70 protein-coding genes are annotated in these 81607 nt (G+C 71.7%); 33 read left to right on the top strand and 37 right to left on the bottom strand.

Annotated features, from left to right (window positions below; all coding sequences use genetic code 11):
• Positions 1 to 272: 272 nt before the first annotated feature.
• The 11 genes from H2038_RS09710 to H2038_RS09660 all read right to left on the bottom strand — a co-directional run bounded on the left by H2038_RS09710 (position 273) and on the right by H2038_RS09660 (position 17559).
• A complete protein-coding gene (locus tag H2038_RS09710; RefSeq protein WP_292112273.1) occupies positions 273 to 854 on the bottom strand; it encodes a hypothetical protein in 582 nt (193 codons plus the stop codon).
• Between the two features lie 202 nt (positions 855 to 1056).
• Entirely contained in the window at positions 1057 to 2811 is a 1755-nt protein-coding gene (gene ggt / locus H2038_RS09705; RefSeq protein ID WP_292112270.1) for a gamma-glutamyltransferase, read from the bottom strand.
• Between the two features lie 9 nt (positions 2812 to 2820).
• Entirely contained in the window at positions 2821 to 3729 is a 909-nt protein-coding gene (locus H2038_RS09700) for a dienelactone hydrolase family protein (RefSeq protein ID WP_292112268.1), read from the bottom strand.
• Positions 3726 to 5447 carry a gamma-glutamyltransferase family protein gene (locus H2038_RS09695; RefSeq protein WP_292112265.1) on the bottom strand — a complete coding sequence of 574 codons (1722 nt, stop codon included), beginning with the start codon at positions 5445 to 5447 and terminating at the stop codon, positions 3726 to 3728. The genes H2038_RS09700 and H2038_RS09695 overlap by 4 nt, the downstream gene beginning before the upstream one ends.
• Before the next feature lie 11 nt (positions 5448 to 5458).
• On the bottom strand, positions 5459 to 6763 hold the full coding sequence (locus tag H2038_RS09690) for a dicarboxylate/amino acid:cation symporter (RefSeq protein WP_292112263.1): 1305 nt from the start codon (positions 6761 to 6763) through the stop codon (positions 5459 to 5461).
• A gap of 69 nt (positions 6764 to 6832) precedes the next feature.
• Positions 6833 to 9901: a TonB-dependent siderophore receptor gene (locus H2038_RS09685; RefSeq protein ID WP_292112261.1), complete on the bottom strand. Its 3069-nt coding sequence runs from the start codon at positions 9899 to 9901 to the stop codon at positions 6833 to 6835.
• A 141-nt stretch (positions 9902 to 10042) separates the two neighbouring features.
• Positions 10043 to 10960: an N-acetyl-D-Glu racemase DgcA gene (gene dgcA, locus H2038_RS09680; RefSeq protein ID WP_292112257.1), complete on the bottom strand. Its 918-nt coding sequence runs from the start codon at positions 10958 to 10960 to the stop codon at positions 10043 to 10045.
• A 26-nt stretch (positions 10961 to 10986) separates the two neighbouring features.
• The gene (gene dgcN / locus H2038_RS09675) at positions 10987 to 12024 is read right to left on the bottom strand and encodes an N-acetyltransferase DgcN (protein ID WP_292112254.1); all 1038 of its coding nucleotides are present in this window, start codon (positions 12022 to 12024) and stop codon (positions 10987 to 10989) included.
• A gap of 91 nt (positions 12025 to 12115) precedes the next feature.
• Complete coding sequence (locus tag H2038_RS09670) at positions 12116 to 13009, bottom strand: LysR family transcriptional regulator (RefSeq protein WP_292112251.1); 894 nt, start codon at positions 13007 to 13009, stop codon at positions 12116 to 12118.
• Between the two features lie 261 nt (positions 13010 to 13270).
• Positions 13271 to 14572, bottom strand: coding sequence for a sugar MFS transporter (locus H2038_RS09665; RefSeq protein ID WP_292112248.1), 1302 nt, complete (start codon positions 14570 to 14572; stop codon positions 13271 to 13273).
• 182 nt (positions 14573 to 14754) lie between these two features.
• On the bottom strand, positions 14755 to 17559 hold the full coding sequence (locus tag H2038_RS09660) for a TonB-dependent receptor (RefSeq protein ID WP_292112246.1): 2805 nt from the start codon (positions 17557 to 17559) through the stop codon (positions 14755 to 14757).
• Between the two features lie 288 nt (positions 17560 to 17847).
• Between H2038_RS09660 and H2038_RS09655 the strand changes: the two genes are divergently transcribed.
• Together H2038_RS09655 and H2038_RS09650 are read left to right on the top strand one after the other, a co-directional pair.
• Complete coding sequence (locus H2038_RS09655; protein WP_292112243.1) at positions 17848 to 19659, top strand: alpha-amylase family glycosyl hydrolase; 1812 nt, start codon at positions 17848 to 17850, stop codon at positions 19657 to 19659.
• Positions 19656 to 21281, top strand: a complete 1626-nt coding sequence (locus tag H2038_RS09650; protein WP_292112241.1) for an alpha-amylase family glycosyl hydrolase — start codon at positions 19656 to 19658, stop codon at positions 21279 to 21281. Before H2038_RS09655 ends, H2038_RS09650 begins: the two co-directional genes overlap by 4 nt.
• Before the next feature lie 2 nt (positions 21282 to 21283).
• On the opposite strand, the gene H2038_RS09645 is transcribed toward H2038_RS09650, so the two are convergent.
• The gene (locus H2038_RS09645; protein WP_292112281.1) at positions 21284 to 22327 is read right to left on the bottom strand and encodes a LacI family DNA-binding transcriptional regulator; all 1044 of its coding nucleotides are present in this window, start codon (positions 22325 to 22327) and stop codon (positions 21284 to 21286) included.
• Between the two features lie 74 nt (positions 22328 to 22401).
• Between H2038_RS09645 and H2038_RS09640 the strand changes: the two genes are divergently transcribed.
• The 10 genes from H2038_RS09640 (at position 22402) to H2038_RS09595 (ending at position 36785) form a co-directional block, all read left to right on the top strand.
• Positions 22402 to 24480: a glycoside hydrolase family 97 protein gene (locus tag H2038_RS09640; protein ID WP_292112238.1), complete on the top strand. Its 2079-nt coding sequence runs from the start codon at positions 22402 to 22404 to the stop codon at positions 24478 to 24480.
• Positions 24481 to 24509: 29 nt separating this feature from the next.
• On the top strand, positions 24510 to 26051 hold the full coding sequence (locus H2038_RS09635; protein WP_292112235.1) for an MFS transporter: 1542 nt from the start codon (positions 24510 to 24512) through the stop codon (positions 26049 to 26051).
• Positions 26052 to 26059: 8 nt separating this feature from the next.
• Positions 26060 to 28447 (top strand): glucan 1,4-alpha-glucosidase, encoded by a 2388-nt coding sequence (locus H2038_RS09630; RefSeq protein ID WP_292112233.1) that lies wholly within the window; start codon positions 26060 to 26062, stop codon positions 28445 to 28447.
• Between the two features lie 38 nt (positions 28448 to 28485).
• Positions 28486 to 29505: an NAD-dependent epimerase/dehydratase family protein gene (locus H2038_RS09625; RefSeq protein WP_292112230.1), complete on the top strand. Its 1020-nt coding sequence runs from the start codon at positions 28486 to 28488 to the stop codon at positions 29503 to 29505.
• Positions 29506 to 29611: 106 nt separating this feature from the next.
• Positions 29612 to 30142: a hypothetical protein gene (locus H2038_RS09620; RefSeq protein WP_292112228.1), complete on the top strand. Its 531-nt coding sequence runs from the start codon at positions 29612 to 29614 to the stop codon at positions 30140 to 30142.
• Positions 30143 to 30149: 7 nt separating this feature from the next.
• Complete coding sequence (locus tag H2038_RS09615) at positions 30150 to 30674, top strand: hypothetical protein (protein WP_292112225.1); 525 nt, start codon at positions 30150 to 30152, stop codon at positions 30672 to 30674.
• 219 nt (positions 30675 to 30893) lie between these two features.
• Entirely contained in the window at positions 30894 to 32204 is a 1311-nt protein-coding gene (locus H2038_RS09610; RefSeq protein ID WP_292112222.1) for an ammonium transporter, read from the top strand.
• 33 nt (positions 32205 to 32237) lie between these two features.
• Entirely contained in the window at positions 32238 to 34835 is a 2598-nt protein-coding gene (ligD, locus tag H2038_RS09605) for a DNA ligase D (protein WP_292112219.1), read from the top strand.
• A 52-nt stretch (positions 34836 to 34887) separates the two neighbouring features.
• Positions 34888 to 35922 carry a UbiA family prenyltransferase gene (locus tag H2038_RS09600; RefSeq protein WP_292112216.1) on the top strand — a complete coding sequence of 345 codons (1035 nt, stop codon included), beginning with the start codon at positions 34888 to 34890 and terminating at the stop codon, positions 35920 to 35922.
• A gap of 11 nt (positions 35923 to 35933) precedes the next feature.
• Complete coding sequence (locus H2038_RS09595) at positions 35934 to 36785, top strand: DUF3298 and DUF4163 domain-containing protein (protein ID WP_292112213.1); 852 nt, start codon at positions 35934 to 35936, stop codon at positions 36783 to 36785.
• Here H2038_RS09595 and H2038_RS09590 read toward each other — a convergent pair.
• From H2038_RS09590 to H2038_RS09580, 3 genes are read right to left on the bottom strand one after another with little or no spacing between them, the layout of a single operon-like run.
• Positions 36767 to 37711, bottom strand: a complete 945-nt coding sequence (locus H2038_RS09590) for an alpha/beta hydrolase (RefSeq protein ID WP_292112211.1) — start codon at positions 37709 to 37711, stop codon at positions 36767 to 36769. The genes H2038_RS09595 and H2038_RS09590 overlap by 19 nt on opposite strands.
• 30 nt (positions 37712 to 37741) lie before the next feature.
• Positions 37742 to 37939, bottom strand: a complete 198-nt coding sequence (locus H2038_RS09585) for a helix-turn-helix transcriptional regulator (protein WP_092306123.1) — start codon at positions 37937 to 37939, stop codon at positions 37742 to 37744.
• Complete coding sequence (locus tag H2038_RS09580) at positions 37936 to 38340, bottom strand: hypothetical protein (protein ID WP_292112205.1); 405 nt, start codon at positions 38338 to 38340, stop codon at positions 37936 to 37938. The genes H2038_RS09585 and H2038_RS09580 overlap by 4 nt, the downstream gene beginning before the upstream one ends.
• 85 nt (positions 38341 to 38425) lie before the next feature.
• On the opposite strand from H2038_RS09580, the gene H2038_RS09575 reads away from it, so the two are divergent.
• Together H2038_RS09575 and H2038_RS09570 are read left to right on the top strand one after the other, a co-directional pair.
• Positions 38426 to 39409: a fatty acid desaturase family protein gene (locus H2038_RS09575; RefSeq protein WP_366926494.1), complete on the top strand. Its 984-nt coding sequence runs from the start codon at positions 38426 to 38428 to the stop codon at positions 39407 to 39409.
• On the top strand, positions 39409 to 40053 hold the full coding sequence (locus H2038_RS09570; protein WP_292112275.1) for a methyltransferase: 645 nt from the start codon (positions 39409 to 39411) through the stop codon (positions 40051 to 40053). The genes H2038_RS09575 and H2038_RS09570 overlap by 1 nt, the downstream gene beginning before the upstream one ends.
• On the opposite strand, the gene H2038_RS09565 is transcribed toward H2038_RS09570, so the two are convergent.
• Both H2038_RS09565 and H2038_RS09560 read right to left on the bottom strand, forming a co-directional pair.
• Entirely contained in the window at positions 40050 to 40226 is a 177-nt protein-coding gene (locus H2038_RS09565) for a hypothetical protein (protein WP_292112203.1), read from the bottom strand. The two genes, H2038_RS09570 and H2038_RS09565, sit on opposite strands and share 4 nt — an antisense overlap.
• Before the next feature lie 15 nt (positions 40227 to 40241).
• A complete protein-coding gene (locus H2038_RS09560) occupies positions 40242 to 40835 on the bottom strand; it encodes a type 1 glutamine amidotransferase domain-containing protein (RefSeq protein WP_292112200.1) in 594 nt (197 codons plus the stop codon).
• 106 nt (positions 40836 to 40941) lie between these two features.
• Here H2038_RS09560 and H2038_RS09555 point away from each other — a divergent pair, with 106 nt between their 5' ends.
• Both H2038_RS09555 and H2038_RS09550 read left to right on the top strand, forming a co-directional pair.
• Positions 40942 to 41307 (top strand): hypothetical protein, encoded by a 366-nt coding sequence (locus tag H2038_RS09555; RefSeq protein WP_292112197.1) that lies wholly within the window; start codon positions 40942 to 40944, stop codon positions 41305 to 41307.
• A gap of 62 nt (positions 41308 to 41369) precedes the next feature.
• Entirely contained in the window at positions 41370 to 42218 is an 849-nt protein-coding gene (locus H2038_RS09550) for a neutral zinc metallopeptidase (protein ID WP_292112194.1), read from the top strand.
• Here the strand turns inward: H2038_RS09550 and H2038_RS09545 are convergent, their stop codons facing one another.
• Both H2038_RS09545 and H2038_RS09540 read right to left on the bottom strand, forming a co-directional pair.
• Positions 42219 to 43169, bottom strand: coding sequence for a retropepsin-like aspartic protease (locus H2038_RS09545; RefSeq protein WP_292112191.1), 951 nt, complete (start codon positions 43167 to 43169; stop codon positions 42219 to 42221). It abuts the gene before it with no gap.
• Positions 43170 to 43224: 55 nt separating this feature from the next.
• On the bottom strand, positions 43225 to 44046 hold the full coding sequence (locus H2038_RS09540; RefSeq protein ID WP_292112188.1) for an LD-carboxypeptidase: 822 nt from the start codon (positions 44044 to 44046) through the stop codon (positions 43225 to 43227).
• 98 nt (positions 44047 to 44144) lie between these two features.
• Here H2038_RS09540 and H2038_RS09535 point away from each other — a divergent pair, with 98 nt between their 5' ends.
• The 8 genes from H2038_RS09535 to H2038_RS09500 all read left to right on the top strand — a co-directional run bounded on the left by H2038_RS09535 (position 44145) and on the right by H2038_RS09500 (position 53743).
• Positions 44145 to 45548: a Mur ligase family protein gene (locus H2038_RS09535; protein WP_292112185.1), complete on the top strand. Its 1404-nt coding sequence runs from the start codon at positions 44145 to 44147 to the stop codon at positions 45546 to 45548.
• 113 nt (positions 45549 to 45661) lie between these two features.
• On the top strand, positions 45662 to 47275 hold the full coding sequence (locus tag H2038_RS09530; RefSeq protein ID WP_292112182.1) for an ATP-binding protein: 1614 nt from the start codon (positions 45662 to 45664) through the stop codon (positions 47273 to 47275).
• A gap of 39 nt (positions 47276 to 47314) precedes the next feature.
• Positions 47315 to 49327 carry a TonB-dependent receptor gene (locus H2038_RS09525; RefSeq protein WP_292112179.1) on the top strand — a complete coding sequence of 671 codons (2013 nt, stop codon included), beginning with the start codon at positions 47315 to 47317 and terminating at the stop codon, positions 49325 to 49327.
• Between the two features lie 52 nt (positions 49328 to 49379).
• Entirely contained in the window at positions 49380 to 50033 is a 654-nt protein-coding gene (locus H2038_RS09520; RefSeq protein WP_292112176.1) for a PepSY-associated TM helix domain-containing protein, read from the top strand.
• A gap of 7 nt (positions 50034 to 50040) precedes the next feature.
• On the top strand, positions 50041 to 50547 hold the full coding sequence (locus tag H2038_RS09515; RefSeq protein ID WP_292112174.1) for a DUF2271 domain-containing protein: 507 nt from the start codon (positions 50041 to 50043) through the stop codon (positions 50545 to 50547).
• Positions 50548 to 50559: 12 nt separating this feature from the next.
• A complete protein-coding gene (locus H2038_RS09510) occupies positions 50560 to 51360 on the top strand; it encodes a DUF4198 domain-containing protein (RefSeq protein WP_292112171.1) in 801 nt (266 codons plus the stop codon).
• A gap of 20 nt (positions 51361 to 51380) precedes the next feature.
• A complete protein-coding gene (locus H2038_RS09505; protein ID WP_292112167.1) occupies positions 51381 to 52376 on the top strand; it encodes an FAD:protein FMN transferase in 996 nt (331 codons plus the stop codon).
• Positions 52373 to 53743, top strand: coding sequence for a sulfite reductase subunit alpha (locus H2038_RS09500; RefSeq protein ID WP_292112164.1), 1371 nt, complete (start codon positions 52373 to 52375; stop codon positions 53741 to 53743). Before H2038_RS09505 ends, H2038_RS09500 begins: the two co-directional genes overlap by 4 nt.
• A gap of 79 nt (positions 53744 to 53822) precedes the next feature.
• On the opposite strand, the gene H2038_RS09495 is transcribed toward H2038_RS09500, so the two are convergent.
• The 4 genes from H2038_RS09495 to H2038_RS09480 all read right to left on the bottom strand — a co-directional run bounded on the left by H2038_RS09495 (position 53823) and on the right by H2038_RS09480 (position 58849).
• Positions 53823 to 54296: an SMI1/KNR4 family protein gene (locus H2038_RS09495; RefSeq protein ID WP_292112162.1), complete on the bottom strand. Its 474-nt coding sequence runs from the start codon at positions 54294 to 54296 to the stop codon at positions 53823 to 53825.
• Positions 54297 to 54506: 210 nt separating this feature from the next.
• Positions 54507 to 55184 carry a Fe2+-dependent dioxygenase gene (locus tag H2038_RS09490; RefSeq protein WP_292112160.1) on the bottom strand — a complete coding sequence of 226 codons (678 nt, stop codon included), beginning with the start codon at positions 55182 to 55184 and terminating at the stop codon, positions 54507 to 54509.
• A 90-nt stretch (positions 55185 to 55274) separates the two neighbouring features.
• Positions 55275 to 57533: a TonB-dependent siderophore receptor gene (locus tag H2038_RS09485; RefSeq protein WP_292112157.1), complete on the bottom strand. Its 2259-nt coding sequence runs from the start codon at positions 57531 to 57533 to the stop codon at positions 55275 to 55277.
• A gap of 107 nt (positions 57534 to 57640) precedes the next feature.
• Entirely contained in the window at positions 57641 to 58849 is a 1209-nt protein-coding gene (locus H2038_RS09480; protein ID WP_292112155.1) for an FAD-dependent oxidoreductase, read from the bottom strand.
• A gap of 125 nt (positions 58850 to 58974) precedes the next feature.
• Between H2038_RS09480 and H2038_RS09475 the strand changes: the two genes are divergently transcribed.
• The 6 genes from H2038_RS09475 (at position 58975) to H2038_RS09450 (ending at position 65458) form a co-directional block, all read left to right on the top strand.
• Positions 58975 to 59856, top strand: a complete 882-nt coding sequence (locus tag H2038_RS09475) for a peptidase (protein WP_292112152.1) — start codon at positions 58975 to 58977, stop codon at positions 59854 to 59856.
• A 183-nt stretch (positions 59857 to 60039) separates the two neighbouring features.
• Positions 60040 to 61500, top strand: coding sequence for a glucose-6-phosphate dehydrogenase (gene zwf / locus H2038_RS09470; RefSeq protein WP_292112150.1), 1461 nt, complete (start codon positions 60040 to 60042; stop codon positions 61498 to 61500).
• Complete coding sequence (gene pgl / locus H2038_RS09465; RefSeq protein ID WP_292112147.1) at positions 61493 to 62206, top strand: 6-phosphogluconolactonase; 714 nt, start codon at positions 61493 to 61495, stop codon at positions 62204 to 62206. The genes zwf and pgl overlap by 8 nt, the downstream gene beginning before the upstream one ends.
• A complete protein-coding gene (gene edd, locus H2038_RS09460; protein ID WP_292112144.1) occupies positions 62203 to 64095 on the top strand; it encodes a phosphogluconate dehydratase in 1893 nt (630 codons plus the stop codon). The genes pgl and edd overlap by 4 nt, the downstream gene beginning before the upstream one ends.
• A gap of 16 nt (positions 64096 to 64111) precedes the next feature.
• Positions 64112 to 65089, top strand: coding sequence for a glucokinase (gene glk, locus H2038_RS09455; protein WP_292112142.1), 978 nt, complete (start codon positions 64112 to 64114; stop codon positions 65087 to 65089).
• Positions 65090 to 65188: 99 nt separating this feature from the next.
• The gene (locus H2038_RS09450) at positions 65189 to 65458 is read left to right on the top strand and encodes a hypothetical protein (RefSeq protein ID WP_292112139.1); all 270 of its coding nucleotides are present in this window, start codon (positions 65189 to 65191) and stop codon (positions 65456 to 65458) included.
• 79 nt (positions 65459 to 65537) lie between these two features.
• Here the strand turns inward: H2038_RS09450 and H2038_RS09445 are convergent, their stop codons facing one another.
• The 5 genes from H2038_RS09445 to H2038_RS09425 all read right to left on the bottom strand — a co-directional run bounded on the left by H2038_RS09445 (position 65538) and on the right by H2038_RS09425 (position 70133).
• Positions 65538 to 65954, bottom strand: a complete 417-nt coding sequence (locus H2038_RS09445) for a hypothetical protein (protein ID WP_292112137.1) — start codon at positions 65952 to 65954, stop codon at positions 65538 to 65540.
• Complete coding sequence (gene hmgA, locus H2038_RS09440; RefSeq protein ID WP_292112134.1) at positions 65954 to 67249, bottom strand: homogentisate 1,2-dioxygenase; 1296 nt, start codon at positions 67247 to 67249, stop codon at positions 65954 to 65956. Before hmgA ends, H2038_RS09445 begins: the two co-directional genes overlap by 1 nt.
• A 73-nt stretch (positions 67250 to 67322) precedes the next feature.
• Positions 67323 to 68441, bottom strand: coding sequence for an acyl-CoA dehydrogenase (locus H2038_RS09435; RefSeq protein ID WP_292112132.1), 1119 nt, complete (start codon positions 68439 to 68441; stop codon positions 67323 to 67325).
• Positions 68442 to 68444: 3 nt separating this feature from the next.
• Complete coding sequence (locus H2038_RS09430; RefSeq protein ID WP_292112129.1) at positions 68445 to 69629, bottom strand: acyl-CoA dehydrogenase family protein; 1185 nt, start codon at positions 69627 to 69629, stop codon at positions 68445 to 68447.
• Positions 69630 to 69872: 243 nt separating this feature from the next.
• The gene (locus H2038_RS09425; protein WP_292112126.1) at positions 69873 to 70133 is read right to left on the bottom strand and encodes an Lrp/AsnC family transcriptional regulator; all 261 of its coding nucleotides are present in this window, start codon (positions 70131 to 70133) and stop codon (positions 69873 to 69875) included.
• Between the two features lie 47 nt (positions 70134 to 70180).
• Here H2038_RS09425 and H2038_RS09420 point away from each other — a divergent pair, with 47 nt between their 5' ends.
• On the top strand, positions 70181 to 70984 hold the full coding sequence (locus tag H2038_RS09420) for an alpha/beta hydrolase (RefSeq protein ID WP_292112124.1): 804 nt from the start codon (positions 70181 to 70183) through the stop codon (positions 70982 to 70984).
• A gap of 53 nt (positions 70985 to 71037) precedes the next feature.
• On the opposite strand, the gene H2038_RS09415 is transcribed toward H2038_RS09420, so the two are convergent.
• Positions 71038 to 71301: a hypothetical protein gene (locus H2038_RS09415; RefSeq protein WP_292112122.1), complete on the bottom strand. Its 264-nt coding sequence runs from the start codon at positions 71299 to 71301 to the stop codon at positions 71038 to 71040.
• Positions 71302 to 71462: 161 nt separating this feature from the next.
• On the opposite strand from H2038_RS09415, the gene H2038_RS09410 reads away from it, so the two are divergent.
• Positions 71463 to 72134: a bifunctional 4-hydroxy-2-oxoglutarate aldolase/2-dehydro-3-deoxy-phosphogluconate aldolase gene (locus H2038_RS09410; protein WP_292112119.1), complete on the top strand. Its 672-nt coding sequence runs from the start codon at positions 71463 to 71465 to the stop codon at positions 72132 to 72134.
• A 39-nt stretch (positions 72135 to 72173) separates the two neighbouring features.
• On the opposite strand, the gene H2038_RS09405 is transcribed toward H2038_RS09410, so the two are convergent.
• The 6 genes from H2038_RS09405 to H2038_RS09380 form a co-directional block, all read right to left on the bottom strand.
• Positions 72174 to 75017 (bottom strand): pitrilysin family protein, encoded by a 2844-nt coding sequence (locus tag H2038_RS09405; protein ID WP_292112116.1) that lies wholly within the window; start codon positions 75015 to 75017, stop codon positions 72174 to 72176.
• Between the two features lie 68 nt (positions 75018 to 75085).
• Entirely contained in the window at positions 75086 to 75934 is an 849-nt protein-coding gene (locus H2038_RS09400; RefSeq protein ID WP_292112113.1) for a ribokinase, read from the bottom strand.
• Between the two features lie 13 nt (positions 75935 to 75947).
• Positions 75948 to 76475 carry a pyridoxamine 5'-phosphate oxidase family protein gene (locus tag H2038_RS09395; protein ID WP_292112110.1) on the bottom strand — a complete coding sequence of 176 codons (528 nt, stop codon included), beginning with the start codon at positions 76473 to 76475 and terminating at the stop codon, positions 75948 to 75950.
• 103 nt (positions 76476 to 76578) lie between these two features.
• A complete protein-coding gene (locus tag H2038_RS09390) occupies positions 76579 to 77244 on the bottom strand; it encodes an OmpW family outer membrane protein (protein WP_292112107.1) in 666 nt (221 codons plus the stop codon).
• Between the two features lie 122 nt (positions 77245 to 77366).
• Positions 77367 to 78311 carry a nucleoside hydrolase gene (locus H2038_RS09385; RefSeq protein ID WP_292112104.1) on the bottom strand — a complete coding sequence of 315 codons (945 nt, stop codon included), beginning with the start codon at positions 78309 to 78311 and terminating at the stop codon, positions 77367 to 77369.
• 37 nt (positions 78312 to 78348) lie between these two features.
• Positions 78349 to 79011 carry an amino acid racemase gene (locus tag H2038_RS09380; protein WP_292112101.1) on the bottom strand — a complete coding sequence of 221 codons (663 nt, stop codon included), beginning with the start codon at positions 79009 to 79011 and terminating at the stop codon, positions 78349 to 78351.
• Between the two features lie 77 nt (positions 79012 to 79088).
• Here H2038_RS09380 and H2038_RS09375 point away from each other — a divergent pair, with 77 nt between their 5' ends.
• Positions 79089 to 80357, top strand: coding sequence for a DUF819 family protein (locus H2038_RS09375; RefSeq protein WP_292112098.1), 1269 nt, complete (start codon positions 79089 to 79091; stop codon positions 80355 to 80357).
• A 3-nt stretch (positions 80358 to 80360) separates the two neighbouring features.
• On the opposite strand, the gene H2038_RS09370 is transcribed toward H2038_RS09375, so the two are convergent.
• Positions 80361 to 80537: a hypothetical protein gene (locus H2038_RS09370; protein ID WP_292112095.1), complete on the bottom strand. Its 177-nt coding sequence runs from the start codon at positions 80535 to 80537 to the stop codon at positions 80361 to 80363.
• A 106-nt stretch (positions 80538 to 80643) separates the two neighbouring features.
• Positions 80644 to 81607 (bottom strand): hypothetical protein (locus H2038_RS09365; protein ID WP_292112092.1); only part of this gene is annotated, 964 nt, incomplete at its 5' end.

Here is an 81607-nt window from a genome sequence, read left to right as displayed (position 1 = left end):
GCGTGCGGGGGCGGCGGCGGAATGGGCGTCACGATGCTGCCGCTGGCTCCGCCCCCGCCCCCGCACGCCGCCAGCGGCGTGAGCATGGCCGCCAGCGCCACCGTGACGACCAGCTCTTTCACCCGACGCTGCGCCATGATCAGTCTCTCCCCAAGATACTGATTTCGTTTGTAGTGCTCACTTTTTCGGAGATGCAATCGTTTTCAGGAGGGGCGCAGCCGCGCCTCCCCGCCCGCCGACCGCCCCGGGTTCACGATCGCGTGAGGCGGCGGCTACCGCGCGGCGCCGGCGTCCAGGGACCGGTCCGTCGCCTCGAGGGCCCCCTCCCGCCACGCCGCCGCCGGATTGAGCGCCGCCGTGGCCTCAAGGAAGGTCCCGGGCTTCATCGACGGTTCGTCCGCGGTCCGCAGTCCCGCCAGGCGGGCGAGATCAGCCACGAAGGTGATGCAGTTGCGCCGGCGCAGCTCGTAGACCGAGCCCTCGGGGCCGTTCCACCAGTCGGCGCGGGCGCGGACCGCGCGATAGACCTCGTCCGCGACGGTCAGCTGCAGATAGGGCCGCCCTTCGCCGACGTAGCGCGGGTCGGGCTCGAGGACCACGCCCGTCCCGCGCGTGAACAGCAACTGCGGTCCGGGGTTCTTCGCCGTGAAGCCCGCCGCCCAGTCGACCGGCTCCCCCGTGTCGTCGAGGACGCCGACGGCGTGCACGAAGGCGTGGGGGAACAGCAGCTCGCCGCCGCGGATGCGGGCTCCGGGATGGGCGTAGAAGGTCAGCGTCACCTCGGCCCAGGCCGGAGCGGCGGCGAGCGCCAGCAGCAGGGCGGCGGCGAGGCTTCGCAACAGACGTCGGATCATGCGGCTCTCCGGCTGGCGGCCGGGCTCCAGGGTGCTGCTCCTCCAACGTGCGAAGGCGCGGCGAGATGCCCGTCGTGCAATCGCCGGCGGCGCCTCGGCCCCGGTCTCCTGTTCCGAACGCTTCCGTCGCATCAATGTCGGCCCAACGGCTTGAAGGTCATCAGCCGCGCCATGGTGGGGCGAACCGCCCCCGCGGCGCAACCTAGCGCACCCCCAGCGCCAGCGCGTCCGGCCGCCGGGTGTCGGCCGCTCCGAGGAATCGATCGCCCTCGATCATGATCGACTGGGTGCTGCCCATGGTCGCCGAGCCCCGGGTCCGGTGGCCGCGGGCGCGCAGCAGCCGCTCCACTTCCGGCGAGAAGCCGCCCTCGAGCTCGAGCGGACGCCCCGCCGGCCCCTGGTTGATCCGCGGCCTCATGGCCGCCTCGGCGATGTTCAGGTCATGATCGACCACATTGACGATCAACTGCACCATGGTGGCGATGATGTAGCCGCCGCCGGGCGTCCCGGTGACCAGCCACGGCCTGTCGTCCTCGCCGAAGACGATCAGCGGCGTGATCGTCGAACCCAGCCGCTTTCCCGGAGCGGGCTGGTTGGCGGCGGGGCCGTCCTCCCGGCGCCCCCAGGAGAAGTTGTCGAGCGAGTTGTTCAGCAGGATGCCGGTTCCGGGGGGCGCGACATGCGCGCCGTAGGAGTTGGACAGGGTGTAGGTGTTGCTGACCACGTTGCCCGCCGCATCGGCGACCGAGTAATGGGTCGTGTCCGGGCTCTCCCATGGGTAGGGATCGCCGGCGGCGACGTCGCCCTCGCCCAGCACGCGGTCGGCCGAGATCAGCCGCACCCGTTCCGCGGCGAACCCCTTGCTGGCCAGGCCGGCCGCCGGGGTCCGCCACTGAGGTCCGCCGCCGATCAGCCGGCGATCGGCCGAGACCACCTTCATCGCCTCGGCGATCAGATGGAGGCTGTCGGAGCTGCCCCAGCCCATCTCCCGCAGAGGGAAATGCTCCAGCAGGTTCAGGGCTTCGGCCACGCTGACCCCCGACGCGGTCGGCGGCATGACGGCGATGCGCCGCCCGCGGTAACTGGACCAGATCGGGTCGGTCACCTCGGCGCGATAATCGGCGAGGTCCTGCAGATCCATGATGCCGCCGCCGGCCTGGACGCCTGCGACGATGCGCCGGGCCAACTCGCCCCTGTAGAAGGCGTCGGCGCCCCCCTGCTGGATCTGCCGCAGGCTCCAGGCGAGCTGCGGCTGTCGGAACAACTCGCCTGCGCGATAGGGCGTCCCGTCGGGCTTCAGATAGGCCTCGCGCGCGCCGGGGTCGCGCGCCAGCACGGCCGCCCGGCCCGCCGTGGCGTCCGCCTCCCCGTCGGTCAGGATCACCCCCTCCTCCGCCAGCGTCACGGCCGGCGCCACCACATCGGCCCACGGAAGGGAGCCGAAGCGGCGGTGAGCCTCCCAGAGCCCCGCCACGGTGCCGGGCACCGACACGTTGAGGAAACCGGCCGGCGCGCCGCGGTCGAAACGCCCGTTGTCGTCCAGCAGCAGATCCGGCGTCGTCGCCCGCGGCGCCACCCCGTAGTAGTTGATGGCCAGATCCACCGCCGGCCGCTCGTCCGTCGCCGCCATGTGCAGCAGCATGTAGCCGCCGCCGCCGATGTTGCCGGCCCGCGGCAGGGTCACGGCCTCGGCGAAGGCGACCGCCACAGCGGCGTCGACGGCGTTGCCCCCGCCGCGAAGGATGTCGACCCCGACCTGTGTGGCCAGGCCGCTCTGGCTGACCACCATGCCGCCCCGTCCGATCACCGGCTGGTGAATCTGGCCGTAGCTGACGATGTCCCCGCCCGAGCCGAGGCCGGGGCGGGCCTGGGCGGGCGCCTCCTGCGCGACCGTGGGACAGGTCACGGCCGCCAGGGCGGCGGCCACCGCCAGGGACTTCAGCCAGCGCAGGCGCATGGGGACTCCTTACTCGGCGCGGGGAGCCAGAGCCGCGTCGAAGAATTCGCCGAGCTTCTGGCGGACGTCGGCCGTGGCGCGGGCGTTGGCTGCAACCGACTGCCGACGGCGGCCCGGATCGTCGAAGCTGTGGGTCGCGCCGCGATAGGAGGTGAACTCCACGTCGTGGCCACGGGCGCGCGCGGTTCCGATCAGGTCGCGACAGCGATCGTGCGAGACCTCCTCGTCATCGGTGCCCATGAAGACCCGGACCGGCGCATAGGTGCTGTAGCCCGTGCGGTCGAAGCGGTTGTGCAGACCGCACGCGGGATACATGGCGATCGCGGCGCGGAAGCCCAGCCGCCGCATGTCGCCGGGCTTGTCGTCGGCCATCGTCGCCAGGGTGGCGCTGCCGCCGTTGGACCAGCCCATCAGGCCGATCCGGTCGTCATCCACGCCGGGGAGCGTCCGCAGGTACTGCAGCGCTCCGTAGGCGTCCAGCGGACGCACCGTCACCTCATTCACCGCCGCCGGGCGCTGGCTGTAGCTGCCCCGGCCGAAGCCGCCCGGATAGCCGCGGGGCCCGAAGCCGTCGACGATGAGAGCGTAGTAGCCGCGCCCGGCCCAGTACCGGGCCCAGAACTGATGCCTCTGGCTCAGGGTGCTGGCGTCGTAGACTCCGTCGGCGAGCGTGGAATAGGCGCCCGCGCGGCCGTGCATCAGCACCACGGCCGGCGCCGCCGCGTCGGCCCGCGCCGGCGCGTACAGATAGCCCACCAGTTCGGTGCGTCCGTCGTCGAGGCTGGGGAATGTCACCCGCTGCGGCGGCGCCGGCGAAACCGCCGCCGCCGGCTCCTGCGCCGCAGCGGCCGGCTCCTGCGCCGCCCCCGCGACCGGCCAGGCGGCTGCCAGGGCCGCCGCGATCATCAGTCTCTTCATGGCTGTTCCTCCAGAACCACCGCTGTCCCCTCGCGCCGGGGATCGGCCGCGCCCGTGAGCCGGCCGTCCGGCCCGACGGTCACCCCGTGCAGACCCGAGGCCTCGCCGCTTCCGGGCCGCACCTCGACGCCGCGCCGCGACAGTTCCTCGCGCAGCGGCTGTGGCAACCTGGCCGCCTCGCCGTTGAACGTCTCGCCGCGGGCGACGACGTTTGGCAGGGCGAAGGCGTCCTGCAGCGACATGTCCCAGCCGAGCAGGCCCAACAGGGCCTTGGCGTTGTAGGCCAGGATGGCGTTGCCGCCGGGTGAGCCGAGCGCCGCCACCAGCCGCCCCTCCCGGTCCAGAACGATGACCGGCGACATCGACGAGCGTGGCCGCTTCCCGCCGGCCACCGCGTTCGCCGCCGGCGCGCCATCCCGGTCGACCGGAGCGAAGGAAAAGTCGGTCAGCTGGTTGTTGAGGAAGAAGCCCTCCACCATCCGGCCCGAGCCGAAATAGGATTCCACCGTCGAGGTCACCGAGGCGGCGTTGCCGTCGAAGTCGACCACCACGAAGTGGGTGGTGCCGCCGGGCTCGGCCGTGGCGTCCGGTCCGGGAACGGCGGCGCCCGGGGGCTGGCCATGCAGGGGAGCCTCCGGGGCCGCGATCTCGCCGATCAGCGCGGCGCGGGTCTCCAGGTAGGCCGGATCAAGCAGGCCCGCCACGGGCGTCTCGACGAAGGCCGGATCGCCGAAATAGTGGTCCCGATCCGCGTACATCAACCGACTGGCCTCGGCGAAGCGCACCCAGGCGATCGGATCTTCGGGCCCTCGTCCGGCGACGTCGGTGCGATCGAGCAGGGCCATCAGCTGCAGCAGCGCCGCCCCGCTGGAAGGAGGCGGCGGCGTGCAGATGACGTACGCCCGGTAGGGCCCGCACACCGGCTCCACGGCCTCGGGGCGGTAGGCGGCGAGATCCTGAAGGGTCATCCGGCCAGGCAGGGGCCCGGCGGTCGTGCGGGCGACGATGCCCTCGGCGACCGGACCGCGCTGGAGCGCCGCGGCGCCTTCGGTCGCGATGCGTCGCAGCACGGCCGCATACGCCGGGTTCCTCAGCCGGTCGCCGACCTGCATCGGGGAACCGTCGGGCCGGGAGAAGTAGGCCCGCACGTCCGGCGCCGAGGCCTGGGGGAAGGAGCCGTGGATGTGCTCGGCCAGTCGCGGCGTCACCTCGAACCCCTCCTCGGCCCGGGCGATCGCGCCGTCGAACAGCCGATCCCACGGCAGACGGCCATGTCGGGCATGCGCCAGGGCCAGCACGGGCACCGCCCCCGGCGCGCCGGTGGCGCGGCCCCCCAGCATCGCCTGACTGCGGGGCAACGGCCGGCCGGAGTCGTCCAGGAACATTTCCGGCGTCGCCGCCGCCGGGGCCGTTTCGCGCCCGTTGTAGGCGTCGACCTCCCCGGTGGCCGCGGCGAAATGCATGATGAAGGCGCCGCCTCCGATCCCTGAACTCTGCGGCTCGACCAGTCCCAGCATCGCCTGGACGGCGACCGCCGCGTCGATGGCGCTGCCGCCCTGCCGCAGGATATCCAGCCCGGCTTCGACCGCCGCCGGATTGGCGGCCGCGACCATGGCCTGACGCGGCCGCTCCCGGGGGGCGGCGGTCTGGGACGCGGCGGCGGCAGGCCAGACAAGGAGGACGGCGGCGGCGAGGACGGAGGTTCGGACAAGGCGCACGGCTGATGACCTCATTCGACCGGGTGGGCGCGATAGGACTCGACGTCCAGTTCGTTCTCGGAGCGGGCGACCACGACGGCGACCGACAGGTCGCTGGTGCAGTTCGGGATCGTCCTCATCATGTCCAGCGGCCGGTCAAACGGCAGGATGAAGCCGACGATCAGCGCCGTCTGCTCGGCGCTGATGCCGATCACCGACAGCACGGCGGCGAGGATGAACAGGGAGGCGGAGGGCACGGGCGCGGTGCCGATCGCCACCAGGGTGGTGGCGGCGATGACCATCAGATAGTCGACCACGGTCAGTTCGACGCCGAACACCTGGGCCGAAAAGGTGGCCAGCAGCGCGACGTAGAGGGCGGTGCCATCCATGCTCAGCGTCACGCCGATCGGCAGGGTGGTCGAGGCGACGACCGGCGCGACGCCGAGGTTCCGCTGAGCCACCCTCATCGCCACCGGCAGGGTGGCCGAGCTGGACGAGGTGGTGAAGGCGACGACGATGGCGTCCGTCACGTCGCGGAAGAAGGGTCGCACAGGCAGGCGGCCGAGCAGGCGGATCAGCCCGCCATGGACGACCAGCGTCTGCACGGCGCAGCCAATGATGACGCACAGGGCCAGCTTGAAGACGCTGACGAAGGCGTCCGGTCCGCTGACGCCCACCACCCAGGCGATGAGGGCGAACACGCCGAAGGGAGCCAGCTCCATGACGAAGTAGGTGATCTGCAGCATCACCGCGGAGCCGGCGTCGAAGACGCGCTGCATAGGCTGCGCCGCCTCGCCCACCACCAGGATTCCGACGCCGAGCAGCAGGGCGAAGAAGATCACCGCCAGCACGTCCCCCGAGCCGAGGGCGGCGAAGGGATTGGTGGGGATGACGTTCATCAGGGTCTCGCCGAAGCTCGGCGGAGCCCCGGCTGCGGGCAGGGGAACGACGCCGCTCAGGTCCACGCCCAGCCCCGGCTGCAGCACCGTGCCGATGAACAGTCCCAGCGCGCTGGCGATCAGCATCAGGCCGAAGTACAGCCCGATCGTCTTCAGGCCGATCGCGCCCAGCCTCCGGGGTTCGGACATGGCCGCGACCCCGGAGACGATGGTGACGAACACGAGGGGCACGACCAGCATCCGGATCAGCCGGACGAAGGCGTCGCCGATCCACTTGATGTCGACCGCCCGCTCCTGCAGCACCAGCCCCGCCGCCACCCCGAGAGCCAGACCCAGCAGGATCCGCTTCCAGAGCGCCGTTCCGAACCACAGCCGGGCCAGGCGGCTGGCCGCCCCCCCACGTGGAGCAGGCGGCGCAGTCGGGGTGGAATCAGTCATTCAGGCAAACTCGCACGAACGGAACGGCAGGCCCGCGACGGTCCCGTCGCGGGCGCGGCGGAGGCCGGGTCAGAAACGCTTGCGCAAGGTGGCGTAGAACCAGCGCCCCCGGTTCGAGTGCAGACTGCCCATGTAGCCGAACGACTGGTCGGCCAGAGGCGGATCCTTGCCCTCGATGTTGCGCACGCCGATCCGCAGGCGCGTGTCGTTGAACGGACCTTCGCCGTCGAACTCGTACTGCAGGTAGACGTTGTGGGTCAGCCAGTCGTCGACCACCCACTGGGTGCCGTCCGGCAGGGTCGCGCTGGTGTCATAGACCTCGCTGACATAGCTGCTGTACAGGCCGGCGCCCCAGGCGCCGTTCCGCCAGGTCACGGTCGAGGTGGCTCGCCACTCCGGCAGCCCGTTCTGCAGGCGCAGGTCCTCGGCCCCCACGATGCGGATGCTCGGATCGATCTCGCCCGCCGCCTGCGCCGCCAGCAGCTCCGCGGCGTCCTCGCTCGGCTCCTGGTAGAAGGTCAGCAGCTTGGCCGCATTGAGCCGCCAGCTGAAATCGCCCCACGGGGTGTCGTCCAGATCATAGTAGATGCCGAAGTCGACGCCATCGACCTCGCGCGGCTGCAGGTTGCGGTAGTGGTCGATCACGTACTGGAGGGTGCCGACCGGCGCGAGGCCCGTCCCGGCGGCCGCGTCCACCTGCTCCTGGGTCGGCGCGGCGCGCACGACGTTGGGGTTCGAGCTGCCGCGGGCGCGCAGCAGATAGTCCAGCGTCAGGGCGTTGGCGTCGCCGAAAATGCCGATCAGGTTTTCCTGGCGCACGTTCCAGTAGTCGACGGTGAAGGTCAGCTCGCCCCAGCCCTGCGGCAGGAAACGGGGCTCAACCACCAGGCCGGCCGTGAAGTTCTCCGACTCCTCCGGCTTGAGCTCGGTGCTGCCCGAGCGCTGGCTGACCGACGAGACGCCGACCGAGCATGAGTCGAAGTCCGGCACGCGACCGGCCCGCACCTCGATGTCGCACCGCGCCCAGTCCGAGCGGGTGTTCGCACGTTCGACGCCCTCCTCGTAGAGCTGCGGCAGGTTCGGCGCCCGGAAGCCCTGCGACCAGGCCGAGCGGAGCATCATCCACGAGGCGGGGCGCCAGGCCAGTGCGACCTTGGGTTTGGCCACCGAGCCGAACACCGAATAGTTCTCGGCCCGGCCCGCCACCTGCAGGTCCAGCGAGTGGACCAGCGGAACGTTCATGTCCGGCGACACGAGCGGCACGGCGAACTCGACGAAGGCGCCCAGGACGTCGCGATCCCCTTCGGTGTCGGGAGTCGGGCTGGCGCCCATGACGTCGCTGCCGGTGCTCTCGCCCGCCAGGTTGGTGAAGGTGATGGTGCCGTCGAGGCGATCGTCGCGGTCGTCCTCAAAGGTCTCGTGGCGCGCCTCGATCCCCAGGGCCATCCCGACCGGCCCGGCCGGCATGTAGAAAAGGTCCGGGCGGGACAGTTTCATGTCCCACATGGCCAGCGAGGTTTCGCTGATCCGCGACACGTCGACCATGAAGGAATCGATCACCGACTGCGGATTGCCGACCTCGGGCCCGCGCGAGGGGTCGATCAGGCTGCCGCCGATGAAGGGGTTGTAGGCGTCAGGCGTGGTCCGGGCGATGGCTTGCTGGAACAGGGTGCTGCTGATCGCCCGCATGGTGTCGTCGGTGCGCGACGTCGAATACAGCACCGCCGACTCCCAGTCGAAGCCGCGCCACTCGCCGCGCAGCCCCGCCAGGAAGCGGGTCGAGAGGCTCTCGACGTTCACATATTGCGGCCCGGCGTCCACCACCCGGTAGTCCTGCAAGGCGAGCGGCGCGCCATCGGCCGGGAACGGGGAGTTGCCTGCGCCGGAGGTCAGCCCCGGCAGACGGTTGGGGCTGCCCACCGGACCCAGCGGGTTCCAGTAGGCGTTCGCCGGCATGATGATGCGGGCCGCCGTGAGCGGCGTCTCCTGCTCGCGCTGGGTGTTGTAGTCGGCGAAGTACACCCCGGCCTCGCCGAAGAACTCCAGGCCGTTGTCGAACTCGTGGTTGGCGAACAGGAAGACGTTGAGCCGGTCGTTCGCCCCGGTCAGCGCGCGCACATCGTTGATGTTGTAGCGGAGGTTGTTGTCGGTGCTGGCGCTGGAGAGCGACGAGTTGTCGAAGCAGGTGCCGGCGACGATCCCGGGGGCGACGCAGCCCTCGTTGTAGTTGGGCTGGACGTGGAACACGCCGCTGGTGGTCAGGGTCTGGCCGTTGACCCGCGTCAGGGCGGTGCTGGTGTTGTAGCTGTTGGTCAGCCGGATGAACTCGCCCCACGGGGTGTCCAGGGAGGTGTTCTGGAAGTCCGTGTCGCCCTCGAAGGGGGTGCCGACCAGCAGGGGCCGGTTGTCGCTGTGGCGAGCGTATTCGCGCTCGCGGGCCCACAGCTCGTTGCGGGTGGCGTAGTCAGCCATCAGCGAGAGATTGGTGCGCCCGCCATTGAAGTCCCGACCCGCCTGCAGGCTGAAATCATACTGGGCGAAATCTGTGCCTTCGGCCGTTCCGGCCCCCGCCTCGAAGGTGAAGCCCTCGAAGTTGGAGCGCAGGACCGTGTTGATCACCCCCGCCACGGCGTCGGTGCCATAGAGGGCCGCGGCGCCGTCCAGCAGCACTTCAACGCGACGCACGCCGAGATTCGGGATGGCGTTGGTGTTCACCGTCGTCACCGGCACGAGGTTCTCGGTCTGGGTTCCCGGGTGCAGCACCATGCGCCGGCCGTTGAGCAGCATCAGGGTGTTGCCGGTCCCCAGCCCCCTCAGATTGATCGAGGCCGTGTCGCCGCGCGCGTCGTTGATCCCGCCGACGTCCTGGGACTCGTTGAAGGCCACGTCTGCGGCCTGGGGAATGGCCCGGAACAGTTCGTCGCCGTTGGTGGCGGCGACCCCGTCAAGGTCTTCAGCCTCCAGCACGGTCACCGGGAGGGCGTCGTTGACGCGCGCGCCCCGGATCTGGGAGCCGACGACGACCACTTCGTCGAGGGTCGCGGCGTCCTGCTCCTGCGGCCCGGACGCCGGGGGCGGCGTCTGGGCATAGGCGTGGGTGCCGAGCGCCGCAACGGAAGCCCCCACCGTCAGAAGCATACGCAGATTGATCGATCCCACCGAAAATCCCCCCTGGAATGCGAGCCCGCCCTCACGGCGTCTGTCGCGCCCGTGTCATTAAGTGGACACAGTTGGGGCTCGGCAAGTATTTCCAATTGTTCTTCGCGCTATGCCTCCCGGCTATAGACGCCAGACCGCCTCGCCGGACGGCGTGAGAACGCCGCCCTCCGCCGTCACCCCGCCGGGGTGGTCGTCGGCCAGCCAGAGCGGCCCATCCAGATCAACAAAATCAGCCTGTTCCGCCAGCAGCAGGGCCGGAGCGATCGACAGGGAGGTGCAGACCATGCAGCCGACCATGACCATCATGCCGCGGGCGCGCGCCAGGGTCTCCAGCTCAAGCGCGTGAGTAAGACCGCCGCTCTTGTCGAGCTTGATGTTGACGCATTGGTACCGCGAAGACACGCGATCGAGATCCGCGCCCGAGTGAAACGATTCGTCGGCGCAGATCGGCACCAAGGGCGTGTAGCCCTCGAGGGCCTCGTCGTCCGCCGCCGGGAGAGGCTGCTCCACCAGGTCCACCCGGGCCGAGCGGAGAAACGGCTGCAGGTCCTTGAGCAGCTGGAGGTCCCAGCCCTCGTTCGGATCCACGATCAGCCGGGCCGTGGGCGCGGCGGCGCGCACGGCCTCGATCTGCGCCTGCGGCTCCGCACCGTCCACCTTCACCTTCAGCAGCGGGGCGGGGGCCAGGGCAGCCGCGGCCCGCCCCATGCGTTCGGGCGAGTCGAGGCTGACGGTGAGGGCCGAGACGCAGGGGCCGGGCCGCGGCCGGCCCAGGAGGGCCGAGACCGTCGAGCCGGCGGCGCGGGCCTCCAGGTCCCAGAGGGCGCAATCCAGCGCATTGCGGGCCGCGCCCGGCGGCAGCAGTTCGATGAGGCTCTCTCGATCGAGACCGGCCTCGACGCGGGACCGGACCGACTCGATCTGTCCGATCACCGATTGCGTGTTCTCGCCGTAGCGGGGATAGGGCGTCCCCTCGCCGCGACCGATCCGGCCCTCGCGTTCCACCGTGGCGACGACCGTTTCGATCTCCGTCTTCACGCCTCGAGAGATGCGGAACGGCGCCTTCAGGCGCCGACGGTCTGCCGCGCAGGAGAGGTTTTGTAGCATGCAAGTAACCGGTCAATGATCGGCGCAACGCCGTGGATGAGAGGATCGACGCACGGCAGGCCGGTGTCCCGTTCGGCCAGGCGGATCGCCTGCGCCCTTCCGGCCTCATCCAGAGTCGCGGTATTCAGGGCCACCCCGACCGCCTGAACGGCCGGATTGGTCAGACGGGCGGCGGCCAGGTTGGCTTCAAGGCAGGCGGCCAGATCCGGCAGCGGCCGGCCGGGCAGTCCTCGCATATGTCGCCGCCCCGGTTCATGGCACAGGACGATCGCGTCCGGCTGAGCCCCGTGCAGCAGGCCGAGCGACACGCCCGCATAGGATGGATGAAACAGGGACCCCTGACCCTCGATCACATCCCAGCCGCCATCGTGGCGGGCGGGCGAGATGCGCTCCACCGCGCCGGAAATGAAGTCGGCGACAACAGCGTCGACCGGAACCCCCTCCCCGGCGATCAGGATTCCGGTCTGGCCGGTCGCCCGGAAATCGGCGGCCAGACCAGCCTGTCGCAGGCCCCGCTCGAGGGCGAGGCTGGTGTACATCTTCCCGACCGAACAGTCGGTGCCCACCGTCAGCAGCCTGAAGCCGGCGCGCGGGACGCCGGCGCCGACCTGAAGATCGTGCGGAGGCGTGCGGAGATCGAACAGACGTCGTCCGCAGCGCGAGGCGGTCGACGCGATTTCGGGCTGGTCGACCAGCCGGTCGTGGAGGCCACTGGCCACGTTCAGCCCGGCCTCCAGGGCGAGAACCGCTTCGTCGATCAGATCCCGTCCCATGACCCCGCCGGCGTTGGCGCTACCGAGGACCAGCGTCCGCGCGCCCCGGTCGACCGCCTCGGCGAAGGTCATCTCCGGGAGTCCCAGGTCGACCGAACAGTCCGGCAGTCGGCGCTGGGCGAGGCAGGCGTGCGGCCGCCACTGGAGGACGCCCCGCGCCGTCTTCACGGCGAGGGCGTCAGTCGCGGAACCGAGGTGAAGCAGATAGGGACCAGGCAGCATGTGAGGCCTTCGGGCGATGTCGTCGACCGAACCCTCAGATATCGCGCCGGCCGCGCATACTGCTGTTTTGAGGCGGATTCATACCTGCGGGTTATGGAGGCGGCGGCTGCGCGATCTCGCGGCGCAGGACGTCGATGAACTTCCCGATCATCTTCGATGGCGGCCGGTCCTGGAGGTAGATGCAGTACATCGTCAGCGGGAGCGGCTCGATGAACGGGCGGAACGCCATCTCGGGCGTGAGGCAGGCCTGGGCCGAGTGCTGGTCCATGACCGTGACGCCGACGCCACGCGCGACCAGGGCTGCGGCGACATAGTAGGTCCGCACCGAGACGACTGCGTTCAGACGCAGCCTGCGGCGCTCGATCTCCTGGGCGCAGGTCTGGGCGACCCAGCCGTCGGCGGCGAGCGCGATCCAGTCCTTTGACTGCAGCAGGTCGAAGTCGATCCGCGCCGGGGCGTCGGGCATGTCGCATCGTCTGTACAGCATGCCCAGTTCGCCGCTGCCGATCGCTGTCGACGCGAGACGCGGGTGCCGGGGAGAATCGTAGCTCACGGCGATGTCGCACTCCATCGCGATGAGAGCGCCCCGCACCTCGTCGTGGTTCAGGGTCCGGATGTCGAAGGCGACGTCGGGATGAGCGCCCCGGAAACGCGCGATCGCATCGGGCGCCACCCCGAGACCCAGGGTCGGGGTGACTCCCAGGCGGATATGGCCCCCCGTTCCCCGCCGGAGGTTGTCGGCCATGGTGTCGAGGGACGCCATCTGTCCGTAGATCTCGTCCACCGTGCGGTAGAGGGCGTCCGCCTCCCGCGTTGGCGTCAGTCGCCCCTTGACCCGCTCGAACAGCTTGAAGCCCAGCTGATCCTCGGCGTGCCCGAGGACCTTGCTGACGGACGGCTGCGAAACGTGGAGCGCGCGGGCCGCGCCGGTGACCGATCCCGTCTGGTAGACGGCGTGGAATACCTCGATGTGCCGAAACTTCATTGTGTTTGCTCAGCCGGGGCCGCCAGCTGCGGCGACCTCGTTCCCCCTGATGGACTCCCGGCGCCGCAGGCGCCCCCGCGGGGATTATCACGCATCAGCAGTGCGCAATATTGCGCGATCCGCCCGGGTATATGCCCTGCGGGAATGGGGTTCGCGCCCGGCGCCCGTCGATCGCGCGGGCGTGTCGCGGCCGGTGCGCCGGACGCACAAGGGCCGCCGGGGGATGCCCCCGGCGGCCCTGCGGTCCCGGTGCGCGCCGGCTCAGTGCGAGGCGGGCGCCGCCACCACGTCGCCGTCGCGGGCCTTGGAGCGGGCGCAGGCGATCGCGAACACGGTGAGAAGGACGTAGCCGGCCAGCGGCACGAAGAAGGCCGGGTTGAACACCGCCGCGGCGTCGTCGACCAGATGGCCGGCGATGTAGGGCAGCACGGCGCCGCCGACGATGGCGGTGCACAGCAGGCCCGAGGTCGCCGAGGCCGGCGCGCCCGACCGCTCCAGCGTCAGGGTGAAGATGGTCGGGAACATGATCGAGTTGAAGAAGCCGACCGCGATGGCGGCGTAGGCCGCGGTCTCGCCGGTGGTCTGGGTGACCACGAGGCAGAGCACGGCGGCGATGGTCGTGTTGACCGTCAGCAGCACGCCCGCGCGGACGCGGGTCAGCAGCAGGGCGCCGATGAAGCGGCCGACCATGGCCCCGCCCCAGTACAGGCTGACCATGCGGCCGGCGTCGGCCTCGGGAATGTTCAGGATGGTCGGGCTGTGCAGGAAGTTGGTCAGCAGGCCGCCGATGGTCACTTCCGAGCCGACGTAGATGAAGATGGCGAGGGCGCCGAAGAGGGCCCACTTCGAGCCGAAGGCCTTGAGCGGCGAGGCCACGCCGCCGCCCTCGTCCGCCCCGGCCGCCGCCGCGTTGATCTTCTTGCGGGCGGTGAAGATGAAGAAGGCCACGACGGCGAAGAAGCCGCCCAGCGCCAGGAAGGCGAAGTCGATGCTGCGCAGCGACTCGTCGCGGGTGGCCGCGGTGACGACTGCGCCGGCGGCGAACACGCCGCCGGTCAGCAGCACCGTGGAGCCGAGCCACGGGCCGACCGTGGTGCCGAGCGAGTTGAAGAACTGCGAGAAGTTCAGGCGGGCGTGCGAGCTCTTGCGCGAGCCGAGCGCCGCCACCAGCGGGTTGGCGGCCACCTGCAGCAGGGTCACCCCCGAGGCGATGACGAACAGGGCGATCAGCACGCCGGGGTACCAGTCGACGATCGTGGCCAGCGGCACGAGGAGGCAGCCGAGCACCATCACCGCCAGGGCCGAGATGATCGAGCGGCTGTAGCCCAGTTTGCCGAGCACGGCGGCGGCGGGCACCGAGACGACAGCGTAGGCGATGAACCAGGCCGAGGCGGTCAGCATGGCCTCGGCCGTGCTCAGGTCGAACACCTTGCGCACCGCCGCGATCAGCGGGTCAATCAGCGAGGTGGCGAAGCCCCAGGCGAAGAACAGGGTCGTCACATAGGCGAAGGCGAGGCCCGTGCCCTGGGTGCGCGACGGCGGCGAAGCTGTGGTGTCGGTCATGTCTCTCCCCGGCGGCCTGCGTCAAGCGCGCGCGGCCTTCTCCAGCGCCCTTGCTTCCATCCGGCGACGCTCGCGTCCAGCGCTTTGCGTTCCGCCGTAACCAAAAGTGGCCCGCGGGGGTGGAAAAGGCGAGGGCCGCCCCGGTCTCCCGGAGCGGCCCTGCATCTCACCGGTCCGTCCGGTCAGTAGCGGTAGTTCAGGCCGACGAGGAAGGTGCGGCCGTACTGCTGGTGGTCGATGACCCGGCGGTCGTCGTTGTTCTCGAAGGTCTTGAACGGCTCGTCGGTCAGGTTGTTGACCTGGGCGAGGATCGACAGGCCTTCCATCGGGCCGGACTGGAACTCGTAACCGACCTGGGCGTCGACCACGTTCTCCTCGTCCACCATGCGCTGGATGCGGTCGGTGCCGACGCCGGACAGTTCGCCGAGGAACTCCGACCGGTAGCGGTTCGAGATCCGGGCCTGGAAGCCGGCGCGCTCATAGTAGACCGTCAGGTTGCCGACCTTCTCCGACAGGCCGGGCAGCGGCGTGGACGGGCTGCCGGGGTTCGGCACGATGTCGCTGTCGGTGAGCGAGGCGCTGAAGGTCATGCCGAAGCCCTCCAGCGGCTGCCACAGGATGTCGAACGGCACCGACAGGGCGAACTCCAGCCCCTGGATGACCCCGCCTTCGCCATTCTGCGGGACCGACAGATAGCCCTGGCGGAGGACCGGCTCCGGCCCGCTGATCACCGGGTAGCCGGTGAAGTCGGTCAGCGTCTCCTGGTCGTAGATGTAGCTTTCCAGATCCTTGTAGAATCCGGCGAGCGAGACGTAGCCGCGGCGGCCGAAGTACTTCTCGATCGAGACGTCCAGGGCGTTGGCGATCCACGGCCGCAGGCGCGGATTGCCGCCCGATCCGTCCCACGGAGACGCGGTGAGGGAGGTGTTGTTGGCGAAGCCGGCGTTGTAGTCGATGTTGATGGACGCGCGCATCTGATCCATCCGCGGCCGGGCCATCTCTCGCGCCGCGCCGAGCCGGAAGAACAGGTTTTCGGCGACCTCGAACGACAGGTTCGCGCTCGGGAGCACGTAGATGTAGTCGTCGCCGTCGGAGCGGGCGACCGGCACCGCCGGGTCGCCCGAGGCGACCGTGCCGTCCGAGCTCTGCTCGGTGCGCACCACCTGGAAGCCCATGTTCCCGGTGACCGGGGCGCCGAACAGCTCGCTGTCGATGTCCGCCTTCCAGTAGCCGGTGAAGACCTCTTCCGAGACGGCCCAGCCGAAGGCCAGGAAGTTGTCATCCTGCGGCGCGATCAGGGTGTAGATGCCGCTGTCGATCAGGGCGAAGGGATCGTAGCTGACCATCGGTCCGAGGCCGAGATAGGTCAGGTCGGTCGGCTCCAGCAGGTATTCGCTCGGGATCGGCACGCTGGTGCTGTGGGTCGGGTCCGCGACGTTGGCGTCCAGCGACAGGTAATAGCGCTCGAGGTCCAGCTCCTTGTCGCGGCTGGTCAGATTGAAGCCGAAGGCGATCCGGCTGAACGGCCCGCCATTGTCGATGTCACGGGCGAAGTCGACGCGGGCGCTGGTCAGTTCGTCGATCGTCGTCGGGCTGTTGATGAAGCCGTCCTGGCCGCCGGGAGGGACTCCCCAGCCCTGGGGGCTGGTGAGCAGGATCAGCGACGGGTCCGAATAGTCCAGGTTGGGCGTGAAGGTGGTCCCTTCCGGCGTCGTCACGAAGCTCAGCGTGTCGAGCGCCCCGGTGACGTTCCGCCCGGTGCCCGAGTAGGTTTCCAGCACCACGTCGGTGCGGTCGGCCTTCGAATAGCTGAGGTCGAAGTTGGCGGTCCAGGCGTCGGTCAGCTGGAACTGGTTGTTCCAGCCCACCGAGGTCAGCTCGGCGGTGCGGCGGTTGCCGTCGTTGCGCACCACGCCCTTCACATTGTCCCAGGTGCCGGCGACGATGACGCCGTCCTCGACCGTGTATCCCGGCCGCAGCGACGGACCGGGGCGGCAGGTGGCGGTCTGGGCGCCGCCGCTGGCGGCGCAGGCGCCCGCCACCGACTCCGCCCCGCCGCCCCAGGCCAGCGGGAACTCGATGCCGCGCAGGATCTGGGTGTTGTCGAACTCGGAATAGAAGGCGTCGAAGGTCGAGCGCCAGCGGTCATTCGGTCGGTATTCGACGGTGGCGAGATAGCCGTCACGGACCAGCTCGCTGGACTGGACATAGGGCTTGGCGCCGCCGATCAGCAGGTTGCCGTCCGAGTAGTTCGGATAGCCCCAGGCGTTGAAGCGCTCGGCCTGGTAGGGCGTCGACATGTGGGCGTAGCCCAGCACCACGCCCAGGGTGTCGTCCATGAACTGGTCGATATAGCTGATCGAATAGCGCTGGCCGGTGTCCTCGGTGCCCGAGTTCAGCGCACCGTAATCGTTCCACTCGTAGCGGGCGTTCAGCGCGATCGCCTGCCGGCCGTACTCCAGCGGCCGGATGGTGCGCAGGTCGGCGGTGCCGGCCAGGCCCTGGCCGATCAGGGCCGCATCCGGAGTCTTGTAGACCAGAACGCTGCCCAGCAGCTCCGAGGGATACTGGTCGAACTCGACGCCGCGGTTGTCGCCCGAGGAGACCTGCTCGCGGCCGTTCAGAAGCGAGCTGGTGAAGTCCGGGGCCAGGCCGCGGATGGAGATCATCTGCGCCCGGCCGTCCAGACGCTGCGTGGCCAGGCCCGGCAGGCGGGCCAGCGATTCGGCGATCGACACGTCCGGCAGCTTGCCGATGTCCTCGGCGGTGACGACCTCGACGATCGAGGAGTTCCCGCGCTTCTCGGCGATCGAGCTCTCGATCGAGCCGCGGATGCCGGTGACGATGATCTCGCCGATCTCGGACGGCTCGTCCTGCGGCGGCGGCGGAGTCTGCGCCTGCGCTGCGCCGGCGAGGGCCAGAAGGCCGAAAACGCTGAGCGCGGCTCCGCCGAGAAGGCGCGCGCGCGGGGTCACCTGGGTTCTCATCTCAATCCTCCCTGGAGCCGGCGCATTTCTGTGGAAGCGTCCAGCGTCATCGCAAAGTTATGCAAACTTCTTGCACCCATGCAAGCGACTCCGCCGCGCCGACCCCGCACCGTGGCGGAAATGTGACGCACACGGCGCGCTTCAGGGTTGCGAATCCGGGGGAGACCAGTGTTCCGGCCGCATTTCTGGCGGGTCGCCTCGCCGGATTGACAGAAACCGCCCGCGCTGCAAAATCTTGCAAACTGATCCATCGGGCCACGACGTCCGGGGACGCCTGGAGGACACCCCATGCCCGCACGGTTCCGGCCGTCGCGCGTCTCACGCGCGCTCATGATCGCCGCCGCGGCGGCGGCGTTCGCGGCGCCGGCGGGGGCCCAGTCGCCCGGCTCCGGTCTGCGCGACCGGCTGCCCGAGGACGAGGTCATCTACTTCCTGCTGCCCGACCGTTTCGCCAACGGCGACCCTTCGAACGATCGCGGCGGGCTCGCGGGCGACCGGCTCGTGACGGGCCATGATCCGGCCGACCCCGGCTTCTACCACGGCGGCGACCTCGCCGGCCTGACGGGGCGGCTCGACTATCTGCAGGGCCTCGGCGTCACCGCCCTGTGGATCGCCCCGCCCTTCGTCAACAAGGCGGTGCAGGGGCCGCCGGGCCACGAGAGCGCCGCCTACCACGGCTACTGGATCACCGACTTCACCCGGATCGATCCGCATTTCGGGACCAATGACGACTTCCGCGCCCTGGTGGAGGCGGCCCATGCCCGCGGGATGAAGGTCTATCTGGACATCGTCATCAACCACACGGCCGACGTCATCCGCTATCGGGAATGCCCGGAGAACGACTGCGGCTACCGCTGGAAGGGCGACTATCCGTACCAGCGCCGCGGGGGCCTGGACGGCCAGCCGATCAACCCCGGCTTCACCGGCGAGCCCGGGAGCGACTTCTCGACCCTGACGCGCCCCGACTACGCGTACACGCCGTACGTCCCCGCCGGCGAGGAGACGGTCAAGGTCCCGGCCTGGCTGAACGACGTCGGCCTCTACCACAATCGCGGCAACAGCGCCTGGTACGGCGAGGCCCGCATGGACGGCGACTTCGCCGGGCTCGACGACCTGTTCACCGAGCACCCGCGCGTGATCGAGGGCTTCATCGACGTCTACGGCGCCTGGATCGACGACTACGGGATCGACGGCTTCCGCATCGACACCGCCCGCCACGTCAATCCGGAGTTCTGGCAGGCCTTCGTCCCGGCCATCCTCGAGCGCGCCCGGGCCCGCGGCATTCCGAACTTCCACATCTTCGGCGAGACCTACGACTTCCAGTCGGGCGCGGCGGCCATGCACACGGTCGTCGACGGCCTGCCGACGGTGCTCGACTTCGCCTATCAGCGCGTCGTCCAGAACATGGTCACGGGCGTCCAGCACCCCGACGCCATGGGCTACCTGCTGATGGAGGACGCCATCTACGCCGGCGGGGTGGAGACGGCGCGCCGGCTGCCGACCTTCACCGGCAACCACGACATGGGCCGCATCGGCCACCTGATCCTGAACGCCATGCCCGACGTCTCCGACGCCGAACTGCTGGACCGCGCGACCCTGGCCCACGCCCTGGTCCTGCTGGGCCGCGGCGTGCCGGTGATCTACTATGGCGACGAGCAGGGTTTCACCGGCGACGGCGACGACCGCCGCGCCCGCCAGGACATGTTCGAGACCCGTGTCGCCGCCTACGCCGACGACCGCCGCATCGGCTCCGCCGCCGGCCCCTTTGATACCAACGCCGACATGTACCGGCGCATCGCGGAGATGGCCCGGGTCCGCGCCGCCGATCCCCGCCTGCGCCGCGGCGAGGTGCGGGTGCGCGTCGCCGACCAGGAGCCGGGCGTCCTCGCCCTCTCGCGCCTCGACGCGGCCGGCGAAACCCTCGTCGTCTTCAACACCTCGACCGCCCCGCGCGACGTCAACGTGCCGGTGGAGGTCGACTCCCTCGCCTGGCGCGCCGCGCTGGGGCACTGTCCCTCCCGCGCCGCCGCCCCGGGGGCGGTCTCCGTCTCCGTGCCCGCCCTGGGCTATGTCGTCTGCGTTTCAGAAGGCTCCGAGTGACCGCCCAGATTCTCGCCTCCCCCGCCGCCGAAGCCGACGCCGCCGAATGGTGGCGCGGGGCCGTCGTCTATCAGGTCTATCCGCGCAGCTTCGCCGACACCAACGGCGACGGCGTCGGCGACCTGAAGGGCGTGACCGAGCACCTCGACCACATCGCCTCCCTCGGGGTGGACGCCGTCTGGCTCAGCCCCTTCTTCACCTCCCCGATGAAGGATTTCGGCTACGACGTCGCCGACTACTGCGACGTCGACCCGATCTTCGGCACGCTGGCCGACTTCGACGCCCTGGTGCTGAAGGCGCACCGGCTGGGGCTGCGCATCATCATCGATCTCGTCTTCGCCCACACCTCGGACCAGCACCCCTGGTTCCGCGACAGCCGCCAGTCCCGCACCGGCGACAGGGCCGACTGGTACGTCTGGGCCGACGCCCGGGCCGACGGCTCGCCGCCGACCAACTGGCAGTCGGTGTTCGGCGGTCCCGCCTGGACCTGGGACGCCCGCCGCGGCCAGTACTACATGCACAACTTCCTGCCCGAGCAGCCGCAGCTGAACGTGCACAATCCGGCGGTGCAGGACGCCCTGCTGGACGTGGCGCGCTTCTGGCTGGAGCGCGGGGTCGACGGCTTCCGCTTCGACGCCATCAACTTCGCCATGCATGACCCGCAATTGCGGGACAACCCGCCGCTGCCGCCGGGCGGCAAGCGGACCCGGCCGTTCGACTTCCAGGACAAGGTCCACAACCAGTCGCATCCGGCCATCGTCGATTTCCTGAAGCGCATCCGCGCCCTGACCGACAGCTATGGCGGCCGCTTCTCGGTGGCCGAGGTCGGGGGCGACCACGCGGAGCGGGAGATGCAGGCCTTCACCGCCGGGGACGACCGGCTGAACAGCGCCTACGGCTTTCTCTACCTCTACGCCCCGACGCTGGAGTGCCAGCTGGTCCGCCAGGGGGCCGAGGCCTGGCACGGCCGCGAGGGCCAGGGCTGGCCCTCGTGGACCTTCTCCAACCACGACGCGCCGCGGGCGATCTCGCGCTGGGCCCGCGAGCGCGATCCCCGCGCCTTCGCCGAGATGGCCATGCTGCTGCTGATGTGCCTGCGCGGCAACGTCTTCGTCTACTATGGCGAGGAGCTGGGCCTGCCGCAGGCGGAGGTGCCGTTCGAGCGGCTGCAGGATCCCGAGGCCATCGCCAACTGGCCCCAGACGCTGGGCCGCGACGGCGCCCGCACGCCGATGCCGTGGAAGGCCGACGCGCCGGAGGCCGGCTTCTCCACCGGCCGGCCCTGGCTGCCCGTGGATCCGCGCCACGTCGACCTCGCGGTCGACCGGCAGGAGGCGGACCCCGCCTCCATGCTCCACGCCACCCGCCGCCTGATCGCCCTGCGCAAGGCCCATCCGGCCCTCGCGCGCGGGGAGATGCGCCTGCTTGAGGCCCCGGAAGGGATGGTCTGCTTCGAACGCATCCTCGGCGGCGAGCGCCTGCTCTGCGCCTTCAACCTTGGCCGCGAGGCGGTGGCGTGGGCGCCGCCGCGGGGCTGGCGGCTGGTCGAGAGCGTCAACCTGCCCTCCGGTTCCGGAGCCGCCCTGCCGCCGGCGGCGGGACTGGTGCTGGCCGAGGGATGACTCTAGCCGCCGCAGCTCTCGCGCACGATCAGGTCGGTCGGGATCCGTTCCGACCGGCCGACCGAGTCGCCGGGGTTGTCGATCAGCTTGGAGACCAGCAGCCGCCCCGCCTTCATCGTGTCCTGGGCGATGGTGGTCAGGGCCGGGCGCGCGTAGCGGCTGAACGGGACGTTGTCGAAGCCGATCACCGACACGTCCTCCGGCACCCGCAGGCCCGCGTGCAGCAGGGCCCGGACGGCCCCGAGCGCGATCTGGTCCGAGGCGCAGACGACGCCGTCGAACGGCACGCCGCGGCGGATCAGCCCGTCCACCGAGGCCTCGGCGGACTCCACCTCGAAATGCGCCTCGATGATCAGGTCGGGATCGACGCCCAGGCCGGTCTGCTCCAGCGCCTCGAGGTAGCCCCGGTGGCGCTGCATGGCCTCGGGCGGATCGAGGTCGCCGAGGAAGACGATGCGACGCCGGCCCAGCCGGGCGAGATGGCGGGTGGCGCGTCGGCCGCCGGCGAGGTTGTCGGATCCGACCGAGCAGTAGAGCTGGTCCGGCATCTGGGCGCCCCAGACCACAAAGCGCCCGTCGGTCTCGGCCAGCCGGTTGAGGCTCTGGTGCAGGAAGCTCTGGCCGAGGAAGATCACCCCGTCCGCGCGGGTGTTCATCGCCGCCACCAGGTCGTCGTAGCTGGTCGGCGAGAAGTGGCTCATGATCACGTCGCAGCCGCGCTCCCGCGCCGCCTCGCCGACGCCGGCCAGCAGTTCGAGGAAGAAGGGATCGCTCAGCCGCCCCTCCCGGCCCTGCGGGCGCGGGGTGACGAGCGCGATCACGCCCTCGGCGCCGACCGGGCCCGAGGGCATGTAGCGGCGGAAGGGATAGTCGTGCTCGCGCGCCAGCTTCCAGATCAGCTGCTTGGTCCGCGCGTTGACCGCCGGGCTGTCGTTGAGCGCGCGCGACGCCGTCGAGATCGATACGCCCGCCAGCCGGGCCAGATCCTCCAGGCGGGTGTTGCGGCGGCTCACGTTTCGTTTCTCGCGAATGGCACGGCTGCAAATTTTGCTGCAAACCTTGCTTGTTCTGCGCCGCTGCGGCCGCGCTTGGCAAGTCCCGTTATCCGGAGCCTCCCCCGATGATCAACCGCCGTTCCCTGATCACCACCAGCGCCGCGGTCGCCGCCGTTCCGGTCGCCGCCTCGGCCCAGGACGCCCCGGCCGGCGGCGCGCAGCCCGGGGTCGCCCGCGCCGCCTCGCCCGAGAGCGTGATCTCCGTCGAGCTGGAGGCCGACAACGACGGCTTCGTCTCGTACTCGGTCCACCGTCTCGGACGACAGGTCATCGCCCAGTCGCGGCTGGGCTTCCTGCTCACCGACGCCCGCAAGCTGGAGCGCGCCTTCGGCATCCTTGGGCAGACCGTCACCAGCCACGACGACACCTGGGAGCAGCCGTGGGGCGAGCGCCGCTTCATCCGCAACCGCTACAACGAGCTGCGCGTCCAGCTGCAGGAGCGCTGGGGCCTGATGCGGCGCATGGACGTGGTCTTCCGCCTCTATGACGACGGCCTCGGCTTCCGCTACGAATTCCCCGAACAGCCCGAGCTCAAGACGGTCAACATCGGCGCCGAACTGACCGAGTTCAATCTCGCCGACGCGGCCGGGACGGCCTGGTGGCTGCCGGCCTTCGAGTACAACCGCGCCGAATATCTCTACAACCGGACCCCGATCGCCTCGGTCGGCGTCAGCCAGACGCCCCTGACCATGCGGCTGGAAGACGGGACCCATCTGTCGATCCACGAGGCGGCCCTGGTCGACTATTCGGGCATGAACCTGCGCCGGGTCGAGGGCGGCAAATTCCGCGCCATGCTGACCCCGGGCCTGACCAGCGCCGCGGTGGTCCGCGAAGCCCCCTTCCACACCCCCTGGCGCACCCTGCAGATCGCCGACCAGGCCGGCGGCCTCGTCGAGTCCAGCCTGATCCTGAACCTCAACGAGCCCAACAAGCTGGGCGACGTCAGCTGGTTCAGGCCGATGAAATACGTCGGCATCTGGTGGGACATGCACCTCGACACCCGCAGCTGGAACTCGGGGCCGAAGCACGGCGCGACCACCGAATACACGATGCGCCACATCGACTTCGCGGCCGAGCACGGCTTCGGCGGGGTGCTGGTCGAGGGCTGGAACGTCGGCTGGGACGGCGAATGGTTCGGCTCCGGCTGGGACTACAGCTTCACCCAGCCCTATCCGGACTTCGACATCGAACGCGTCGCCGCCTACGCCCGCGAGAAGGGGGTCGAGATCGTCGGCCACCACGAGACCGGCGGCAACGCCTTCCATTACGAACAGCAGCTCGAGGACGCCTTCGCCCTGATGCAGCGGCACGGCTGGCATTCGGTGAAGACCGGCTATGTCGCCGACGCCGGCGGGGCGCGCGTGGCGACCGGCGACGGCGGCTCGGCGCTGGCCTGGCACGAGGGCCAGCACATGGCCCGCCACCACCTGAAGGTCGTCGAGACGGCCGCCCGGTACGAGGTCGCGGTCAACGCCCACGAGCCGATCAAGGACACCGGCCTGCGCCGGACGTATCCGAACATCATCAGCCGCGAGGGCGCGCGCGGCATGGAGTACGCCGCCTGGGGCCAGCCGGCCAATCCGCCGGAGCACGAGCCCAACCTGGTCTTCACCCGCCTGCTGGCCGGGCCGATGGACTACACGCCGGGCATCTTCGGCATGGAGACCCGGGTGCCGGAGGGCGTGGCCACCACCTGGGCCAAGCAGCTGGCGCTGTATGTCGTCATCTACAGCCCGATCCAGATGGCCGCGGACCTGCTGGAGAACTACGAGGCAAACCCGGCCCCGTTCCAGTTCATCAAGGACGTCGCCGTCGACTGGGAGGAGACCCGGGTGCTGAACGGCGAGGTCGGCGACTTCGTCACCATCGCCCGCAAGGACCGCAACTCCGACGAATGGTTCCTCGGCGCGATCACCGACGAGCAGCCGCGCGTCCTCACCGCCGCCCTCGGCTTCCTCGACCCCGGCCGCCGCTACCGCGCCGAGATCTACGCCGACGGCCCCGGGGCCAACTTCACCGACAACCGCACGGCCATCGACATCTCGACCCGCGAGGTGACCTCGGCCGACGTCCTGACCCTGCGCCTCGCCCCCGGCGGCGGCCAGGCCATCCGCTTCGTGCCCCTCGGCCGCGGCCGGCGCTGAACCACCGACCTGCGGGGAGGCAGGCCTTCATGACCACCACGACTCCTGAAGGCCTCGCCCCCGGCGCCGCCGCCGCCGTCCGACCCCGCCTCAGCGGCTGGTCGATCTGGAACATGTGCGTCGGCTTCTTCGGCATCCAGATCGGCTTCGGCCTGCAGAACGCCAACACCAGCCGCATCTTCCAGACCCTGGGAGCCGAGGTCGACAGCCTCGCCATCCTGTGGATCGCCGCCCCCCTGACCGGCCTGCTGGTCCAGCCGGTCGTCGGCTATTTCAGCGACCGCACCTGGACCCGGCTGGGCCGCCGCCGGCCCTGGTTCCTCGCCGGGGCCATCCTGACGACCCTCGCCCTGGTCGTCATGCCGCACAGCCCGTGGCTCTGGATGGCGGCCTCCATGCTCTGGATCATGGACGCCTCGATCAACATCACAATGGAGCCGTTCCGGGCCTTCGTCGGCGACAACCTGCCCGAGGAGCAGCGCACCACGGGCTATGCGATGCAGAGCTTCTTCATCGGCGCCGGGGCGGTGTTCGCCTCCTGCCTGCCCTGGATCCTGACCGAGTGGTTCGACGTCGCCGCCACCGCCCCCGAGGGGGTGGTGCCGATGGCGGTGCGTCTCTCCTTCTACGTCGGCGCCGCGGCCCTGCTGGCCGCCGTGCTGTGGACCGTCTTCACCACCCGCGAATACAGCCCCGAACAGATCGACGCCTTCGAGACGTCCCGCGACGCCGGCCCCGCTCCGGCCGCCGCCCGCTCCCGCAACGCCTGGTACACGGGCGGCCTGCTGTGGGCCTTCGCCGGCTCCCTCGGCGTGGCGGCGGTGGGCGCCTTCGACCTGCAGAAGGAACTCTACGTCCTCGCCGGCTTCGTCCTCGCCTTCGGGCTGATGCAGATGCTGGTCGGCGCCCTCGCCGCCGCCGGCCGCTCCAATCCCCTGACCGACATCATGGGCGACATCTTCGCCATGCCGAAGACCATGCAGGGCCTGGCCGTGGTCCAGTTCTTCAGCTGGTTCGCCCTGTTCGCCATGTGGATCTACATGACCCCGGCAGTCACCGCCGTCCACTACGCCTCGCCCGACCCGACCTCGGCCGGCTACGGCGAGGGCGCCAACTGGGTCGGGGTGCTGATGGGGATCTACAACGGCGTCGCCGCCATGGCCGCCTTCCTGATCCCGGTCATCGCCCACCGCACCGGCCTGCGCGGCGCCCACGCCCTGAACCTGACCCTCGGCGCCGCCGGCTTCCTCGGCGTCTTCCTGATCCGCGATCCGCAGTGGCTGTGGCTGCCGATGATCGGCGTCGGCTTCGCCTGGGCCAGCATCGTGTCGATGCCCTACGCCATCCTGTCGAACGCCGTGCCGGGCCGGAAAATGGGGCTCTACATGGGCGTCTTCAACATCTTCATCGTCGTGCCCCAGCTGGTCGCCGCCACCATCCTGGGCGCCGTGCTGAACGCCGTCTTCGGCGGCCGGCCGATCTGGGCCCTCGCCCTCGGCGCCGTCAGCTTCCTGATCGCCGCCGGGGCCAGCCTGCTGGTCCCCGTCGCCCCCTCCGCCGTCCGTTCGTGAGTATCGCCATGCGTCTTCCCCTCCTGCTCTCCGGCGTCGCCGCCCTCGCCCTCATGGCCGCCGCGCCCGCCCTCGCCCAGGTCGCCCCCGGCGCGCCCGGCGAGACGCCCACCTGGGTGAACGCCGCCAAGACCGGCGCTGGCGCGTCCTACGAGGCCTATGTCGAAGGCGAGTACCGCGACGGCGGCCCGACCGGCGACGTCAGCCGCGTCTGGTTCTCCATCGCCGACGGCGTCCTGACCGAGACCATGTACGGCCTCATCCACGAGGCCCAGATCAAGCAACTGCGCTTCGCCGTCGTCACGGAAGACGGCCTGTCGGTCGAGGGCGCCGACACCACCCACCGCACCGAATACCTGCACGTGGACGCGCAAGGCCGCCCCCTCTCCCCCGCCTACCGGGTGACCACCACCGACAAGGCCGGTCGCTACGAGATCGAGAAGCGCATCTTCACGGATCCCGACCGGCAGGCGCTGGTGGTCCGCACGACGATCCGCGCGCTGCGTGGAGACATCACGCCTTACCTGCTGCTCGAGCCGCACATGGCCAACACCGGCGTCGGCGACCGGGGCGAGGCGATCGCGGGCGCGGACCACGCGGGCCTGCAGGGGCTCTTCGCCTCCGAGGCGGACGTGCATCTGGCGCTCATTCCGAACGAGCCGTTCGAGGCCGCCAGCGTCGGGTTCGTCGGGGCCTCCGATGGTCTGACCGATCTCGCCGACGGCGACCTCGATCAACTCTACCGTTCCACCGGCGAGCAGGGCGGCAACCTCATGCTGACGGGCGCCCTGCCGACCCTTCGCGCGGGCGAGAACCTGTCCCGCGATTTCGTCATTGGCTTCGGGTCGAGCCGCGAGGCCGCGACCGACGCCGCCATGGCCAGCCACACGGACGACCTCGACGAGGTCCTCCGCCGCTTTAACGGCGAGGGCGACCGCGTGGGCTGGGAAGACTACATCGCCTCCCTCGACCAGCTGCCCCGCCTCGCCCAACAGTCCACCGACGGCGGCCGGCTGACGTACGTCTCGGCCCTGATGCTCAAGGTGCAGGAGGACCGCACCCACGCCGGCGCCCTGATCGCCTCCCTGTCCAATCCGTGGGGCGACACCGTCGACGCCACCAACCCCTCGACCGGCTACAAGGCCGTCTGGCCGCGAGACTTCTACCAGGTGGCCATGGCCCTGCTGGCGCTCGGCGACACTGAGACGCCGCTCGCCGCCTTCCGCTACCTGCCCCAGGTGCAGGTCGACGCCGGGACCCCCGGCAACACCGGCGCCACGGGCTGGTTCCTGCAGAAGACCCACGTCGACGGCGAGATCGAATGGGTCGGGGTCCAGCTGGACCAGACCGCCATGCCGATCATGCTGGGCTGGAAGCTGTGGAAGGCCGGCCTGGTCTCCGACGCCGAGATGGCGCGCATGTACGCCGGCATGATCAAGCCGGCCGCCGACTTCCTCGTCGACGGCGGCACGGTCGGCCTGCTGTGGAACGACCGCACGGTCACCCCGCCCTGGACCCAGCAGGAGCGCTGGGAGGAGCAGGAGGGCCATTCCCCCTCGACCACCGCCGCCGTCATCGCCGGCCTGGTCACCGCCGCCGACATCGCCCGCGCCGCGGGCGACGCGGCCTCGGCCGACCGCTACCAGGCCGCCGCCGACGATTATGAGTCCAGGGTCGAGGCGCGGATGTTCACCACCAACGGCGAATGGGGCGACGGCCGCTACTTCATCCGCATCACCCGCAACGACAACCCGAACGACAAGGCCCCGATCGGCGAGAACAACGGCCAGCCCGCCCATGCGGAAGACAAGATCGTCGACGGCGGCTTCCTCGAACTGGTCCGCTACGGCGTCCGCGCCCCCGACGCCCCCTCCATCCTCGCCTCCCTGCCCGAGTACGACGACCAGACCCGCGAGGACCGCTTCCGCGTCCGCTACGACGTCAACGGCGTCCCCGCCTTCCGCCGCTACGGCAACGACGGCTACGGCGAACAGACCGACACGGGCGAAAACTACGGCGTCGGCGGCGAGATGCACCCCGGCCAGCGCGGCCGGCTGTGGCCCTTCTTCACCGGCGAGCGCGGCCATTACGAACTGGCGGCCGCCCTGCACAATCCGTCCGCCGACGCCGGCTGGACCGAGGCCCAGCTGAACGGTGTCCGCCAGACGTACGTGCGGGGCATGGAGTCCTTCGCCAACGGCGGCCTCCTGCTGCCCGAACAGGCGTGGGACGGCGTCGGCCACCCGACGGCCCACGGCTACGAGCCCGGCGAAGGCACCAATTCCGCCACCCCGCTGGCCTGGACCCACGCCGAATACGTCAAGCTGCTGCGCTCGCTCGCCGACCGCGCGGTGTGGGACCGCTACGCGCCGGTCGAGGAACGCTACGCCCGCTGACGCTGGCGCGGCGGCGCGGCCGGAGCTAACGAGGACGGATGACCCAGGGTCCCGTCCTCGTCACCGGCTCGGCCGGCTTCATCGGCTATCACACCGCCCGGCGGCTGCTCGAGCGGGGCGAGACCGTGGTCGGGGTGGACAACCTCAACGCCTACTACGAGCCCGCCCTGAAGCAGGCGCGGCTGGAGCGGCTGCAAGCCCTGCCCGGCTATGTCCACCACACCCTGGATCTCGCCGACCGCGAGGGCATGCGGGCCCTGTTCGCCGAACATGCGCCCCGCCGCATCGTCCACCTCGGGGCCCAGGCCGGCATCCGCTACAGCGTCGAGAACCCCGAGACCTACGTCGACTCCAACGTGGTCGGCTTCCTGACCGTGCTCGAGGGCGCCCGCGCGGTGCAGGCCGAGCATCTGGTGTTCGCCTCGACCAGTTCCGTCTATGGCGCCTCAGCCGCCCTGCCGTTTTCGGTGCAGCAGGGGGTCGCCCACCCGCTGAACGTCTACGCCGCCACCAAGATCGCCAACGAGGCGATGGCGCATTCCTACGCCTACATCTTCGGCATCCCCTCGACCGGCCTGCGCTTCTTCACCGTCTACGGCCCGTGGGGCCGGCCGGACATGGCCCTTTTCAAGTTCACGCGCGCCATCCTCGAAGGCCGGCCGATCGACGTCTACGGCGCGGGCGCCATGGAGCGGGACTTCACCTATGTCGACGACATCGTCGACGGCGTGGTGGCCGCCCTCGACGACGTCCCGGCCGCCGACCCCGCCTGGCGCGCCGAGGCCCCCGGCCAGGCGACCAGCGGCGTCGCCCCGTGGCGATTGCTCAATCTCGGCGCCGGCCGGCGCGAAAAGCTGTCGCGCTACATCGAGGTGCTGGAACAGGCGCTGGACAGGAAGGCCATCCTCAACGTCCTGCCGACCCAGGACGGCGAAATGACCCGCACCGAGGCCGACGTGACCGAGACGCGCGCGGCGCTCGGCTACGACCCGAAGACGCCCATCGACGTCGGCGTCCACCGCTTCGTGGAGTGGTATCGGGGCTTCTACGGCGTCTGAGCGCAACTGGCCCCCAGCGGGCCGTCAGGTCCCGACAGGACCGCGACGTTGACCTTGCGTCGGCGCCGCTCCAGCCTCGGGGCGTCAGCGCCACGACGGAGTCTCGATGTTCGCCGCCGCCCTCGCCCTCGCCCTGGCCGCCCAGACGGCCGCCCCGACCTCCGGCCAGGCCGCGCGATGGGGCGAGCACGAGTGGGTCAACGGCACGGGCTTCCTGTCCCGCCACTATTTCGAGAACCGGACCGGGTTCCCGTCGGCTCACCATCTGCTCAACAGCACGCAGGTTGGCTCGATACACCACCTCTTCAACGCCACTTCGGCGGGGTCGTCGCACTTCTGGGAGAACGGGGTCCGCCCGGGCAGCCGCTACTACTGGGACAATGGCCGCGAGCCGGGGAGCCGGTACTACTGGGAGAACGGTCGCGGCTGCCTGAGCCGGTATGGTTGGGCGAACACCACCGCCTGCAGCTCGGGGGAGACCGTGGTCTTCCAGGTGCTGTGCATCGCCCGGAAGATCGACGTCGCGCCCTGCCGGGCCGTCAACGCTCGGCTCGACGAGTGGCTGTCCCGCTCGGATTTCTACGGCCCCGGCCATCCCGCGGACGTCGTCGCGCGCATGCGCGAACCGAACGGGTGAGCCGGCGATGGTCGCCGCCGCCCTCGCCGCCGCCGTTCTGGCCACAGCCCCGCAAGACCGGCCCGGCCATGCCTGGGGCGAGCAGGAGTGGACGTACGGACGCGGCCCGACTTCCCGCCACTACTTCGAGTATGGCGATCGCTATCCGTCCGGCCACGAGCTGGCCTACGGGCGCGGCGCCGGCTCCTTCTATTACCTGATCTTCGGCGACCAGATTGGGTCGGCCTACTTCTGGCGTTACGGCCGCACCGAGGGCTCCGCCTATTTCTGGCGCTACGGCCGCACCGGAGGGTCGGCCGACTTCTGGCGCTACGGCCGCGGATGCCTGAGCGAGACCGGCTGGCGCGAGGGCGCCGCCTGCACCGGCGCGGAGGTGCTCGTGCTGCAGACCGCCTGCATCGCCCAGGTCGTCGACATCGCTCCCTGTCGCGCCATCAACGCGAGACTGGACGAGTGGCTGGCGAACGCGGGGACGATCAGCAGCCGACCGCCAGCGGATGTGGTCGCGGAGATGCGCCGGCCGCTCGACTAGGAGCCGCCGGCGATCGGGTGGCGAGGCCTTTCGACCCGTGTCGGCGACAGGGACGGAATCATGCGCCCGCGGCGGACAGCGCGCCCGCGCCGAGGAACAGCCGCTCCATGGTGCGGCGCACAAGGAAATTTATTGCGTGTCGCAGCGCAATAGGCTCCTATCCGGTTCCGCGGGACGGGCGCGGGGCTTCGGACCGAGTCATCCGAAAGCGGAGCATCCATGCGCAGGTCTGCCCTCCTTCTTGCGACCCTCGCCGGTCTCTGCGCCACCCCTGCCCTCGCCGCCGCGCCGCCGCGCCTCGCGCACCAGGCCGCGCTCGCCGCCGACCCGGCCGCGACCGCCTGGATCCTGACCTCGACCGCCCTTGTCCTGCTGATGACCCTGCCGGGGCTGGCCCTGTTCTACGGCGGCATGGTGCGGCGCAAGAACCTGATCGGGGCCATCGCCCATTCGACCGCCGCCCTGGCGCTCGTCACCGTGCTGTGGTTCGTCGCCGGCTACAGCCTGTCGTTCGGAACCGGGCCCGCGGCGATCAACGGCCTCGTCGGCGGCCTCGACGCCCTGTTTCTGAACGGGGTGACCCCGGCCACCGCCCACGGGCTGGCGCCCGGCCTGCCCGAGTTCCTCTGGATCGCCTACCAGCTGACCTTCGCGATCATCACCCCGGCCCTGATCGCCGGCGCCTTCGCCGAGCGGATCAAATTCTCCGCCTCCCTGCTGTTCTTCGCCCTCTGGCACCTGCTCGTCTACGCGCCGATCTGCCACCAGGTCTGGGGCGGCGGCTGGATGGGTTCGCTGGGCGTGCTCGACTTCGCCGGCGGGGCGGTGGTGCACGTCAACGCCGGGGTGGCCGGCCTCGTCGCCGCCCTCGTGATCGGGCCCCGCCACGGCTTCGGACGGGACAACATGGCCCCGCACAACCTCGGCCTGACCGCCATCGGCGCCGGCCTGCTGCTGGTGGGCTGGCTGGGCTTCAACGCCGGCTCGGCCTGGGCCGCCGACGCCATCGCCGCCGTCGCCGCCTTCAACACCCTGCTCGCCGCCGCGGCCGGCGTGATCGGCTGGACCGCGGTCGAGTGGATCGACCACCGTCGCCCGACCCTGCTGGGCATGCTGTCCGGCCTCGTCGCCGGCCTCGTCGGCGTCACCCCCGCCGCGGGACTGGTGGACCCGAAGGGCGCCTTCCTGATCGGCCTCATCTGCGGCCCCGCCTGCTACGCCGGCGCCGTGTGGCTGAAGCGGGCCCTGAAGTACGACGACAGCCTCGACGCCTTCGGCGTGCACGGCGTCGGCGGCATGGTCGGCGCGGTCCTGACCGGCGTCTTCGCCAGCGCGGCCATCAATCCGGCCGCGGCGAACGCCAACGTCCTGAACCAGCTGATCGGCCTGGCCGCCGTCGCCGCCTGGTCGGGGATCGGCACCTTCGTGATCCTGATGATCTGCCGCTTCACCACCGGCCTGCGGGTGACGAAGGAGGAGGAGATCGAGGGGCTCGACTACACCCAGCACGGCGAGACCCTGCATCCCTAGCAACGACGGCGCAGCTTGGGCGTTCGAGCAGACATGGCGGCCAAGGGCGAACTCGACACCTACAAGAAGAAGCGGAATTTCGCCGCCACGCCCGAGCCCGCGGGGAAGAAGGGCCGCGCCCGCAAGTCGGGCCTGCGCTACCTGATCCAGCGTCACGCGGCGACGCGGCTGCACTACGACTTCCGCATCGAGCTGGACGGGGTGCTCAAGTCCTGGGCGGTGACCAAGGCGCCGTCGCGCGACCCGGCCGTGAAGCGGCTGGCGGTGGAGGTCGAGGACCATCCGCTCGACTACGGCTCGTTCGAGGGGACCATCCCGGCCGGCAACTACGGCGCCGGCACGGTGCAGATGTGGGATGTCGGCGAATGGGAGCCGCAGGAGGACGACCTCGACGCCGCCTTCGCCCGCGGCAACGTCAAGATGGTGCTCCACGGCGAGCGGCTGTCGGGCAAGTGGGCGCTGATCCGGCTGAAGGGCGATCGCGGCAAGCCGTCGAAGCGCAACAACTGGCTGCTGATCAAGGAGAAGGACGAATTCGCCGTGCCCGGCGAGGGCGACGCCAACATGGAGATCGACGCCTCGGTGACCACCGGCCGTTCGCTGGCCGAGATCGCCGAAGGGAAGAAGACCTGGGGGTCGCCGAAGACGACCACGCGCAAGGCCCCGCCGAAGCCGAAGGCGCGCCCGGCGGTGACGGAGCAGGCGAGCAAGCCGCACGCCTTCGTGCCGATCCAGCTGTGCAAGGTCGCCGACTACCCGCCGCAGGGGACCGGCTGGGCGCACGAGATCAAGTTCGACGGCTACCGGCTGCAGGTGGGGACCGGGGGCGGGCGGGCCACGATCCGCACCCGCAAGGGGCTGGATTGGTCCGACAAATTTCCGGAGCTGGCCGCCGACGCGGCGCAATGGCCGGACGCGGTGGTCGACGGCGAGCTGTGCGCCCTGGCCGAGTACCACATGCCGGACTTCTCCGCCCTGCAGGCGGCGATCTCGGAGCGGCGCACCGGCGAGCTGGTCTACTTCGCCTTCGACCTGCTCTTCGAAGGCCCCGAGGACCTGCGCAAGCTGCCGCTGTCCCACCGCAAGGCCCGCCTGCAGGCGTACATCGACCGCATCCCGAGGGCCGCCCGCGGCCGGATCCGCTACGTCGACCACTTCGCCACCACCGGCCAGGCCATCCTCGAGAGCGCCTGCCGGATGGATCTCGAGGGCGTAATCTCCAAGAAGCTGGACGCTCCGTACACGGAGGGTCGCTCCACCACCTGGCTGAAGTCCAAGTGCCGCGGGCGCGACGAGGTGATCATCGGCGGCTGGACCGCCGAGGGGAGCCGCTTCCGCTCGCTGATCGTCGGGGTCCGCGACAAGGACGGCCTGCGCCACCTCGGCCGCGTCGGCACCGGCTACAACCAGACCCTGCTGAAGACCCTGCTGCCCGCCCTCAAGGCGGCCGAGACCGACCGCAGCCCCTTCGTCGGCAAGGGGGCGCCGAAGAAGACCCGGACCGCCGGCCTGAGCACCCACTGGACCACGCCGACCCTGGTCGCCGAGATCGAGCACGGCGGCTACACGGACACCGGCTCGATCCGGCAGGCGGCGTTCAAGGGGCTGCGCGACGACAAGCCCGCGACCGAGGTGACGGACCGGCCGCAGGCGCCGTCGAAGGCGTCGAAGGAGCCGGGCGCGCCGGCCGACCTGCCCGGCCTGGCCGTGCCGGGAGAGCGGCCGCGCAAGGGCAAGCTGGTCGTCTCGGGCGTGACCATCTCCAACCCCGACAAGGTGCTGTGGCCCGCGGCGGACGGGAAGCCGGCGATCACCAAGGCGGAGCTGGTGCGTTACTACGAGATGGCGGCGGAGCGCCTCCTGCCGCACGTGGCCGACCGGCCGGTGTCGATCATCCGCGCCCCCGAAGGCATCACCGGCGAGAAATTCTTCCAGCGTCACGCCATGCCCGGCTCCAATCCGCGGCTGAAGCTGATCGACGTGAAGGAGCGCAAGCCCTACGTCGGCGTGTCGGACGCGGGCGGCCTGGTGGCCATCGGCCAGTCGGGCGGGCTGGAGCTGCACCCGTGGGGCTGCAAGCCCGACGATCCCGAGACGCCGGAGCAGGTCACCTTCGACCTCGACCCCGACGAGGGCCTCGACTTCGACGACGTCATCGACGCCGCGAAGAGGGTGCGCAAGGAGCTGGAGGGGCTGGGGCTGACCCCCTTCGTCAAGACCACCGGCGGCAAGGGGCTGCACGTGGTCGTGCCCATCCGCGCCGACGCGAAGGCGCGGGTCGAGTGGGACCAGTGCAAGGCCTTTGCGAAGGAGGTGTCGGAGATCATGCGCCGGGCGCAGCCCGACCGCTTCACCACCACCCTCGCCAAGAAGGCGCGGGGCGGGAAGATCTTCCTCGACTACCTGCGCAACGGGCGCATGGCCACCGCGGTGGCGCCGTGGTCGCCGCGGGCGCGGCCGGGCGCCGGACTCGCCTTCCCCCTGTCGTGGGGGCAGGTGAAGAAGGGCCTCGACCCGAAGGCCTACACCCTGCACGACGCCGCCGCCCTGCTGAAGAAGCCGGACCCGTGGAAGGATTTCCGCGCCGCGGAGGCCGACCTGCGGCCGGTGCTGAAAAAGCTGGGGCTCTGACCCGGCCGGCGGGACGGTTGGAACACGGGCGGGGGCCCGCTACAACCGCCGCATGACCTCCGCCCCCCTGCCCGACGCCGGCGCCAACTGGGTCGACCGGCATGCGCCGGAGGGGCTGAAGCCGTGGCTGAAGCTGGGGCGGTTCGACCGCCCGATCGGAATCTGGCTGCTGCTGCTGCCGGGCTGGCAGGGCATCGCCCTGGCGCTGGCCCAGTACCGCAAGACGCCGGACCTCTACGACGCCTGGCTGTTCCTCGGCTTCGCCCTCGGGGCCGGACTGATGCGGGCCGCCGGCTGCGCCTTCAACGACATCGTCGACCGGGATTTCGACGCCCGGGTGGCGCGCACCGCGATGCGGCCGATCCCCTCCGGCCGAATCTCGGTGAAACAGGCCTGGGCCTTCGTGGTCGGCTGCTCGCTGGTCAGCCTGCTGATCCTGCTGACCCTGAACACCACCACCCTGCTGCTCGGGGTCGCCTCCCTCGCCCTCGTCGCCGCCTACCCCTTCATGAAGCGGATCACCTGGTGGCCGCAGGCCTGGCTGGGGCTGACCTTCAACTGGGGCGCCCTGATGGGCTTCGCCGCCGCCCTGCCGCTGGCCGCCGCCGTCATCCTGCCGCCGGAGCTGCGCGACGAGCTGCGTCCCTTCTGGTGGCAGGCGCCGCCCGCGGGCGGCCACGCGCTGGCCATGGCGTGGCAGGCCTGGCTTCCCGCCCTCCTCCTCTACCTCGGCGGCGTGTTCTGGACCCTCGGCTACGACACCATCTACGCCCTGCAGGACATCGAGGACGACGCCATGGTCGGGGTGAAGTCCTCGGCCCGCCGGCTGGGCGAGAACGTCCGGCCGGGCGTCAGCCTGTTCTACCTGCTCGCCGCCATTCTCGCCGGCGCGGCCGGCGCGGCGGCCGGGCTCGGCGCCCTGTTCTGGCTGGTCCTGGGGGTCTACGCCCTGCACCTGCTGCGCCAGACCCGGCGGCTGCGGCCCGACGACCCGGCCCTGGCCCTGCAGCTTTTCAAATCCAACCGCGACGCCGGCCTCGTCCTGTTTCTCGCCATCATTCTCGGCGCGGCTACGCTGCCGCTGTGAAGGAGATCCGCATGTCCGCTCCCGTCCGCCTGCTGCTGACCGCCGCCGCGCTGTGCGGCGTCCTCGCCGCCTGCAACCGCGAGCGCGCGGCCGAACCCGGAGCCCCCGCCCCCGGCGCGGCCGCCGTGGTCACCCCCGCCGACGCCGCGGCGCCGCTGAAGTTCGAGACGAAGACGCCGTGGGCCGAGGTCAGCCTCGCCCTGCCCGAGGGGCTGAAGCCGCAGACGGACCTGCACGCCCGCCTCTACAGCGAGGAGGTGCGCAAGCTGCGCCAGTTCGTCGAGGGCGCCCAGGGCGAACGCACCGAGGCCGGCTTCGACGAATCCATGCCGCCCTACGCCAAGACCATCGAGTATGCGGTCGCCGGCCAGACCGGGAAGCTGCTCAGCCTCAAGCGGGTCGACTACGACTGGTCCGGCGGGGCCCACCCCAACACCCTGACCACCGGCCTGCTGTGGGACAAGGCGCTGAAGCGGGAGATCGGCTTCTCCGACCTGTTCCGGAAGGGCGCCGACCTGTCGGTGCTCGACCAGGCCCTGTGCTCGGCGGTCAACGCGGCCAAGCGCGCCCGCGTGCCCGACAGCGCCTCCCTGACCCTGAACGGCGACGACTGGGCCTGCCCGCACGCTTCCGCCACCCCCTTCGTGCTGACGCCCGGCTCGGCCCCCGGCAAGGCGGCCGGCCTGACCTTCCTGATCGGCCCCTACCAGGTCGGCCCCTACGCCGAGGGCGCCTATGAACTGGCGATCCCGGCCACGGTGTTCCGCTCGCTGCTCGCCCCCGCCTACGCCGACGAGTTCGGGGGTCAGCCGACCAAGGTCGGGGACGTGACCCCGGGCATGGATCAGTCGGCGAGGAACTGATCGACGAGGGCGGCGAGCCGCGCCGGCTGGTCCGCCATGATGAAGTGCCGGCTGCCGTCGACCCGCTCCAGCCGGACCCCCGGCAGGCCGGCGTACTCGCGGCCCCACAGGGCGTCGGCCATGGCCGCGGGCGCGCCGCCGTCGGCGTCGGCGGCGTAGACCGCCCACACCGGCGTGGTCATGGCGGCGAGTGCGGGCCGGACGTCGGTGGTCATCACCTCGCTGATCGCCGCCGCCATGGCCTGACGGTCCGAAGCCACGGACCACTCGACCATGGCCTCGCGGACGGCCGGATCCCGGGCCATGGTCGCGGCGGTCTGGACCTGCCCGGCCCGGAAGGCGGCCGGGTCCATGCCGCGGATCGCGGCCGCCGTCCGGTCGGCGAACGGCCGCGCGCTCTCGACCGTGGCGGTCGGTCCGTAGAGCACGCTGAAGAAGGGCAGGCTGTCGACGCTCATCACCCGCCCGACCAGCTCCGGATGACGCTGCGCCAGCATCAGGCCGGTCAGCCCGCCCATCGAATGGCCGATCACCGCCGGCCGCTCCAGTCCCTGCTCCCGGACATAACGCGCCAGCTCGGCCAGCATCGGCTCGAGAAACGGCCCGTCGCCGTGGGTCCACGGCTCGCCGGCGAAGCCCGCCAGTTGCACCTGATGCACGCGGTGCGTCCCCTTGAGCCGGTCCGCCTCGGCCCGCCAGACCTCCCGCGACGAGGCAAAGCCCGGGATCAGGATGACGTCGGGCCCCGAGCCGACCACCTCGACCGACAGCCGGTCGGAGGCGAAGGGGGCCGGCGCCTGGGCTGCGGCCGGGGCCGCCAGGGCGTCGGTGGCGAGGAGGGCGCCGCCGGCCGCCAGCGCGGCGGCCGAGGCGAACAGCAGGGCGCGCAGGGTCGAACGCCCGACGAAGTGGCGGAGGTGCAGCATGGCGATGTCCTTGGGTTGCGTCCGCGCCGGTCAGGCGTGGGGATTCTCGAAGATGTCTTCCACCGGCCGGGCGAACAGCACGGCGATGCGGTAGGCGAGGTCCAGCGACGGGTCGTGCTTCTCGGTCTCGAGGGCGTTCACCGCCTGGCGGGAGACGCCCAGCGCCTGCCCCAGCTGTTCCTGGGTCCAGCCGCGCTCGACGCGCAGCAGCTTGAGGCGGTTTTTCATCGGCTGCTCCGCACGAACGGAGCGACCACGCCGAAGCAGGCCCAGAACAGCGGATAGATCAGCCAGACCGGCAGGTGGTAGGCGCCGGCGTAGCTCTCGCCGAAGCCCCAGACGCTGGCGATGGCCATGGCGAGGCCGGCGGCGAGGATGAACTGGCGGGCGACCAGCGCGCGGATGAACTCGTCGGACTCGTTCATCAGCGACAGGGTCGCCCAGATCTGCCCGATCACCGGGGCCGAAACCGCCAGCGCCAGACCCCAGGCGGCGGGCTTTCCGTAGATCTCGTCGAAGGCCCCGAAGATGGCGGCGACGTTGATGGCGGCGTACGGAGCCATGAAGGCGAAGGTGCGGACGACGTACCGGCGGCCGGCCGGCGTGCCGTTCTTCCCGATGGCGTGCATGACAAGTCCTCCTGACGTGTTGTAAGGCGTACCTTACATCCGCTTCGTGTCATGTCAACATGACATTTTGCAAGGAACGCCTGACATGGCAGGTCTCGCTTGCGAGGCCGGCCGGCGGGCGTATCCTTCGGCCATGCCCGCCGCGCCCCGCGCCCGTCCCGCCGACCTGTTCCCGCCCGAGGCCTGGGCGCCGTTCCAGACCCGGTCGGCGTGGGTCGGCCCCCTGCTTGTCGCCCACTGCTGGGCGGTCATCGGCCTGGCCGTCGCCGTCGGCGTCGCCTGGCCGTGGCTGATCCCGGTCTGCGTCGCCGTCATCGGCACGCGCCAGCTGGGCCTCGCCATCCTGATGCACGAGGCGGCGCACGGCGGCCTGTCGCCGAACGCGAGACTCAACGACTTCCTCGGCCACTGGCTGTGCGCCGTGCCGATCGGCGCCTCGCTGAGGCTGTACCGGCCCTACCATCTCAGCCACCACAAGTTCGCCCAGCAGCCGGAGGACCCGGACCTGGTGCTGTCCGCCCCCTTCCCGGTCACCCGCGCCTCCCTGCGCCGCAAGATCATCCGCGATCTGACCGGCCAGACCTTCTTCAAGCAGCGGGTGCTGTTCCTCTTCCGGGCCTTCGCCTCGAAGCGGGACGAGGACGTGGCGGAAGGCGCCGTCGTCACCGGCCGCTCCGTCGCGCCCTTCCTGCTGGTCAACCTCGCCCTGCTCGCCGGGCTGGGCCTGCTCGGGGTCTGGTGGGCGTACTTCGTCCTGTGGCTGCTGCCGATGGCGACCTGGTTCCCGATGGTCACCCGGTTGAGGAACATCGCCGAGCACGCCTGCGTCGACGGCTCGGCGACCGACCCCTTCCGCGCCGCGCGCACCACCCGGGCCAACTGGTGGGAGCGCGCCTTCATCGCCCCCTACTGGGTCAACTTCCACGCCGAGCACCACCTGTTCATGCACGTGCCGTGCTGGAAGCTGCCCGCCCTGCACCGCGCGGTGCGGACGACGCCGCAGGGCGCGCGCATGGAGGTGGCGGACGGCTACCTGGAGGTGCTGAAGACCGCCTCCGGCCGCTCGTGATCGCCGACCCCGCGGCCTTCATCGTCGCCAACACCCGGCTGCAGCCCGTGCCGCACGCGCCGGAGATCTCGCTGCATCTGGCCGACGAGGTGACGCCGATCTGGCGGCTGACCGAGGAGGAGCTGGGCGAGCTGGGCCTGCCGCCGCCGTTCTGGGCCTTCGCCTGGGCCGGCGGGCAGGCGCTGGCGCGCTATCTGCTCGATCATCCGCACGAGGTCGCGGGCCGGCGGGTGCTCGACTTCGCGACCGGCTCCGGCCTCATCGGCGTCGCCGCGGCGAGGGCCGGCGCGGCGTCTGTGCTGTGCGCCGACATCGACCCCTTCTGCGGCGCCGCCGTCCAGGCCAACGCCGCCGCCAACGGGGTGCGGCTCGACTTTACGGAGGCCGATCTTCTGGACGCCCCGCCGCCGCCGGACGTCGACCTCATCTGCGCCGGCGACGTCTGCTACGAGAAGCCGATGACGGACCGGGTGCTGTCGTGGCTGGCGCAGGCGAAGGCGGCCGGCGCCCGGGTGCTGATCGGCGATCCCGGGCGCACCTATTTTCCGCGCGAAGGCCTGACCTTCCTGGCCGAGTACCGGGTGCCGACCACCCGCGAACTGGAGGACCAGGAGGTCAAGCGGTCCGCGGTCTGGGCGCTCTAGCGGCCTTCTTCCGCATCGGGATCCGGCGAGACCGTCAGCGGATCGTCCGCGGCCGCCTTCGGATCGGCGTCCATGTCGGCCTCCGCCGGCCGGCCGCCGTGGCGCGCCGCCTCCAGATCCTCCTCGCGGCCGAAGCCGGGCTCGCCCTCGCGCACCTGCTGTTCCTCGTGCATCGTGTCCTCCTCGTTTCAGTGGGCGGTCGGCTGCGGAGTCTCCGCCGCCGCCTGCGCCTGTCCGCGGTGCCGCCCTTCGGCGAACTCCTCGATCATCTTCTCGTTGAAGGCCGGGATGTCGTCCGGGCAGCGGCTGGTCACCAGGCCGTCGTCCACCACCACCGCCTCGTTGACGACGTTGGCGCCGGCGTTGCGCAGGTCGGTGCGGATGGTCTCGTAGCCGGTCAGGGTGCGGCCTTCGGCGACGCCCGCCTCCACCAGCAGCCACGGCGCATGGCAGATCGCCGCCACCGGCTTGCCCGCGTCGAAGAAGGCGCGGACGAAGGCCACCGCCTTTTCGCTGCCGCGCAGCTGGTCCGGATTGGCGACGCCGCCGGGCAGCAGCAGGGCGTCGTAGGCGGAGGCGTCGGCGCCGTCGAGCGCCCGGTCGACCGGGATCTTCTGCGACGGGGTCAGGTGCTCGAAGCCCTGGATCTCGCCCGAGTTCGGCGACACCACCTCGACCTTCGCGCCGGCCTCCCTGAGGGCCTTCACGGGCTCCAGCAGTTCGATCTGCTCGACTCCGTCAGTGGCGAGGACGGCGACGGTCTTTCCGGTGAGGCGGCTCATGGGCGGCTCCTTTTTGTGCATTCGGGGATGCGACCAGAACCGCGCGGCGGCGCAGGGGGTTGCGGCTCCGCTTGGAGAACATTCGCCGCAGGCCCATCTTGGAGGCATGACCCGCCTGCTCGCCCTCGTCCTTCTCGCCGCCGCGGCGCCGGCCGTCGCGCAGACGCCGCCCGCCGACGCCTGGGATCGCCACCGCTGGCAGGCCGACCAGCACCGGATGGAGATCGACCGGCTGCGCAGCCGCGCCGACCAGCGCGAGCTGCAGGCCCGGCAGCAGGCGCTGGAAAGCCGTTTCACGCGTATGCAGATCGAGGCGCGGCGTCAGCCGGAGCCCTACATTCCCGCCACGCCGCCCGCCCTGCGCAGCCCGGAGGAGGCCCGCGCCGCCCGCGAGGCGGCCGCGGCCCGCCGTCGCGCCGCGGCCGAGGACTTCGGCGAGATCGACGCCTGGCTGGACCGCGTTCCCGACTGATCCGCGCGCATCCCTTCTCTGCCGACGGCGTTCCGGCGTAGCTTCGACCGAGGGAGATGCGGATGCGGTGGCAGGGCGGACGGCGCGGCGGCAACATCGAGGATCGGCGCGGCATGGGCGGCGTCGGCCTGGCGGGCGGCGGCGTGGGCGCCCTGGTGGTCGCCGCCATCGCCTACTTCGTCTTCGGCATCGACCCCTCCACCACCCGGCAGATCACCAGCCAGCTGGGCGGGGTCGGGGCGGAGCAGCAGGGCGCGCGCGGCACGCCCGAGGACGAGGCCGGCCAGTTCGTCGACGTGATCGGCGCCAATGTCGACGACGTCTGGGCGCGTCAGCTGCAGGGCTACCGGCCGCCGACGGTGGTTCTCTACGAGCAGGGCACGTCCACCGGCTGCGGCTTCGGTCAGGCGGCCATGGGGCCGTTCTACTGCCCGACCGACCAGCGCGTGTACCTCGACCTGTCCTTCTGGCGGCAGATGGAGACCCAGCTGGGGGCCTCAGGCGCCGACTTCGCCCGCGCCTATGTGATCGCCCACGAGTACGGCCACCACGTCCAGACCCTGACCGGCGCCTCGCAGCAGGTGCAGCGGGCGCAGCAGGCGGCCGGGAGCGAGGCGGAGGCCAACCGCTGGTCGGTGGCGCTGGAGCTGCAGGCGGACTGCTACGCCGGCGTCTGGGCCGCCAACGCCGCCGCCGTCTCCAACGGCCAGGTCGCGCTGACCGCCGGCGATCTCGAGGAAGGCCTGCGCACCGCCTCGGCCATCGGCGACGACACGCTGCAACGCCGCCAGGGCGGCCGGGTGGTCCCGGAGGGCTTCACCCACGGCTCCTCGGCCCAGCGCCAGCAGTGGCTGCGGCGCGGCTACGAGACCGGCGATCCCGCCGCCTGCGACACCTTCGCCGCCCTCTGATCAGCGGCCGACGGTCAGGTCCAGCGGACGCGACACCAGGAGCGAGCCCCGGCCGAGATCCAGCGCCGCCCGCCGCTCGGCGAAGGCCCCCATGCCGACCAGACCGCCGGGGAAGTTCGGCAGGGGCGGCTGTTCGAACACCCCCACCTCCACCTCGCGGTACAGGTGGTCGGCGAAGGTCACGGTGCGGGCCTCGACCGCCAGCGACTGCAGGGCGCCGCCCAGCACCAGGCTGACGCCCGAGCGCGTGCGTCGTCCATCCAGCAGCCCCGCCCCCGTGGCGGCCTCGCGGCTCAGGCCCAGCAGGGCCGAGGCGCCGGTGTCGACCACCGCCTCCAGCACCGTTCCCTCGACCGAAACCTCGGCGTGCATGGCCGTGCCGACCCGCCGCACCGGCGTGGGGGCCAGGTCCGGCGGCGCGACGAAGGCGGCGCGGTCGATCAGGCGCACGTGTCGCCGCGGCGGGTCGAGCGCCAGCACCGCCTCGCCCAGCACGTCCTGGCCGATGATCAGCCGCGTGCGCAGCCCGTCCTCGGAGGCGAGCGGCCCGAGATCGAGGATGGCGGCCCGCAGCCCCCGCACGGCCAGTCCCGGGAGGCCCAGCTCCAGCGTCGTGCCGCGGCCCATCTGGGCCCCGCCGCCGACGCCATAGGCGACCAGCGGCATGTCGAACAGCGAGCGCCGGGCCGGCGGCAGGGCGTCGAACAGGCTCCGGTCGATCACCGAGTACTGGGCCCCGCTGTCGATCAGGGCCAGCTCGCGACGCCCGGCGATCCCGACCTCGACCGTCGGCGCGGCCGAGCGCCGGCCGTAGCGCATCCACGCCGTCGCCCCGTCCGGGCCGAAAGCCAGCTCCGGCGCCGGCCAGAGCATGTGTTCGCGCACCCACCAGGCCCCGCCGGCGACGGCGGCCAGGCTTGCGGCGCGGATCAGGAGGCTGCGGCGGTTCATCCGGCCCAAGATGGCGGCGAGGCGCGGTCGGCGCCAGTCGCCCGCGCGGGGCGGATCAGCGCGGCCCGAACGGCACCACCTTGTTGGCGGCGTCATGACCGATGTCGGCCGCGCCGAGGAAGGGAATGCCCGCGCGCTGGCACCAGTAGCGAACGATCTGCTCCGGGGTCAGGCCGAAGTCGGGGTCGTTCGGCGTGATGTCCGACACCCGCCCCAGGCGGATGCCCGCGACCCGCTTCATGCCGGGCTGGGCGGTCAGGTGGAACATCATCCGGTCGACCCGGTAGAGCGCCTCCGACACCTCCTCGAGCATCACCACATGCCCGGCGAGGTCGGGCTCCAGATAGGTGCCCATCAGCTGGTCGAGGATGGTCAGGTTGAAGGCCACGGCCGGCCGCGGGTCGAGGTGCAGCGACGGCTCCCACGCGCCGCGGTCGCCGGAGGTCAGCCAGTTCAGCGCCCGCCACGCCGTCTCGTCGTGGCGCACCGCGTCCGACGCCATCGGCCCGTGCGCGACGTGCGGAAAGCCGGCCCGGTACAGCCCCGCCAGCAGGCTGCCGGCGTCGGAATAGCCGAGATAGCGCTTCTTGCGCGCCGCCGCGGTCAGCTGCGGCAGCACCGCCTCGGCGATGCGGCAGGAGCCGTAGCCGCCGCGGGCGAACCAGATCGCGTCCAGCCGCGGGTCGTTGGCGAACTCGACGAAGGCGCGGGCCCGGGTGGCGTCGTCCCCGCCGAAGTGGCCGTGCTTGCTGAAGCTGGCCGGGTGAAAGACGACCTTCACCGAGCCGTCCGGCACGTTGGCGGCGAACCACGCCTCGACGGCTTCGCCGCGCTCCCGGCTGAAGCGCGAACTGGCGTTGACGATGCCGATCTTCAAGACGCGCCCCCGGGGAACTGTGCGTCCCTTCTTAGAGCGCCTCCCCCTCCCGAACCAATCCCTTCCCCTCGCGCCTTCCGGCCTCTACTCAGCGGCTCATGGCGAACGACTACTTCTTCTGCGGCGTCGGCGGCTCGGGCATGCTGCCGCTGGCGATGATCGTGCAGGCGCAGGGGAACCGCATCGCCGGCTCCGACCGCTCGCGCGACCAGGGCCGCACGCCGGAGAAGTTCGCCTGGCTGGAGGCGCACGGCGTGGCCCTGCACCCGCAGGACGGGTCGGGCGTCACCCGTGCCGACCAGATCGTCGTCGCCACCGGCGCGGTCGAGGACACGGTGCCCGACATCGGCGCAGCCCGGGCGGTCGGGGCGCGCATCGTCACCCGCCCCGAATTGCTCAGCCAGCTGTTCAACGCGGCCGCGACCTCGGTCGGCGTCGCCGGCACCTCGGGCAAGTCGACCATCACCGGCATGATCGCCTGGATGCTGCACAGCGCCGGCCGCGCGCCCACCGTGATGAACGGGGCGGTGATGAAGAATTTCGCCGACGCCGATCACCCGTTCGCCAGCGCCCTCGTCGGCGGGTCCGACCTGTTCGTCTCCGAGGTCGACGAGTCGGACGGCTCCATCGCCCGCTACGACCCGACCGTGGCGGTGGTCTCCAACATCTCGCTGGACCACAAGTCGATGGAGGAGCTGCGCGACCTGTTCGGCGGCTTCACCGGCCGCGCCCGCGCCGCCGTGCTCAACCTCGACAATCCCGAGACCGCCGCCCTGGCCCAGCAGATGGTCGAGGCCGGCCGCGGCGACAGCGTGCTGACCTTCGCGCTCGGCGACGACTCGGCCGACTTCGCCGCCCACGACCTCGAGCCCCTGGCGACCGGAATCCGGTTCGAGCTGGCCGAGCGGCGCTCGGGCGCCCGCCGCGCCCTGACGCTCGCCGTCCCCGGCGCCCACAACGTCGCCAACGCCCTCGCCGCCCTCGCCGCCGTGCGCGCGCTGGATGTGCCGCTCGACCAGGCCGTCAGCGCGCTGGAGACCTTCGCCGGCGTCCGCCGCCGCATGGAGACGGTCGGGACCCGCAACGGCGTCACCGTCATCGACGACTTCGCCCACAACCCGGACAAGATCGCCGCCACCCTCAAGACCCTGCACGCCTTCGACGGCCGTCTGCTGGTGCTGTTCCAGCCGCACGGTTTCGGCCCGCTCAAGCTGATGAAGCGCGAGTTCATCGACGGCTTCGCCGGCCTGCTGCGGCCGGACGACGTGCTGCTGATGCCCGAGCCGGTCTACTACGGCGGCACCACCGACCGTTCGGTCAGCTCCGGCGACATCGCCGAAGGGGTTCGCGCCGCCGGCCGCCAGGCCGAGGCCCTGCCGACCCGCGAGACCTGCGGCGACCGCCTGGTCGAGCTCGCCCGCCCCGGCGACCGCATCGTGGTGATGGGCGCCCGCGACGACACCCTGTCGACCTTCGCCGCCGACCTTCTGGGCCGCCTGTAACTCCGGGCACGGACTGATCTACAACAGAAAATCGCGAAAGCTTCACGAACGGCAAAGCTGCCGTTAAGCGCCCTCCCGCTACGCCCTGTGCGCCTTTCCGGGAGCAGGATCGCATGGCCAGGGTCGGGGATTTCGCCAGCACGCCGGCGCCGGTGTCGCCGGATACGCCCGGCGCCCACATCGTCGAGCGTTTCCGCGACGAACCCGACACCCTGGCGATCGCCGTGGTCGACGAGGCGGGCCGCCCGCTCGGTCTCGTCGAACGCAACGCCTTCACCCTGCGCATGGCGGCCGAGTTCGGCCGCGCCCTCTACGCTCGCCGTCCGGCCTCCAGCTTCATGGACGCGAATCCGCGCGTGCTCGACGCCGACGCCGACGCGGCCACCCTGTTCGAGAGCGTCGACGCCGCCGGCCTCGGCGCCCTGCTGAACGGCTTCGTCGTCGTCTCGGGCGGCCGCTACGCCGGCGTCGGCGCCGGCATCCACCTGCTGCGCGCCGGGACCGCCGTTCACCGCCGCCGCGCCGAGGACATGGCGGCGCTGGCCCGCGACCTCGCGCTCGCCGAGCAGGAGGCCCGCGCCTCCAGCCGCGCCAAGTCCGAGTTCCTCGCGGTGATGAGCCACGAGATCCGCACGCCGCTGAACGGGGTGCTCGGCGTGGCGGCGCTGATGGAGCGCGAGCTCGAGCAGGAGTCCCTCCGCCCCTATGTCCGCACCATCCTCGACTCCGGCCAGAGCCTCCTGCGGCTGCTGACCGACGCGCTGGACATGAGCCGCGCCGAGGCGGGGCTGATGAGCTTCGAGGAGGCGCCGCTCCGGCTGCAGGCGCTGGCCGACGACCTGCTGGCCCTGTGGCGGCCGCGGGCCTTGGAGAAGAACCTGACCCTGGCCGTCTCCTGCGACGCGCCCGGCGTGGCCGGGGTCATCGCCGACGAGACCCGCCTCAAGCAGTTGCTCAACAACCTGATCGGCAACGCCATCAAGTTCACGCCCGCGGGAACCATCGCCGTCCGGCTGACCGCCCGCCCGGACGGGGAGCAGATCGCCCTCTCGGGGACGGTGGAGGACTCCGGCCCCGGCGTCGACGCGGCGACCGCGGATCGCATCTTCGAGCCGTTCAACACCGGGCACGCCGGCCGTGACGGGGCCGGGGCGGGTCTCGGCCTCGCCATCTGCCGGCAGATCGTCCAGCGGATGGGCGGCGCCATCGCGGTCGACCGCAGCGCCCTGGGCGGGGCCCGCTTCGCCTTCGATCTGAAACTGAACCGGGCGGGGCCCGACCTGCTGGCGGCCGAGCCGGCGCGCGCCGCCCCGACGCCGCACGAGACCCTGCACGTGCTGGTGGTCGACGACAACGCCACCAACCGCTTCGTGGCGGGCAAGGTGCTGGAGCTGTTCGGCTGCTCGCACGAGACGGCGGTGGACGGCCGCGACGCCCTTGAGCGAATGCGCGAGGGGCGCTTCGACCTGGTGCTGATGGACGTCAAGATGCCGGTGATGGACGGCGTCGAGGCGACCCGGGCGATCCGCGCCCTGCCGGGCCCGGCCGCCGCCGTGCCGATCCTCGCCCTGACCGCCAACGCCGACCCGCGCGACGAGGTCGAGTACCGCGCGGCGGGCATGGACGGCGTGGCCCAGAAGCCGATCCAGCCCGACGCCCTGCTGGACGCCATCCGCCGCGTGCTCTCGGCGGCGGATCCTGCGGCCGCCGCCGCGGAAGCCGCCTGACTGGCAACCCGGAGCGGTCCCGGGTCATTGTAGCGCCTCATGCTCCAGGTCCCGCCCCCCGAACTCCCCGAGATCGTCGTCACCGGCGCCCGGCTCCCGCCCGCCGCCTCCGAGGCCGCCTTCTCGGTCATCCGGCTGGATGACCGCGACCTGCGCGACCAGCAACGGCTGGACGAGGCCCTGGCCGCGGTCCCGGCCGTGTCGCTGTTCCGCCGCACCTCCAGCCTCGCCGCCAATCCCACGACCCAGGGCATCTCGCTGCGCGCCATCGCGCCCTCGGGCGCCGGCCGGACGCTCGTCACCCTCGACGGCGTGCCGCTGAACGATCCCTTCGGCGGCTGGGTGATCTGGTCCCAGGTCCCGACGGAGAGCCTCTCCGGCCTCGACATCGTCCGCGGCGCCGGCGCCGGCCCGTACGGCGCGGGGGCCCTGACCGGGGTGATCCAGCTGCGCGAGCGCGACTCCGGCCGGGCGGTGGACGGTTCGCTCGCCGAACGCGGCGGCGCCCGCCTCTCCGCCGCCGGCGCGACGACGCTCGGACGGGCCCGGCTGGTCGGGTCGGCCCTGTACGAGACCAGCGACGGCTACGTCCCCGTGCGCGGCCCGCAGGCCGGCGCCGCCGACACGCCGCTGGACCTGGAGACGCGCAGCGCCTCGCTGCGCGCCGACATTCCCGCCGGCGAGGCCGTGGTGTCCCTGCGGGCGGGCGCCTTCGACGAGGACCGCGGCTCCGGCGTGGAGGGCTCGCGCTCCACGGCGCGCGGCGATGTGCTCTCGGCCACCGCCGCGGCCGCGCCCGGCGCGGACCGCCCCGGCTGGCGCCTGCAGCTCTGGCGACGCGGAAGCGACCTCACCAACGTCTTCGTCGCCCTCGCCGACGACCGCTCGTCGGCCACGCCGGCCAACCATCAGTTCGAGACGCCCGCCGTCGGCTGGGGGGCCAGCGCCGCCCTGCGCCGGGTGATCGTCAGCGGGGTCGCGCGGGTCGAATGGGAGCTCGGCGCCGACGTGCGGCTGGCCGAGGGCGAGACCCGCGAACGCTTCCGCAATCTCGGCGCAGGCTTCACGCGCGGCCGCGTCGCCGGCGGTGAGACGGCGGTGGCGGGCCTCTACGCGGACGGATCCTGGACGCACGGCCCGTGGCTGGTGGCCGGCGGCCTCCGGGCCGACCGCTGGAGCAACAGCGACGGCGTGCGGCGCGAGTTCGACCTGGCCACCGGCGCGCCCACCCTGGACGAGGCGGACCCTGACCGCGCCGGGGAGGTGGTGAGCGCGCGCCTCGGTGCGCGACGGGATCTCGGGACCGGCCACGCCGTCCGCGCCGCCGCCTACTCCGGCTTCCGCCCGGCTACGCTGAACGAGCTGCACCGGCCGTTCCGGGTGGGCAACGACATCACCGAGGCCAACGCCGGGCTTGAGCCCGAGCGGCTGCGCGGCGTGGAGACCGGCTGGAGCTGGGCCGGCGAGCGCGCGTCGCTGTCCGCCGGCGTCTTCTGGAACCGGATCGAGGACGCCATCGTCAACGTCACCCTGGCCGAGGGGCCCGGAACCTTCCCCCGCGCCGGCTTCGTGCCCGCCGGCGGCGTGCTGCGGCAACGGCGGAACGCAGGGACCATCGAGGCGGTCGGCGTGGAGGTCGATGGCCGCTTAGCGGTGACAGACGCGCTGTCCGTTCGCGCCGCCGCCGCCTTCACCGAGGCCGAGGTCGACGGCGGGTCCGACGCGCCGCAGCTGACCGGGCTCCGTCCCGCCCAAGCCCCGCGATGGAGCGCCACGGCCGGCCTCGACTGGCGCGCGACCGACCGGCTGGCCCTCGCCGCCGACCTGCGGTGGGAGAGCGACCGCTACGAGGACGATCTGAACAGCCGGGTCCTGGAGGGCGCGGTCACCGCCGCCGTGCGGGCCGACTGGACCCTCCGCCCGGGGGTCGATCTCTGGCTGGCCGCGGACAACCTGTTCGACGCGGAGGTCGAGGTGGCGGAGAGCGGAACCGGCGTCGCCGGCTACGGTCCCCCGCGGACCCTGAGGCTCGGCGTCAGACTGTCGCGCTGAGCCTGCGCATCTCCTTATTGCAAATCGTTCGCAGGTTCGGCACAAGCCGGGCGTGACCGACGCTCCCGCAGCCCCCGCCAGGCCGAAGACCGCCCTGAACGCCCGCCGGTCGTTCTGGCTCAAGCAGCTGCACCAGTGGCACTGGATCTCGGCGGCCGTCAGCCTCGCCGGCCTGCTGCTGTTCGCGATCACGGGCGTCACCCTCAACCACGCGGCCCAGATTCCCGCCGAGCCGGCGACGGTCGAGACGACGGCGCAGCTCCCGGCCCCGCTTCTCGAGCGGCTCTCGAGCCTTCCCGCCGACACCACCGCGCCCGTCCCCGACGCCGTCGCCCGCTGGGCCGCGCAGGCCCTGCAGGTCCAGATCGCCGGCCGGCCGACGGAAACCACAGCCGAAGAGGTCTACGTCGCCCTGCCGGAGCCCGGCGGGGACGGCTGGCTGACCATCGACCGCGCCACCGGCGAGGCGCTGCGCGAGCGCACCACGCGCGGCTGGGTGGCCTGGGTCAACGACCTGCACAAGGGCCGCAACACCGGCCCCGTCTGGTACTGGTTCATCGACGTCTTCGCCGTCGCCTGCGTGGTCTTCGCGGTGACCGGCTTCGCCCTCGCCTGGATGCACGCCCGCCAGCGCCCCTCCACCTGGCCCCTGCTCGGGCTGGGCGTGCTCGTCCCCGTTCTCATCGCCCTCCTGTTCATCCACTGAGCTCCCGATGCGCAAGCTGCCTCTCGCCCTCGCCTCCCTCGCCGCCGGCTCGGTCGCCGGCCCGGCCCTGGCCGCCGACCTCAACGTGTCGGTGACCCTCCCGCGCCTGAACGTCGCCGCCTATCACCGCCCCTACGTCGCGGTGTGGATCGAGCGGCCCGACAACACGGCGGTGCGCACCCTCGCGGTCTGGTACGAGGTCTCGAACGTCGCCGAGGGCAAGGACTGGCTGAAGGACATGCGCACCTGGTGGCGGCGCGGCGGCCGGTCGATGACCCTGCCCGCCGACGGGATCTCCAGCGCCACCAAGGCCCCCGGAACCCACGCGATCCGCGTGCCGGGCGCCCGCCTGTCGAACCTGCCGGCCGGCGACTATGTGCTGGTGGTCGAGGCCGCCCGCGAACTGGGCGGACGCGAGGTGGTGCGCGTGCCCTTCCGCTGGGGCGCGCCGAACGCCGGCCGCGCCTCCGGCTCCACCGAACTCGGCGCCGTCGCCGTCACCGTCACCCGCTAGAGGAAGCCCGCCATGAAGAAGTCCCTCGCCCTCCTCGCCGCGCTCGCCGCCCTCGCCGTCCCCATGTCGGCCCAGGCCCACCGCGCCTGGCTGGCCCCGACCTCCACCGTCCTGTCGGGCGACGAGGCCTGGGTCGGGTTCGACGCCGGCATGTCGAACGGCGTGTTCATCGCCGACCATGCGGCGATGAACCTCGACGGCCTCGTCATCACCGGTCCCGACGGCGCGACGGTCCAGCCCGAGAACCTGCACCGCGCCCGCTACCGCTCCTCCTTCGACCTGCACCTGACGAAGCCGGGCACCTACCGGGTCGCCAACGTCATGGGCGGGGTGGTCGTGGCCTACACCGTGGACGGGACCACCCGCCGCTGGCGCGGGGCCGAGGCCGACATCGCCGCCAACGTGCCGGCCGGGGCGACCAACGTCGCGGTCACCCGCTCCGACAGCCGGGTGGAGACCTTCGTCACCCTCGGTGCGCCGGACACCGCCGCCCTCGCCCCGACGGGCAAGGGCATCGAACTGGCGCCGGTCACCCATCCGAACGATCTCGTCGCCGGCGAGCCCGCGACCTTCCGCCTGCTCCGCGACGGCCAGCCCGCCGCCGGCCTCGACGTGACCATCGCCCGCGGCGGGACGCGCTACCGCGACAATCCGGAGGAGATGACCGTCACGACCGCCGCCGACGGCGCCTTCACCGTCACCTGGCCCGAGGCCGGACTGTACTGGATCAACGCCGCCGTCCGCACGCCCGCCGCCGACGGCCAGCCCGCCGCCAGCGCCCAGTACAACGGCGTCATGGAAGTTCTGCCCTGACCGGATCCGGCGACAACCGGGTGCTGATCCCCAACCACGGGCGGACGCCGACGCGGCCGCCCGGCGGGGACGTCATGGACCTCGCCGGCGAGACCATGGGCACCACCTGGTCGGTCCGGCTGGTCCCGCCGCCGGGGCTGGAGCCGGCGACGGCCCGGGCGGCGGTGGAGGCGGAGCTCGCCCGCGTCGTCCAGCATTTCAGCCACTGGGATCCGCGCTCGGAGCTGGCCCGGTTCAACGGCGCACCCCCCGGCTTCTACGCCGTGTCGGAGCCATTCTGGACCCTGCTCAACGCCGCCCTCGATCTCGCCGACGACACCGACGGGGCGGTCGATCCGACGCTGGGCGCCCTCGTCGACCTGTGGGGCTTCGGCCCGCCGGGCCCGCGACCGGCCGGCGACCTCCCCGACGAGGCCGAGATCGCCGAAGCCCTTGGCCGGTCCGGCTGGAAGGGCCTGCGGCTGAACCGCAACGCCCGCGCCGTGCAGCAGGTCGGCGGCATGAAGCTCGACCTGTCCGGGATCGCCAAGGGGCATGCGGTGGATCTCGTCTCGGACCGCGTCGCCGGGCTGGGCGCGGACCACCACCTGGTGGAGATCGGCGGGGAGCTGCGCGGCCGCGGGGTCAAGCCCGACGGCCAGCCGTGGTGGGTCGAGCTGCAGCAGGCCCCCGGCGCGCCCGCCCCGCGCACCCTCGTGGCCCTGTTCGACCTCGCCGCCGCCACCTCCGGCGACTGGATCCGCGGCTTCGACCACGAGGGCCGCCGCTACGCCCACACCCTCGACGGCCGCACCGGCTGGCCGCTGGACAACGGCGTCGCCTCGGTGACGGTGCTGGCGGAGACGGCGATGCAGGCCGACGCCATGGCCACCGCCCTGGCGGTCATGGGACCGGCCGAGGGGCCCGCCTTCGCCGCGGCGACCGGGCTCGCCGCCGCCTTCGTCGTCCGGAGCGAGGCCGGGCTCGCTGAAACCGTCACCCCCGCCTTCGAGGCGATGCTCGACGAGGCCGCGTGACCACCGATCCCGTGCGCTGGCTCTGGGCCGCCGCGGCGGTCGCCCTGTGGCTGCTGTCGATCGCCGCCGTCGCCCTTGTCCGGGCCCGCGCCCGCCGCGCCGCCGCCGCCCGCGCCGGGGCCCTGTCGGCCGGCGCCGGAGGCGAGGGCGTGCTGGTCGCCTTCGCCAGCCAGACCGGGCTCGCCGAACAGCTGGCGTGGATGACCGCCGACGCCCTGTCCGGCGCCGGAACCCCCGTCCGCGTCGCGCCGCTTGGCGAGCTCGAGCCCGCCGACCTCAGGGCCGCCGGCCGGGTGCTGATCGTCGCCGCCACCACCGGCGAGGGCGACGCGCCGGACAGCCTGTCCCGCTTCGTGCGCCGGCACATGGCGGGGCCCGCCGACCTCGCCGGCCTGCGCTATGGCGTGCTGGCGCTGGGCGACCGCGCCTATGCGCAGTTCTGCGGCTTCGGCCGGGCGCTGGACGCCTGGCTGCGCCGCTCCGGCGCCGAGCCCCTGTTCGACCGGGTCGAGGTGGACGACGGCGACGCCGGCGCCATCCGCCACTGGCGGCGCCAGCTGGCCGCCGTCGCCGGGGCGCCCGTCGCCGCCGACTGGGCCCCGCCCGCCTTCGACCGCTGGCGGCTGGTCGAGCGCAGCCGGCTGAACCCGGGCAGCCCCGGCGGCGAGGCCTGGCTGCTCGCCTTCGAACCCGTCGGCCACGCCCCCGACTGGCAGGCGGGCGACATCGCCGAGATCGGCCTGCCGCCGGCGGACGGCGCCGCCCGGGCCAGCCGCGAATACTCCGTCGCCTCCCTTCCCGCCGACGGCCGCGTCGAGCTGATCGTCCGCCGGGTGGTGCGCGACGACGGCTCCCCCGGCCTCGCCTCCGGCTGGCTGACCGGCGAGTTGCAGCCCGGCGACGAGGTCGACATGCGGCTGCGCGCGAACCGCAGCTTCCACGGCCCCTCCCCCGAGGTCCCGCTGGTGCTGATCGGCGCCGGCACGGGCCTCGCCGGCCTGCGCGGCCACCTGCGCGCCCGGCCCGAGGGCGGTCCCGGCGGCGCCTGGCTGCTGTGGGGCGAGCGCAGCCGCGCGCATGACGCCTGGCTGGACGCCGAACTTCAGGCCGCCCTCGCCTCCGGGCGGCTGACCCGTCTGGACCGCGTGTTCTCGCGCGAACCCGGCGACGGCCGCTACGTCCAGGCGCTGATCGCGGAACACGCCGGCGAGCTGCGGGCCTGGGTCGACCGGGGCGCCAGCGTGCTGGTCTGCGGCAGCCTCGAGGGCATGTCGACCGGGGTGCACGCCGCGCTGGAGGCTGTGCTCGGTGCGGAACGGGTCCTGGAGCTGCTGGAGACCGGGCGCTACCGTCGCGACGTTTACTGACCCCGGATGCTCTGCTGCGCGAGGCGGGAGTCGCCGCGATGCGGACGGTCCAATGGGCGGCTATGGGTGGGGAGCGGACCTAGGTAGTCTCACCCCGAGGGCTGCAATACGCCTTTAGAAGGTCCGCAAAAGACGGAGCGATCTGCTGAACCGTGCCGAAGTCGTGATCCCAGAGATATACGGTGTCACTGACATCGCTCCTCCGGAACGAAAGCAGGTTGCCCCCGCTGTCTGACGCAAACGGCACGAGGTCGGCAGGATAGCCCGAGGGCGTCCAGTCTTGAATGCTCTCAATGATCTCGGTCGGCGTCAGGAAGTCTCCCAAGTGCGGCAAGTCCGAGTGTTCATCGATGGCGTCCCACAGATCGGCTGTGGGTTCCGGAAGGCCGACTGCCAAGACCGCGCCACGGTAGGTCGCCGGAAAGGTATAGCTCAAATCCTTCTCTGCCTGCTCCAGGTCGGCAGGTTGCACTTCGAGGGGTGGGTATTGTTCGTGACCCCAACGCTTGTTGAAGGCATCGAGCCAAGTCGCTGCACTGGTCTCCGCCGCCATAGCGACCTCGCATGTTGAGATTTGAACAGGCGATGGGGGGTCGCGCCCAGAAGGATAGCTGAACCGAGCGAAAGGAACACGTGCATAGGCTGATCCTAGACGCAGAAGGAATGTCCGCAACGGGTCGGGAACCGACCTCTGCGCTCCGCCCGCATGACGACCTTCAGCAGGCGGCGCCGAGAAAGGGCTCACCCGACGCCTCCCCCCGCCTCACACCTCCGACCAGCGCCTCAGCAGGTTATGGTAGACGGCGGTCAGCTCCAGCACGGCCGCGTCCTTCGGCCCCTTCTCGCGGCTGACCCGCTGGATCGCCACGTCGAGGCGGAACAGGGTCTCGCGGTCGGCGTCGTCGCGCACCAGGCTCTGCAGCCAGAAGAAGCTGGCCACCCGCGCCCCGCGCGTCACCGGCGTCACCCGGTGCAGGCTCTTGGACGGATACAGCACCAGGTCGCCGGCCGGCAGCTTGACCGTCTGGGGGCCGTACATCTCCTCCACCACCAGCTCGCCGCCGTCGTAGTCCTCGGGCTCCGACAGGAACAGGGTGCATGACAGGTCGCTGCGGATGCGCACCGCCCCCCGCTGCCGGATGGCGTTGTCGACGTGCACGCCGAAGTGCTCGCCGCCCTCGTAGCGGTTGAACAGCGGCGGGAAGATGGTGTGCGGGAGGGCCGCCGAGACGAACATCGGATTGGCGTTCAGCGCCTGCGTCACCAGGGCGCCGACCTCCTTCGCCTCCGGCGAGTCCTCCGGCAGCTGGCGGTTGACCTTGGCGGTGGCCGACTGGTGGCCCGAGGTGACGTTGCCGTCGACCCAGTCGCCGGCGTCCAGCCGGGCGCGCAGGGCCGCGACCTCGTCCTTGGTGAACACGCCGGGAATGTGCAGCAGCATGGCCGCCTCCTTGAAACGATGGCGCCCGGGATCCGGCCATCAGGAAACCGGATCCCGGGCTCTGCGCCGCCGGTCTTCGGGCGGAACGACCTAGTAGCGCAGGTTGAGGGTCAGGATGGCCTGCCGCGCAGGGGCGACGTCGGCGTGGTGCACCCCGTTGGTCCGCAGGATGTATTCCTCGTCGCCGGCGTTCTGGACGTTCAGCTGCAATGTGGCGCTGTCGGTCAGATCGTAGGAGGCGAACAGGTCCACGCGGGTGTACGCCGGGGCGTAGATCCGGTTCGAACCGCCGCCGGCCCCGCCCTGGTTGCCGCCGAAGCTGTCCGACACGTAGTAGACGCCGCCGCCCAGCGCGAGCCGGGGCGTCGCGCGCCAGGTGCTGAACAGGCTGAAGCTGTGCTCCGGCGTGTTGGCCAGCGGGTCGCCGACGTTGACGTTGTTGTAGGCGCCGGAAACCAGTTCGGAGTCCATGTACGTGTAGCCGCCGAACACCTGCCATTCGCGGGTGATGTTGCCCGAGACGCCGAGCTCCAGCCCGCGCACCTCGGCCTCTCCGGCCTGCTCGTAGACCCCTGCCGAGACGAGGATCTGCGCGTTCCGCCGCGTGGTGCGGAACAGGGCGCCGCTGAGGGAGAGGCGGTCGCCGAACAGGGCGGCCTTGGCGCCGATCTCGACGCTCTCGGTCTCCTCCGGATCCAGCAGCTCCCCCGAGAGGTTGCCGGAGCCCGACCCGCCCGTGCCGTTCTGGTCGCCCCCGGCCACCGTCGGCGGCGTCGAGGAGGTGGCCCAGGAGGCGTACACGCTGGTGTTCCCGGTCGGCTTGTAGACCAGTCCGGCCTGGTAGTTGACGAAGTCCCACGACGCCGCCTCGACCGTCGGGACGGTGGCGCCCCGCGGGAGGGAGGTGCCGTCGACCTCGTAGCTGTCGTGACGCACGCCGAGGTTCAGGACCCAGCGCTCTCCGAAGGCGATCGAGTCGAAGGCGTAGAGGCCCAGGGTGTTGGTGTTGGAGTGGGTCTCGGCGCCGCGGGTGATCGTCCCCTGCCACGGGTCCGACGGGTTCGGCGCATAGACGCGGGTGCAGTCCAGCCCGGTCAGCGGCGCCGGGCAGGCGCTTCCCCCGGTGGTGACGACCGCATACGAGGCGTTGCGGTTGATCTCGCGGCTGTACTCGGCGCCGACGTCAAAGCTGTGGCTGAGTCCGCCCGCGTTCACGCGCCCGAACAGGTCGACGACGTTGGCGAAGGTCGAGGTGGGGTTCCAGCGCGACTTGGTCCCGCGCTTCATCCACCACTCCCCGCCGACAAGAGCCGCGCCCGGCGGGTTCGTGTCGAAGCGGCCGCCGTCGCCGGGGTTGGTGACGACGTAGTCGTTCAGGGTCTCTGCGTAGCGGGTGACGTTGCGGATCGACAGCGCGTCCGTGAGCCGGTGCTCGACCTCCAGCGTCAGGCTGTCGACCTCGTTGGTCAGGTAGTCGCGGGCGGTCAGTCCGTAGAAGCTGTCATAGGGCACATCCAGGACGCCGCTGTCGGTCGTTCGCACGCCGATCTTGGTGAAGAGCGGAATGCCGTAGTCCGGCATCTGGTCCGAGGTCAGGTGGTAATAGCTCAGGGTCGCGGTGGTCGCGGTCCCGAGACCGATCGCGCCGGAGAGTCCGAGGCCCCACCTGTCGTAATCGACCGAGTCGCGTCCGGGCACGTCTCCCCCGGCCGCCATCAGGTTCAGCCGCAGGCCGCCCGTCTCGCCCACGCGCCAGTTCTGGTCCAGCACGCCGCGCAGATAGCCGTCCGTGCCGACGCCCAGCCCGACCCGCGAGAAATCCGTCAGGCGCGGCGTCTTCGACGACAGGTTGATGCTCCCCCCGCCGGAGCCGCGGCCGGAGTAGACGGCGTCCGGTCCCTTGATCACCTCGACCTGCTCGAGGTTGAAGACCTCCCGCTGCTGGCCGCCGGTGTCGCGGATGCCGTCGACGAAGACGTTGTTGCCCGACGACTGCCCGCGGATGAACGGCCGGTCCGCCAGCGGCTGACCGCCTTCCCCGGCCCCGAAGGTGATCCCCGGCGACGTCCGCAGGATGTCCTGCAGCGAGGTCGCCGCGGTCTGCTCGATGATCTGCTGCGGAATGATGGTCACCGACCGCGGCGTGTCGACCAGCGGTGCCACGAACTCCGGGGACTGCGGCTCGCGGGCGACCGGCTGGCCCGTCACCGTCACCGTGCCGAGGGTGGTCGCGTCCTGCGGATCATCGCCCGGCCCGGGCTCCGCGGCCAGCGTCGGCCCCGCCATCAGCATCCCGGCGGCGGTCGAGGCGAAAAGGAGGGCGCGGAGCGCGTCGGCGCGGTCGGTCATCGGGGAATCCGGCAAAGGTTAGTTGCGACCCGGTCGCATTATCACCTTCGGCCGCAGACGCAACCTAATTGCGACGCATTCGCAATAATTCTGCCAGCCAACCCCGGTCAGCCGGCGGCCACCGCCTTCATCGGCACGCCCGGATCGGCCAGTCGCCGCTCGTCCACCGGGGTCCGGCGGCCGATCATCTGCCGCCCGCCCATGAACTCCGCCGCCGCATTGACCGCCTCGACGCAGACGATCCGGTCGCCGGCCAGATGGAACACGGCGAAGCCGCCCGGGCCGACCTCGCCGCGCACCAGCGTCCGGTCCGCGCCGTCCGGCAGGCCGGCGATCTGAAGCTTCAGGTCGTACTGGTCGGACCAGAACCACGGGACCTCGGGCGCGGGCGGGGCGCGCCCGGTGATCGCCGCCGCGGCCTGTTTCGCCTGTTCGAGGGCGTTGGGCACGCTCTCCAGCCGGTGGCGGCCGCCGCCCATCGCCGGGACGGGCCTGAAGGTCATGTCGCCGATGGCGTGGATGTGGGGATCGGAGGTTCGCGCCGTCTCGTCGACCACCACCCCGTTCTCGCACGCCAGCCCGGCGCTCCGCGCCAGCTGGTCGCAAGCCAGCGCCCCGACGCCGACCAGCACCGCGTCCGCCTCGATCAGCCGCCCGTCGGCCAGCCGCACCCCGGCCGCCTCGAACCCGGTCACCTCCGCCGAGGTCAGGACCTCTACTCCCTGCTGGCGGTGATAGCGGGTGAAGAAGTCGGACAACGCCGGCGACGCGACCCGGGCCAGCACCCGGTCCATGCGCTCGATGACGACAGCGTCCGCGCCCAGGGCGCGCGCCGAGGCCGCGGCCTCCAGGCCGACGTAGCCGCCGCCGACCACCGCCAGCCGCCGGCCCGGCCCTAGGGCCGCCTTCAGCCGCTGCGCGTCGGCGAGGGTGCGCAGCTCCAGCAGCTCCGGCCGGTCGGCGCCCTGCAGGGCGAGCTTCCGCGCCGTCGATCCCGTGGCCAGGATCAGCACCTCGTAGGTTTCGGCGGTCCCGTCGGCGAACCGCACCGTCCGCGCCGCCGGATCGATGGCCGTCGCCGTTACGCCGGTGCGCAGCGCGATGTCCTGCTCGGCGTAGAAGCTTTCCGGCCGCAACAGCACGTCCTCGAGCCCGGCCTCGCCCTTCAGCCACGCCTTCGACAGCGGCGGCCGCTGGTAGGGCGGCGTCGGCTCCTCGCCCGCCAGGATGATCGGACCCGCATGCCCGTACTGCCGCAGCAGGGCGGCCGCCGTACCGCCGGCATGCCCGGCGCCGATGATCAGAACCTTCGTCATGTTCGGGAAGTAGGACGCGGCGGGCCGATCCGCCAAGCAAAGATGCGCGGTTGGCGAACGCCGTTGCTGACGCTCCCGCCGCGTGCCATTTTTCCACCCACATTCAATCCGGGGGATCGGGGTTCATGAAGAAAGTGATTGCGGCTGCGCTGGCGGCCTTGCTGGCGTCCGCCTCGGGGGTCGCCGCCCAGGACGCGTCGGCCCGCGCCACCTACGGCGAGGTGCGGCTCAGCTCGGGCTTCACGCCCGATCCGCATTCGGTCCGCATCACGGCGGGCGGCTCGATCGACGCGTCGCGCATCGGCTCGCCGTGCTCCGGTTCGGTCGCCAACGCCCCGGACTACGAGGTCACCTACACCGCCGGCTCGCTGCCGCTCTACATCTACGCCCAGGCTGACAGCGACACGACCCTGGTGGTCAACGGTCCGGACGGCCAGTGGTACTGCGACGACGACTCCAACGGGAACCTCAACCCGCAGGTCACTTTCAACAGCCCCCGCTCGGGGACCTACGACATCTGGGTCGGCACCTTCGGCGGCGGCACGGCCTCGGCCACCCTGCACATCTCCGAGCTCTCGGAGGACGACGGCTCGAGCTCGGGCGACGGCGACGCGCCGGACGCCAGCCTGCGCGCCACCTTCGGCGAGATCTCGCTGAGCAGCGGCTTCACGCCCGATCCGCGCCGCATCAGCCTGACCGCCGGCGGGACCATTTCCGCCTCCGACGTCTCCGCCGGCTGCGCGGGGTCGATCGCCGTCGCCCCCGACTACGAGGTCACCTACAGCAGCGGCTCGCTGCCGCTGGTGTTCCGCACCGAGGCGTCCTCCGACACCACCCTCGTCATCAACGGCCCGGACGGCCAGTGGTACTGCGACGACGACGGCTGGAACGGCAACAACGCCGAGGTCCGCTTCGACAAGCCGTCCTCCGGCGTCTACGACGTCTGGGTCGGAACCTACGGCGGGGGCACCGCTTCCGCCGACCTGCTGATCACCGAAGTCCCCTGAGCCTTCGACCTTCGGGCGATCGGCGGGAACCCCCCGGCGGCGCCGCGGATTCTTCCGTGTGACGGCCCGGCTCCGGCCCGGCCGTCACATGGTGTTTCAGGCGGAGCCGTATCGGTTGGCTCCGCCTCCGGAAGCGGCCAAAGACCCTTCTCGGAGACGGGTTCAACGAGCGAAGGAGCGGGGATGGCGGCCCTTGTGCTGTTCGGCGGCGGCGGCGACCTCGCCATGCGGATGCTGCTGCCCTCGCTCTACTTCCTCGAGCACGACGGCCTGCTGCCCGACGCGCTGAAGATCATCGGCGCCGCGCGCTCGGAGGAGAGCCGCGACGAATACCTCGACAAGGTGCGCGCCGCGGTAGAGGGCAAGGCCCGCGCCGACGAGGCCTGGTCCGACGCGGCCTGGGAGCGGCTGGCCGGCCGCCTCGACTACCTCGCCGTCGACGCCACCGACCCGGAGAGCCTGAAGCCGCTCCGGGAGCGGGTCGGCGACGGGCCCACCACCTCCTTCCTCGCCGTTTCCCCCTCGCTCTACGGCCGCATCGTCACCGCCCTGAAGACGGCGGGCCTGGCAGGACCGGACGACCGGGTGGTGCTGGAGAAGCCGGTCGGCCGCGATCTCGAGACCTTCCGCCAGATCGACGACGCCGTGGCCCACGCCTTCAGCGAAAACCAGGTCTTCCGCATCGACCACTACCTCGGCAAGGAGACGGTCCAGAACCTGATCGCCCTCCGCTTCGGCAACACCGTGTTCGAGCCGCTGTGGAACAACCTGTCGATCGACCACGTGCAGATCACCGTGGGCGAGACCGTCGGCGTCGGCGACCGCTGGCCGTACTACGACGAGTACGGCGCGCTGCGCGACATGCTGCAGAACCACATGCTGCAGCTGCTCTGCCTGGTGGCCATGGAGCCGCCGGCCGACCTCGACCCGGACTCGGTGCGCAACGAGAAGGTGAAGGTCCTCCGCTCCCTCCGCCCGATCACCCCGGACGACGCCGAACGCGTCACCGTGCGCGGCCAGTATGTGGCCGGAGCCGTCGATGGCGAGGCGGTGAAGGGCTACGACGAGGAGCGCGGGCAGGATTCGGACACCGAGACCTTCGTCGCCATCCGCGCCGACATCGACAACTGGCGCTGGGCCGGCGTGCCCTTCTTCATGCGCACCGGCAAGCGCCTGCCGGAGAAGCGGACCGAGATCGTCATCCAGTTCAAGCCGGTGCCCCACTCGATCTTCGATCACGGGGACCGCGGAACCCTGGCGGCGAACCGCATGGTCATCGAGCTGCAGCCCGAGGAGGACATCTCCCTGTCGGTGATGAACAAGCGGCCCGGCCTCGAGCAGCGCATGCAGCTGCAGCCGATCCGCATGTCGCTCTCCTGGGGGCAGAACGACCGGGACGACCGGCCGCCGCGCCGCCGCATCGCCTACGAGCGCCTGCTGCTGGACGCCCTGTCCGGGGACTCGACCCTGTTTGTGCGCCGCGACGAGGCCGAGCAGGCGTGGAAGTGGGTCGACGAGGTGTCGGAGGCCTGGGCCCGGCGCCGGGTGAGACCGCAGGAGTATGCAGCCGGAACCTGGGGGCCCGAAGCCGCCACCGCCCTGCTGGCCCGCAGCGGCCGCGAATGGAACACCGGTCATGGCTGAGGTCCGCGCCTTCTCCGACGCCGGCGCCTGGGCCGTGGCCTGCGCCGACCGCCTCGCCGACGCCCTGTCGGCCGCCCTCGCGGCGGACGGCGCCGCCTTCCTCGCCGGCGCCGGCGGCTCCACGCCGGAGCCGATCTACCGCACCCTCGCCCCGCGCCCCCTCGACTGGTCGCGCGTCGCGGTCACCCTCGTCGACGAGCGCTACGTCCCGGAGACCTCGGACAAGTCCAACGCCCGCCTGCTGAAGCAGACCCTGCTGACGGGGCCCGCCGCCGCCGCCCGCTTCGTGCCGCTGTACAGCGAACAGGTCACCGTCGACCGCGCCGGCCTGCTCGCCGCCCACGCCCTGCGCGCCGTCGGGCGGCCTCTGGACGCAGTCCTTCTCGGCATGGGGGAGGATGGCCATATCTGCTCCATGTTCCCCGACAATCCCGCGCTGAAGCAGTTGCTCGCGCCCGCCAACCCGCCCCTCGTCCTCGCCGTGCACCGGAGCCGCTCGACCTCGGCGCCGCGCGAGGACCGTCTCAGCTTGAACCTGCCCTGGCTGGCCCAGGCCCGGCGCGTGATCCTGGCCCTCACCGGCGCGACCAAGCGGGAGGTCTTCGAGCGCGAGGTCGGCGGCGATCCCTCGGTCTCGCCGATCGCCGCCCTGGTCGCCGCGCGCGGCGGAGACATCGAGGTCCTGTGGACGGAGACCGCCCGATGAAGCCGCTCAATCCCGTCGTCGCCGAGGTCACCGCCCGGATCGTCGAGCGCAGCCGCGCGACCCGCGCCGACTACCTGCGCCGCATGGACGCCGCCGGTTCCGACAGGCCCGGCCGGGCCAAGCTCAGCTGCGCCAACTGGGCCCACGCCTTCGCCGGTCAGCCGGTGGTCGACAAGCTGACCGTCATGTCCGGGACCCAGCCCAACGTCGGCATCGTCACCGCCTACAACGACATGCTGTCGGCCCACGTCCCGTTCGAGCGCTTCCCGCCGATCATCCGCGAGGCGGCGCGCGAGATGGGCGCGACCGCCCAGGTCGCCGGCGCGACCCCGGCCATGTGCGACGGCGTCACCCAGGGCCGCCCCGGAATGGAGCTGTCGCTGTTCAGCCGCGACGTCATCGCCATGTCGACCGGCGTGGCCCTGAGCCACGACGCCTTCGACGCCGCCATCTGCCTCGGCGTCTGCGACAAGATCGTGCCCGGCCTGTTCATGGGGTCGCTGGCCTTCGGCCACCTGCCGGTGGTCTTCGCCCCGGCCGGGCCCATGCCCTCGGGCATCCCCAACGCCGAGAAGGCCCGGGTCCGCGCCCTCTACGCCCAGGGTAAGGTCGACCGCCACACCCTGCTGCAGAGCGAGGTCGGCTCCTACCACTCGCCCGGCACCTGCACCTTCTACGGCACGGCCAACTCCAACCAGATGATGATGGAGCTGGCCGGTCTGCACATGCCGTCCACGGCATTCGTCCATCCCGAGACCGGGCTGCGCGACGCCCTCACCGCCGCCGCCGCGAAGCAGGCGGTGATCCTGGCCCGCGAGGGCCGCGGCCGCATGGCCGACGTCATCGACGAGAAGTCGGTGGTCAACATGATCGTGGCCCTGCTGGCCACCGGCGGCTCGACCAACCACGCCATCCACCTGGTGGCCATGGCGCGCGCCGGCGGCATCCTCATCGACTGGACCGACATGGACCAGCTCAGCTCGGTCACGCCGCTGCTGGCCCGCGTCTATCCCAACGGCTCGGCCGACGTGAACGCCTTCCAGGCCGCCGGCGGCGTCGCCTTCGTCGCCCGCGAGCTGGCGGAGAACGGCCACATCCACGCCGACGTCGAGACCATCATGGGCCGCGGCATCCACCACTATTTCCAGGAGCCCTCGCTGATCGACGGCGAGCTGGTCTGGCGCGACGGGGTGGCGGAAAGCCTCGACACCGACATCCTCCGTCCCGCCTCGGACCCGTTCCAGAAGGACGGCGGCCTGCGCCTGGTGCAGGGCGACCTCGGGCGGGCGGTGATCAAGGTCTCGGCCGTCAAACCGGAGCACCGCATCATCGAGGCCCCCGCCGCCGTGTTCGAGACCCAGGAAGAAGCGCTGCAGGCCTTCAGGGACGGCCGGCTGGACCGCGACGTCGTCGTGGTGCTGCGCTTCCAGGGCCCGAAGGCCAACGGCATGCCCGAGCTGCACAGCCTGTCGCCGGCGCTGGGCGTGCTGCAGGACCGCGGCTTCAAGGTCGCCTTCGTCACCGACGGCCGCATGTCCGGCGCCTCGGGCAAGACGCCGGCCGCCATCCACGTCAGCCCTGAGGCGCTCGCCGGCGGACCGCTGGCCCATGTGCGCGACGGCGACGTCATCCGGCTCGACGCCGAGGCCGGCGTCCTGACCACGGTCGGCGTCGGCGACCTGCGCGCCCGCCCGGCGGCGCAGCGCACCGAGGCCCACGCCAGCGGCTCGGCCTGGGGCTTCGGGCGCGAGCTGTTCGCGTCCTTCCGCCAGGCGGCGGGCACGGCCGAGGAAGGCGCCTCGGTCTGCTTCGCCGGACCGCCGGCGCCGAACGGCCACGCCGACGGGCCGCCGGATCCGAACATCGTCGACCGGGCGGTGGACGCCTGATGCAGGGGGGAAAGCAGTGACCGTGGCCTGGGACAAGACGCTTCTGGTCGGCGACGTGGGCGGCACCAACGCCCGCTTCGCCATCGCCCACATGATCAACGGCAAGCCGGTGCTCGAGCACCACGAGAGCTTCAAGGGCGCGGACCATCCGACCTTCCTCGGCGCGGTGCAGGCCTTCATCGACGGCTGCGAGGCCCGACCCACCGCCGGCGTCATCGCCGTGGCGGGACCGGTGACGGACGGCGAGATCGACCTGACCAATTCGCACTGGCGCCTCTCGGAAGCCCAGCTCGAGACCCTCGGTCTGCGTCCCGCCCGCCTGATCAACGACTTCGAGGCCCTGGCCTGGGGCGCGCCCGTCGTGCCGGCCGACCAGCTCGCCTCGCTCGGCGGTCCCGAGGCGGGCGACCCCGACAGCGCCATCGCCGTGCTCGGGCCGGGCACCGGCTTCGGCGTCTCGGCCCTCATCCGCGACGGCCGCGGCGGCGAGATGGCCATGCCGTCGGAAGGCGGCCACGCCTGCTTCGCGCCCGGCGATCCGGTCGAGGACGAGATCCTGCGCATCCTGCGCCGCCGCTACGACCGCGTCTCGATCGAACGGCTGATCTGCGGCCCGGGCCTGCTCAACATGCACCGCGCCCTGGCCGAGATCGACGGTCGCGAGACCCACATCGACGACCCGGCCCAGATCACGGCCGAGGCGCTGGCGGATCCGCGCAGCCCCTGCGGCGCCACCCTCGCCCGCTTCTGCGCCATCCTCGGCGCGGTGGCCGGCGACATCGCCCTGACCACCGGCGCCCGGGGCGGCGTCTACATCGCCGGCGGCATCGCGCCCCGCATCCTGCCCTTTCTGCAGGCCAGTCCCTTCCGCGAACGGTTCGAGCGCAAGGGCCGCTTCACCGACTACATGAAGGCCATTCCCACCCGCGTGATCCTGCACAAGCACGCCGCCCTGCTCGGGGCGGCGCGGGTGGCCTTCGCCAACGCCGGCTGACCGCCATGTCGGCGGCCTGACATTTCGATCACGCCCGCGTGAACCTTTCCGGAAGCGTGGCGTTTCAGCAGTCCCAAACCATCGGAGGGACTGTTCCCAATGCGTAAGTTCACCATCGCCGCCGCCGCCCTGTTCGCCGTCGCCGGCCTCGCCGCCTGCAACAGCCCGGCGGACGAGAAGGCCGAGCAGCAGGCCGACGCCCTGGAGTCCCAGGCCGCCGCCACGCCGAACGAGGCGGAAGAGACCATGCTGAACGAGAAGGCCGACATGATCGAGCAGCAGGCGGGCAACGCCGACGGCGGCATGACCACCGAGAACACCCCGAACACCTCGCCGAGCGAGACCAACCCGGGTCAGCCGGCGCAGTAATCTCGCGCCAGCGCAAGAAGAAGGCCCCCGTCGCGACGCGACGGGGGCCTTTTCTTCTGGACGTCCCTGCGCGTGGCGGTCAGTCGACGCAGAGCGCGGCTTGCGCCCGTCCGTTCTCGACCGTGGCGTAGCAGCCGAAGCGGCCGCTGTCGGCCTGGCACCGGCCCACGGCCGAAGCGCCGGCCGCCGGGAAGGGGGCGTCCTCCACCCGGCAGTCGCCCTGGCAGTCGTCGCCGTCGGTGCAGCGTTTGCCGGCGTCGGCGTAGCTCACCACGCACTGCAGCGTCTGCATGCGGCCCTGCGGCGTCATCCGCCCGCCGCGCGCCTCGCAGTCCGAGGCCTCCGTCCGCTCCGGCACGCGCACGGCCGGCGGAACGTCGGTGGTGTCGATCTCGTCGACCGCCGGCGCCTCCTGCCCGGGGGCGCCGGGCGTTCCCGGCATCGGCTGGCAGGCGGCGGCAAGCAGGGCCGCCAAGGCGATCACCAGACGCTTCATCAGACCTGTCCCTTCTCGAACCCGCCCCACACGTCGTCGTAGTCCAGCTGCATCGTCGGCGAGGTTTGCGCCCATTCCGTGGTGCGGATGGGCATCCGCGTCTCGAACATGAAGGCCAGGGTGTTCTCGATCTTCACCGGCTTGAGGTCGGCCTTCACCGCCTTGTCGTAGCTGGCCTGGTCCGGGCCGTGGCCGCTCATGCAGTTGTGCAGGCTGGCGCCGCCCGGGGCGAAGCCGCCCTCCTTGGCGTCGTACTCGCCGAACACCAGCCCCATGAACTCGCTCATCACGTTGCGGTGGAACCACGGCGGCCGGAAGGTGTCCTCGGCCACCATCCAGCGCGGCGGGAAGATCACGAAATCGCAGTTCGCGGTTCCCGGCGTGTCGGAGGGACTGGTCAGCACGGTGAAGATCGAAGGGTCCGGGTGGTCGTAGCTGACCGTGCCGATCGTGTTGAACTTCGCCGTGTCGTACCGGCAGGGGGCGTAGTTGCCGTGCCAGCCGACCACGTCCAGCGGGCTGTGGGCGAAGGTGGTGCTCCACAGCCGGCCGCCGAACTTCTGCACGCACTCCGTCGGCCGGTCGACGTCCTCGTACCAGGCGACGGGGGTCTCGAAGTCGCGGGGATTGGCCAGGCCGTTGGCGCCGATCGGCCCCAGGTCGGGCAGGCGGAACGGGGCGCCGTAGTTCTCGCAGACATAGCCGCGGATCTCGCCCTCGCACTCGACCCGGAAGCGCACCCCGCGCGGGATGACCACGATCTCGCCGGGCCGGGCGTCCAGCCGCCCCATCTCCGTGACGAACACCTGTTGTCCCGCCTGCGGGACGATCAGCAGCTCGCCGTCGGCGCAGTAGAACACCCGGTCGACCATCGACCGGTTGGCCGCGTACAGGTGAATGCCGATTCCGAGACCGGCTTCGGGATCTCCGGCGCCGCCGTAGGTGACCAGCCCCTCGACCCAGTCGGTCGGCTCGGCCGGCATCGGCAGCGGGTCCCACCGCATGCGGTTCGGGCTGGGCGGCGCTTCGTGGAACGGCCCCGACCGCACCTTGCCCTGGGCGAAGGGCCGGTAGGCGGGGTGCTGGGCCGAGGGCCGCAGCCGGTACAGCCAGCTGCGCCGGTTCTCGCTGCGCGGCGCGGTGAAGGCCGTCCCCGACAGCTGCTCCGCGTAGAGGCCGAGCCTGTGCCGCTGCGGCGAGTTCCGCCCCTCCGGCAGGGCGCCCTCCACCGCCTCGGTCGAGAAATGGTTGCCGAACCCCGGCATCCAGGCAGGCGCGTTGGTTCGCGTCGTCATGTGCGTTTCTCCCGTTCGGGAGATTTAGCCCCCGGGGGGAGGCCCCGCCACCCCCGGAAAACACCGTAGCGGTTCAGAACCCCTGGCTTCGCGCCAGCCGCTCCTGATGGAAGCCGGCGTCGCCCAACAGTTCGTTCAGCACCCGCACCCGCTTCATGAACAGGCCGACGTCGAACTCGTCGGTCATGCCGACGCCGCCGTGCATCTGCACCGCCTCCTGCACGGCCAGCTCGGCGACGCGGCCGGCCTTGGCCTTGGCGACGGACACGGCCAGGGCGGCGTCCTCCCGGCCGGCGTCGAGCGCCTGCAGGGCGCCCAGCGCCGCCGCCTTGGCGATCTCCAGCTCGGTGAACAGGTGCGCCGCCCGGTGCTGCAGGGCCTGGAACTCGCCGATGAACTTCCCGAACTGCTGGCGCGTGCGCAGGTACTCAAGGGTGATCCGGAAGGCCTCGTCCCCGGCCCCGGTCAGGGACGCCGCCGCGCAGGCCCGGCCGAGGTTCAGCGCGCCCTCCAGCAGCGCCTCGCCGCCGTCGACCGTCCCCACCACCGCATCGGCGTCGACCTCGACGTCCTTCAGGACGACCCGCGCCGCATTGTGCGCGTCGACCATCACCGTGCGTTCGACCTCGACCCCCGCCGTCTCCGGATCGACGAGGAACAGGGTCAGCCCGCCCCCGGTCCGCGCCGCGACGATCAGGGCGTCGGCGACATGGCCGTCCAGCACCATGGCCTTGGCCCCGTTCAGGCGGAAGCCGTTGCCGGACCGTTCGGCCGTGGCGGCGATCTTCGCCGGCCCGTGCTTGGCCCCCTCGTCGACGGCCAGCGAGACGATGGCCTCGCCCGCCGCGATGCGGGGCAGCCAGGCCGCCTGCTGCGCCTCCGAGCCGCCCTTCAGCACCGTCGCCGCCAGCACCGACGAGCCCATGAAGGGCGACGGCGTCAGCGTCCGCCCCAGCGCCTCGGCCACCACGCCCGCCTCGACCGCGCCGAGGCCCGAGCCGCCATGTTCCTCGGGGATGACCACGCCCGCGAAGCCCATCTCGCCGAACGCCCGCCACAGCTCCCGCGACACGCCGTCGGGGTCGCGGCTGTCGCGCAGCTTGCGCAGGTGCGCGATCGGCGCGTGTTCGGCGAGGAAGCCGTCCGCGGCCTCCTTCAGCATCGTCTGCTCTTCGGTCAGGATCAGGGGCATGGATCAGGCTCCCGGCAGGCGCAGCAGGTGCTTGGCGATGATGTTGAGCTGGATCTCGGAGGTCCCGCCCTCGATCGAGTTGGCCTTGGTGCGCAGCCAGTCGCGCGCCATGGCCCCGTCGCGCGAGCGCTCGCCCTCCCACTCCAGGGCGTCGATCCCGCCGGCCGCCATCAGCAGCTCGTGCCGCCGCTTGTTCAGCTCCGAGCCGTAGTATTTCAGCATCGAGGCGAGCGCCGGATGCGCCTGCCCCGCCTTGTGCAGGTCGCCGGTGCGCTCCAGCGCCAGACGGAACGCCGTCGCGTCCACCTCCAGCTCGGCGATGCGCGCCCGCAGCATCGGCTCGTCCAGCCGCCCGTCGGCGTCCATCCCCAGGGCGTCCGCCGCCAGCTGCCCGACCGGACGGCCGCCCATGTGCTCGCCCATGGCCCCGATCATGGTCCGCTCGTGCGCCAGCAGGGCCTTGGCCACGTCCCAGCCGCGGTTCAGCGTCCCGACCAGGTTCTCCTTCTCCACCCGGACATTGTCGAAGAAGGTCTCGCAGAACGGGCTCTTGCCCGAAATCAGGGTGATCGGCCGGGTCGACACCCCCGGGGTCTCCATGTCGAACAGCACGAAGGAGATGCCCAGATGCTTGGGCGCCTCGGGGTCGGTCCGCACCAGGCAGAATATCCAGTCCGCCTTGTCGGCGTAGCTGGTCCACACCTTCTGGCCGTTGACGATCCAGTGGTCGCCGCGGTCCTCGGCCCGCGTCTGCAGGCCAGCCAGGTCCGATCCCGCGCCCGGCTCGGAATAGCCCTGGCACCAGCGGATCTCGCCGCGCACGATCGGTGGCAGGAATTTCCGCTTCTGCTCCTCGGTCCCGAACTGCAGCAGGGCCGGGCCCAGCATCCAGACGCCGAAGCTGTTCAGCGCCGGCTGCGCCTTGATGCGGCGCAGCTCCGAGGCCAGCACCTTGGCCTCCTCACGGCTCAGCCCGCCGCCGCCGTATTCCTTCGGCCATTCCGGCGCGGTCCAGCCCTTCGCCCCCATCCGCTCCAGCCACAGCCGGTGCCCCTCGGTGGCGAAGTCGGCCTTGCGCCCGCCCCAGATCATCTCCGCCTCGGACCGCATCGGCCCGCGCACCTCGGCCGGGCAGTTCGCCTCCAGCCAGTCCCGCGTCTCCGCGCGGAAGGTCTCAAGATCGCTCATCGCAGCCTCCGTCGCGCGGACGTTAGCAGTGATTCAGCCCTGACGTAGCGTCAGGGTGACAGGCAGGACCGTGACCGGATCACCTCCCCATCGCAGATGGGGAGGGGGACCATGCGCAGCATGGTGGAGGGGGCGGCGCAGGCGGAAGCGGGAGCCACAAGACCAGCCGCCGGCGCTGCCCTCCCCTGACCGCTGCGCGGTCGGTCCCCTCCATCGCCTCGAAGGGCGATGGAGGGGTGAGCCTCAGGCTCCCCCCTTCGGCAGGAACGGCGAGAAGGTGATCACCGTGAAGGTGTCGCGGACGTGCGGCCGGGTCTGCACCTGACGGGTCACGAAGGTGCCGATGTCCATCTCCTTCGGCAGCTGGAACTTGGCCAGCAGGTCGTACTGCCCCGAGGTCGAATAGACCTCCGAGACGTGCTCGACGTTGTCCACCATGTCCGCCGCCACGTCGTTGGCGTGCCCCAGCTCGCATTTGATGAAGACGAAGATGGCGGTCATCATGGCTGGGGCGGTCCTCCGGGTTCGGAGGTGGTCTAGCGGATGGCGACGTGACAGGCGAGATCGACCTCGAGGCCGAATACAACAACCGGGCCCGCGTCCCCGACCATCCGGCGGTGATGCAGCGCTGGCGCGAGGCCGCCGACGCCGCCCGCGCCGGCCGTCCGCCCGAGACCCTCGCCTACGGCTCCGGCCCGCGCGAGGTCATCGACCTGTTCTCCGCCGGAGACGACGCTCCCGTCGCCGTCTTCCTGCACGGCGGCTACTGGCAGGCGCTCGACAAGGACTGGTTCTCCGGCCTCGCCCCCGCCCTGCTCGCGCACGGGGTCGGCCTCGCCATCCCGTCCTACGACCTCGCCCCCGCCGTCCGCCTCGGCCGCATCCTGTCCCAGGTCCGCGCCGCCGTGGACGCCGTCCGCGCCCGCACCGGCCGGCGCCCCGTCGTCTTCGGCCACTCCGCCGGCGGGCACATGGCCGCCTGCATGCTCAGCGAGGGCCGCGCCTCCGCCGCGGCGGCGATCAGCGGCGTCTTCGACCTCGCCCCCCTGATCCCCACCTCGCTCAACGACGCCCTTCGCCTGGACGAAATGGAGGCCGCCGCCCTGTCGCCGGTCCACTGGCCGGTCCCGGACGGCTCCACCCCGGGCGGCACGACGCTGGACTGCCTCGTCGGCGCCGGCGAGAGTTCCGAATTCCTGCGCCAGTCTCGGATGATGGCCGACCTCTGGGGCGCCCGCGGCGTCGAAACCCGCTTCGAGGCCCTGCCCGGCCTCAACCACTTCACCGTCCTCGACCCGCTGTTCGACCCGGACAGCGCCCTGGTGCGGCGGATCGTCGAACTGGCCCGCGCCTGACGCGAAAAGGGCCGGCCCCGCGGGCCGGCCCTCGCATCGAGGCTTTCCGGGAGTTACCGGACCGCGTCGCCGTCGGTGGCGTTGTCGACCGTCTCGCCGGTCTCATGGGCGCCTTCCTGCAGGGCGTCGCCGGTGGCGTCGGCGGCGTCCTGGGTGGCGTCCACCGCGCTGCCGGCCGCGTCGCCCGCGGCGTCGGTCGCGTTGGCGGCGGCGTTCTCCGCCTGCTCGCCCGCGCGGTCGGCTTCGGGCTCGGTGCAGGCGGCCAGCGGAGCGGCGGCGAGGGCGGCGACCAGCGCCAGTCGCGTCAGGGTGTTCATCGGTCATCTCCCGGGTTTGGCGCCCGCGCGGCGGGCGTAACCGGAAGAAAAGACCCACGGCGACGCTTCGGTTCCGGGCCCGTTCACACGGATTGAAGCCCCCGGTCCTTGACGCCCCGGCTCCGGCGGCCGAGTCAGGACCGCCGCCCCGGAGCCTGCCCATGCGCCACGACCGCCTCGCCGTCCTCACCGCCCTCGAGAGCCAGGGCGCGGTGCCCGTCTTCTATCATCCGGATCCCGAGGTCTGCCTGAACGTGATCCGCGCCTGCGCCCGCGGCGGGGCCCGGGCGATCGAGTTCACCAACCGGGGCGATTTCGCCGTCGACCTGTTCGGCGACCTCGCCCGCGAGCTGCAGAAGACCGATCCGGACATCATCCTCGGCATCGGTTCGGTGGTCGACGCCGGCACCGCCGCCCTCTACCTCAACCGCGGCGCCCGCTTCGTCGTCAGCGCTGGCCTGATCGAGGAGGTCGCCCGCGTCTGCAACCGGCGCATGGTCGCCTACTTCCCGGGCTGCGGCTCCGTGGCCGAGATCGGCAAGGCCCACGAGCTGGGCTGCGAGATCGTCAAGCTGTTCCCCGGCGCCAGCGTCGGCGGCCCCGACTTCGTCAAGGCCGTGCTCGGCCCCATGCCCTGGACCAAGATCATGCCCACCGGCGGCGTCGACCCCGACGAGGCCAGCATCTCGAAATGGTTCGGCGCCGGCATCGTCGCCGCCGGCATGGGCTCGAAGCTGGTCACCGACGCGGCTGTGAAGGCCGGCGACTGGACCGCGATCGAGGCGCAGGTCCGCAAGACCGTCGAGGCGATCGCGACGTTCCGGGCGGCCTGACGGGTTTCCCCCCACGCCAACGGCGTGGGGGGGGCCGCCTCACATCCCCAGCGTCGGGCTGTCCAGGTCCAGCTCCGCCGCCGGGATCACCGCCACGTCCGGGTGCGCGGCCCTCAGGGCGTCGATGAACATGTCGGCCTGGCCGACCACCACCACCACCGCCTCTTCCGCACTCACCACGCGCGCCGCCTCGCGCAGGCTGTCCGGCGTGGTGGCGGCGATCTTCTGCGGATAGGCGCCGATCTCCGACAGCGGCAGGCCGTTGACCACGGCGTCCGCCAGCAGGCCGCCGAGGCCGCCGGTCGTCTCCAGCGAGCGCTGGAAGCCGCCGGTGATGAAGGCCTCGCGGTCGGTCACCGCCTGGTCGGCGACCGGCTCGCGCGCCAGCCGGTCGAACTCCGCCAGCACCAGGCCGACCACCTCGGCGGCGCTCTCGTTCTTGGTCTGGGTCGAGGCGACCAGGGCCCCGCCCTCGGCGCGGGCGCCGAGCGACGAATAGGCCCCGTAGCTGAGACCGCGTTTGGCGCGCACCTCCTGGAACAGCCGGCCGTTCTGCCCCGACCCCAGCACCGCATTGGCCACCGCCAGCGGATAGTAGCCGGCGTCGGCGCGGCGGGGGGCGCGCACCGCCGCCGTCACCGCCGCCTGCCCCGCCCCGGGCAGGTCGACCACCACCACGCGCGGCCCGGCCGGCGCCCCGGCCCGGTTCCCCACCGTGGGCTTCGGCGCGGCCGGCCGTTCCCAGCCGCCGAGCACCTGCTCGGCCCAGGCGAAGGCCGCTTCCGGCTCCATGCCGCCGGTGACGATCACCGTGGCGTTGTCGGGCCGCCACCAGCGGTCGTGGAAGGCGACGATCTCGTCGCGGGTGATCGCCGCCACCGACGCGGGCGTGCCGGAGCTCGGCGCGCCATAGGGCGAGGCCCCGTAGAGCAGCCGGTTCAGCACCGCCGAGGCCAGAGGTCCGGGCTGGCGATAGTTCACCCGCAGGGCGTTCACCGCCTGGGTGCGGCTGCGCGCCACCTCCGCCTCGGCGAAGTCCGGCCGCTGCACCACGTCGGCCAGCACCGCCCCGACCGCCTCCGCCGAGGCGATCGGCGCCGAGACGAACATCTGGGTGGCGTCGGCGCCGGCCCCGCCGCCGATGTTGGCCCCCAGCGCCTCGAGGGTGCGGGCGATCTCCGGCGCCGAACGGCCCCCGGCGCCCTGGGTGGCCAGCCCCGCCGTCAGGCCCGCCAGCCCCGGCCGGTCGGCCGGATCCGCCGCGGCGCCGCCGCCCAGCACCAGCTGGGCGTTCATGATCGGCAGGTCGGTCGACTTGGCGACGATCACCCGCAGCCCGTTGGGCAGGGTGCGCTCGGCGACGGCGGGGATCACGGCCTCGCGCGCCGCGCCAAGGGCGGGCGGCGCCGCCCGCCGCCCCTCGGGCAGCAGTTCGTTCGGCGGCAGCACCGCCGGCGGCACGCTGACGAAGGTCGGGACCGGGGCCGGGTTGCGCCAGCTGTCCTCCGGAACGCCCGCCGGCCGGGCGCTCTCGTCCTGATAGCGGATGGAGACCCGGGCCTGCTCGTCGAGGTAGGTCCGCGCGACCCGCTGGACGTCGGCGGCGGTGACCTGCTGGACCGCGGCCAGCCGCTCGTCCGCGGCGCGCGGATCGTTCTGGGAGACGATCGACTGGCCGAGGATGAAGGCGCGGCCCGAGGCGGTCTCGCGCTGGCGCAGGGCCGAGGCCACGATCTCGGTCTTCGCCTCCTGCAGCTCCGCCGCCGTCACCGGCTCGTTGCGGATTCGCTCCAGCTGCGCGTTCAGCGCCGCCTCCACGTCGGGAATGGCCTTGCCCTGGGCGACGGTGGCGGTGAGGGTGACGACCCCGTCCTCCTCCATGTCGTCCAGCCCGAAGCCGGCGTTGGCGGCCAGCTGGGTCTCGTAGACCAGCGCCTGGTACAGCCGCGAGCTCTCGCCGCGCGACATGATCGCCTGCAGCACGTCCAGCGCCGGCGCGTCGGGGTGGCCGGCCGCCACGCCGGGGAAGATCGCCGCCACCGCCGGCAACGGCACGTTCGGCGCGTACGCCTCCACCAGCCGCGGCTGCGTCCGGGGCGTTTCGACCGGCCGTTCGAACACCGGCGTCGGCCGGTCGGGATTGCGGATGCCGGCGAAATACTGGTCGACCCAGCGGTCCAGCTGCGCCGGATCGAAATTGCCCGAGACGATCAGCGTCGCATTGGCCGGGCGGTAGTAGGCCTCGTGGAAGGCGCGCGCGTCCTCGATGCGGGCCGAGTTGAGCTCCTCCAGCGAGCCGATCACGCTGCGCCGGTAGATGCTCTCGTCGAAGCTGTTGTCGCCGATCACGAAGCGCTGCAGCCGGCCGTAAGGGGGGGCGTAGACCCGCTGGCGCAGCTCTTCCTGCACGATCGACCGCTCGGTGTCGAAGACCTCCTGGTCGACCACGGGCCGCGCCATGCGCTCGGCGTGGGTCCACAGCATCTGCTCCAGATACTGGGGCGGCACCGTCTCGTAGTAGTTGGTGAAGTCCTGGCCGGTGGAGGCGTTGCGCGTCCCGCCGGCGTTCTCGACCATGGTCGAGATCTGGCCGTAGGGCAGGTTGACGGTCTTGCGGCTGAGGATGTGCTCGAACAGGTGGGCGAAGCCTGAGCGGCCCTCCGGATCGTCCTTGCCGCCGACGTCGTACCACAGGGTCACGGTCACCGTGCCGGCGGTCGGGTCCGGCATGGCGTAGACGTCGAGGCCGTTGCCGAGCTCGCGGTGGGTGAACTCCAGCGGCGGCACGGCGAGCGACGCCGCCTGCTGCGCCGCGGCGGGCGCGGCGGCGAGCGGCGCGAGGACGAGGAGCGAGGCTCCGAACAGGGCGGCGGTGCGGGACATGGCGGCGATCCTCGGCGACGGGCACAATGACGGCCCGGACCCTGCCAGCCGCTTTCCCGCCTCCCAAGTTACGTCGCGGTAATGATCGCCTCGACCTCGGCCCGCGTCGGGGCCGACGGCTGGGCCCCGGGGCGGGTGGCGGCCAGGGCCCCGGCGGCGCAGGCGAAGCGCAGGGCCGCCTCCGGCGCCTGTCCCTCCAGCAGGGCGACGCAGAGAGCCCCGACAAAGGCGTCGCCGGCGCCGGTCGCGTCGACCGCCCGGACCGCGGGCGGGGCCGCGCGGGCGATCTCGCGGCCGCCCTCGAACATCACCGCTCCCCGGGCGCCGAGGGTCACGACCACCCGGCCGGCGCCCCGGTGCAGGGCCTCGCCGTAGAAGGCCGCCTCGCCCTCGTTGACCACCAGCAGGTCCGCCCGGCCGAGCAGCCCGTCCGACACCGGGGCGGCCGGGGCGAGGTTGACGCAGACGAAGTCCGCGGCGCGCGCGACCGCCGCCTCCACCGTCCCGACCGGCAGCTCCAGCTGCAGGATCAGGGGCGCCTCGAAGCGCGCCGGCAGGGCCTGCGGCGAGACGCCGTGATTGGCGCCGGCGGCCACCACGATCTGGTTCTCGCCCGAAGGGTCGACGGCGATCAGCGCCACCCCGGTGGGCGCCGTGTCGTCGACGGCCACGCCCGTCAGGTCGACGCCGCCGGCGCGCAGCAGGGCCAGCGCTTCCGCGGCCATCGGATCGCGGCCGACCCGGCCGAGCAGCGCGACCTCCGCGCCCAGCCGCCGGGCCGCCAGCGCCTGGTTGGCGCCCTTGCCGCCCGGGTGGCGGGCGAGCGTCGCCCCCGTCACCGTCTCCCCCGGCCGGGGAAGGGACGGGGCGGCGGCGACGAAGTCGAGGTTGATCGAGCCGAGGACGGTGAGCTGCAAGCCGGCGATCCGCTCAGAACAGGGCCGAGACGCCGCGGCCCGCGCCCGGGTCCGGCTCCGGCGTTCCGCCGTCGCCGATGTGATAGGTCTGGGCCCGGCTGCGGCCGTCGATCACCGCCACCGGGGCGACGATCTCGGGCCGGATGCGCATCACCGCCACCGCGGCGCCGCCGGGGCAGAAGGCGCGGCCCTCCGGATAGCGTTCGAAGACCATGCGGTTGACGCGGTCGATGTCGGCGGGGTCGACGACCTCCTCGGCGCGGCCGGCGATGGAGACGCCGACGGTGTCGCCCTGCGCCCCCTCCGGCCGGATGGCGACCGAGACCCGCGGATCGACCTGCAGGTTGGCGAATTTCTGGCTGTCGCGGGCGATGACGAAATACAGGTTCAGCCCGTCGTTGACGTAGCCGACCGTGGTGACCTGGGGCCAGCCGTCGGGTCGGTTCACGCCCAGCGCCATCAGGCGGGCGGCGCCGAGCAGCTCGGCGACCGCGGCGACCGCGCCGCTGTGGATCGGGGGCGTCTCGGTCTGCGCGGTCATGCGGTCCTCCCGGGTCAGCGACGGCCGCCCGAAGGGACGGCGCGGCCGGCCGGGAGCATAACCCCCGCCGCGACCGCGCCGCCACCGCCCCCGGTCGGACGCGTCAGAATTTGCGTCCGACGCCCACGGAGACGACCCACGGATCGAGGCCGACATCGGCCTCCAGGGCGCCGCCGTTGATCGTGGCGTCAGTGTCGAACCAGACCCGCTTCACATCGACGTTCAGCGTCCACGGCCCGGTCAGGGCCACGTCCGCCCCGGCCTGCAGGGCGTAGCCGAAGCCGTCGTCCAGCTCGACCTCGAAGCCGTTCTTGTCCTCGCCTTCGAAGAACATCATGTAGTTCACGCCGGCGCCGAAGTACGGGCTGACCCGCGCCTCAGGCATCGGCCGGTACTGCAGGGTCACCACCGGCGGCAGCACCCAGGTCTCGTGCACCGCGACGTCGGTCGCGCCGCCCTTGGCCTTGATCTCGTGCTGGGTGGCGCCGAGGATCGCCTCCACCGAGATGTTGTCGGTCAGGAAGTAGGTGAAGCCGAGGGTCGGCATCACGTCGGCGCCGACGTCGACGTTCAGCCCGGTGTCCGCGCCGGCGGCGGTCATGATCGAATCGTCGGCGTCGCTCGACACCGAGGTGACCCGCCCCGTCACGATCAGGTCGCCCTTGCGCGCGACCTGCCAGCCGCCGGCGTCCTGGGCCATGGCGCCGCTGGCGGCGCCGCTCACCAGCGCCATCGCCCCCGCGGCCGCCAGCATCATCATCCGTTTCATGGTCGTCTTCCACGACGCGGTCCGGACGCGACATGCGCCCGTTCGAAGCGTCGGGAGCTGAAGACGCCTTTCGCGCCCGTCCGGCCTTGCGCTGGCGCAAACCCGGGCCGCGCGACGGTGCGTCAGATTGTCCGCGGCTGCACGGCGGCGGCGATCAGGTCGAACACCCCCTGCGCGTCGGCGCGGGCGGCCCAGAGGTGCGGCAGCGCCCCGGCCACGGCCGGGCGGAACTCCACCGCCGTGTGCCCGCGCGTCAGCCCGCTCTCCGTCTCCACCGCGATGCGGCAGGGCTCCAGCCCGAACAGCGCCGGACGGATCAGCCAGGCCACGGGGCAGGGATCGTGGACCGGCGGCGCCTCCCCGCCGACGATCTCCCGCTCCACCCGCTGCGAGAAGCGCAGCATCGCCGCCGCCGTCTCCGCCATCGGCGTCCCGGCCGCCGCCAGCCGTCCGATGCGCTCGTCCGTCGCCCGCACCTGGTGGGTCGCGTCCAGTCCGAACATCGCCACCTCGCAGCCGCTGGCCAGCACCTCGGCGGCGGCGTCCGGATCGGCCCAGACGTTGAATTCGGCCGAGGCGGTGATGTTGCCCCCTTCCGACCGCGCCCCGCCCATGGCCGCCACCGGCCCCAGCCGACGCGCCAGCCGCGGCTCCCGCCGCAGGGCCAGCGCCAGGTTGGTCATCGGGCCCAGCACCGCCAGCGCCACCGACCGCTCCGGCCGGGCCATCACCCGCTCGACGATGGCGTCCGCCGCATGCCCGTCGGCGCACGGCGCCCCGGCCTCGAACGGCGCGAGGTCGCCCAGCCCCTCGGGACCGTGAAACTCACCCGCCCCCGCCGGCTCGCGCCGCAGCGGCCGCGCCGCGCCCATGTGCACCGGCACGTCCTCGCGCCCGGCGATGCGGCGCAGCATGCGGGCGTTCCGCGCCGTCTTCTCCACCGGCACATTGCCGCCCACGACGGTGACCGCCAGCAGCTCCACCTCCGGCGAGCCGAAGGCCAGCATCAGCGCCACAGCGTCGTCGACGCCGGGGTCGCAGTCGATGATCAGGGCCCGTCTGTGCATCCGCCCTCACTGGCGTGCGCCGCGCCCGGCGGCAAGCTCAGGCGCAGGCCCGCACGCAGGCCGCCGCCAGCGCCTCGGCCGAGTTCACCAGCGGAACCGCCACGTCCGCCGGCCCGATCAGCAGCGGCACCTCGGTGCAGCCGGCGACCACCGCTCCGGCCCCGGCCCCGACCAGGGCCGCCGCCAGTCGCCGCATCTCGCTGCGCGGACCCGCGCCGACGTCGCCCGCCTTCACCGCGAAGATCGCCGCCATCACCGCCGCGCGGTCCGCCCCCTCCGGCGCCGCCATCTCTAGTCCCCGCGCCGCCAGCGCCCGGGCGTACAGCGCCTCCCCGCCGGGCGTCGCCAGCACGCCGATCCGGCGCGTCCCCGCCGCGGCCGCGGCGTCGGCGGTCTCGGCGATCATGTCGACGAACGGCAGGCCGGCGGCCCGGATGCCGTCGGCGTGGGCGTGGGCGGTGTTGCAGGGCATGGCCAGCACCTCGGCGCCCATGTCGCGCAGGCGCGCCGCCATCTCCGCCAGGGTCCGCCCCGCCGCCTCCGGCTGCTCGTGCCGGTCCGGCACGTGCGGGTTCAGGTCGACCAGCATGCGGATGTGGTCCGCGTCGCGGTCGGCCGGGGTCAGCGCCAGCACCCGCTCCATGAAGGCCACGGTGGCCGCCGGCCCCATCCCGCCCAGCACGCCCAGAATCTTGCCCATGCCGTCGCATCCTTCGGCGGCGCCTTGCCATCCGCGGCGCCTGCCCGCCTTATGCGCGAAACACCCGGGGAGACGCCATGCCGACCGAAGCCGCCGAAACGACGGCCCTGATCACCAACGACGCTGTCGTCCTCGGCCTGCTGGCCGTCATTCTCGGGGTCGTCTTCTGGGCCTCGAACCTGTCGCACCCGTGGGTGAAGCGCTTCTTCAGCGTCGTCCCGGCCCTGCTGCTCTGCTACTTCCTGCCCTCGCTGCTGACCACCTTCGGGATCGTCGATCCCGAGACCTCGCGCATCTACTTCATCGCCTCGCGCTTCCTGCTGCCGGCGGCCCTGGTGCTGCTCACCGTCTCGGCCGACCTGCCCGCCGTCGTCGGCCTGGGCCCCAAGGCGCTGATCATGTTCTTCACCGGCACGGTCGGGGTGATGATCGGCGGGCCGGTCGCCCTGCTGCTGACCAGCTGGGTCGCGCCCGAACTGATGGGCGCCGGGCCCGAGGCCATCTGGCGCGGCATGGCCACCGTGGCCGGCAGCTGGATCGGCGGCTCCGCCAACCAGACCGCCCTGTACGAGATCTACGGCGCCGGCCCCGACGTCTTCTCCATCTGGATCGCCGTCGACGTGGTCGTGGCCAACATCTGGATGGCCGTCGTGCTGTGGATCGCCGCCAACCAGCGCAGGATGGACCGCCTGTTCCGCGCCGACGCCAGCGCCGTCGACCGCGTCCGCGACAAGGCCGAGGCCTACGAGACCGAGCACGCCCGCATCCCCACGCTGAAGGACCTGATCTTCATCGTCGCCGTCGCCTTCGGCGCGGTCGGCCTGTCGCACGCGATCGCCGATCCGCTCGCCGCCTGGTTCGGCGCGAACTACCCGTGGGCCCAGCGCCTGTCGTTCGACTCCAGCTTCTTCTGGCTGGTGTTCATCGCCACCGCCGTCGGCGTGGTCCTGTCCTTCACCCCGGCCCGCAAGCTGCAGGGCCCCGGCGCGGCCAAGGTCGGCTCGGTCTTCGTCTACCTGCTGGTCGCCGCCGTCGGCCTCAACATGAACATCGCCGCCATCCTCGACAGCCCCGTCTACTTCCTGATCGGCGGCGTCTGGATGCTGGTCCACGTGGCCCTGATGTTCGGCATGGCCTTCCTGATCCGCGCGCCCAGCTTCTTCCTCGGCGTCGGCTCCATGGCCAACATCGGCGGCGCCGCCTCGGCCCCCGTCGCCGCCGCCGCCTTCCACCCCTCGCTCGCTCCGGTCGGGGTGCTGCTGGCGGTGGTCGGCTACATCGTCGGCACGGCGGCGGCGTGGTTCACCGGCCTCGTGATGATGCAGATCGCGGCGGGGGCGGGGTAAGCCTCAGGGCGCCAGCCCGGTGATCTCGCCCACGCCCTCGTCCTCCTCCCCGCTCTCGTCGGGCAGGGGGATGGCGCGGTCGGGCCGCTCCATGGCCTCGGCGTCCGCCTCGACGCGCTCAAGCTGTTCGTCCAGCGGTTCGGAGGGGGCGTCGGAGGTCGGGCGTTGGGCATCAGTCATCGGCGGCTCCTGCTGGCTGTCCGCAGGAAAACAGGCGGGACGCCGCGGGCGTTCCGCCGACGAGGCGGATGTCTGCAATGGGTGGGGAGCGGACACTCCGCTGCCGTCAATGCACCACGGTGGGCTCTTCAACGTGCGCTAGCTTGATCGAGCGTATTTCCACCGGCGAACTACCCGTCCGTATTCCGGCCAAGACGGTAAGCTCCCATTCGGGGTTGTCTGAACCTGCGTATGGGAAGGTCAGACGGTAGCATTGCGACAATGCCCATCTCTGCTCGGGCAGATCACACTCCGTGAGTTCCACCGTGGTCGCTGCCTTGAGCTCCAGTTGGCTTAGCTGAGCCAGTGCACTTGCACAGGTGTTGTCGGCGAAATCGTCGCAACTAAACGGGAGACGAGCGAGGTGCTCGGGCTTCTTCAGATAGGCCTTCTCGATCGCAGCCAACCATTGAGCGTCGCCGGCACTAGGAGCGCGGAAGGCGTCAGTAGCAGTCTTGATGCTCGCACAGACAGCATCCGATGCGGTCTGGTAAGCCTCCGTGCCCGGCTCTCCCGACGGGTCATCAAAGGCCTTATAGCGGCTCTCCGCTGAGACACGCTTTACCTCAAGAGGCGCGTTGTCATCGACCCTCTCAAAATCCATCCAGTTATACTCGACCGTGATGACATCAATGCTGCATATCCGATTCAATCGGGGCCACGGCGACTCAGGTTGGGAATAGAACTCCACTTTTTCCGGAGGCCCTTCCGTCGAGTTGTATTCATACCGCACCACCTCAATGATGCGTCGGCCCAGGAAGGGACCTAGCACTTTGGTCGCCAGTTGCTCGGTGGGTAGTGATCGCGCTTCGGCAACCGTCAAACGCGACTGAGGGCGCGAGCCAAGAGGCTGAACACAGCCGGTCAGCAGGGTGCACAGCGCAATCGCGGTAAAGCTGCAAGTTCTGAGTTTCGCCATCAGGCGATGCTGACACAACACGGTTCTTGCGCCCATCCCGCCCAACGTCCGCAATGGGTCGGGAACCGACCCATTGCGGACGTTGGGCGGGATGGGCGCAAGAACCGTGTTG

Source organism: Brevundimonas sp., assembly GCF_013912005.1.
Taxonomy (GTDB): Bacteria; Pseudomonadota; Alphaproteobacteria; order Caulobacterales; family Caulobacteraceae; genus Brevundimonas.
Note: the sequence above shows the minus strand (reverse complement) of the source record. Positions and strands in the feature narration are given on the sequence as shown.

What these genes read in the sequence shown, in the direction of transcription:
- hmgA (WP_292112134.1), bottom strand. Translation starts at nt 67,249, where the DNA reads ATGACGACGCGAACCAACGCGCCTGCCTGGATGCCGGGGTTCGGCAAC.
- H2038_RS09700 (WP_292112268.1), bottom strand. Translation starts at nt 3,729, where the DNA reads ATGAAGAGACTGATGATCGCGGCGGCCCTGGCAGCCGCCTGGCCGGTC.
- H2038_RS09475 (WP_292112152.1), top strand. Translation starts at nt 58,975, where the DNA reads ATGAAGAAAGTGATTGCGGCTGCGCTGGCGGCCTTGCTGGCGTCCGCC.
- H2038_RS09435 (WP_292112132.1), bottom strand. Translation starts at nt 68,441, where the DNA reads ATGCCCCTGATCCTGACCGAAGAGCAGACGATGCTGAAGGAGGCCGCG.
- H2038_RS09685 (WP_292112261.1), bottom strand. Translation starts at nt 9,901, where the DNA reads ATGCTTCTGACGGTGGGGGCTTCCGTTGCGGCGCTCGGCACCCACGCC.
- H2038_RS09555 (WP_292112197.1), top strand. Translation starts at nt 40,942, where the DNA reads ATGACCCGCCTGCTCGCCCTCGTCCTTCTCGCCGCCGCGGCGCCGGCC.
- H2038_RS09490 (WP_292112160.1), bottom strand. Translation starts at nt 55,184, where the DNA reads ATGCTGCTGCACATTCCCGGCGTGTTCACCAAGGACGAGGTCGCGGCC.
- H2038_RS09425 (WP_292112126.1), bottom strand. Translation starts at nt 70,133, where the DNA reads ATGATGACCGCCATCTTCGTCTTCATCAAATGCGAGCTGGGGCACGCC.
- H2038_RS09515 (WP_292112174.1), top strand. Translation starts at nt 50,041, where the DNA reads ATGCGCAAGCTGCCTCTCGCCCTCGCCTCCCTCGCCGCCGGCTCGGTC.
- H2038_RS09450 (WP_292112139.1), top strand. Translation starts at nt 65,189, where the DNA reads ATGCGTAAGTTCACCATCGCCGCCGCCGCCCTGTTCGCCGTCGCCGGC.
- H2038_RS09670 (WP_292112251.1), bottom strand. Translation starts at nt 13,009, where the DNA reads ATGAAGTTTCGGCACATCGAGGTATTCCACGCCGTCTACCAGACGGGA.
- H2038_RS09665 (WP_292112248.1), bottom strand. Translation starts at nt 14,572, where the DNA reads ATGACCGACACCACAGCTTCGCCGCCGTCGCGCACCCAGGGCACGGGC.
- H2038_RS09590 (WP_292112211.1), bottom strand. Translation starts at nt 37,711, where the DNA reads ATGCTGCACCTCCGCCACTTCGTCGGGCGTTCGACCCTGCGCGCCCTG.
- H2038_RS09385 (WP_292112104.1), bottom strand. Translation starts at nt 78,311, where the DNA reads ATGCACAGACGGGCCCTGATCATCGACTGCGACCCCGGCGTCGACGAC.
- H2038_RS09580 (WP_292112205.1), bottom strand. Translation starts at nt 38,340, where the DNA reads ATGCACGCCATCGGGAAGAACGGCACGCCGGCCGGCCGCCGGTACGTC.
- ligD (WP_292112219.1), top strand. Translation starts at nt 32,238, where the DNA reads ATGGCGGCCAAGGGCGAACTCGACACCTACAAGAAGAAGCGGAATTTC.
- H2038_RS09525 (WP_292112179.1), top strand. Translation starts at nt 47,315, where the DNA reads ATGCTCCAGGTCCCGCCCCCCGAACTCCCCGAGATCGTCGTCACCGGC.
- H2038_RS09535 (WP_292112185.1), top strand. Translation starts at nt 44,145, where the DNA reads ATGGCGAACGACTACTTCTTCTGCGGCGTCGGCGGCTCGGGCATGCTG.
- edd (WP_292112144.1), top strand. Translation starts at nt 62,203, where the DNA reads ATGAAGCCGCTCAATCCCGTCGTCGCCGAGGTCACCGCCCGGATCGTC.
- H2038_RS09610 (WP_292112222.1), top strand. Translation starts at nt 30,894, where the DNA reads ATGCGCAGGTCTGCCCTCCTTCTTGCGACCCTCGCCGGTCTCTGCGCC.
- H2038_RS09485 (WP_292112157.1), bottom strand. Translation starts at nt 57,533, where the DNA reads ATGACCGACCGCGCCGACGCGCTCCGCGCCCTCCTTTTCGCCTCGACC.
- H2038_RS09635 (WP_292112235.1), top strand. Translation starts at nt 24,510, where the DNA reads ATGACCACCACGACTCCTGAAGGCCTCGCCCCCGGCGCCGCCGCCGCC.
- ggt (WP_292112270.1), bottom strand. Translation starts at nt 2,811, where the DNA reads ATGCGCCTGCGCTGGCTGAAGTCCCTGGCGGTGGCCGCCGCCCTGGCG.
- H2038_RS09640 (WP_292112238.1), top strand. Translation starts at nt 22,402, where the DNA reads ATGATCAACCGCCGTTCCCTGATCACCACCAGCGCCGCGGTCGCCGCC.
- H2038_RS09480 (WP_292112155.1), bottom strand. Translation starts at nt 58,849, where the DNA reads ATGACGAAGGTTCTGATCATCGGCGCCGGGCATGCCGGCGGTACGGCG.
- zwf (WP_292112150.1), top strand. Translation starts at nt 60,040, where the DNA reads ATGGCGGCCCTTGTGCTGTTCGGCGGCGGCGGCGACCTCGCCATGCGG.
- H2038_RS09445 (WP_292112137.1), bottom strand. Translation starts at nt 65,954, where the DNA reads ATGAAGCGTCTGGTGATCGCCTTGGCGGCCCTGCTTGCCGCCGCCTGC.
- H2038_RS09560 (WP_292112200.1), bottom strand. Translation starts at nt 40,835, where the DNA reads ATGAGCCGCCTCACCGGAAAGACCGTCGCCGTCCTCGCCACTGACGGA.
- H2038_RS09710 (WP_292112273.1), bottom strand. Translation starts at nt 854, where the DNA reads ATGATCCGACGTCTGTTGCGAAGCCTCGCCGCCGCCCTGCTGCTGGCG.
- H2038_RS09430 (WP_292112129.1), bottom strand. Translation starts at nt 69,629, where the DNA reads ATGAGCGATCTTGAGACCTTCCGCGCGGAGACGCGGGACTGGCTGGAG.
- H2038_RS09690 (WP_292112263.1), bottom strand. Translation starts at nt 6,763, where the DNA reads ATGACTGATTCCACCCCGACTGCGCCGCCTGCTCCACGTGGGGGGGCG.
- H2038_RS09370 (WP_292112095.1), bottom strand. Translation starts at nt 80,537, where the DNA reads ATGACTGATGCCCAACGCCCGACCTCCGACGCCCCCTCCGAACCGCTG.
- H2038_RS09375 (WP_292112098.1), top strand. Translation starts at nt 79,089, where the DNA reads ATGCCGACCGAAGCCGCCGAAACGACGGCCCTGATCACCAACGACGCT.
- H2038_RS09495 (WP_292112162.1), bottom strand. Translation starts at nt 54,296, where the DNA reads ATGGCGGCGGAGACCAGTGCAGCGACTTGGCTCGATGCCTTCAACAAG.
- H2038_RS09395 (WP_292112110.1), bottom strand. Translation starts at nt 76,475, where the DNA reads ATGACCGCGCAGACCGAGACGCCCCCGATCCACAGCGGCGCGGTCGCC.
- H2038_RS09530 (WP_292112182.1), top strand. Translation starts at nt 45,662, where the DNA reads ATGGCCAGGGTCGGGGATTTCGCCAGCACGCCGGCGCCGGTGTCGCCG.
- H2038_RS09600 (WP_292112216.1), top strand. Translation starts at nt 34,888, where the DNA reads ATGACCTCCGCCCCCCTGCCCGACGCCGGCGCCAACTGGGTCGACCGG.
- H2038_RS09405 (WP_292112116.1), bottom strand. Translation starts at nt 75,017, where the DNA reads ATGTCCCGCACCGCCGCCCTGTTCGGAGCCTCGCTCCTCGTCCTCGCG.
- H2038_RS09510 (WP_292112171.1), top strand. Translation starts at nt 50,560, where the DNA reads ATGAAGAAGTCCCTCGCCCTCCTCGCCGCGCTCGCCGCCCTCGCCGTC.
- H2038_RS09575 (WP_366926494.1), top strand. Translation starts at nt 38,426, where the DNA reads ATGGCAGGTCTCGCTTGCGAGGCCGGCCGGCGGGCGTATCCTTCGGCC.
- H2038_RS09630 (WP_292112233.1), top strand. Translation starts at nt 26,060, where the DNA reads ATGCGTCTTCCCCTCCTGCTCTCCGGCGTCGCCGCCCTCGCCCTCATG.
- H2038_RS09595 (WP_292112213.1), top strand. Translation starts at nt 35,934, where the DNA reads ATGTCCGCTCCCGTCCGCCTGCTGCTGACCGCCGCCGCGCTGTGCGGC.
- H2038_RS09550 (WP_292112194.1), top strand. Translation starts at nt 41,370, where the DNA reads ATGCGGTGGCAGGGCGGACGGCGCGGCGGCAACATCGAGGATCGGCGC.
- H2038_RS09390 (WP_292112107.1), bottom strand. Translation starts at nt 77,244, where the DNA reads ATGAAACGGATGATGATGCTGGCGGCCGCGGGGGCGATGGCGCTGGTG.
- H2038_RS09410 (WP_292112119.1), top strand. Translation starts at nt 71,463, where the DNA reads ATGCGCCACGACCGCCTCGCCGTCCTCACCGCCCTCGAGAGCCAGGGC.
- H2038_RS09625 (WP_292112230.1), top strand. Translation starts at nt 28,486, where the DNA reads ATGACCCAGGGTCCCGTCCTCGTCACCGGCTCGGCCGGCTTCATCGGC.
- H2038_RS09545 (WP_292112191.1), bottom strand. Translation starts at nt 43,169, where the DNA reads ATGAACCGCCGCAGCCTCCTGATCCGCGCCGCAAGCCTGGCCGCCGTC.
- H2038_RS09655 (WP_292112243.1), top strand. Translation starts at nt 17,848, where the DNA reads ATGCCCGCACGGTTCCGGCCGTCGCGCGTCTCACGCGCGCTCATGATC.
- H2038_RS09660 (WP_292112246.1), bottom strand. Translation starts at nt 17,559, where the DNA reads ATGAGAACCCAGGTGACCCCGCGCGCGCGCCTTCTCGGCGGAGCCGCG.
- H2038_RS09380 (WP_292112101.1), bottom strand. Translation starts at nt 79,011, where the DNA reads ATGGGCAAGATTCTGGGCGTGCTGGGCGGGATGGGGCCGGCGGCCACC.
- H2038_RS09615 (WP_292112225.1), top strand. Translation starts at nt 30,150, where the DNA reads ATGGTCGCCGCCGCCCTCGCCGCCGCCGTTCTGGCCACAGCCCCGCAA.
- H2038_RS09620 (WP_292112228.1), top strand. Translation starts at nt 29,612, where the DNA reads ATGTTCGCCGCCGCCCTCGCCCTCGCCCTGGCCGCCCAGACGGCCGCC.
- dgcN (WP_292112254.1), bottom strand. Translation starts at nt 12,024, where the DNA reads ATGCTGCCTGGTCCCTATCTGCTTCACCTCGGTTCCGCGACTGACGCC.
- pgl (WP_292112147.1), top strand. Translation starts at nt 61,493, where the DNA reads ATGGCTGAGGTCCGCGCCTTCTCCGACGCCGGCGCCTGGGCCGTGGCC.
- H2038_RS09565 (WP_292112203.1), bottom strand. Translation starts at nt 40,226, where the DNA reads ATGCACGAGGAACAGCAGGTGCGCGAGGGCGAGCCCGGCTTCGGCCGC.
- H2038_RS09415 (WP_292112122.1), bottom strand. Translation starts at nt 71,301, where the DNA reads ATGAACACCCTGACGCGACTGGCGCTGGTCGCCGCCCTCGCCGCCGCT.
- H2038_RS09585 (WP_092306123.1), bottom strand. Translation starts at nt 37,939, where the DNA reads ATGAAAAACCGCCTCAAGCTGCTGCGCGTCGAGCGCGGCTGGACCCAG.